Source organism: Sporolactobacillus sp. THM19-2, assembly GCF_004153195.1.
Classification (GTDB): domain Bacteria; phylum Bacillota; class Bacilli; order Bacillales; family Sporolactobacillaceae; genus Sporolactobacillus.
On sequence record NZ_SEMC01000006.1, the window covers coordinates 1 to 115343 of the forward strand.

The following is a 115343-nucleotide window of genomic DNA, read 5'->3' on the forward strand; positions in this document are numbered from 1 at the left end:
TCTCTCCTTTAGAATTTGGTTTTTGGTTAACTCTATTCTAACTGAGATGATGGGCTCCGGCTCATTTTCTATGAAAAAAATGACAGAGACGAGAGAGAAATGAAATCCCGCTGTTTTTCTGGAGGGGGCTGGCCAGCCCCTCCAGAAAAACAGATTCCCTGCTCAACATTTTCTCATATTCAGAAACCCTTTTTACACAATTATACGGACTCAACTGAAAACTACATGGATTTATTAACGACTTTATGTAATGTTAAGATAAGGAAAAAGCAACATATTGATACAAAATCACAACTTGCTAAAAGGATGGGAATTAAAAAAGAAGATATAGTATGAGGATGAACAAAAAGATGTAAAGATTGAAGGGATAATAACTGATGAGGTAACTGTACCTAGAAATGATGGTACTAGGGGATCTGCACTATATAGTATTCCATTTAAACTAAATAGAATTCCTGATTACATATGGTCGAAAATCATTATTCAATGCTGGAACAGACCTTCTCGCTTTACTTTGATGCATCGTCCAGGTATTGCAAAAGTCGTATCTAATAAAATTATTTTGGATGGTACGACCATCGAAGAAGTAAAGCAATATCACAGAGATACATTAATTTTAGCGGTCAATGAAGCCAATAAAAAGTATAATGAGTACAAGTTAGTAAAAGAGACAGAAGAAGCAACCAGAATCAAAAATGAGCAACAGCATTATTCAAATGTTCTTAAACAGGCAAGTGAAATTGATTTTGACTAGACAAAGGGGTGATTAGATGACTGTACCAGGCTATAAAGAATTTATGTACCCATTCCTTCAGATATTGAAAGATGGAAAGGAACATAGGTTACAAGATCTTTATAGTGACTTGGCTGAATATTTCGATTTAACCGATCGTGACATCGCTGAAACACTGCCAAGTGGTAAGCAGACATTATTGACTAATAGAGTCGGTTGGGCAAGAACTTATTTAAGTAAAGCGGGACTTATCAAAGTTATCAGGAGAGCCGTTTTTAGGATTACAGATGAAGGTTTGAATGTGGCAAATGATCCGAGTGTGACGCGCATAGATAAGAAATTTTTAACTCGTTATCCCAGTTTTAAGGAATTTATTAATAAGGCAGATCAAGAATCTATTGAAAACGAAAAATCAAAAAATGAAAAACATACACCTTTAGAATTAATTGATGAGAACTATAACATATTGAAAAATGAACTTCAGGATGTCCTTCTAAATAAAACTTTGGAATGTTCACCAGCATTTTTTGAACGTTTAATTGTCCAATTATTAGTTTCAATGGGATATGGTGGTTCTGTGAAGGATGCAGGTGAAGCAATTGGTAAATCAGGTGATGAAGGAATAGACGGTATTATTAAAGAAGATGTCCTGGGATTAGAAATGATTTATCTGCAAGCTAAAAGATGGAAAAAAGATTCTACAGTTGGTAGACCTGAAATTCAAACCTTTGTTGGTAGTCTTGTAGGGAAACAGGCTTCAAAGGGAATATTTATAACTACTGCAAAATTTTCGAATAACGCATATGACTATGCAAAATCAATAGATAAGCGAGTCATATTGATAGACGGGCAGCAATTAACTGATTTGATGTTTAAGTACGGTGTTGGAGTAACAAACGGAGAAATATTTGTGACCAAAAGACTTGATAGTGATTTTTTTGAGGAATAACCAGTAAAATATCTTTTGCCTGTGCGGATCTGATCATTAAGAATCGGGTGAAACGCGTCGTGATCGCTTCGGTCGATCCGAATCCGCTGGTTTCCGGACGGGGGATTCAGCGCCTGAAGGAAGCCGGTATCACCGTGGGGTCCGGGCTGATGAGAGAAGAAGTATGACGGCGGCCACATCAGCGGCTTGCTTTTGCCCAAAAATAGGCCCCTCAATGTCATGAAATAGTCCGCCTTCTGCCATAAATGGATCCATATCCACCGGACGGGTTGAATTTGTTGGCTGTTTTTCCGCTGCCCATCCGGTGCATATCCTTTCGATAATCTTTAGTTTAACGCACGCGAATGCATCCGCAAAACGATCCGAACATCACACTTCCATTCGAATTAAAAATTCACCTCACCAAAATGCCCTTTACGTTTCTATCTATTATACAGATCCTGCATCCCCGTGTTTTATACCAAGGCAACAAAAAAGCTGATGCTCAGGCATTTTTCGATGAAGTTACACAGGTATCATTATACCTGCGAGAAATCTGCGGAAAGCTAAAAACCCTTTGCTGAAGCAGGTTTGAAGGCACCTTTTTATCATTTTCCGGGAATCCAGGATAGCTCCCTGTTTATTTTTACGTTCCGTTCTACACAAATAGCAGTCCCCTGAAAAATGAATCATCCACCATTTATTGAAAGCGTGTTGCTTTGATCATTTGATCGAAAAAACGTAAATCAACCATGAAATCTGAGGTGACGATCATGGCAGGCAGAATGAAGCGGCATTTTGAGTACGGGTTTACAATCATCGAAAATCGTGTGTTTCAATCAACAGCATTCGATCAGCTCACGGATAAGTTCTTGTACATGACGCTGATAAAGTTCAGTTTTGGAAAGGATAGTGCCTTTCCATCGATCGCGACGTTGGCGAAGCATTGCCTGTGTGCAAAAAACACGATAAAAAATGCGGCTCAAACGTCTGGAGCAGAGAGGATACATAAAGAAGGAAAACCGAGTGGATGAGAAGGGGGCGCACCTCAGTAATATCTATCATTTGTTTGATATTGCTTCGGATACGTTACCTGTTAGTCGGTCAATAAATGAGTCACCGGCAGAGCAACCGCTGCCTGAGAGTCAGTCAATGAACGATTTACCCGTAGCGTTATCATTGCCTGAGGGTCAGCCAATCAATGATCCACCTGTGAGGCAATCGCTGATCCCGAAGAACAAAGATCTTGAAGAATATAAAGTGAAGAATAAAAAAGAATATCGCCGAATCATCGACTATTTGAACCAGAAAGCGGATAAAACCTACAAAGCATCCACCCGAAAAACGCAAAGTCTCATTCATGCCCGTCTCAGTGAAGGGTTCTGCTTTGATGATTTTAAATCAGTGATCGATAAGAAGTGCAAACAGTGGCTGAATGATCCGAAAATGTCGCGTTACGTCAGACCAGCCACTTTATTCGGGACGAAGTTTGAAGATTATCTCAATGAGCCGGAAATGTATGATGGTTCGGCAACGTTCACTCATGATCTGGCGGAAAGGTGGTTGAGGCGGGATGACGAAAACGGAAGTCTTTCAACTCGCGACCAGTATTAAAGCGATGTACAACTATGTGGTTCTGGATGAGACTTATCTTGATATTTGGCTGATGGCGACAAAACACGCAGATTTTCAGGCAACGATGCAACGCTTCTGTCAATACATCAGTGATCCAAAGTGCCGTCATTCAGCACCGCTGCCTGCCGATATTGTTGTGACGAAGAAAGAGACGATCGATCCAGAATCTGAAAAAATGCAGCAGTGGGAAGCCGAGGCTAAGGCGAGACCGGTAAAACACGAAGATTTTGAATGGATGAGGAGGCAGATTCATGGATAATGCCGTGATTCAGGCGGAACAAGCTGTCCTGGGTGCCATTCTCTATGACAACGCATTGATGGATGCCTGTGCGTTGTTGCCCGAGCATTTTTCAACTGTTGCTCACCGTCAAATTTTTACTCGATTCAAGGCCCTCCATCAAAAGCAAATACCGATTGATCCGGTTGTGCTTTCACAGCAGCTTGGTGATCAGCTGCAGCAAGTGGGTGGAACAGATTACCTTATGGATCTGATCAATTCTGTTGTGACAACGGCAAATTTCTCATTCTATGAACGCATGGTTCTCGATGCCAGCAAACTTCGGGAAGCGAAAGACAAAGCGAATCAATTTATTGCCGATCCCACTTCTGATGGCATCGCGGAGCTCGCCAGTCGTTTGGATGAACTGTCGAACCCAAGCGATATTGGCGACGAAATGACGGATCAGGAGAGCCTGATGAAAATATATGACTCTCTTTTTAAGGATCGTGGTGAAATCTCCGGTGTAACGACCGGCATTCATAATCTGGACAAAATGACGGATGGTTTGCAGGATGAGGATCTGATCGTCGTTGCGGGCAGACCTTCTATGGGAAAGACAGCGTTTGTTCTGAACATCGCAAAGGCGGCTGCCGAAAGCAATACCGTCGTTGATGTGTTTAGTTTGGAAATGCCCAAGATAAGCATCCAGCAGCGCCTGTTATCCGCTTTAAGTCAAATTGATGCGGGTAAATGGCGAAATCCGAAACGTTATATGAATGCGGATGATATCGAGCGACTGATCACCGCAATGGGTATTTACAGTACGTGGCATTTGTCGATTCATGATCGACCGCAGCAGACGCTGGCAAGTATTAGCCAGGCAATGAAACAATCGCTGAAAACATATCCGGATCAAAAACATGTGGTGATCATCGACTACCTCAGCTTCATCAAAGTGACCGGGCGCTATGAACGGCGTGATCTCGCGGTGGGGGCGATTACCTCAGGCTTGAAGCAGATTGCCCGCAGTGATCACGTGCCGATTGTGCTTGTTGCACAGCTGTCGCGTGCTGTGGAAAACAGGCAGGATAAGCGGCCGATGCTCAGCGATTTACGCGAATCCGGCAACATCGAGCAAGATGCCGATCTCATTTTATTCCTGTATCGCCAGAGCTATTACGATAAGACTTCCCGGGATCATGATCATGTCGAACTCATTATCACCAAACATCGCAATGGACCGGTTGGGACCGTTCAGGCGACTTTTATTAAAGAGCAGGCGACGTTTTTAAATGTGAAAAAGAAGAAAAAAGAAGCGGTTCATTAGATGCACCACGGGGAACCGTATCACAGGCAGGAGAGGTTGTTACGGTCACCAGACTGTGCACAGCTTCTGGAGTGTTTCTAAGGACAGACAAGGAATCTACAGCAAAATATGATTTCGATCTTTGATTATAAAAAGCATGAACAGTTGCACAGTTGACGGATGCCTGGACAGGTTACACTTAATGGGACAGATACCAGTGCCAGGATGAGAACAACTAACGCCCTGATGCACATCCATGTACATAGTCATCCTCCTGCGTTATAATTAAGACAATTTCATATGTTAAGTAATCTTTCGGGGCAGGGTGAAATTCCCAACCGGCGGTGAGCACGTTTTCGTGCAAGCCCGCGACCCGGTTGCTCTTTTTGGCAAACGGTGGATTCAGTGAGAAGCTGAAGCCGACAGTACAGTCTGGATGGGAGAAAGATTGCGGCAAGTTGTGTTTCCCGCGTGGGAGACCCGTTTTTCGCTTTCCTTATGAGTCATGCGTGAAAACGGTTTATTTAAGTGAGCACATATTTGTCGTATTCAATTTTTATACACTACCCTGAAGTGATTATTTGCTTCGGGGTTTTTTGATGCCCGAAAAATCGATGGTAAAGGGGGCAGACATATGAAAGATGCGGAGTTTATGAGCCTGGCGATTCATCTGGCGAAAACGACAGTCGGTCAGACCTGGCCAAATCCGGCGGTCGGGGTGGTTGTTGTCCGTGACGGGAGGGTTGTCGGCATGGGCGCGCATTTAAAAGCCGGCGAGGCGCACGCGGAGGTGAACGCGCTGAAGATGGCGGGAGCCAGAGCTGAGGGCAGTACGCTCTATGTCACGCTGGAGCCGTGTTCCCACTTTGGGAAAACCCCTCCCTGCGCGGATCTGATTATTAAAAGGCGGGTCAGGCGCGTCGTGATCGCTTCGGTCGATCCGAATCCGCTGGTTTCCGGACGGGGAATTCAGCGCATGAAAGATGCCGGTATTACCGTGGAGTCCGGGCTGATGGAAAAAGAAGCAGAGTCGCTCAATCCGGGCTTCTTCCACTACATGATGCATGGGACGCCATTTGTGACGCTGAAAGCTGCCTGCAGCCTGGACGGCAAGACGGCGACGGCGGCGGGAGAGAGCCAGTGGATCACAGGTGAGGCGTCCCGGCGCGACGGGCAACACCTGCGCAGCCGGCATGATGCGATTCTCGTGGGTATCGGCACTGTGCTTGCTGATGATCCGCGTCTGACCGTCCGAACGGAAAGCGTCGCGCGTCAGCCGGTCCGCGTTGTTCTGGATACAAAGCTGCGTATTCCGGAACAGGCACAGCTTCTGAATGACCGGGCCGCGCAGACCTGGGTCATTACCGGACGGACGATTGATGAGCAAAAAGCGGCGCGTATCCGCAATGACCGGGTGAGTGTCTTTCGCTTGCCGGAAAGAGATCTGCGCATCCAGGATGTTTTAACTTTCCTTGGGGAAAAAGGGATCATGTCGCTGCTCGTTGAAGGAGGGGCGGCGATTCACGGCAGTTTCCTGAAGGCCGGCGCGTTTGACCGGCTGATTGTGTATATGGCGCCGAAGCTGATTGGCGGGCAGCGGGCGGCACCCGTGATCGGCGGCGACGGTATTGAGCACCTGCGGGATGCCGCCGCGCTGTCCATAGACGATGTTGAAAAAATTGACGGTGATCTGAAAATTACGGCGACCCGAAGGAGGGACTAAACCATGTTTACCGGACTTGTGGAAGAAATCGGGCATGTATCCGCTGTAAAAACAGGCACTGAGGCCATACAGATTTCGATCCGGGCCACACGCATCCTGCAGGATCTGACGATTGGTGACAGCATTGCCGTGAATGGCGCCTGTCTGACGGTTACGGAAAAAAAGACATCGGGATTCACGGCAGACGTCATGCCTGAAACGATAAAAAGCACGGCGCTGAAAACACTGAAATCAGGTGATCCGGTGAATCTTGAGCGCGCGATGCGGGCAGATGGGCGATTCGGCGGACATTTTGTGACAGGTCATGTGGACGGAGTCGGGCGAATCGTCAGGAGTTATCCAAAGGGAAACGCTCGTTATCTGATCATTAAAGTGCCCGCAGAACTGGATGCCTGGCTGGTTGAAAAAGGATCAGTCGCTCTGGACGGAACGAGCCTGACGGTGTTTGCTATTCAGGATGCCCGGCTGACGGTTGCTTTAATTCCGCATACATCAGACCAGTCGGTGCTTGGACAGAAAAAAATGGGCGATTCCGTCAATGTGGAATGTGATGTCCTCCAGAAATATGTCATGAACGCAGCACTTAAGACCACAAAAACCGCGCAGCATTTGACTTATGGCAAACTGCTTGAGCATGGATTTATCAGTCATTAACGGAGGTGGAGAAGCATGTTTGCATCAATCGAAAAAGCAGTCAGTGATTTGAAAGCCGGGAAAATCATCATCATCTGCGACGATGAAGGCCGGGAGAATGAAGGAGACTTTGTCTGCCTGGCTGAAAAGGTGACGCCTGAGGCGGTTAATTTCATGATCACGCATGGCCGGGGGCTGCTTTGCATGCCACTGGATCAAAGAATAGCTGATGCGTTGAAGTTTCGGCCCATGGTTGACGAGAATACGGACAATCACGAAACGGCTTTTACCGTCAGTGTCGATTCACGAAAAGCCAGAACCGGGATCAGCGCATTTGAACGTGCGGAGACGATCCAGGCGATTGTAGCTGATCAGGCAAAGGCATCCGATTTTCATCATCCGGGACATATTTTTCCACTGATCGCTCGTGAGGAGGGCGTTCTGAGACGGGCCGGCCACACGGAGGCATCAGTTGATCTGGCCAGACTGGCCGGTGCGAAGCCGGCTGCGGTGATCTGTGAAATCCTGAAGGGCGATGGCCATATGGCGCGGCGGCCGGAACTGGAAGCGCTGGCGCAGACATTTGGCTTGAAAATGATTACGGTCAAGGACCTGATCACTTACCGGCAGCGGCATCACGTGCATCGTGAAGTCAGCGCGGATCTGCCGACGGCGTTGGGCAGCTTCCACATCATCGGTTACTCGGATCAAGGGAAAGAGCATGTTGCACTTGTGAAAGGTCAGGTTGCCGGCGATCAGCCCGTGCTGGTCCGGGTCCATTCGGAATGCCTGACCGGAGATGTTTTTGGTTCGGAACGCTGCGACTGCGGGCCGCAGCTGCACAAAGCCCTGCAGATGATCGAAGAAGCAGGCAAGGGTGTGGTGATCTATCTCCGTCAGGAAGGGCGGGGGATCGGCCTCATTAATAAACTGAAAGCGTACCGACTTCAGGAGAAGGGCGACGATACGGTGGAAGCCAACCTGCATCTTGGGTTTCCGCCCGACATGAGGGACTACGCCGCGGCCGCAGAAATCATTCGCGATCTGGGAATCACGAAGGTGCGGCTGATGACGAACAACCCGGCGAAGATAAAAAATCTGGAGCGGCACGGGCTTCATGTGATCCAGAGAGTGCCGCTTGAGATCAATTCGAACGAAAACAATCGGCGTTATCTGTTCACGAAAGCCGAGAAAATGGGACATTTGCTGCATTTATCAAAATAGGGGAGTGGTATCACAATGGTAGAAGTTATCGAAGGTCATTTAATCGGTAAGGGGCTAAAGATCGGCATCGTCGTCAGCCGTTTTAATGAGTTTATCACAAACAGGCTGCTGGCCGGTGCAGAGGACGCCTTGAAGAGGCACGGCGTCAGTGATGAGGATGTCACGGTGGCCTGGGTGCCCGGCGCTTTTGAAATTCCGTTTGCGGCGAAAAAAATAGCGGAGTCCGGGCATTATGATGCGGTTCTGGCGCTCGGAGCCGTTATCCGCGGTGCCACCTCGCACTATGACTATGTCTGCAATGAGGTCTCCAAGGGGGTCGCCAAAACAAGTCTGGAGACGGGGGTTCCTGTGCTTTTTGGCGTCGTCACAACGGAGACGATTGAACAGGCTGTTGAACGCGCAGGAACGAAAGCAGGCAATAAAGGCTGGGATGCCGCGGTCAGCGGAATTGAAATGGCCAACCTGAACCGATCACTGACCGGCGGGAAGATCTGAACCCGCAGAGACTGGCCGGAAAGTAGGATACGCGGTGTTGCACTCCGGCATGGAAAAAAGGCAGCTTTCAGTTCCCACCATCCGGCTCTGGTTGACAATGGGTTGAAATTTGCATAGAGTAAAGATAATGAAACGAACGGAAGGGTGAACCAAGGGCCAATGAAAAACTAATCCTGTTTTTGAAGCCGATAACTGAAGGTCATGAAATGAAGGAACAGAGGTTTTCTGTCTTCATGCCTTCAGACGGATGTTCAGGACAGGATTGGTTTGTATCACTTTGGCCGAAAGAAGGGAGAACCCTTCTTTGCTGTTCGCCGAACTGATGCCTCCTGTTCTGAACTGGGACAGGGGGCTTTTTTCTGTCCCCGGATATGAATGAAAATGGGGATGATGTAATGGTTTTGCTTGAGGCACTGAAGATCAAATATGATGTCAAAGACCGGCTGCTGTTTGACATTGATCAATTATATGTGTACGAACATGATCGCATTGGTCTGGTTGGCCCGAACGGAAGCGGGAAGACCACTCTGCTCAATATTCTGGCGAAAAAGCTTAACCCTGAAGAAGGAACCGTGATTCAGCGGGCATCATGCGACCTGCTGCCTCAGCTGAAACAAGCCGATACGACCAAAAGCGGCGGCGAAGTAACCCAGGCGTACATTCAGGATGCGCTGCTCAGGGATCCCGAACTTTTGCTGGCCGATGAACCGACCACAAATCTTGATCTGGAGCATATTGAGTGGCTGGAAAAGAAACTGGCTGCCTGGCAGGGGGCACTGATCCTTGTGTCGCATGACCGCGCTTTTCTCGATCATCTGTGTACAACAATCTGGGAGATTGATGACGGCAGACTGAACGTCTATACCGGTAATTACAGTGATTACGAAAAGCAAAAAGAAGCCAGACGGGCAGCACAGCAACTCGCCCATGAAAAATATGAGAAAAAGAAACATCAGCTGGAAGAAGCACTGACTTTAAAGACAAGAAAAGCAGAACGGGCGGTTAAGAGCCCCAGAAATCCTTATTTTGCCAAAAAGCAAAAGAAGCTGCAGAAAACGGCAAGCTCCATTAAGACACGCCTGAATAAACTGGAGAAGGTTGATAAAGTAAAAGAGCCCGAACCGGTCAGGATGGATCTGCCCAACGCTGAATCGTTTAAAAACCGGATTATTTTTCGGGTAAAAGATGTTTCCGGGCGGATTGGCGAACGCGTCCTCTGGAAGCGCGCCCGTTTTCTGGTACGTGGTGGCGACAAACTGGCAATTATCGGACCGAACGGAGCGGGAAAGACGACACTGATTAAAAAAATGATCCATCAGGAGGCGGGAATCTCGCGGGCACCCTCGGTAAAAATCGCTTACTTCAGCCAGAAACTGAATATTTTGAATGAAAGTCAGTCGATTCTTGAGAATGTGCGTGTTTCATCCAGACAGAGTGAGACCCTGATTCGGACCGTGCTGGCACGGATGCATTTTTATCGTGACGACGTCGAAAAGCGGGTTGGCGTACTGAGCGGTGGCGAACGTGTCAAGGTTGCCCTGACCAAACTTTTTTTAAGTGACATGAACACACTGATTCTGGATGAACCGACAAACTATCTTGATCTGGATGCGGCCTCAGCGCTTGAAGCACTGCTTAAAGACTATGAAGGAACCGTGATTTTTGTCTCGCATGATCGCCGTTTTATTCAAAATGTTGCAACGCGTGTGCTGGAGATACGCAATCAGAAAGTCAGGGTCTTTGAAGGGACGTATCAGCAGTTCAAACATTTCAAGCCGCAAAAGAAGCACGATTTGAAACAGGATCAGCGATTGATCCTTGACACGAAAATCAGCGAGGTGCTCAGCCGGCTCAGCCTTGAACCTTCGCAGGAACTGGAGGAAGAGTTTCAGGACCTTTTAAGGAAGAAAAAGGAGCTCGGCCAGTGAGCGCCTTCGTGTGATGAGAAGTGACGAATGACTGCCGAGTCCATTTGACCGGGTGGTGAGAATCACCTGCTTTAAGGGTTCAGGCGGCCTGCCCGATCGTCCGGTGTGATCCTGACTGACGCATGTCGTTCCCGTTATATTTACATCATAGGCGGCTAGGCGTATAATGGCTACAATAACAGAATCATTCTTTATTCGCTTAATCTGTAAGGAGCGGGGGAACCAACTCTGTGATGTCAGCATCACTTGGGGTGAATCCTTTCATGCAGGACGGGCTACTCTCATGGCCCGAATCCGACAGCTAACCCCGTAAGCGTTAATGAGAGGGTGTGAACGTATGATCGGCAAAATTCGACCATAGAGTTAATCCTCTATGGTCTTTTTGTTGTTCCCTTATTCCATTTTATGGATATTATCATAAGCGAAATGAAACCGGTCATTTAACGCTTTCAACAAAAAACAGTTTTTGCGGGGGAGATCAATAACATTATGGATAATAAAATGACTCAGCGCCTGTCGCTTGGCGGGATGCTGGTTACTTTAGGGATTGTCTATGGCGACATTGGTACTTCACCTTTGTACGTAATGAATGCGATCATTTCGGATGCCGGTCAGATGCAGTATGCTGTACCTGAATATATCATTGGCTCCGTTTCATTAATTTTCTGGACGTTGATGATCATTACAACTGTAAAGTATGTCCTGATTGCTATGCGTGCAGATAATCATCATGAAGGCGGCATTTTTGCATTATATGCGTTAATTCGTAATCGGTCGGCACGCTGGCTGATCTTTCCAGCACTGATTGGCGGGGCGGCCCTTCTGGCAGATGGTACGTTAACTCCGGCTGTCTCGGTGACTTCAGCTATTGAAGGGCTTAAAGGACAGCATATCGGTTCCTTTACATTCAGTGAGAATCAGCTCGTTGTGGCTTTTGTGGTCACAGTCATATTACTTGCTCTCTTCCTGATTCAGCATTTTGGCACAGCGGCCATCGGACGTTCGTTTGGACCGATCATGCTTCTATGGTTTATTTTTATCGGTGCCGCCGGTTTCATAAGTATGATGGATCATTTAGAAATTTTAAAAGCATTATCGCCGTCTTATGCGATTCAGTTTCTTTTCAGTCCGGTTAATAAAGCGGGTATTTTTATTCTTGGAAGTGTTTTTCTGGCAACGACCGGGGCCGAAGCACTTTATTCAGACATGGGCCATGTGGGCCGGAAAAATATTTATGGAAGCTGGCCATTTGTCTCGCTCATGCTGATATTGAACTATATGGGGCAAGGCGCTTGGGTCATGAGTCATTACCAGGATACGGCTTATCGGCATTTATCTGTTGTGAGTCCCTTTTATGAAATGCTTCCGGATCAACTGCGCCTTTCGGCAATTGCCATTGCGACTTTAGCCGCAATCATCGCTTCACAGGCTTTGATCACCGGCAGCTATACCTTGGTCAATGAAGCCATTGGCTTGAAATTTATTCCTCGCATGGTGATTAAACATCCAAGTAATGTGCGCAATCAAATTTATATTTCAACCGTAAACTGGATTTTGTGTATCATTACCCTGAGTATTGTCTGGCTGTTTCAAACGTCACATCACATGGAAGCAGCTTACGGTTTAGCGATAACCCTGACCATGTTGATGACCACGATCCTTTTGTATGCCTTTGTTAAGGATCGGGTCAGTCAGGCTCTTGCCGCATGCATGGCTCTGTTTTTTGGTTCAATTGAATCGATTTTTTTGCTGGCCAGCCTCGTCAAGTTTACTCATGGCGGCTACCTGACACTTCTGATTACGTTTTTGATTTTTCTGGTTATGGTCATCTGGTACTTCGGGAATAAGCAGCGTGAGAGCTATGAGCGAACAAGTGAAAATGTTTCTTTGCTGGACTATCGAAAGCAGTTAATCCAGCTCAGTCATGATTCCTCAGAACCGCTTTATGCGACGAATCTGGTCTACATGACCAGAGTCGGGGCTCATTACAGCATCAAACGAAAGGTGCTGTACTCCATTCTGGATAAGCGGCCAAAGCGGGCCAAGGTCTATTGGTTTGTGACGGTAAACGAAACAGACTCACCTTATAAAGGCGAATACACCGTAGATATGCTGGGTACGCGTAATATCATTAGTGTGCAGCTCTACCTGGGCTTTAGAAATTCACAGCATGTTAATGTCTATATCCGGCAGATCATCAATGACCTGATTGATCAGAGGCTTATCGACACACAATACCCCAGATATACCACGCTTAAGAATCGCCGCGTCGGTGATTTTAAATTCGTCATCCCAACCGAGCAGTTGATGGATTTAGCGACAGATCCCAAAATGAAACGCCTCGATCGTTTACTGATCGGCGGACGTATTTTCCTGCAGAACATCACGACGTCACCGGCTGTGTGGTACGGCCTGAGATTCAGTGAGGTGGTTGAAGAACCGATCCCGCTGATGCTTTATGATCCTGAAGTTCTGCATCTGAATCAGACAGACGTACGGCATCCTGTGAAAGACACGGAAAAATAAAGACAGCAGCAAGCCTGAAAAACGAAAGGGATTTTTTTGATCCCTCTCGTTTTTTTTTGACTCTTTTCCCCATGGAAAATCAGCCCGCGCTCGACGCATCGGATGGTGATCAGCAGGGTATTGGCCGACCGGTGGACGTCCCGGGCAAGCAGTGCCGGCCGGACAGGGATCAATCTGGAATCAGATGGATTTTAGAGCAATGCAGGCCATTTCATATACAGGCAGAGGAAGGATATAATAAACGTGACAGAGGAAAACGGTAATTCACAAGCCGGATAAAGAGAGGATGGAAATAATGGAAAAGACAGTCGACAAAAAACAGACAAAGAAAAGGATTCTGGATGCCTTTCACTTCAGACATGCCTGTAAGCTGTTTGACGCATCGAAAAAAATCAGTGACGAGGATTTTCAGTTCATCCTTGAGACCGGGCGCCTTTCGCCGAGCTCTTTTGGCCTCGAGCCGTGGAAATTCGTTGTGTTACAGAATCAGCAGCTGCGTGATAAACTGGCTGCTGTTTCATGGGGCGCTGCAGACAAACTGAAGACAGCCAGTCATTTTGTTCTTGTTCTTTCCAGGCTGGCCGGCGGACTGCGTGCGGATTCAGATCACGTTCAGCATATACTGAAAGAGGTACAGGGACTGCCTGAAAATATCAGTGGACAGGCGACGAAGACGATCGGGAATTTCGAGAAATCGGACTTTGCCCTGACAGGTGATGATCGCGTCTTCTTTGAATGGGGCTGTCGTCAGGCCTACCTGGCCGTAGCGAATATGATGACCGCTGCGGCAGAAATCGGCATTGATTCCTGCCCGATGGAGGGATTCCCTAAAGCAAAGGTCGAACAGATTCTCAAGGATGAGGGCATCATTAACGGAGACGACTTCGGCATTGCCTGCATGGTGGCCTTCGGATACCGTGCGAATGAACCAAGACCGAAAACCAGACAGTCGATGGATGAAGTCGTGCAGTGGATCAAATGACTGGAAGAGGCCGTTTCGAACGGCCTCTTTTAGTCCCTGTATAGGGTCGAACCAAACCGAAGTAGTAAGTTCATACCAGGCAGAGGTGAATGAAGTGATCTATCAATATAACATCAGTAAACCAGAAGCGGTAACAGATGAGACCCCGATTCTGATCACACTCCACGGAATGGGAACAGACGATCATGATCTGGCCGGCATTGTCAGTGAATCGCCCGCTCAGTTCGTTCAGATCAATATCCGGGGTGATCTGCGATTCAGTTCCGGTTATACTTACTATCTTCCTGACTTTTCCGGACAGTCCGAGCAGGAGGTGATTACGAAAGTCCTCCGGAAAATAAAAGACAGTCTGTCCGACATCTATGAGAAAGAGAATCTGTCGGCAAAGCAGCCTGTTTTCTTCCTTGGCTTCAGCCAGGGGGCGATCCTCAGCCTGTCCTACAGCCTGTTTTATCCCGATTGTGTGACCGGGGCAGTGATCCTGAGCGGTCGTCTGCCGGAGTTTTTTAAACAGTCTGATGGGGTCAGGGCAGGCAAAACGTCGTTCTTTGTTGCCCACGGTCAGTATGATCCGCTTTTTTCCATTGAAATAGCCCGGGATACCCGCCGCTATCTGAAACAGCATAGATTTAATTTATCGTATCATGAATACCCGTCGGCTCATGGCGTAATTCCTCAGGAAGTTGCGGATATCCGGACCTTTCTCCACAGGCTGAACGACAGGTTCTGATTCAGCAGGTTCATTTGGCCATTTCTATAAAAGCGGTTCGTCTGCGGACGGCTCCCTCCAGCTGCTTCTTCAGCTGGAAGAGCCCGCGCTGCAGATCGCGGATCATTTTTTTCGTCTCGCGCAGGGTCTGATACGTCATCGCTTCAGACTCTCTGATCTGTTCATGAACGAACCAGTCGGTAACGAATCCGTCAAAGAAATAATCAGCGAAAGTCAGGAGGCCGCTCTCTTCCAGTTCCCGGGCGGTCAGCACCCGGATATCATGGAGTTCATTTTCAAACAGACGAAGATTGTGCTGGGCTTCATGAATTTCATCGCGGGAATGACGGGCTTCTGTCCTATTCGTAATCATCATTTCCCCCCTGGCAGGGTCTGCTGCAGAAAGCTGTTTTGTATATTTCAGCGATTCTATGGCTCCTTCCAGTGAGACGCGGGCCCGATCCCCGGCCGCAATGGCTTCTTTATATTTTCTGATGGCAGCCTTCAGCGCGGCTTCGAGCTCAACCATCGCATACAAGGTTTCACTGAGCGGTGAATTTTGGTCCCGGATAAGCTGCTCTTTTCTTTTCATCAGATCCTTATACTGCTGGTCCACATCCTGAACGGAGGCCAGATGGGCTTTGATCTTTTCCAGTTCAAACTGCATATCCTCCGATGTTTTGACCGCTTCCTCATATTTCAGCCGTGCCGCAATGGCCTCACGTTTTTCCTTATCCATTTTCTCAGGATTGCGACCGGTCAGCAGATAGACAAGCCCCGCGACGCTCAGTGAAGTCAGCCGGTCGACATCACGCTGCTCCTTGTCCATCTGTTTTTTCAGACTGCGGATTTTTACCTGCTCCAGCTTCAGCCCTGCCTCGGTCCGCTCCAGCCTGTCTGCCCACCGGCGCTTGTTAATCTGTCCGGACATGATGGAAGTCAGTTCTCTGTTCAGTTGTTCAAGCATCCGGATTCTCCTCCCGGCAATTGGACTTCTTATATACAGGATATGTTCCCTTTATGCGTCCTGTTGCTATTATTTTAGCTCATTTTTATCGGGAAAGGGGAAAAACGGGCAGTTTCTGCAAAACTTGATGGTTGTCAATTTATTCATGGTACAGGCGGTATATACTATTCACGTAAGGGCAGGGATTGACCTGGATGCGGCTCGGGCGGGGACGCCAACGCCTCGCAGGCATCAGGACTTTTTCACGGCCTGTTTCAGATAGAAAATGAAACATTTACTGTTAGGACAAAATCAGGACGGGGGGACGCATCATGAACGTCCATCAATGTGTAGCTGTTGTGCCTTTGTTCAGCCAGCTAAATGAAGAGGATCGGGGGAAAATTGATACTCTGGTCAACAGCCGGGTTTACCAAAAAGGGGAGCAGGTGATTCGTCCCGATGGTGAGCCGCAGCTGATTATTGTTGCCCGTGGGGCTGTGAAGATCTATCAGCTGTCCCATTCCGGGAAAGAACAGCTTCTGCGCGTAGCAGGACCAGGCGATTATGAAGGGGAATCCGCCTTATTTGGCGTGAGAAATGACAGCCTTTTTGGTGAGGCACTGCAGGAAACGGTGATCTGTTTATTAACACACAGGGATTTCGAGAGCTTGTTGCTGACCCATCCGCAGCTGAGTCTGAAGCTCCTGGAAATCAATGCAAAAAAAGCCGTTTCTGCCGAACGGCAGACGCAGTTTCTGATGATGGAGAAAGTGGAAACACGAGTGGCGACTTACCTGCTGAATTTAATGAAATCAGAAAAAAGCGCGACGCTCCATTTGCCGATGAAGATGAAGGAACTCGCTGCTTTTCTGGGTACAACTTCAGAAACACTGTCGCGTAAATTCAGACTGCTCCAGGACGAAGGGCTGATCTCCAGGAAAGGACGGCAGGTGACCATCGTCAGACCACAGGAACTGGGAGCCTTTCATATAGATAAATGAATAGGGCCGGAGTAAAGAAGTCAGAAAATTTCCTTATGGATGTCCTGTTCCCTGCTGTTTTGCTCTTACATACGGTTAATGCCTTTTATGCATCCGCATGGCGACATAGTGGAGGATGGATGCGAGTAACAGATAGGCAAGCAGAACGAATATCGCATAATTGATCCAGAAATTGCTGAGGTTGAGAAGGTGAAGGGCGCTGAGCCCCTGCTGAATGCCCATAACAACCAGTACGGTCAGAGCAAGCATGAAGAAAAGCTCAATATAGCGTTTCAAGAGGAACCCTCCCTGTTTTAATTTTTCCGGGATACGCTGACCCAGCTTCTCACAGTCTGCTTTCTTCGAGTCGGGCAGTTCAGTCATTCCCCAGGTACCGGTACAGACGGCTTCACCGATGCGATGCATGCCCGCAACGGCAAGAGGGACATCCATTGCCTGAAAGGTACGGTCCGTCGCGCCGGTGATGCAGTTTTCAAAGGCGGATGTAAAGCAGGAGGTGACCAGGACATAGCCCCGGCCACGCAGCCCGGCAGGCCGGCGTTCCCCTTTCTTAGTGAAAGAGACCAGTTCATGATGCATGCAGTCAAGAAAGTTTTTCATCATTCCGGAGATGCTGCCCCAGTATGTGGGGGATGCAAGAACCAGACAGTCAGCTGCGTGCAGTTTATGACTCAGCTGCGCGATCGCAGGATTTGCTTTCCGAAAATCGGTGAGACGCAGATCTTCATCTGCAAGAAAAATCGTTTCGACTGTACATCCCTGATGGCCGGCCGCGTCCAGAACGGCCTGAAGCATCTCCGCAGTCAGGCCGTGCCGGTCAGCCGCTCCCAGAATGCCAATCACGTGTGTCATGGAAATCACAATCCTTTCTCATACGATAAGAAAGTAAAAAGGCTATGGATGATCGTGCCCGTGCCGGTGCAACGCTGGCTCAGTCGGCATAGAGCCCTGACTGCGCCGGACTTTTCTTCAGACATCATAATGTGCGTGCAGAAATTCAAGCAGAACTTTTGCATTATTGGTCGCGGTATTTTTTGAAGAATAGAGCAGCGTGACGTTCCCGTTACGGGCACGTTGCACAAGCTCCTCAAGTGCCTGCTGTTTTTCCGCATCCTCAGCCAGTTCTGCTTCATAGGCCGATTTAAAGGCAGTGAAGTCTTCCCTGTGCTGATGATAGAACTGACGAAGCGACGGGCTGGGAGCGATATCTTTCATCCATTCGTCAAGTTGTGCCCGTTTTTTGGACATACCTCTTGGCCAGAGCCTGTCCACCAGAATGCGCTGGCCGTCCTCCGGGGCTTTTTCTTCATAAATGCGTTTGATTTGTATCATTTCTATTCAGCCTCTGTTTCCTGACATTTTCACTCAAATTATACCATGTATTCCGTCAGGATCACCCGGTGACCCGGCTCACTTGCGGGCAGAGACATGGTGTTCCGGTTTATTGGGCGAGGTGAAAGGGTGATCTGAAATCTGAATGGATTCGGTTGGACAGCCCTCATAAGCGTCATCTAGATCCATCAGGAGTTCTTCCGGAACAGGACGAATGCCCTGATTGTCATCCAGAACAGAGAAGGCCAGTCCGTCTTCATCCTCATCAAAGATATCTGGCGCGGCCATCTGGCAGGCTCCGCAGGAAATACATGTATCTTTAGCTACAAGGGTATATTTGTGTGCCTGTATATTTTGCTCATTTTGACTCAAGTTCATGACTCCTTTCAGCTCTGGTTTGTCTCTTGTGAAGACGACGCTTCGGCGGTCTGATTCCATTTCACAACGACAAGGTCGCTGGACTGAACAGCTTTCATTCCATGCAGGTCATGAGCATTTAATCGGATGACGCGTCCGGGAACCAGAGTTTCTGTTTGCCCAGGGGTGGAAAAAGTCACTTTACCTTTGACCGGAATGACAGTCACAATGGCATCCGCGCCTCTGTGTCTGTGTTCGGGAATTTCCTGACCCTCTTTAAGGGAAAGGTGGATAATCGTCTGAGCGTCATCATGATAAAGCAGGTCCTTCATAGATTCACCGGATGTAAAATCAAAAACACGCATCGCTTGTATCCTCCTGTTATTGTAATGCCGCCCGATTCAGGGCGGATAGATTTCAATCGATAAGATCTATCTTTTATAATAGTAGACGAGGCGCTGTGTGACCTTGATCCAAATCAAATTGACGTGAAAATGACATAAATCACAGAGGATTCATATAAACAAAGCTGGTTTTACAAAATGAGGAGGGATCGGGATGGTACATCTTTCCAATGACGGATGGCTGGAGGGGTTAACAAAAGAAGAATTGCAGGCTGTTGAAGAAAAAGGCACTTTTCGCTCTTGCCGGCCAAGGGAGACGGTGTTCTATGATGGAGAGAAACTTACAGCTTACTACCTTGTTGTTGACGGATTGATCAGTGCGTATCATCAGAACAGTGAAGGGAAGAAATGGGTAGCCAGCCTGTTTTCTCATGGTGACCTGTTTCCCCATGTGGGTCTCTTGAATCAGGCGCGGACTTACCCTGCGAGTGCGGAAACCATCACGTCCGGGACGCTTTTCCGCCTGTCCCGTAAGGCGATGGCAGAGATACTCAGCACTTACCCTTCCATCCGGGCGCATCTGGAACGGTTTTTAACGGAGAAAAATCAGGAGCTGATGGCCCGTATTTCCGATTCAGTATTTGGCACAGCGTCCGGACGGCTCGCCGCTTTTCTCAGGAAACTTGTGGAAAAGTCAGGTGTCCGGCAGACCGACGGACGTTACTTGCTGAAACTCAACATGACGGAACAGGATATAGCCGAGTATATCGGTGTGACTCCGGAAACTGTCAGCCGTATCCTGCGAGATCTTTACGATAAACGGGCCGCTGAGAAAGCCGGGAAGGGTAAATTGATCATTCGTCCTGACCGGTTGTAAGGGCCTCTTATGGAATCAGACCCGGCCGCTGTAACTGCAGGTCACATTGGGGAAACGGACCCGGCCTCTCTTCTGATGCTTTTGAAAAATCTGCGTAAGCGCGTCGATGTAAGGCTGCCCTTTCTGCCCTTTCGGCGCGTAAGAGGCGGAAAGATGCCGGCCGAGAAAAGCGTTCAGACTGTAGGAAAGCGGGTGGTCATATTTTCTGACTGCGAACCGACCATTGCGGAAAAAGGTCTGGAACGGTGCGGGGTCTTCACTGGTCCCGCCTGAAAAACCGTGAAACGCGGGACAGAATTTCCGGCATACTGACGCGGTTTCCCTGATCAGAGGGGCGTGCGGTACGCGGCTGTTCCAGATCAGGGCGACTTTTCCATCGGGCTTTAGTATCCGCCGGCATTCTTCTTTGAACTGTTCCGGATTGAACCAGTGGAAGGCTTGTGCAACGGTAACTAAATCGACAGATCCGGTTTTCAGTGTCGTCTGTTCGGCAGTGGCCGGAACGGATGTGAAGAGCGGGTTTGAGCCAAAGGCCGATTCAGCAATTTGACGCATCTCTGCGTTTGGCTCAACCGCAATAACGTTCAGCCCCTGGTTCAGAAGCTGTCCGGTCAGAATGCCGGTTCCCGAGCCGATGTCGGCGACGACTGATGACGGAGAAAGATGGTTTTCCAGAATCAGATCCCGGACAAAAGTTTCAGGATAATCTGGTCTGAATTGAGCATAGACCTCAGCTTTTCCGGTGAATTTTTCCGTATTTCTCATGGCAGGCACCTCTTTCATGGATTGTTTTCCGGCAGGCCGCAGGTCACAGTACGCCTGCTACTCTCGATCCGTTTCTCCCGCGGCGGTCAGACCTGTGTGATACGATTATCCCATTGTAGACGGCAGGAATAACTTTTGTTTCAGCAGTTGCTTTTCTTCTCCGGTTAACCCGATCGTCGTCAGATACTTTCCGATATCGCCGAAGGTCTTGAAAAACTGATCCAGGGTCATTTCCATATATTCCATATCTGATCGGCCGAAGTAAGCAGGCAGTTGCGGATCCCGTTTCAGCTGTTCAATAATTCGCGTACGGAGATACGTGTAGGAAATCTGATAATCTGCAAGAATGTCACTGACCGGAACGCCGGCTGCCAGAAGCAGCAGGGCGGAGACGACGCCTGTTCGGTCTTTACCGGCTGCGCAGTGGATCAGAACCGCCCCTTTTTCCCTGGTTATGATTTTGAATATCTGACGCATGGCCGGAAAATCGGCAATAATTCTGGCGTACAGCGGAGGGACGCCCGCTTTGGATCCCGGGTCCTGATTGCCGATAACAAACGGGCAATGAAAATAATGGAAGCCGGGCGTTTGTGCAAAAGCACTCGGTTTCTTCATGATTTCTTTCTTCGAGCGAAAGTCGATCGCGGCGGTCACCCCTGCCTGTTTCAGAAGCGTGATGTCGTCAGCCGTGAACATCAGTGGGGCATCGCTGCGGATGACCCGCCCGAAACGGGTGACGCGGCCTTCTTCTGCGGGATACCCGCCGAGGTCCCGGGTGTTGAGCGTACCGGACAGTAATATCCTTCTGGAAGGCATAGACAAACTCCTTTTTTCAAGCTCTGAATCAAATGAATGGCTGATATCCATCTGGAAAATCAGTCGTTCTGTTGAACGTACCTTCAATTTGGTCCGCGTTTAAACCATAGAGACTCCGGCACATTTTTAATATTAGTATAAATCACATGGAAATATAAGTCTGAATTTTATTTTATCTGATGGATTGTCACCCTTGACTGATAACTGACCAGCGTATATGATCTTGTGTCTGCCGGCTTCAGCCCGTTTAACTGTTTCACTCACTGTAAGGCTCTCTGATGTCAGTATCCCCACTTTTTTTAAAAACCGGTGAGGCGCCGGCCTGCTATTTCGAATGAAAAAGTTGATACATGCGCAGCCCGAAAATTATGATAAGATAGATAAATAGTGTAACGATTCGACCGGGTCACGCCGGGTCAGGAATGAATGGGAAAAGGGTGATGCGGATGGAAGAAAAAGTGATGACGGAGCGCCTGCTACCGCTGCAGGGCGCTTACAATTTTCGTGATATGGGTGGCATGAAAACGCGCGATGGCAGACGGATCAGAAAGGGCATCGTGTTCCGTGCGGCAGAGCTAAGCGGGCTGACTGTGAAAGATAAAGGGTATCTGAAGCAATTTCATTTGAAATACATTTTTGATTATCGGGACAAAGAAGAAGCGTATATGCGTCCCGATCCGCAGATCGACAGGGAAAGGCATGTACGGGTCGCGGTGAACGGGGAAGACCGTTCAACGGCACACAGTGAATGGGATCCGGAGGAGTTTTACAAATCCTTTACCCGTGAGAAATTCAGGCAGGTGTATGCATCAATGCCTGTCAGAAATCCGTCCTATCGGAGATTGATGAGCATGCTGGCACGTCCGGAGAAACATCTCCCGCTTGTCCATCACTGTATGGGCGGACGGGACCGGACCGGGGTCGGTGCAATGCTGATTCTGATGACGCTGGATGTACCGGTATCATCCATTATGGAGGATTATCTGTACTCTAATCAGACACTTACAGCTTATCATCAGCAGATGTTTGAGGAGGCATCGCACTACATTTCCGGTATAAAGCTCAGACAATTTGAAGACGGTTTTATTCTGCATGAAGAATTTCTGGAAGCGTCGATGGATGCGATCACCGATACGTATGGGACATTTAATAACTATCTTGAAAAGGAATTTGGCATTACTGATCGTATGCGCAGCAGAATTAAAGATTTCTGTCTGGAATAACCGTGAATAAAAAGCTTCCCTCTCCTGTTGGGGGAAGCTTTTTACATAAATGTCGTTGTGGCCCGGGAAATTCTATTTGTGAGGAGGATACAGTCAGATGGAGGATGCACAACTCTTGAAACAGTCTGGAAAAGCGGCCAGGCAGGTTACCCCTTTTTCTGATCAGGCAAAGTTTATTCCCCGCGATCGTGATCCTGTTGCCTTCATTGAATCCGGGAATCGGGAGCGACTTCCGGAATTACTGGAACTGCGGAAAGAACGTATGTCTGCCTCTCCATTTGCTTTTTACCGCGGAACCGCAGCACTGATGACGTATGATCTGGCGGCACAGCCGCTGACCGGAAAGCATGTGGTCTTATGCGGGGATGCACATATCGCCAACTTTGGGTTCTATGCCTCGCCGGAGAGGAGACTGATTTTCGATCTGAATGATTTCGATGAATCGGCACCGGGCCCGTGGGAGTGGGATGTGAAGCGGCTTGTGACGAGCGTGATACTCTGCGGGGAGTCCCTTGGTTTCCATGACAGGCAGATTGCGGATGCGGCGAAACGGAGTGCGGACAGTTATCGTACAGGCCTTCGCCGGATGATGAAGATGGACGCACTGGACCGGTTCTATATGAGCATGGATGACCGGCAAATTGAAGAGATCTTACATGATGCTTCGCGGAAGATTTTTATCGAAGCGGCACAGGAGGCAAGAAACCGGACATCAGAACAGGTCGTAAAAAAATTTACAGAAACAGATAACGGGCGGACCAGATTCGTTGAAAATCCGCCGATCATGACGCACATTGCCCCCAAATTAATGACCCGGATTCGTGCGTCCTTTGCACAGTACTGTGCTCATTCGGCTCCGGATGTTGCACTCTTTCTCGCGCAGTATACCCTGACTGATGTAACCCGGCGCGTGGTCGGCGTAGGGAGTGTAGGGACACGGTCATTTCTCCTGCTGCTTACTGCTGCGGATGGCAGTCATCTCGTTCTGCAGATCAAAGAGGCAAAGCACTCCGCCATTTCGGAAAATTGTCCTCCGCTTCCGGGGGATCCGGATGTGTGTACCGGTTCGCAGGGCTACCGGGTCGTCGCCTGTCAGCAGATCCTTCAGGCAGTGTCCGATCCATTTCTCGGATATTTTCACGCGAACGGCCGGGATTATTATGTTCGTCAGTACAGAGATATGAGAGAATCTATTAAACTGGACGAGCTTTCGCCTGCCTCATTTGATCAATATGCAGCGGGCTGCGGGTTCCTGCTGGCACGGGCACATGCACAGAGCCCGAACGCCGCCTGGATTCGTGGCTATACAGGTAAATCGGAAAAATTTGATGAAAGCCTTGTGGCCTGGGCCAAGGCATATGCCGATCAGGTGAGAGCGGACTTTGAGCAGTTCATAAAAGCCTGATCCACATAAAAAGCTGAGTACGCCAAAAAATGCTGATTCCCGGATCTTTTTTATTGGGGGATGGTCAGGTTAAGCCCCGGTCTGAAAAATTGACGGAAAAATTCCGCTTAACTTAGTAAAGAGGATAACAGCACGTCTGCAATAGACGGAGGAATTCCGCCTGTTGACTCGAAAAATATGAAAATGGGGAATCTTGCTTTGCCTAATCGGAAAAATTCCGCTTATGATACCCCGAAACGAGCTCCATTCTGCATTTAAGCGGAATATCTCCGCTTATTAAGCAAGACGATGACATTTTCAGATATTAGTTGCTGGCGTGACCCATTCTGATGGAACCCATGGATATCATCAAAACGTCGATTCAGGTTATGGAGGTAAAAACTTCATGGCTTTAAAATAAGCAGGAAATTTCCGGAGAACGCTAGGAAACAAATAGGCTGATACTCTTTCAGGCACAAGTGGATAGTTGCTCACGGCTGCCCGTGCAGAATGCATCTCTTCCTACGTGGTCGGATGCTGCTCGCCTTTTTTTTGTCTTTACTGCGACACATACATGAATAGTTTTATAAAACTATTGAAAAATTTACGAAAAAGAGGTATAACGATAATAGTTAATAAAAACTATCGAGAAGGCGATCAAATGAACCTCAGTGAGCAACTGGCGCATGGTGCAGAAACACTGGATGACCGGATGTCCAGTGAAAAACGTCTGTTTCTGGTGACGCTGTATCTCGGAAGCCGGGCGATTGATGCGCAACAGGACAGCGGGGAGGAACAGGCTCATGCCATCCGGAAAACGTTAAAAAAACTTGTACCGGATCTCGCCGGTCAGCTGGAATCTTCATTTCAGAGCATCGATTTCAGAAAAATTACCGCCAGCCAGCTGAAAGACGGATTCTATAAACAGGCGATCCGGCTCCGGAGCCTGTCCGTGACGCCGCTGGAAATCAATCGGCTGATTGCCGGGATGCTTCATGAAGAGCAGGTGAAAACCATTTACGACGGAGCCTGCGGATTTGGCGGCTCGTTCCTCGACCTCGCAGTGGATCATCCGGATACCGCATATTACGGTCAGGATGTCAGTCCGGAAGCCGTCGCACTGACCGACATGTTCCTCACGCTCAGTGGGAACACACATCAGGTGGCACGCGGCGACGCGATCCTCGACCCGGCATTTTTTGAAGGGACGGCCCTGAAAAAGTTCGACGCGGTCGTCATCGATCCGCCGATCGGCATGAAGACGGCGGCTGATCCGCAAACGGCGTCGCATGGGCGCTTTTCTCCGCTTGATCGGAAAATGGGCAAGCTGGACTTCTATTTCCTGCTCAATGCGGTGGAACGAAGTAAAGGAAAGACAATTATCGTCTCCGGCAGCGGGCCGCTGATCCGTTCCGTCGCCTCTGAACAGAAAGTCCGGCGCTATCTGCTTGCTCAGCTGTCCGCCGTCATCCGTCTTCCGGCCGGACTTTATCCAGCGTCGGCGACAGCGACCAATTTGCTGCTGTTTGACCACCATAAGGAAAATGATCACGTGCTGATGATCGATGCCGGTTCCTTCAGCGAAGGACGCCTGCGTGATAAGAAAATCTCTGAAGATGGCATTCAGAAGATCCTGTCCGTCCTGAAGACGCCGAAAAACGAAGATGGCTTCAGCCGGCTCGTACCGGATCAGGAGATTGTTGCCCATGACGACTCCTGGGACGTGGACAAGTATCTGATGCGCGCCACCTTTCTGTCGAAACACCTGGGTGAAATACGGTGGAACCAGGACACACTCCGCGCGCTGAAGACGGTTCCCCTGCAGGACCTGTGCACACTGGTGAAAGGGTATAACCTGTCGGCCAACAACCCGGAGACAGGAGAGGGGGCAGCCGTACTTCGGCTTAATGACATCAGCGATGACGGGTGCATTGATTTTCAGTCGATCGCCCGGTTCGCTGTCAACAGGGACCTCAGCCGCCACCGGTTGCGGCGCGGCGATATCATCCTTGTCGCTAAGGGCACCCGGCAGAAGATCGCCGTCTTTGACAGCAGCGAAACTGTCTATCTCTCGATCAATCTGATGGCGCTGCGACCGAAGCAGATCAATCCCTATTTTTTTAAAGCCTATCTGGAAAGTCCGCTCGGGGAGTATTACCTGTCGCGCAGCCAGTCCGGCACAATCCTGCCCGTACTGACTGCGAAAAGTCTGAGCCGGCTGCCGGTACCGGAAGAGCTGATTACCAAAGCGGATCAGATTGGTGAATCCTGCAGGCGGCTCCGTTCATCCTATTATAAAAAGCTAACTGAGCTTCAGAAAAAATATGTATCCGAGCGGAATCAGCTGGATGACGCGATGAATCAGGGTATTTGGGACAAAGCGTGACGAAGCGATCTATCACCATAACGAGGGAGTGATTGAATGTATTGTGTTGAGATTATGGTAAGCGGTAAAGATTGCTATATTGGCGAAAATCCGAGTGGCGTTCCCGTCGCACTCATTGAAGAAAGCGATCATATCGTCTTTTTTAAGGATTGGTCACATGATTTTGCTTTGAAAATGAATGATCAACAAATAAGCGAATTAAAGGAAGCAAAAGATTGTGTGGTCATCGACTTTGATCAAGAACAGGTGAAGTGTCTCTATGCATTCCCGGACGTCGCAGTTGCATTTGTCAAAAAGGATGTGGCGAGTTAAAAAGGGAAAACAAATCAAGAAAAACATTGGAAAAATGTCACGCCGACAAGCTGGGCTTGCGCTCTGTGTATTCGAGCAAAATTAGATGAGGAGAAACACAGAAAAGAAATTATTGGTCATGAACCTGATATTACGAAAAAGCGATGATCAAAACCACAGAAAAGCTTTATTCTCTTAAGCGCAAACTGAGTAAGGATCAGTGTGTTGAGGATCTTGACAAGTTGCTTGAAGAGAAGAAAATATATGAAACTCGTCAGAGTAATACCTGATTAATGGGGAATGTGCCTGTTACTGGCAGGGGGGAAATGATTTAGAGAGAAATAAGATTCTTCAAGAAAACGAAATGAAGCAACTTCAGCTTCAGAAAGCTTACAAATCTAAAAAGACAGATTTACGTAACCTGGTAACTGTTTAAATTTTATTCACAGAAAATACTCACACCATGATATTGAAGTCAGCGAAAATAATGGGTGCATACATTTTTATCACCCAAGAACAATCTTTGAAGGAGGGTTTTTCCCCAAGACAAGATAAAGAGGTATTCATTAAGTTCTTTATGGGCGCTTTTCATCCTTCAAGTCTAACCAATAACTGATAAATAATCTGATATAATCAAATGAAAGGTATATATTAAAGAGTGTTCCAGTGTGCTGTCATCAAGTCTATTAAAAAGTAAAAAACATGATATTGCCTGGAAATGAATTTTTATGAATCATCAGGGGGATTCGTTTTGGCTCGTTTAGAAGATTTAACTGCAGATACCGTCGTAAAAGGCATCGTTGGTGATGATCCGGTAACTATTGTAGCGGCATCATGGTATGGTAATGCCGTTCTGGAAGTCACCTATAAAACAGATAAAGGCCAGCTTGGCAGCGAATTGCTCTATCGTGATAGCGAACCTGACCTGAAGATCATTAAAGACAGTCTCCCATGGAGTTTTGACGCGGACGGTGGTTTGATGCGCCTGGTCTCGGAAGCGTATCGCATTCATCTTGCCCATTTATTTGACCCCTATTTGGCTGTCCATACATCCGAGATCGAACCCTTACCACATCAGATCTCTGCTGTTTATAAAGAGATGCTGCCAAGAATGCCACTGCGATATGTACTGGCTGATGATCCTGGTTCCGGAAAAACAATTATGACAGGTCTGTTGTTAAAGGAACTGATTATTCGCGGCGATGTGAAAAGGTGCTTGATTGTCACACCTGGCAATCTGTCAGAACAATGGCAGGACGAACTTTATCGTAAATTCCATCTTCGGTTTAAGATACTTAATAATGATAATATAGACTCAGCTGTAACAGGGAATGTCTTTGAAGAAATGCCCTTCTGCATTGCCCGTCTTGATAAATTGGCGCGAAATGATGACCTTCAGAGAAAACTGAAAGCGATTGACTGGGACATTATTGTCTGCGATGAAGCACATAAGATGTCAGCCACTGTATTTGGTGGCGAAGTGAAATATACGAAGCGTTTCAGGCTCGGTCAGCTACTGTCGACGATTACACGCCATTTTCTATTACTTACAGCGACACCGCATAATGGAAAAGAAGAAGATTTTCAACTGTTCATGTCACTGATCGATCCCGATCGCTTTGAAGGAAAGTTACGCTCCAGGCAGCAATCAATTGACGTGTCCGATGTCATGCGACGTTTGGTGAAAGAGGAGCTGCTCAAATTTGACGGGACGCCACTTTTTCCGGAACGACTTGCTTATACAGTTAATTATGATTTATCTCCTAATGAAGCACAACTTTATGAAGCAGTCACTGAATATGTTCAGGAAGAGTTTAATCGCGCAGATAAGCTGAACACTGAACGAAGGAATACAGTCGGTTTCGCGTTAACTATTCTACAACGCAGGCTTGCATCTTCACCAGAAGCCATTTATCAATCACTAAGGCGTAGGCGGGAACGCTTAGAGCAACGGGTAACTGAGGAAAAGATGCAGCGTCATGTTTCTCAAGATTCGCTTGCTTTAAAAAATGATGATGATTTTTATGACCTTGATGAGATGCCTGGTGAAGAGTTTGAATCGGTTGAAGATCGTATCGCGGATCAAGCATCCGCGTCATCAACTATCAAAGAAATGGAAGCAGAGATCGAAACATTGAAACACCTGGAACAAGCAGCTACGGAAGTGAGAGCAACCGGTGATGATCGGAAGTGGGAAGAACTTTCGAAACTTCTTCAAGAAGATAAGAATATGTTCAGTCCTGATGGTCGGAGGGAAAAACTGATTATTTTTACGGAACATAAGGATACACTTTATTATTTGACAAATAAAATACGTTCTTTACTAGGCAATGACCATGCCGTTGTAACCATTCATGGTGGCATGCAGCGGAGAGATCGCCATCATGTTGAAGAACTGTTTAAACAGGATAAAGAAGTTCGTATCCTTATTGCGACAGATGCTGCCGGTGAAGGGATCAACCTGCAACGAGCGCATCTGATGATCAATTATGATCTTCCATGGAACCCGAATCGACTGGAACAGCGCTTCGGACGCATCCATCGTATCGGACAGACAGAGGTGTGCCATTTCTGGAATCTTGTTTCTAATAAAACGCGTGAAGGCCAGGTTTATCAAAAATTATTGGCCAAATTGGATAACGAACGAAAAGCACTAGGCGGCAAAGTATTCGATATCTTGGGGAAAGTGAAGTTTGAAAATAAATCTTTACGTCAGCTGCTTATTGAAGCAGTTCGTTATGGTAATCGTCCCGAGGTTAAAGCCAGGTTGGATCAGGTGGTTGATCATTCGCTTGATCAGAAGGCATTGAAAAATCTGCTTAAAGAGCGGGCATTGACGGAAGATACGATGGATATCCATCAGGTATCGGAAATTCGTGAAGATATGGAACGTGTGGAAGCCCATAAATTACAACCGCATTTTATCGAAGCGTTCTTTAAAGAAGCATTCACAAAATTAGGGGGCTCAATCAAACCCAGAGAACAGGGGAGATATGAAATCACCTCTGTTCCATACACCATCCGACACTTCAATGAAAGTACGCTTGATGAACCAATTCTTAGAAAGTATGAACGTGTCTGCTTTGATAAAACATCCTGCCATCTTCATGGAAAGGCAACGGCTGTTCTTCTTTGCCCTGGGCAACCTTTGTTGGACGCTGCAATTGGTTTGATTCTGGAACGTTACGGGGATGTACTGAAACGTGGTACGATCTATGTAGATGAAAATGATGAAAATATCGATCCAAGGCTGCTTTTCTACATAGAAGATGCGATTCAGGACGGAAAAATTCTTGATAATGGAACACGCAGGGTTATCTCCAAACATGTTCATTTTGTTGAATTGAAAGAAAACGGTACGTCGATGAACGCTGGTTATGCACCATATCTTGATTATAGGCCGGCAAATGAAGAAGAAAGAAAACGTATCAATGGGTATATCAAAAACCAGTCATGGCTGATGCACAATGTGGAAGAACGTGCAAAACGCTATGCGATCGAACAGATTATTCCTGATCATTTTCAAACTGTGAAAAGTCACAAAGTAAAATTAATCGAGAAAACAATGAAAGCGGTGAAGGAACGGTTAACAGCTGAGATTCAATATTGGGACTATCAGGCGGCAGATTTGAAAGAAAAAGAAGCAACGGGCAAAACCAATGCAAAGCTTAATTCAAAACTGGCGACTCGACGTGCCGAGGAACTGGAAGGCAGGATGAGAAAAAGACTGGCTGAACTGGAGCAGACGAAACATCTATCACCCATGCCGCCAAAAGTCGTTGGGGGTTCGCTTGTTGTTCCTCTGGGATTACTGACGAAGCTATTCGGAAAACCCTCGACTGCAGGATTGTTTGGAAAAGACCGGCGGACAATCGAGCTGGCCGGCATGCGAGCTGTTATGATGATTGAACGGGAGCTTGGCTTTGTGCCTGAGGATGTCAGTATGAAAAAATGTGGCTATGATATTGAATCGATAATTCCCGAAGCTCAAAGGCACGGCGGGAGTTGTCTCCGCTTTATTGAAGTAAAAGGGCGAACAAGCGATGCCACAACAGTGACACTCAGTAAGAATGAAATCCTGACTGCTCTGAATAAACCAGATGAATTCATTTTGGCACTCGTGAAAGTCGATGGAGTGAAAACACACACCATTTATTTGAAAAAACCATTTATAAAGGCCCCGGACTTTAGCGCTACCAGTGTAAACTACGATATAATGAAATTAATTGATCACGCAAAAGTTCTCCTGGAGAAATGAGGAATTTACATTGACTCGGAAAAAATTAATTGAAGTAGCTTTGCCGCTTGATGCCATTAATCAGGCTTCAGCACGAGAAAAATCAATCCGGCACGGTCATCCGTCGACGCTGCATTTATGGTGGGCAAGACGACCATTGGCCGCTGCCCGTGCCGTTATCTTTGCCTCATTAGTTGATGATCCATCGTCTCATCCGGAACAATTTCCAACGGAAGAAGCACAGTTAGAAGAACGAAACCGCCTTTTTTCACTCCTTGAAAAACTGGTGAAATGGGAAAATTCGAATAATCGAGAAATTCTGGACCAGGCAAAAGCTGAAATTTGTAAATCGACGAACGGCAATCCACCGCCGCTGTTCGATCCGTTTGCCGGTGGAGGATCGATTCCACTTGAAGCACAGCGCCTGGGACTGGAAGCACATGCCGGTGATCTCAATCCGGTCGCTGTCATGATCAACAAAGCGATGATCGAAATTCCACCGAAATTTGCCGATCATCCGGCAGTTAATCCTAAATCACGGACCGAAACGATGGACAATACTTGGTCAGGTACTGAAGGACTGGCTGAAGATGTTCGCTACTATGGCGAGTGGATGAAAAAGGAAGCATTCAAGCGAATCGGCAATCTCTACCCGAAGGTTGACCTACCCAAAAAAATGGGCGGCGGAAAAGCAACAGTGATCGCCTGGATATGGGCTCGGACGGTAAAATGTCCAAATCCAGCCTGTGGCTGTGAAATGCCCCTGGCAAGTTCTTTTATTCTTTCAAAGAAAAAAGATCATGAAGCATATGTCGACCCGGTTTTTGATTATGAAGCACACAAGATACATTATGAAGTTAAATATGGAAAACCAGCTCATTTAATATCACCCAAAATCTCTCGTGGTGCAAAATTTAAATGTATCATGTGCGGTGAAGCTACAACAGAAGATTACATAAAACAAACTTCTAAAGCTGGACAGATGGGTTCCACATTAATAGGTGTTGTTGCTGAGGGGACTCATGGAAGAATTTATTTATCACCGGATCATGTGCAAGTTGAAGTGGCTGAGGCAACCAAGAGGCCAGTAGATTATCCTGATGGAGAATTGGCATATGATCCACGCAATCTTTGGTGTACTGGTTATGGACTAGATACTTTTTCAAAATTATTCACCAATCGTCAGTTAACCGCTCTAACAACATTCAGTGATTTAATTAGAGAAGCACAGAAAAAAGTGAAAGCAGATGCGATTGCTGCAGGAATGGCTAATGATGGCATTCAGCTATCAAAAGGCGGGGCCGGAGCACAGGCTTATGGCGAAGCAGTTGGCGTATATTTAGCATTTGCAGTTGATCGAGAGGCAGATATCTGTTCAACTATTGCTTCATGGTTAAATACGATTGGGGCAATTTCTCATACTTTTGCTAGACAGGCTATACCTATGGTTTGGGATTATGCCGAAGCAAATCCATTTTCCCATTCTTCAGGTTGCTTTGATAATATGCTGAAATGGGTTGTTGAAGCAGCAGCTGCACTACCGGCTAATAATGCAGGGATTGCATCTCAGCACAATGCAGCAGTTGGTTTTGACTTTAATAATGTCGTGATCTCTACTGATCCTCCTTACTATGACAATATAGGTTATGCGGATTTATCTGATTTCTTTTATATTTGGCTTCGGCGAACTCTGAAACGGACTTTTCCCAAATTATTCAGTACTCTGCTTGTTCCTAAAGCAGAAGAATTAGTTGCAACCCCATATCGCTTTAATGGACAGGTGAACGAAGCTAAACACTTTTTCGAAAATGGAATGATTCAAGCCCTTGGGGAAATATACAAGTCAGCTTGTGAAGACATACCCGTTACTGTTTATTATGCATATAAGCAAAGTGAAAAAAGTAGGGATAAGAGCGGCAACAAAGAGATAAGTTCGACAGGATGGGCAACTATGCTAACGGCTATTATTCAATCAGGTTTTGTTATAACTGGCACTTGGCCAATGAGAACTGAGAGAGCAAATAGGACAAATGGAATTGGTACTAACTCTTTAGCTTCTTCCATCGTTCTTGTCTGTCGGAAACGTCCTGTAGATGCCCCGATGGGAACGAGGCGGCAATTTATCAATGGTCTGAAACGTGAATTACGACCGGCACTGTTTAAGCTGCAGCAATCGAATATTGCACCCGTTGACTTGGCACAATCAGCGATCGGTCCTGGGATGGCTGTATTCTCGAAATATACGAAAGTATTAGAAGCAGATGGAACGCCAATGAGTGTTCGATCGGCATTGCAAATCATCAATCAGGAATTGGATACTTACTTATCCGAACAGAGTGGGAATCTGGATCAATACAGTCGTTTTTGTGTGGATTTATATGAACAGTATGCCTATAACACAATTAAATATGGGGAAGCAGAGGTACTGGCTAATGCCAAAAACGTCTCGATTAATCAAATTGAACGGGAAAAAATACTGCAGGCGGATAAAGGCGTAGTGAGATTACTTACCCGCGAAGAATTGCCTGAAGATGTCAAAAAAGACGGGTCGCTGATTTGGCTTCTGGCACAGCAACTGACTAGGGCAATGGAAACTGGCAAAGGCAATCAGGAGGCCGCCAGGATCGTTGCCCAAGTTGCCGATACTAATGTGGAAGATGCACGGGCACTTGTTTATCGGCTTTTCACCATTGCTGAACGGAAAAAATGGACAAAGGAAGCATTTGCCTTCAATTCACTGGTAACAGCCTGGCCGGATATTCAAAATAAAGCAGCTGAGCTTCGCCGGCAAGATACGCAACAACTGAATTTTTTTCAGGGGGGAGACCAATGAGCAATCACGAGTTAGTTAATAGGGGATTCGAATATTTGTTAAAAGCTCTTGCTCCTTATATTGCACGGGAATTGCAGATCGAGTATAAAGACAATTGGTGGTTGAGCGGTGTACTTGATGTACTTCGAGACGAACAAAAACGGAATCTTCCGTTAACCGGTTCATGGGGCAAGTTGGTTGATTCACTGGATATTGCTGCATGTTTAAACCTGATTGATTTTCAGTGGAATCAGGTATTTCGTAAAAAGCTGTCGATCGATCATCGCACCTGGACCAAGGAATTAAAGGGTGTACGAAACAAGTGGGCTCATGCTGGGAGTGAAGATTTCGATGACGATTATACGTGGCGGGCGCTGGATACAATGTCGCGCCTTTGCGAGCAAATTGATGCAGAGAGCGCCGAGAACATCCGATCGCTGATGCGAAAATTCCGCTATGGATCGGAAAGGGGATCAACAGCCGTTGTTCAGAATAATCGGACGGGAGATGCTAGAACAGCAAAAAACCGCGGCATTATGCGGGAAGTACCACTCAATGGACTGCCCAGCTGGCGCGATGTCATTGAACCACATCCGGATGTAGCAGCAGGTCGCTATAAGAATGCAGAGTTTGCCGCCGATCTTGCTCAAGTCGCACATGGCGATGCGAGTTATGAATATCAGGATCCAGTCGAGTTTTTTGCCCGGACGTATGTTACCGAAGGCATGTCGAATCTGCTCGTTCAGGCACTCGAACGAGTAACAGGCAGTGGCGGCGAACCGGTGATTCAATTGAAGACAGCTTTTGGCGGCGGGAAAACACACAGCATGTTAGCACTTTATCATTTGCTTGGCGGAAAAGTGACTATTGATAAGATCCCTAATGCCAAATCTGTACTTGAAAAAGCAGGCCTTAAATCTTTACCAAAGGCGAATATTTCAGTACTTGTTGGAACGGCCCTAAATCCGTCAAAAAGCAAGAGGCCGAATAATTTCCCAGGTATTACGATCAATACACTTTGGGGGGAAATGGCTGCTCAACTGGCTGCATCAGAAGGAAACCCACAACTTTACAGTTACGTAAAAGAAGCGGATCGAAAAGGCATTTCACCTGGCTCAGAAGCTTTAAAAAATCTCTTCAATGCGTGCGGACCATGCGTAGTCCTGATTGATGAACTGGTCGCTTATGCACGTAAAATTTATGGGGTGAGTGGTTTACCTGCCGGGAGTTTTGAAAATATTATTTCGTTTATTCAGGAAATCACAGAAGCTGCCCGAGCCAGTAAAAACAGTCTTGTTGTTGCTTCAATACCAGAATCGAATCTTGAAATTGGTGGGGAAGCCGGCAGGCAAGTGTTGGCAACTATTGAGCATACATTTGGCCGAATGGAGTCGGTATGGAAACCGGTAGCTGCGGACGAAGGTTTTGAAGTGGTTCGAAGACGACTCTTCCTTGACTGCAAAGATCCGGCAGGACGTGAGCAGGTATGCAGTCAATTTAGTAAGATGTATCAAAACAATAGTTCCGATTTTCCAATTCAGGCCAAGGAATTAGCATACAAAAGGGAACTGATCGCCTGTTACCCAATTCACCCGGAAGTTTTCCATCGGCTTTATGATGATTGGGCAACACTGGAAAATTTTCAGAGGACGCGTGGCGTCCTGCGGTTGATGGCTGCCGTCGTTCACGATCTGTGGATGAATAACGATGCAGGTCTAATGATCATGCCATCATCAATTTCTCTGGACAATCCCCTCATACGTGATGAACTGACACGTTATCTTCCTGAAAGCTGGAATGCGATTATCGACCATGAAGTCGATGGGAAAAATTCGATTCCGTATATAGAAGATCAACAGAATAGGCGCTTTGGTCAGTACTTAGCATGCAGACGAGTTGCCCGTACGATACTATTTGGGAGTGCACCAACGAACAAGAAACAGTCTGTCAGGGGAATAGAGTCATCAAGTATACGTTTAGGAATTGCCCAACCGGGGGAACAGATATCCGTTTTCAATGATGCACTTGGCAAATTACAGAATAAACTTAGTTATCTATACGCTGATTCATCAAATAATCGTTTCTGGTTTGATACACATCCCACATTGAGAAAAACAGCCGAAGACAGGGCAATCACACTGTTCTCGGAGTCAGACGTGCTCAACGAAATTGAACGTCGTCTGCGGAAAGAACGGAAGGAAAAACCTTTTGGCGGCCTCCACATTTGTCCTTCGTCGTCGTTAGATGTTCCGGATGACCAATTTGCTCGGTTGGTGATCCTCAAACCAACCGATACCTATGATTCAAGATCAAAAAATAGTCGAGCCATTTCCGCAGCTCAAAATATATTGGATAATCGTGGCGATACAGCGAGGCTCTATCGAAACATGCTCGCTTTTGTAGCACCGGATGTGAATCAAATTCCATCGTTGAAAATAACTATTCGCCTTTATCTGGCGTGGCAATCCATTTTACGAGACAAAGAGTCGCTGAATCTAGATGCAACTCAGGTCAAAGAAACTAAAGTTAATATTGATCGTAGTGATGAGACTGCAAGATCTCGGATTAAAGATGCGTATCAATGGCTAATTGTGCCACGGATTGACCGGGAAATAGACTTGAAAGCAATTATATGGGACAGTTCAAATATTGGCGGCAGTGATGACAGCATTGTGGCAAAGGCAGCGCGAGACATGGAACAAAAGGATGCTTTAATCACGCAATGGGCACCTGCTCTATTGCTACTGGAACTGGATAATGTTCTGTGGAAAAACAGGGATGACATCTCCATTAAACAGTTGTGGGAGCAGCTTTGCTCGTATTGCTATTTACCTCGCCTGGCATCTTATGAAGTGTTGGAAAGGGCAATTTGTGAGGGGATTCATTCAACAGAATATTTTGCCCTTGCAGAAGCAAAGAGCGAAGAGCGATATATAGGCTTGACATATAATCGGCCTATAACTGAGGTTAATCCAAATAGTTACCTGGTTAAACTTGTCATTGCATTAAAACAATTGACCAAAGAACAGACCATCAAAGAACCTGCTCCTTCTGAAATCAATCCAGGTGGCAGTGAAAATCATGATGGAGGAGCGGCTGTTGAAGTCGATCCAAATCCAAATAAAGATAATGGGGACAAGCAAGAAAAAGCAGCACAAGTTATTCACTTTCATATGTCTGCCAAATTGGACAACACAAGAATCAATCGTGATGTGAGCCGCCTTGTTGATGAGATCATTAATCATGTTACATCACTCGATGGGAGTGATGTCGATATTAAGCTTGATGTCGATGCCAATGTAACAAAAGGAATTCCACCAGAAACCATCCGAACGGTCAGCGAAAATTGCCGAACATTAAAAATTGATAACTTTGGGTTTGATGAATAATATTAACCACAGCTGAGAGGTAATAATCATGTGGGGACAAGGTTTCAATAGTGCGCTTGTTTAATTATGAATCACCGCCTAAATGATGGGGGAACAGTGCTCTATGAATAATTCAGGATTAAATATCTCGATAATTCGCTGACTTAATCCATTTAATATCGTCATAGAGGTCCTATACTACAACCAAACTGGAACTAATTTGCAGAAGATAGGTGATGATAAAGATGGCAAATATTTTTAGATCAAACGATATTCCAATGTCAGAAATCCTGGTAGCTATAAATAAGGGATTAAATCAATTGCCGGATTTCCAACGTGGCTGGGTATGGGATGATGATCGCATTAGGGCATTAATCGCCAGCATATCGAATTCTTATCCAGTCGGTGCACTAATGTTCTTGGAATATGGTGGTGATTCGATACGATTTAAGTATAAACCATTTAGTGGATCAAGTAGTAAGAACAAACCAGAGATTCTTGTTCTTGATGGACAGCAGAGGTTAACTTCAATTTTTGGTGCTATGTATTTTAGAGGCGCTATGCTTACGAAGACAAATAAGAATAAACAAATTAATCGCTACTATTATTTGGATATTGAAAAATGTTTGAACAGTACAATTGATAGAGTTGATGCAGTAATCTCGGTTCCAGAGGATAAAAAGATTAGATCAAATTTTGGGCGGAATATAGATCTTGATCTTTCTACAAAAGAAAATGAATTTAAGAATCATATGTTTCCACTAAATATTGTCTATGATATGATTGCCTGCACACAATGGCAAAACGAGTATCAAAAATTTCATAATTATGCGCCACAGATTCTCGATCGATACATGAATTTTAACGCAAAAATATTAGCACAAATTCAGGCTTACAAGGTTCCGGTAATTACATTAAGTAAGGAGACGCCGAAAGAAGCAGTTTGTCAGGTATTTGAAAATGTAAATACTGGAGGTGTCTCATTAACTGTTTTTGAGTTAATTACGGCTACATTTGCTGCGGATAACTTTGAATTGCGGAAAGACTGGGAAATGCGAAAAGAAAAGTTCATTCAGAAGTCTGCTTTATCTATTTCAAATAAGGCAGACGCCTTATTGTCTGATGTTTCATCTACAGATTTTTTAACATCGATAACACTACTGTCCAGATATTATTTGAGGCAAAATGGTGGCGAAGCAATAAGTTGTAAGAAAAAAGATGTACTTAAGTTAAAACTTAATGATTACAAAAAATATGCAGATCAATTAACTGAAGGCTTTCTTCAGAGTGCTAGCTTTCTTAAAGAACAGAGAATTTTCTCATCACGTGATCTGCCATATAGTACTCAGTTAATTCCAATGTCGGTTATATTTGCTGTTCTTGGTCCCAGGGCTCAGGATGGTACGATTAAAGAAAAGATTTCGCGATGGTATTGGTGTGGTGTTTTCGGTGAAATGTATGGTGGAGCAAATGAAACAAGGTATGCAAGTGATGTTAGTGGCGTTTTAGGATGGATACATGATGGAAAAGAACCTGATACGGTACAGAGAGCATATTTTGAACCTACAAGACTTCTGTCCCTTCAAACACGGCAAAGTGCCGCTTATAAAGGAATTATGGCATTAATTTTAAAGAATCACTGTTGCGATTTTATTAGTGGCAGACAGATGGATTTTATAGTGTTCCTCGATGAAAGGACGGATATTCACCATATATTTCCGCGCGATTATTGTATCAAAAGAAAGATAGATAAAAAGAAATGGAATTCTATTGTTAATAAAACGCCATTGTTTGCCCGGACAAACAGGATAATTGGTGGGAACGCACCTAGTGTCTATATGAAGAGGATCAAAGATAACGGTCATGTAGCGGAATCTCAGTTAGAAAGTAATGTTAGATCTCATCTAATTGATATTGATGATCTTAAAGTAGATGACTTTGATAAATATTTTTTAAAGAGAGCTAAATCGTTAATAAATTTAATTAGTAATGCTATGGGTAAAAAAGTTATCAACCTGAATGGTGAAGATGTTGTCTCTGCTTTCGGAGGTGCATTGGATTAAGCACTTTACCTGAAATGCCAAACTATATGGCTCTTCGCTAAAATCCGTAAATGGGACATAGTTTGGTAAAGTGATTTCCAAATAATCCATGAAAATCGGACAAGGAAACGGGTTCAGTTGTGAGCGATACGTGGCTTCGTACTGATGCCTGTTCTTTTATTTGGGTGAGAAATCTAATTTTCCGGCAAGCAGGTAGACCATGGCGATGATATTCTTATCGGAGTGGTAGCCTCCTGCTCTCCGTTTCAGTGCCTGGAATAGGCTGTTGATGCCTTCCAATATCCTGTTGTTGAGTTGGGATTGGAATCACCTGACCACGCCGCATAATGCTTTTTCAGTGTCTTTGAGAGTTCCACCATGGGGGCCAGCCGGGCTTGGGCACGTTAAAAAGGCTTCTTTGTATACTTTTAAATAAACATCCATCTTTTTTTGGCTTTCGTTAAAGATACAGTCATGAACATACCAGGGCTCTGTAATATGGAATAAGTTATCCAGGTCATTGAACTCTACTAACATTTGAAAACCACCTGTCATTTTTAATTAGGTAGTTTCCAGTAATTCCAGGTTCATTAATTTTAATCAGCGAAGAAGCTTAAATTATCGTCTGAAGGCTAATTAATTTTGTGATGAAGTTGCAGCTTTATTTCCTTTTTAGCATAAACAAAAAATGGGTACTGATAGATGAATTCTTCTATCAGTACCAGATATTATAGAACCTTGTTTTTAAAAATTTAACTGATAAAGGGCAAGCCCGAAGCAACAAGCAACTAAAAAAATGATGTTATAATTAATTTTGCATAGCGATATAAAAATTTGACAGAGTGAATTTACTATGCAAAAGTATCGGCGGCAACCGATGCTTTTTATTTTTGAAAGACATGTTGATCATCCTCATCAGTTAAATGATTATTTCGTAAAATCGACATTTTTAGTTTCCTTGATAGTGATTAAAGAAACGAAACAAGCGACAGCCATGATTCCGAGGTAAAGTCCAACAGACTGGATTCCCCAGGTGGCAGCTAGCCAGGTTGCAATTGTTGGTGTGAAAGCAGCACCTACAATTGCCGCCAGATTATAAGCAATTCCGGAACCTGAATAACGGACTTCAGTTTTGAATAATTCTGGCAAAATGGCACCGATTGGCCCAAAAGCAATCCCCATCAAAGCAAATCCAATGACTAAGAAAGCAGCAGCGCCGAAGAAATTCTGGTGACCTTGAAGTAAGTATGGAAAGACAACAGAAAAGACGATTAAGGCTACAGATGAAGAAATTAAAACTTTCCGCCGGCCTAATCTATCGGCATTTAAAGAGGCAATCACAATGAATGCTGCAAATACGAAAACAGCCCCCATCAGTAAGAATAAATATTCACGGTTGGTAAATCCTAAATTAGAAGTTGCATATGCTAATGACCAGGTTGCCAGCGTATAAAAAAGGGTATAAGTAACAGATACAATAAATGTACCTTGGATCAACTGGCGCCAACTCGTTTTCAAAACGGTTAATAAAGGTGAGCGGGTAACCTTATTTTTCTTTTGTGATAATCGGAATAAAGGCGTCTCTTGCATTCTTGCTCTTACCCATAAGCCAACGATAACTAATAAAGCAGAAGTCAAAAATGGAACACGCCAACCAAAAGAGATCATTTGTTCCGGTGTTAAAATACTTTCAAGAACAAAGAATAGACCATTGCTTAAGAAGAAACCTAATGGAGCACCTAATTCTGGAAAAGCACCATATAAAGCACGTTTGTCAGCAGGAGCGTTTTCAGTTGCAACCAAAGCAGCACCTGACCACTCTCCTCCTAAACCAATTCCTTGAACAAAACGACATGTGCATAACAGTAAGACAGCTGTTAGTCCTAAAGTGTTATAACTTGGCAAGACCCCAATTAAGACGGTTGAAACGCCCATTAACAGGAGAGAAACAACTAAAGTATTTTTCCTACCCATCTTATCGCCAAAGTGACCAAAAACGAATGCTCCTAATGGCCTGGCAACAAAAGCAACACCAAAGGTAAGCAAGCTCAAAATAGTAGCAATTGTCGGTGTAACTTCAGGAAAGAAGACCTGCGGAAAATAAGCAGCAGCAGCGGTTCCATAAGCGTAGAAATCAAAAAATTCGATGGCTGTTCCGATCATTGAAGCAAAGATAACGGTTTTAACCGAATCTCGCTTTAATGTTTCACCGCCAAATGATGCATCAACAACACTATTCATTAAAAAATCCCCCTAAGTAAAATTCTGATTTAAAACCGAACTAAAAAAATATTTTCCCTGCCCCCCTTTTACCATGATTAATTAAAGATAAAAGAAAAGGGCCAGGAACCTTTGACAGTTCCTAGCCCTGCTAGCCCTGTCCGCTTTTTTGCGGACAACAACATGCAGCCCGCATTATTAAATAATAATGGCGCTGATAATAATAATTCGAATAATAGCCGCACGGGTTGCTAACATTTATAATCACTCTTTTAAATTTTAATTGTGAATTAATATACAACTCAATCAGAGATATGTCAAATATTTTCTGAATTTTATTTGGAATGAACATTTTTATGCTCAATAAAGGAGCCCCTCTTTGGTATGATTAATTTGCGAGAACCAAACATACAAGGTAAGGGGGACTTCCTCGTATGAACAGCGTAAAAAAAGTTGCTTCAGTTTAACAAAAAAATCAAAGCTGGCTTCTCAGGTGGGGGCTCTCAGCCGATCTCCTTCCCGGTCCAACCAATGCGTGGATGAGGAAACGGTTCAGTCGCTGGAAGCGGTCAACCAGGCTTATCTGGATCGGCTTCATGTCCTTCGTCCCAGCGCCAGGATGGTTCTCGATGTCGATTCGTCCAACTTTGAAACTTTTGGAAATCAAGAAGGATCAGCCTATAACGTTTAGAAAAAGTGTTTCAAAACGATGAACAAAAAGAGAACTTCCGGGCTGAATTAGAGCAGTGGGTTAAAAAGACGTATGACAGGCCTGGTGCCGGTGGGTGAGGGGAGACCTCACAATAAGTTGAATATTGTTCGTCTAAGATGTATGATTACGATCTGTGTTGAAACTTATGGTTAATACCCCAAACAGCGTTGTTCTTGAATAACAATGAGTTGATAAGCAAATTTAGCCAGCCGGGAGCGTGAAGCGCGCATGAACCATAAAATCGCATTGCTCTCTGATGTACATGGAAATACAACCGCATTGGAAGCAGTTATTGAAGACTCTATCCGCGAAAAAATCACTGACTATTGGTTTTTGGGCGATCTCATCATGCCCGGCCCCGGATCAGCTGATTTATTTGCTCTGTTAAAAAAAATCAATACCGCCGTTTATGTAAAGGGGAACTGGGAAGACTGCCTTCTCGAAGTACTGGAAGGAGAAGTTGACCTCAATGATCCATCAGATATTTATATTGCGAAACTTGTTCAGTACCAATGTCAAAGCTTAACAAGCGCCGAAATCGAGTTGCTGAAGCAGCTGCCGATACATACGACCAGGACAATTAATGGACTGAATATTAGTCTGACCCATAACCTGCCGGGTAAAAATTATGGCGGTGATCTGACACCGGATCAAACGCAACAAAATTTTGACCGCCTTTTTACTTCAAAAAATAGTGATGTTGCCGTTTACGGCCATGTGCATCATCAGATGTTGCGCTACAGCAGTGAGGATCAACTGATCATCAACCCGGGTTCCGTGGGGCAGCCCTATTTCAAACGGACGAAGCTTCGTGCTGATTTACGTGCTCAGTATGCCATTCTTGAAATTGATGAAAAGGGCATTCCGCAAGTAAGTTTCAAAAAGGTCAGCTACAGCCGAGATAAAGAAACAGACCGGGCAAAGCGGCAGGGGCTTCCCTATCTCAGTCTGTATAAAGAGCAATTGGAAACCGGTAAAACACATACGCATGACAAAGCATTTTTAAAAGAAATGAATCAGCGAAAGGGTTATGAACAGGATGTTATCGAGTTTCTAAAAAAATCAGATGAACCGGACGGGCAACACAGATAGGAGAATACGAAACAAACGAAGAGTCTGTATTGATGCGATCTAATAAATGGCTGCTTTATTTCTGCTCTTTCATGTGCTCCTGAGTATCTTATTTGGGTTTGGACTGCTTGCCTCCCTGAGCATCAACTTTACAGGGACAGGTGAGACCGTTCAGCCCCAATAAATCCCGCGCTTTTTGATCCTTCTCATGTTTCCAGGTAATTTTTCAGGTCTGCATAAAAAAAGAAAAAAAATTTCATTTTTGTTGCACGTTTAAACCTAATATGTTAAATTACTACTGCACTTAAATAGTTAATAAGGTTAATAATTAACTATATTAATTTTATGTCAAAATGAAGGGAGATCCAGCTATGAAAAATTTTACTCGATTGCTGATTATTAACATCATTGTGATCGTCATTCTGATTGGTGGCGGAGCAGCCGGTTACTACTATTATGATCAGGCAACTCATTATGTCAAAACGGATAATGCCGCAGTAAGCGGCCAGGTTATCTCTGTTGCTTCGCCTGCTTCCGGAAAACTGGTTAACTGGAGTGCTGCAGAAGGCAGGACTTTTGATGCCGATGAAACAATCGGCGATGTGGAAACAATGGGAGCCGATGGCAAAAAAGTTGAAGCTGCAGTAAAAATGCCGCAAAAGGCGACGATTGCGTTAAGCAATACAACCAAAAATGCATTCGCAGCCGCCGGAACGCAGCTTGCCCAGGCCTATAATCTGAATGAACTGTACGTGACAGCCAATGTCGATGAAAACGCAATTGAAAAGGTAAAAAAGGGACAAAAAGTTGATCTGAAAATTGACGCGTTCCCGGATACGATATTTACCGGTAAAGTGGAGAAGATTGGAACAGCAACCGCCGCAACCTTCTCACTGATTCCGGGATCGAATAGTAATGGCAACTACACAAAAGTTGCGCAAGTCATTCCTGTGAGAATTTCAATTGACGACTACAAAGGTAATGATCTGCTTCCCGGCATGAATGTTACGGTAAAGATTCATATCTAATTTGAGAGGAGGGATTTGATGACATCATTCCTTTCTGTGTACATCGGGTGTGCACTCATTTTTCTTGTGTTTTTTAATTTTATTTTGCATCGTCGCCGGAAAAACAAACTGATGACGATTGCTGACCGTCTGACTGAACCGGGCACGGGAGAAGCTTCCCTGCACGTGTCTGGCGAAAAGCATGACAGCGGGTCACATGCTTCGAGAAGGCGAATCGTGCAGAACTCTGCTAAAGTGGACTGTGCAGAGCGTCCGGGAAACCCTGCCTTAAGCGCACAGGGGGCGTCAGGTCATCACGCTTCGATTATTCTGGTCCTGATTCTGGGCGCTTTTGTTGCGCTTCTGAACCAGACGCTCATGAACGTGGCTCTGCCTAAGATGATGGTCGATTTGAATATTTCGACCAGCACGGCGCAATGGATCACCACCGGGTATATGCTGGTCAATGGGGTTCTGATCCCGATTACCGCTTATTTAATGGAAACTTTTACAACTCGGAAGCTCTTTATCTCAGCGATGACTCTGTTCTCGCTGGGAACGCTTGTCTGTGCTCTGTCGCCTGACTTCATCATTTTGATGTGTGGGCGCGTGATTCAGGCCATTGGTGCCGGAATTATCATGCCACTGATGACCAATGTTTTCCTGGCCATTTTCCCGCCTGAAAAACGTGGTGGAGCAATGGGGCTGATGGGTGTAGCCATGATCTTCGCGCCTGCAATTGGACCAACACTTTCCGGGTATATTGTGGAACATTTTACATGGCGGGTCTTATTCTGGATCGTGCTCCCGTTTGGCATTGTTGATGTCCTGTTTGCCCTCACCTATCTGAAAAACGTCGGACGCCGCTCATTTCCAAAGCTTGACCTTCCGGGTGTTGTTCTGTCAACGATTGGTTTCGGCGGCATCCTGTATGCGTTCAGTGAAGCAGGAAACAAAGGCTGGGAAGATAGCGTCGTATTAGTAACCCTTATCGTCGGTGTCATCGCACTGATTCTGTTTGTCTGGCATGAACTGTTTATGGATACGCCACTGCTTAATATGCGCGTTTTTCAATACAAAATATTTACTTTCACGACAATCGTTAATATACTAGTGACGATGGCGATGTTTGCCGCAATGATTCTGCTTCCGATCTATCTGCAGAACATCCGCGGATTTACACCACTTCAATCTGGACTGCTTCTGCTACCCGGCGCATTGCTCATGGGCGTCATGTCGCCAATTACCGGGATACTATTTGATCGGATCGGATCGCGACCGCTCGCTGTAATCGGTCTTGCGGTGACTATTATTACAACCTGGGCGTTTGGGCATTTAAGCGATACGACGACGTACGGCTGGATTATGTTTCTCTATACGGGGCGAATGTTCGGTATGTCGCTTTTGATGATGCCGATCATGACAGAAGGGCTGAATGATCTGCCTCGAGCGTTGAACAGTCATGGAACGGCTATGTCCAATACGATGCGGCAGGTTGCCGGTTCGCTTGGTACGGCTTTCCTGGTTACCGTCATGACGAATCGAACGACATTGCATATCGGCGACTATGCAAATCAGGTTGCTTCAAGTAATCATCCGTTTATGCAGCAGCTTCAGAATTCCAGCCTTGTGCTGTCTGCAACGGATCACGTTTCTGCGGTACAGGGGCAGCATACCGTACTGCAGCTGCTTGAAATGAAGGTTCAGCAGCTGGCAACGATTCAGGGTATTAATGATGCCTTTATTGTCGCTACCATGCTGACGGTCATTGCCTGGGTGCTCGCTTTCTTTATTAAACGAGCAAATTCGCGGCAAAGAGCTGAGATCAGTCCGACTATGACCAGAAAATAAGGGAAGCAGGTGTCTCTTACGGACAGAGAATCCAGAATTCATACAATTGAAAGCCAGTTTGCTATTTTTATCCGACGTTATCGGCGGTCAATAAATGAACTTCAGGGCAGTGAGCTGACTGCTCACGAATTCTCATTCCTGTCTCATCTCCATAGACATGGTCAGGAAACCTCATCGCAGATTGCGAAGGCATTCGATGTCTCTCCCAGTTATGCAACGACCGTCATCGACAAACTGATTCGGTGCGGTTACGTGATCCGCCAGCGATCTAAAAGGGATCGGAGAAAAGTCCTGTTGACAGTAACTGAGGACGGCGTTGCACTTTATTACCAATTGAGGTCTGTTCGTGAGGATTACATGCGTAAAGTTTTCCATAAACTTAATGATCAGGAGTTAAATCAGTTGTCTGATCTGATTGCTAAATTGATTGAATAATGAATACCGTCTCCGAAATGGCCTGAATAAATCACATAGATCGGGCAAGAGGAAAATCATACCACCGTACGTACGGATCCGTATACGGCAGTTCTATCATCTTCAGGCATACGCTCATACCGGGTAGCCCCATCATCGGGCTCCAGTATGAGCATTTTGTTAATCACAGCCTGCCCAATAAAATAAGCAGGCCTTGCCGTTATGCGTTCTTTCCATGAAATAACATTTTCCATGATTCACCCTCCCAGGTTATTATGAATGACTCGATGAAGCGTCTTAAAAACAAAAGTAAACACCTGCATTAAACGTTTACATAGATAATTTAAGTTGTTATAAGGGAACATTCCTTAATGTCTGGTCATGTTTGACGCCAATCTAATCTGGAAAACATATAAAACAATGCGCTTTCTTTCAAAAAAGCTTGACAAAGCGGGAAAAAGTCTGTATTTTAACCGTTGAGTAAACGTTTTCAAAAAAGGTGATCCCATGAATGCGACGATTAAAGACGTTGCACGTGCCGCAAATGTTTCCATTGCGACCGTCTCACGAATCTTGAATAATCAGCCCGGTTACAGTTTGAAAACAAAACAACGCGTGCTCAAAGTGATCAAGGACCTGAACTATCAGCCAAATGCTGTTGCCAGAGGATTGATCAATAAAAAAACGAGAACGCTCGGGATTCTCGTTCCAAATGTATCGAGTATGTTTTCCTCTTCACTTCTAAAGGGGGTTGAGGATGCTGCTTATACCAGAGGTTACAGTGTGATCATCTGTCATACGGCAAACAGTGGTGTGCGGACAATGGATTACCTGCATGTTTTGAAAGAAAAACGGGTGGACGGTCTGCTTTTTACCAGTGAAGTTCTAAGGGACGCATATTACGATGAGATTAGAAGGATGGGCATTCCGCTTGTATTGCTGGCGACGCAGTCCCTGAAATATTCCATTCCCTACGTGAAAGTGGATGACCGGATGGCAACTTATCATGCAGCCAGTTATCTGATCGCAAAGGGTCATACAAGAATTGGGATGATCAGCGGGAGTAAGGAGGAACGCATTGCCGGGCAGCCGAGGATCGACGGATTTATCCAGGCATTGAAGGATCACAACCTGCCCTTTAATGAGAATCAGATTGTCTATGGCCCTAATTTTTATTTTGATGATGGGCAAAGACTCTTGCCTGAACTGCTCAGAAAAAACAGTGGGTTAACGGCCGTATTGGCGGCGAGCGATTTTATGGCTGTCGGGGCACTGTCCGCTGCTTATTCCTCAGGTCTGCGCGTTCCTGATGATTTATCCATTATCGGTTATGATAATCTGGAAATTGCGAAGATGTCGATACCCCCATTAACGACAGTGGAACAGCCGCTTTTTCAAATCGGCCGTGTCGGCGGCGGGATGCTGATTGACATTATTGAAGGCAAAGAACATGTCGAAGGGCGAATTATGGGACATCAGATCATTGAGCGGCAAACGGTCAGAGATCTGACAAAATAGTATGCCGATTGCCGAGCTGTCATGAATCATTTCCGGTTACCCAAGTGACAATTGGTCGGGAGATCAGGTTAAGTGCCTGATCTGATCAATAGACGGAAAAATTTCTCTTAATCGGAAAATTTCCCCTTATGGTTCCCCGGAACGCGCTCCATTCTCCATGGTAACCGGAAAATTCCCGCTTATTGCTTAAATAAAAATCAGAATGCTTCTTGAAAAAGAAGTGAGATGATCTCAAAAAATACAGAAGCCCCTCATTTAGAGGTGTGACGCTGAACCGTAGGGCGAAATGTATTGGCACCTGCGGGAGTGCAGGCCAAGGGAGTCTCCTGCCAGTGCTGATGCAACCTAATCCGGCGGAAGTAAAGACCGGACGCATCCCGGTTTTTCTAATAAACAAAATACCTGTGGATTATAAGGTTCGATGCTTGTTTAGAAACAGCGTCACAAATCGGATAACCTTGTCACGATCGTCGCCCTGACAAATATGATGCCGCGCGTACGGCAGATAGTGCAGTTCTTTTTCTTCCGAAGCAGCCGCGTGAAAAATCAGTTTAGCGCTTTTCGGATCGATCGTTTCATCCCGTTCACCGTGAATGATACACAGTGGGGCATGAAGATTGTGAAAAATCCGTTTGGCCTGCCTGACAACTTTGTGAAACTGAAAGACATTGGCAAGCGGGACCTTTTGAGTGAATGGTGAATCATATTCTTCCGGTTTCCCTTTTTTCCGTTGATGAAATCTTTCCCACCTCATTTTGAAAACATGAGGGGTCAGCACATAAACAGCTGGAGAAAGCAGGACCAGAGAAGAGATCGGATACCTGGAGGCCGTAATCGAGGCGATCATCGCGCCCATTGAAAAGCCGATCAGATGAATCTCTCTCTTGTCGTCTTTTGTCCGTGTAACAATTTTTTCAATCGCCTGCAGCCAGTCCGGCGCAGTGCTCTTTTCCATACGCTTTTTTTCTCGATCATGCCCAGGCAAAAGCGGGGTGATGACGTCAAACCCGGAGTGTTCAAGTGCGCGAGCCAGCGGTTCCACTTCCCACGGGTTTCCGGCGAACCCATGGATAACGATACATAAGGGTTGCTTCATTTAATCACTTCCTCACGCACTTAGTCTGCCGTGTCCACGCTGAATCATTCCCGGTTGTCACAAGATATCTGGATAGAAGCGCAACGTTTGGGGAAAATAGGGGCAATTCATTTCTCTGAGGTGACTGGGCGATGCCCTATTTCCAGGCAGATGACTGCCAACTCTACTACACTGTTCAGGGCCAGGGGATCCCGATTCTTTTTGTTCATCCTCCGTTACTGACTCATTTCAACTTTTTAAATCAAATGAAGGAACTATCTAAGGATTATCAAATCATTACTTTTGACATACGCGGTCATGGAAGAAGTTCAGCAACGGACGAGACCCTGACTTACCCGCTCATTGCGGATGATATGCTGCATTTGCTCGATCATCTGAACATTCGTAAAGCCTATATCTGCGGTTATTCAACCGGGGGATCAATTGCGCTGGAGTTTTTCCTGAAGTACCAGAACCGGGCAATGGGCGGCATCCTGGTCAGCGGCCTGTCTGAAGTCAGCAACTGGTCATTAAAAAGCAAACTGGTTCTGGCAGGGACGCTTGCGCGGATAAGAGCACTTTCTTTATTAGGCTTTTATATTGCCGGAACGAATATGAATACACTCTCTTCGTTTTGGAAAATGCTGCGGGAAGAACGACAGGGATCAGGCAAAAACGTAGCCGAGTACTATTACTACAGTCTGTCCTACACCTGCACCCGTCAATTGGATCAGATTCAACTGCCGATATTACTGGTCTTCGGACTTAAAGATCGCGGCTTTTTTCGTTACGCGAAAGTACTGCATGAACAACTGCCGCATAACGAACTGAAATGGATTCAAAACGTCAAACACCAGATTCCGACAAAAGCAGCGTCAGAACTAAACGGCTACATCAGACAGTTTATTAAATAATAAGGCAGTTAACGATGGCGCCGCTCGATGAAAATTTCGATCCCCCTGCAATGTCGACCACATCGCACCAGATTTCCGATTGTCTCATAAGATAAAAATCAACTTTAGTCAAATGTCATCTTGCAAAGGTGAAGAATTTTTATTAATATCTAATTAGATGCATAACTAATTAGAGGTGATTCGATGCAGTTTAATCGAATGATTACTTTTTACAAAGCAATGGGGGACCCCACGCGGCTGCGGATTGTTGCCCTCCTGCGCGATCAAAAGCTTCATGGCCAGGCGATTGCCGGCAAGCTGGGTTTGAAGCCGCCGACCATTACCCACCACATCGATAAATTACGTGAGGCGGGTCTCATCAGGGAAAGTCGGGTCAAAAATACCATTTATTTTTCTTTAGAGAAGAAAGTTCTGGAAGGTCAGGCGAAAGCACTATTATCATTTGGAAAGGGGAAACCGTCAATGCTGCCGGAAGTCACTGAAGAGGAACGTGTAAAAATACTGGACGCCTTTTTTAATGCCGATGGCTCGTTAAAGACCATTCCTGCGCAACGAAAAAAACGAATGGTGGTGATGGCGCAGCTTGTCAAAGGGCTGAAATATGGAAAGGCCTATTCTGAAAAGGAAATCAGCACTTATCTCAGGAAGTTTTATGCGGATTATGCTACACTGCGCCGCGAACTGATTGTCTATCAGTTTATGCATCGAAAGAACAGTATTTATGAGATGAACCCACCGGAACTGTGGGGGGGATGAACGCAGGTGGGCAGGAGCTTTGAAATGGCGTCAGTCTGACTCTTTTCGTTGCACCAGACTTATCCTTTTTCCCACAAACCTGCATTTTTCGATTATAATTAACGAAACAACACGCCGGGGTGAATATGATGTGGCATGTGCGCTATGTTACGGCTGGTGAAGAGGAAATAAGGTATAAACTTAGAGAAGCAGGAGATGCCTCATATGGTGATGCTTGAGCGTCCGAATGAACTGGCTGAGGAGGAGATTAAAACGATGTTTGCCGGGTGATTAGACTCAGATCACAGTCAGTTTCCCGGACCATAAAAAGGTGATACAATGAAGCAATGTCAGGGACAAAAATTATGAAGAAAAGTGATTGATCATGAACATAGCTGTATTTGATTCCGGCATTGGCGGCATGACCGTCCTGCATCAGATCAGAAAACTGATGCCAAACGAAAATTTTCTCTATTATGCGGATACGGCGCATCTTCCGTATGGAGAAAAGCCGAAAAATGAATTGAAAAAGTATATTTTTGAAGCTGCTGACTTCCTGGTTGCCCGTAACATTAAGGCGCTGGTAGTGGCCTGTAATACGGCAACGAGTGCAGCGATCGAAGACTTGCGCCAAAATTATTCAATTCCGATTATCGGCATTGAACCGGCTGTCAAACCGGCAGTGATTGAAAGCCAGTCGGAGATGAAAAAAGTTCTGGTGATGGCGACGCGGCTGACGCTGAAGGAAGAAAAATATCACCGTCTGGTCGAACGGATTGATAAGCATGATATTGTTGACCCGCTGCCGATGCCGAAACTGGTTGAATTTGCGGAAGCATTCGATTTTAAACCGGAGGATATTGTTCCTTATTTACAGAAACAACTGCAACCGTTTGATTTGAACCAGTACGGTACGGTGGTGCTTGGCTGCACCCATTTTCCCATTTTTAAAGACATCATTCAGCAGCAATTCCCCAAAGAAACACATGTGATTGACGGTGGGCTCGGAACTGCACTGAATCTGAAGCATACGCTGGAAAGACTGCATCAGATTGGCGGAGGAAGCGGCAGGATCACCTACTTCAAGTCCGGTGTAGAGGTTAAAGACACAGAAACTCTGGCGCATTATGATCAGCTGTTGAAAAAACTGGATGCCATGCCCTGATTACATTATTGAAGGAATAAAGCAATCTGCTCTGAATCGGCGGATTGCTTTTTTTCAGCTTTGGTGTATTAAACAGAAAATTAATAAAATTTTTTAATTATTGACAAGTATATTTATTATGGATATAATAGTTTTATACTTAATATGTTAGCGATTTCATATTTCCCCGCCAGCTTGTAGCAGGCCCCTGAAGTCATTCGTATTGATCTGATATCCTGTATTCAATCCAGCTCCTTTTACTGAGCTGGGTTTTGTACATAACGAACGCCTGAAAATGCTTTTCTTCAACATTCATTCGAGTAGAAAATAAGGGATGGTTCTTATGCTGCGCTTTGTCTTGAAAAGATTTTTTGCCATGCTCTTAACTTTATGGGTCATTGCGACATTGACCTTTCTGCTCATGCATGCGATCCCGGGCTCACCCTTTAATAACATAAACGGAAAGGTATTGAGTGATGCTGCAGTAAAAAATCTTGAAGCGCATTATCATATTGATCAGCCGCTCCCGGTTCAGTATCTCATCTATCTTAAGTCCATTGCAACATTTACATATGGTCCGTCGATCAAACAGCCTGCGCAAACCGTGAATGATTTGCTTGGACGAGGGTTTCCGGTTTCATTTGAGCTGGGCATGTGGTCGCTTGCCGTCGCCGTGATATCAGGGGTTATTCTCGGTATTTTTGCCGCATTAAAGCATAATGGCCTGATTGATTATCTGGCCATGACCCTGGCTGTTCTGGGCATTTCGATTCCAAATTTTGTTCTGGCCACACTGCTGATCCAGGAATTTGCCGTGAATCTTCATTTGCTTCCGGCCGGCACATGGCAGGGGTTCTCGTACATGATTATGCCGATTATCGCGCTTGCGACCGGTCCGATGGCAATCATTGCGCGGCTGATCCGGTCCAGCATGCTTGAAGTGCTGACTCAGGATTATATTCGGACCGCCCGTGCTAAAGGGCTGCCGCCGTTTATTATCGTAACGAAGCATGCGTTGAAAAATGCGCTGCTACCCGCGGTAACGGTGCTTGGCACCCTGGCGGCAAGCATTTTGACCGGCACATTTGTCATTGAGAAAATTTTTGCTATCCCCGGTATGGGCAAATACTTTGTTGACAGCATTAATTCCAGAGACTACCCCGTCATTATGGGAACAACGATGTTCTACAGCGCCCTTTTGATCTTTATGCTCTTTCTCGTCGATCTCGCCTACGGCTGGCTTGATCCGCGAATCAAGCAGAGCAAGGAGGGGAGCCAATGATTCGTGCAAATGATCTGCAGGAAAAGATCACGGCGCAAAATGTTCCGGAAGCATGGTTTCGCCGTCTTGATCGCAAAAAAACGGTACAGCAGTCGCTTGTGCGGCCAGGTACTTCCTATTGGCGTGATGCCTGGATTCAGCTTACAAAAAATAAATTAGCGATGCTGGGCCTGGGTTTCCTGATTTTTCTCATGATTGCTGCCCTTTTTGGACCAGTTGTCTCCCCATACTCTGTGACGGCACAGCATCTGACTTTGCAGAATCTGTCCCCCTCGGCCGATCACTGGTTCGGTACCGATGAACTTGGACGCGATGTATTTACCCGGACCTGGTACGGGGCGCGAATTTCACTGTTCGTCGGCATTGTTGCCGCTCTGGTCGATCTCCTGATCGGTGTGGCCTATGGCGGAATCTCCGGCTATATCGGCGGGAAAACAGATCTTGTTATGATGCGAATCATTGAGATCCTTTACGGGCTGCCTTATCTTCTGGTCGTCATATTACTGATGGTTGTCATGGGCCCAAGCTTATTAACGATTATCGTCGCACTGACGGTTACAGGCTGGACGGGCATGGCACGCATTGTCAGAGGCCAGGTGCTTCAATTAAAAAATTATGAATTTGTCACGGCATCCAGATCATTTGGAAGCAGGCCCTGGCGCATTGTTCAAAAAAATCTGATTCCCAATACCATGGGTCCGATTATTGTTCAAATGACGTTAACCGTACCATCGGCCATTTTTTCCGAAGCCTTTTTAAGTTTTCTCGGATTAGGCGTCCAGGCGCCCTTTGCAAGCTGGGGCGTCATGGCAAATGACGGATTGTCGGCACTGCTTGCCGGTTATTGGTGGCGCCTGTTTTTCCCGGCCCTCTTTATTTCATTAACGATGTTTGCATTTAATATTCTTGGTGACGGCCTGCAGGACGCACTCGATCCGAAGTTAAGGAGATGACCCCCTTTGAAAAAATCATCGGATAAGCTGCTGGAAGTGAGGGACCTGCATGTTTCTTTTCAAATTCATGGCGGAAAAGTCCATGCGGTTCGCGGTGTTCATTTTGATATAGCCCGGGGAGAGACGCTGGCGATCGTTGGCGAATCAGGATGCGGTAAGAGCGTTACGTCACTTGCGATAATGGGTCTGATCCCAAAATCGCATGGGGAGATGATTACCGGATCGATTCGATTCAGAGGTACGGAGCTGACGACGTTATCAGCAAAGAAGATGCGCCGTATTCAGGGCGCGGATATTTCGATGATCTTTCAAGACCCGATGACCGCGCTGAATCCAACCTTAACGATTGGTTCTCAGCTGACTGAAGGGATCATCTACCAAAAGAAAATAGCACATCAGGCCGCCTGGCAAAAAGCCACTGAGATGCTTGAACGGGTCGGCATAGCAAATGCAGAGCAGCGCATGAAACAATACCCGCATCAATTCAGCGGCGGGATGAGGCAGCGCATTGTCATTGCCATGGCCCTGATCTGTAAGCCGAGTCTCATTATTGCCGATGAACCGACCACAGCACTTGATGTCACGATTCAAGCGCAAATCCTGGAGTTGTTCGATCAAATTCAGGAAGAGACAAACGTCTCCATGATCATGATCACGCATGATTTAGGGGTCGTTGCCAAAACCGCAGATCGCGTGGCGGTGATGTATGCAGGAAACATTGTCGAGATGGGCAACAAACGCGATATTTTCTATCACGCCCGGCATCCCTACACGCAGGCATTACTCAATACGATTGTCCGTCTCGACCTGCCTTCGGACACATTAAAGCCGATTGAAGGGGCGCCGCCGGATTTATTTGCGCCGCCGCAAGGGTGTTCATTTTGCGACAGATGTCCTTATGCCATGGAAGTTTGCCGTCATGTTCAACCGCCTGTGACTGCAGTAAATGATCATCATACTGCGGATTGCTGGCTTTTAGATAAAAGAGCCGGTGCCATTCGGCAAAAGGTTGAAACCGGTTAAAATGCGGGAGGGATTGATTTGAAAAAGGGGTTTAAGAACAGCCTGATGCTGGCGCTGGCTTTATTACTCGTGTTTGTGCTCGGCGCGTGTACAGCCAAACCCAATGCGTCAAATGAAAAATCAGATGGCAAGCAGGTTTTGAAATTGAACAATGGCGCAGAGCCGACATCGTTTAATCCACCAATCGGCTTCGATGCACAATCGTGGAATGCGCTGAACAACCTGATGGAAGGGCTGACACGTCTCGGTAAGAATCACGAACCGCATCCGGCATCTGCTGAAAAGTGGGATGTTTCTCCGGATGGCAAAACCTATACCTTCCATATTCGCAAAGACGCAAAGTGGGATAACGGTGATGACCTGACGGCCGGAGACTTTGAATACGCATGGAAACGACTCTTAAATCCGGAAACCGGCTCACCGGCCGCCTTTCTCGGCTACCTCATTGAAGGCGGCGAAGCCTATAATTTGAAAAAAGGCTCCGCTGATGATGTACAAGTAACAGCCGTTGATGACAAGACGTTAAAGGTTACGCTGACCGCACCGCAGTCTTATTTTCTGAATATGATTTCGAACCCGGCGTTCTTCCCGGTGAATCAAAACGTTGCTGAAAAAAATCCCAAATGGTACGCGGAAGCAAAGACATTTACAGGAAATGGCCCATTTAAGCTCGCTTCCTGGAAACATGATTCAAACATGGTCTTTAAAAAGAGCACGACATACTGGGACAAGAAAAGTGTCAAACTGGACGAAGTCGACTGGGCAATGGTTAACGATACCAACACTGAGTATCAGATGTACCAAACCGGAGAACTCGATTCGGCAAGCGTACCGCCGGATCTGGCCGATCAGTTGTTTAAAGAAGGAAAAGTCAAAGTAGAACCACAGGCCGGAACTTATTTCTTCAGCATGAATGTGAAGATGAAGCCCTTTGATAATGCCAAAATCAGAAAAGCGTTTGCGCTTGCCGTTGACAATAAGCAAATTGTCGATTATGTCGTGAAGCAAAAGAATGATCCGGCATACGGTTTTGTTTCTCCCGGATTTAAAGACCCGGGCGGAGAGGATTTCCGCAAGTCTAATGGCAATCTCTATAAATATGACCCTTCAGAAGCGAAAAAACTGCTGGCAGAAGGGATGAAAGAAGAAGGCTACAAGACGCTGCCGCCGGTCACGCTGACGTACAACACAACCGATATCAATAAGGCGGTTGCCGAAGCGGTTCAGGAAATGTATAAGAAAAATCTCGGCGTATCGGTGAAACTGGCCAACATGGAATGGAATGTTTATGGGGTGGATCAGAAGAAGGGTAAATTCCAGTTCTCCCGCGGCTCTTTCCTGGCGGATTACGGCGATCCGATCAACTTCCTGGAAAACTTCATCACCGGCATGCCGATGAACAGCATGCAGTGGAGCAACAAGGAATACGATCAGCTGATTAAACAGGCGAAGACTGAGAAAGACGATGCGAAGCGATATGCCCTGATGTATCAGGCTGAAAAACTGTTAATGAACGAGATGCCGCTCTTCCCGGTTTATTTCTACAACCAGGGTGAACTGCAGAATAGCAAGGTGAAAGGAATTGTTCGTCATCCAGTAGGCTACATGGAATTGAAATGGGCAACCAAATCAAACTGACGATGCGTTAACGCAAGGAAAGTCAATCAACCAAAAAGCCGTTTCCCGCTCATGGAAAACGGCTTTTCATAGATTAAACGTACAGGATAAGTGGTGTCATCAGGGACTGCGGGAAGGAATGATAGCTGATGGGAAGGACCCCCCTTCTAAAAACAGAGCATTTGAAAAAGTATTTTGACATGGGTCGAAACCAGACGCTGAAAGCTGTTGACGGTATCGATCTCTCAATAGATGCCGGTGAGACGCTCGGCATTGTCGGCGAATCCGGCTGTGGTAAGTCAACACTCGGCCGCACCATTATGGGGCTCTACGAAAAAACAGCGGGCCGCATTACGTTTCGTGGCCGCAATGTCGATCAAATGAATCCTTCAGAACGGTTTCGTCTGCACCGCAGTATGCAAATGATTTTTCAGGATCCCTATGCCTCTTTGAACCCGCGGTCAACGGTGCTGGAGCTGGTTGCTGAACCAATGGATATTCATAAAACGTATAAAAATCAGAAAGAACGCAGAGCGAAAGTCGAAGGACTGCTTGAAGAAGTTGGTTTAAATGGGAGCTTTCTGAATCGGTATCCGCATGAATTCAGCGGGGGACAGCGGCAGCGTATCGGTATTGCCCGTGCACTGGCACTTGATCCGGAATTGATCATTGCTGATGAACCGATTTCAGCCCTGGATGTGTCTGTTCAGGCACAGGTGGTCTACCTTTTGAAAAGACTTCAGAAGGAAAAAGGATTAACGATGATGTTCATTGCCCATGACCTCTCAATGGTGAAGTATATCAGTAACCGAATCGGTGTCATGTATCTCGGGCATCTTGTTGAATTGACGACAAGCCATGAACTGTACGAAAAACCGCTGCATCCATATACGAAAGCGCTGCTTTCTGCCATCCCGATCCCTGATCCTGATATTGAAGAAAAAAGAGAGCGAATCCTTTTAAAGGGAGAAATTCCAAGCCCGATTAATCCGCCGACCGGCTGTATTTTCCGAACCCGTTGTCCGTATGTCATGGATGTGTGTGCGGAAAAACGTCCGGAGTTTGTTGAGGTGGAAAACGGTCATTTTGCAGCCTGTCATCTTCATACAAGGAAAACGCCGAAAGTCACTATGCGCGGTTAATTATAGATCCGTTTCATGCCGTATTCTGCCAAAAACGAGTGCGCGGATTGGCTGATATACTGGGGTTACCGTACGGATGGGAAAAAATTTTTCATGGACACGATCGCAATCCTGCAAAAAACTCTGGACTATGTTGACGAACATATTACAGAGAACATCACCTCTGAAATTTTAGCAGCACATGCAGATTTTCAACCTGGCATTTCTGCAGAGTATTTCAATGGGGTGTCGGTGTTTGACTATGTGATCGACGTTGAACGAAAGGAGAGCGTAACGATACCGGACGGTTATTATACATGCGAAGTGCCACCTGCTTCCTATGCCGTATTCTCGACTCCGCCATGTCATGCTGAAAGCTTTGCATCCGCAATTCAGGGGACCTGAAACTACAATCGGGATATGAGTATGCACTGGATTGTGTAGATTTTGAACTTTACGATGATCGCTGCATGTCTGATACGGGAAAAGTATGCGATATCTATTTCCTGATTATTAAAAAATGATGAATCAGAACCAGTCAGGCCCTCCGCAGGAAGGAGTGCTTGTTTCTTTCTATTGATACCGTGTTGTTTCAGGTCCTATCATTTGGCCGAACAATCTTCAACACGATGTGGTGCTGTTCAAATAATTTATTTCTGCTGAATCGGTCCTGTCTCATTTTTAAGTCAGGTTTTCCCTTTTTTCAGATGTATCAATGCTATAATAAAATGAAAAAAGGCGGTATCGTCATGAATCCTGATCAACGGATTTGTGCGTTTGTTTTTGACCTGGACGGGACACTGCTTAACTCTCGAAAAGAGATATCGGAACGAACACAAAACGCATTGTTGCGCTGCGCACAAACAGGAAAGCATCTATTTATTATTAGCCGAGAACACTCGTGACTTCAGTCATGAGTGTTCTCGGCGTATCTTTTCAATACTGTAATCACTAAATTGTTAAATGATCTGTTTTGTTCTTTGGCTATTTGTTCCAACTCTTTCTTTAAGTCTTTCTCAATGGTCAATAGTGTTCTTGTTTTGTTACTCGCTATCGTACTCATATCATTGTCACCTCATGACTATAATAACATTTATTCATAATATTTACAAGATAATAACATCATGATATATTATAGTTAAAGAAAAGAGGTGAAACAACAATGGTATTAAAGGGTTTAAAGTTAAGAATATATCCTAACAAAGAACAAAAACTTAAAATTAAATTTTAAGCCACAAGGATGATAATGATGATTCGTTATGAAGGCAAACAAATCGTGATCCGTAACTGGACACCGGCAGATAGGGACGACTGGATCTACTGGATGTCACCGGGCCGGTACTGGCAGAAATTTGATGGACCGTATTATCCGCGAAAATCAAAAGAAGAAATCGTTCAGCAGGTCGAAACCTATTATCAGAAGCTGGAAAAGGGCACGCTGGAGGCGCCAGGGAAAGGGCTGGCTATTTCTGATAAGAAGACGGACAAGTTGATCGGCAATGTCGGCTGGTACTGGGAGAGCAGGGAAACCAATTGGCTGTGTGCCGGGATCGCTATTTACGACCCGAAACAATGGGGTTCCGGTCGCGGATATGAAGCCTTTGGTTTATGGACCGATTACCTATTTCAAGCGATGCCGGAGATCGTCCGTGTCGATCTGCGCACCTGGTCCGGAAATTTCGGTATGATGAAGTTGGCAGAGAAGCTCGGTTACACCAAAGAAGCCTGCTTTCGCAAGGCACGCATCGTTAACGGAAAATACTACGATTCAATCGGATACGGCGTGCTGCGTGAAGAGTGGGAAGCCTGGCATCCCGAAGGCTTTCAGAAAGATCTGGTTAACTGATTGGCCACCGCATTTCAGGTGCTGGAATACAGCAAAGGACAGCATCAGGGGGAAAGCGTACACAGTCGCAACGGTACCCTATCCACGCCAGCTCACGCCTCGCGTCGGTCGGCTGCAGCTGCACTCTCCCCGCTCGCGTAACAGCCGTCTCGCCCATTCAGCTGTTCCAGCACCGCCAAATAACCAGACGATAATCGTTTTCCTTAATAAGCGGAAATTTTCGGCTTAAATGCAGAACAGAACGGGTTTCAGAGTATCATAAGCGGAAGTTTTCCGATTATGCCATGAAACTCCCCCCCATTTTCATATTTTTTGAGTCAATAGGCGGAATATCTCTGTTTATTGAAGCTTCCTTTTATCCTCATTTACTAATTAAGCGGAATATCTCCGGCTAATTTACAAAGCCTTTTAGATCCTGGAAGAAAGATGAAATATTGCCAGTTAAACGCTTGATTTATTCAAGTGATAGAAAAAGTTGATTACTCACGCAGTCAACTCATGATTCAATCTGAGGACGGATACTACGCAGGTAGATCCGATCTTCTTATTCCATCTTTATAGCTTTTTGCTCATGTAATTAAAGATGATCATTCCTAAAAAATATTCAAATAGTACAAACGCACCTGTAAAAATAAAGAATGCTCTATCGATGTCATAAACATTAAGTGTCCGCAAAACCCCGAATACCAAAATACAAACCACCAGGGCTACCTGCCCATTACTTGGTGCTTTCATCACTTAACGACCAGCTTTTCGCTTGCATGGGCAAATTATCCGCTGACGTGGCCACCGTCATCTTTTTCCTTTTTCAGAAAGGCTGAGCAATCGGCCAATTGGTACAAAATATATTATATATAAAGTATATAAACTTTCTATTAAATTTAATTTATTGTATGATGGGAATGCGGAACTTCACCGGCCGGCATGGAATGCATGTCTGAAAACAGGGAACAATCAGAACGTAAACATCCGGATAGATTCTGGTTTATCGACCGGACTTTGATCAAATAAAAAGGCTGGTCATAATTGATCTTTCATAAAAGACGGGCACTGTCTTAGTGCGAAGAAGAGGAGGAAGTCTGTCGCTGAATAAGGCAGCGGGAGCGACGATACAGGAGCGGAAATCACATGAAACGGCTGCAGCTCTCATCGGTTGCCCAGGGGATTTCGTTACCGCTTTCAGCGACGGAATAATTTGTTTGACAGATAAGAAAGTACAACAGTCATCTGAAATGAAGTTTAACAAAAACAGATCTGAGAGAAAATCCCGGGAGAAAAAAGTGACGATTGTGAATGCGGGCACGGCCAGAAAAGCGGTCGTTGCCACTTCGGTCGGAAATGCGATGGAATGGTTTGATTTTGGCATTTATTCCTATTTGGCCGTAACGATTGGTCAGGTCTTTTTCCCTCAGGTGAGCGGTCCGGCTCAGCTCGTTTTTTCGTTCGCGACCTTTGGCATCGCTTTTCTTGTTCGTCCGATCGGCGGACTGTTTTTCGGAATGCTCGGCGACCGATTGGGGAGAAAGAGGATTCTGGCGATTACGTTAATCATGATGGCAATGGCGACGCTCAGCATCGGCTTGATCCCGGGTTATGCATCAATTGGGATCGCCGCGCCGATTCTGCTGCTCATTGCCCGTCTCGTTCAGGGATTTTCTACAGGCGGTGAATATTCCGGTGCGATGACATTCATCGCCGAATCCACGCCTGACAGAAAAAGAGGCGTTTTTTCCAGCGGGCTGGAAGCAGGCACTCTGGTCGGGTATATCTTCGGTTCCGGCATTGTCACACTGCTCTCCTTTCTGCTTGGTGAGGAGGCGATGCTGGCCTGGGGCTGGCGCATCCCTTTCCTGATCGCGACACCGATCGGGATTATCGGGCTTTATCTTCGCGAGCACATGGAGGAGACGCCGGCGTTTAAAGCAGTGAAACGGGCACGTGAGGCAAAGGAACGCCGGCCGGCTTCGCTCCGATATATTCTGACGTATCACTGGCGGGCCCTGCTTATCGGACTATTTCTTGTTTTCTTCTACAACGTCGTCAATTATACAGTGTTAACGTATATGCCCGCCCATTTGAGCGCGATGCTTGGCTATAATCAGACATCGGGTCTGCTCTTGCTGCTTATTGTCATGATTGTCATGATTCCAATTGTTTTGTTCATGGGGCATATCAGTGATCGGATAGGCGCAAGGCGGGTCGTTCAGGGCGGATTGATCGGCCTCATCGTCCTGACACTGCCTGCCTTCTGGCTGATCGGAAGCGGTCAGTCGGCTGCTGTTTTCTTGGGCTTACTGATCCTCGCCGTTTTTCTGGCGTCTTTTCAGGGGACGATGCCGTCGCTTTTACCTTCCCTGTATTTTACGTCGGTGAGGTACGGTGCGTTGTCGATCACCTATAACGTGTCCACATCGCTGTTTGGCGGTACCACCCCGCTGGTTGTGGCTCAGCTCATTCAAGTCACTGGTAATAAGCTGTTCCCTGCTTATTACATGATTCTCTCCTGTCTGATCGGGATCGTGTTTGTCACCTTTTTTGTGAAAGAAACGGCCGGTAAGCCGCTTCGAGGATCGGCGCCTGCGGTTGAAACGAAACAGGAAGCACAGAACGTTCAATCCGCCGACAGACCTTTATGGTGGCATTCAGAGAGAAAAGCGATTGAGCACAGAATGGTCGATCGGGCAGAGTCGTGATGAGCAGCCGGCTGATGCACGCATCATCGGCTGCATGGAGAAGCGTCTGGCGCGGCTTTTCAAAATTCAGGCAGGGTAAAACAAGTCAATCATAGTCAAGTAAAGAGTCGGGATGCTGATGAAATAAAAATCATCGGCATTTTTTTCTTACATACGGATTCATAGTAGAAAAATCCCTGAGAAAATGGTCCGGACAAACGGGTGTGCTTACCTGACTGCCCGGGTATTGAAGGCAACGTCCTTCTCCATTGCTATCCGGACTGCCCGCGCGGGTCGATCGAAAGGTTTTTGGTAATCTGATGCGTAAAGGAATAGAAAATCCTTTGATCAGAGGGGTCCGGATGTTCTCGGAGAGCAATGTTTGAAAAGGGTATTTTTTTAGTGAATCTGTCTTCGATGAACGGAACTTTATAACTTCAGATATGAAAAATGTCTGCCTGAACACAGTTTGGGTCCGCAAATCAGCATTTTACCCTGCCCGGCAAATGTGATAAGGGAAGTCATTAAGCAATGTAACAGTAAGGATAAGCAGCATCCGTTTACTTATCGATAGGTCTGCGTGAAACACAGTTTACCAATTCTGTTCGTGGGTGGCTTCCTATTGTGTTTTCGACCCGTCATATCTTCGGATTATCGGGCCCTCCGAACCGGGCTGAGGACATGGCTCATGATTTCCTGATATTTGTTTTCGGCGCCGGGAAGTCCGTATGCTCCGGCCTCCTTCAGCGGGACGACTTTAAAGTCATGATTACGGGCAACGTAAGTGGGCAGAAATGACGGTTCTGACAGGGCAATGGATGAACGTCCATTCCGTGTTCTTTTCGTGACCTGAACGGTTGCTACCCCGCCGATCTGTCTTTTTTCACCGATCTGTCCGGAAAGAAAATTGCCGAGCGAATAGATAACCAGTGCGCGGTGCCCGTCCTCAGACGTTAGCCACTCCATTGGCTGAAGGACGTGAGGATGCGCTCCGAAGAGAATATCCGCCCCTTCATTGACGGCAAATTGTGCGATCGATTTCTGCTCTCCATTGGGAAGGAGCTGGTATTCCGTGCCCCAGTGGATGCTGACGACAACCAGATCCGCTTCTTCCTTTGCCCGGCGGATATCCCGGCTCATCTTATCCCGGTCGATCAGGTTGACCAGATATCCTTTGTTCTCAGGGATCGGAACCCCGTTTGTTCCATAGGTATAGGACAACCAGGCAATACGGATGCCCCGGATAGTTGTGATTTCGGTTTTTGCCGCGTCCTCTGCATTCAGATAGGTTCCGGCATGTTTCATGCCGATTCGGTCCATATACGTTAATGCGGCAGTCTGTCCGGCTTCATGCCGGTCAAGGGAATGGTTATTTGCGGTCGAAACGATATCCACGCCGGCATCCTTGACAGCCTCACCGATTTCCTGAGGACTGTTGAACATCGGATAGCCGGACAGGCCCAGCTTTTTTCCGCCCCAGAGCGATTCCTGGTTGGCAGTCAGAATGTCGGGCTGCTGTAAATAAGGTTTTACGGCTTCAAGCATCGGCCTGAAATTGTATCCGCTCACAGTTTGAGCGGACTGATAGACCGGGCTGTGGATCAGAATGTCGCCGATGGCCCCGATGGTAAGAGTTCGGGCTGAGGGAGCTGTTCTTTCAGAGCGGATCGGATCCTCGACAGAAGCCGGCTGTTTTTCAGCTTTCGAGGGCGTCAGCTGCTCGGCGTCGGCTTTTTCCGGATCAGCCAGCTGTGTCAGCTGATCCACCTGTATCGAAGAAAATACGGCGATCAGAAAAAGAGGCAATAGAAGGAAAGTCAGTATTGTTTTTTTCATCATCCAAAACTCCGTTTCTATGATTCCGGTACATGCAGTTATATTCATAGTAAACGAGTTTGCGAGACGCGTCACCCTTTTTCGACCGATCTGTTCTGATCATTTGTCATTTTCCGGAAAAAGATTTGTCGGATTGCACTGAATCCGGAAGTGGCATGCTATACTGTAGAATATGAAATGATGAACTGAAGAAGGGGTGTACTTTTCCATGGCACTGATCATTGTTATTGCAGTCATTGTCCTTATCCTGCTGTTTGGCATCATCTCCTACAACAGTCTGATTAAATACCGGAACTGGGTGCAGGAGTCATTCAGTCAGATTGACGTACAGCTGAAGCGGCGCCATGACCTGATCCCGAATCTGGTCGAGACGGTGAAAGGGTATGCCAGACATGAAAAGGAGACACTGACACAGGTCATTGCGGCCCGTAATAAACTGGTCAGCGGGACCCCTCAGGAACGGATCGATGCGGATAATCAGCTTGAAGGGGCTTTGCGGTCGATTTTCGCCCTCGCCGAATCCTATCCGGATCTGAAGGCGAACCAGAATTTTCTCAGCCTTCAGGAAGAGCTGTCGACGACTGAAAATAAAGTAGCTTATTCACGCCAGCTGTACAACAAGACGGTAAAAGACTACAACATTAAGCGAGAGTCGTTTCCGACAAATCTGATTGCGGGTCTGTTCGGTTTCAGACGTGAGGAACTCCTGACCATTCCGGAGACTGAACGCGAGGTACCGAAAGTCAGCTTCTAATGGGGGACGGGGACGAAGATGCTTTATCAGCAGATTGAACAAAACAAACGGAAGACGGTCCTGCTGCTTGCTGTCTTCTGTCTGCTTGTCCTTGGAATCGGATGGGCGGTCGGTTATTTTACCGGTGGAGATTCCCTTTCAGGAGTTATCATTGCTGCGGTCATTTTGATCTTCTATGTGCCGATGACCTTTGCCAGTGCAAAGGCGCAGGTTCTGCGGATGGCGGGCGCGCGGGAGATACAGAAAAGCGACAATCCGATGGTCTTTAACGTGGTCGAGGAACTTTCGGTTGCCGCAGGTGTGCCCATGCCGAAAGTGTATCTTGTCGACGACCCGTCACCGAATGCTTTTGCGACGGGCATGAGTCCGAAAAAAAGCGTCATTGCTTTTACACGGGGACTGCTTGAACGTCTGAATCGTGAAGAGATAGCAGGCGTTGCGGCGCATGAGTTTTCCCATATTCGCAATTATGATATCAGACTGATGACTCTGTGTATTGCACTGGTCGGTGTTGTTGTCATGATCGCCGAGATGGGGCAGCGAATGTTCTTCTGGGGCGGTCGTGGTAACAAACGGAATCAGAAGGCGAATCCGCTGCTTTTAATCATTGCCCTCGTCTTGATTATTGCCGCACCGCTGGCGGCGCAGTTTGTCCAGCTTGCGGTTTCGCGAAACCGGGAGTATCTGGCCGATGCCTCGGCAGTAGAACTGACACGTGATCCGGAGGGACTGATCAACGCCCTGATGAAGATCAGCAATGACCCTGAAGGACTGAAACACGCGCAGCAGGCCACTGCCTCTATGTATATCGCCAGCCCCTTCGGCAGAAAGAAGAAGAAAACTTCCGGCTGGTTTGCCACGCATCCGCCGATTGAAAGCCGGATTGAGCGGCTCCGCGCGATGTAACTGGAACAGGATTGATGCTACAGGTTCGGAGGCGACAGTTCGTCGTCCCGGACCTTTTTTCCGTTTTCCAGCCGGATCACGCGGGTACAGGCGATACTGATGAATTCCAGATCATGTGTAATCACGATAATGGTTTTCCCGGAGGAGGCCATCATTCTGAGCCTCCCGGCGATCAGTCGCATGTTTTGTCCGTCAAGCCCGCTGGTCGGTTCATCGAGAAGCAGAATCTCAGGATTGACAGCTTCTGCAACGGCAAGGGTCAGCCGCTGTTTCTGGCCACCTGAAAGGGTTGATGGATGCTTCTTGCTGAATGGCAGCAGATGATAAGCGCTGAGGAGCTCTTCTGCCTGTCGGCTATTCGCTGCGTTCAGATTCAGTTCATCAAGGACACTCTCGGAAAACAGCTGGCTGTCCGGATGCTGCATGACAAAGAAAGCTTTACGCTTTCGGGCTCTTCGCCGTTCGCGATGCCCATCAAACAAAACAGTTCCCGCTTTTTCTTTGATCAGCCCGCATATGGCTTTGGCCAGTGTGGTCTTTCCGGCACCGTTCGGCCCGGTCACTGCGATGATGTCGCCGCGGCCGGCCGTCAGGTTTATGTGGCTGAGGACAGGCGTTTTTTTGAATGAAAAATTGAGATCGCGGATATCAAGGGCCGGGTGACCGCTCTTTTTCTCTTTATGGGGAGTCAGTCTGTATTTTATATCCGGGAGGCGAAGAGAGCGCAGGCCGAGCCGGCGGATGTCCGACTGAGAGAAACCGCTTATTTCCGAAACCGACATCTGGCGGATCAGTTGTCCGTCCTCCATATAAAGAAATCTGTCTGCAAGACTCCGTAAATAATACAGACGGTGTTCTGCGATAAACAGTGTTTTTCCTTCCCGTTTCAGTTCCAGCATCAATTCTGCAAGGCGATCAATGGACCCGGTATCGAGATTTGCCGAGGGTTCATCGAATACATAAATATCCGGGTCAATCGCCCGGATGGAGGCGATAGCGACCCTTTGCTGCAAACCGCTGGAGAGTTGAAACAGGCTCTGATCCAGTAAATCATCTATCCCGGTTTTTTCAGCAGCTGCGGCGATGCGCTTGATCATTTCATTCCTTGGGAGGCCATAATTTTCACAGCCAAATGCCAGTTCATCCCGCACTTTTTCAGCGAAAAACTGACTGCTTGGATCCTGCAGAATCGATCCAGCCCGACGGCCAATCGCCCAGAAGGGGATGCGTGCCTGAAGTTCTCCATTAAGGCGCAATGTCCCGTAAAGGCGGCCTCCGTAAAAATGTGTCGCCAGGCCATTAATTAGCCGTGTCATGGTGGTTTTCCCGCATCCGCTTCTTCCGGTGACCACGATGCATTCCCCTTTTCGGACGTTGAGAGAGAGATTTGACAGGGAAGCCGTGTCACTATTCGGATAAGTAAACTGCACGTGGTCAAAATAAATCAATTCATCACCAGCTTATCGAGTGTCAGGCAAAGCAGTGTCACTACAAGCCCAAGGAGAGACAGAATGACATCTGTCCGTCTCAGGCGGATCACGCGGAGGCATGTGTGTGGCCCCGGGTTCTCAATTCCCCTCAGCTCAGCAGACGCGGCGAGCCTGTCGGATACGTCTGAACTTCTGATCATCATGGGAATCAGAACATATTCAAATGTACGCAGAGGGTGCGACAGGGACAGAATGTGGCGAAGACGCATCGCAGCAAAAACGGCCCGAAATTCACTGTGGATCGTCGGAACGAATCGAAGCATGAAGGTGACCGGCAGACTGAGAACATGGGGGAAGTGCATGTTATAGAAAGCCGCGGACACCTCTCCCGGCGGCATCCGCACCATGGCATAAGCTGCCATGACCACCACCAGAATCCGCAGTGTGGCAAAGGTCATCACATCGGGAAGAAACAGCGTGAGTCCGCCTTCACCGGTTGCAAAACGGATCAAAGCAAAAATCACACCGGCACAAAACCCGATGATCCCGGCTCTGGCAAACCCCTGAACAACCAGATAGATCAGAAGAAAAAACAGGGCAAGAATAATCGGAAGGTCATGTGTCATGGATGCAGACAAAATGAAGGCGAGACCGAAAAGAATCAGTTTCGCCCGAAAATCAACATGTATGCTGCGGTCGTTCATTGGAGCAATCCGCTTTTCTGAAAATGTTTCTTCAGCATTTTAGCGCCGATCCAGCAGCCGGCAATGGCCCCGACTGCAGCAATCAGCAGAATCAGCAGAACCCACGGGGCTGAGAAGTAAAAACGGGTGACCTGGTCGTAATGTTCCCGGCTGACCCCGGATGCCAGATACTGCTTTGAAAAGAACCAGAGATCAATCATGCCATTTGAAGCACGGAAAAGGGTGCAGATGATCCAGCTGATGGAAATCCGGAATAAATTCGTATAGGCGCCCCTGCCGGCCATGACGAATTCGCCGAGAAAGCCGGCAATCAAAAGCCAGGGTGCAAGATAAGGCGTCCCGCTGATCAGATAGATGAGGGCGAGAATAAAGCAGTAAAGGAAGACAGTTCCCCGCTTGTGCACCTTAAGCACCATAAACATATAAATGGGTGCGGTGATAAAAGCGATCAGCGGACTGCTGACAAACAGTGAAAAGTACAGCACCGGCGAGGCCGCGATCGCAATGACAATCGCGATGACCGTGATCAGGATGCTGAAAATCCCGATCGTTGCCAGATTGCGGACGCTGAGCCGGTTTGGATGTTCCGGATGGACCTGCTGTATATGCGATGATGCCAATTCAATTCACTCCTCTAAACTAGATAACGTTTCCCATCTATGTTAAGGCTCATCCTGTAAAGCGTCAACGACTTTATAGGGATGAATAAAACCTTGAGAAACCAGGTTACCGGCGCCAGCCGATCTATGCTGCGCTGACGCCATAATATATCAGTGAAAAAAAAGAGCCGCAGAAAGAGCGGCATCCCAAAATTTTACTATTTTACCTAATCAAAGGCATGTCTTCATTCCGGTCATTGAATGATTGATGAGCTGGGACAGAAGAGCATGTCAGGATTCAAATGCGTCGAGGCAGGTATTGAACAGTTCTTTGTTTTCTTTAATCTTCGATGCCCCGCCGAACACACAGATATGGTTCTCCTTTGTGACGGCTTTCAGGAGTCCGGCGCATTGCCGGATGTCTTCCGGTCTGGTTGAAAGGACTTCTTCACGGATCCGCTGCACATCTTCATCACTGACGTGAGCGAAATAACGCTCATCGGACAGTTCTCCTTTTGTGCCCGGAGTGAGCGGCGAATCAAGACCGGAGATGGTGCCGATAATGTATTTCGTCATAGCGAAGGTGTCGGCACTGAAATGAGCGGCATACTCGGACGCTTTGTCATAAACATTCAGTGTTTCACGCAAATTGGGGTCGCGGTACGACCAGAAGACCAGGTTGCCGGATGATTCGATCGATACACCGCATCCGTATGCTCCGCCCATCACGCGAATCTGGTTCCACAGATAATCGAGGGTGAGAATCCTTTTTAATACAAGCAATTGTCCGGAGTAGTCAAATCCGAGTTTCCTGAAATTCGCCCCTTTGGCGGCATATTGTACTTTACTTGAGGACATCAGACCTTCGTTACGTGCGTCAGGAAGGGTAACAGACGGAGCAGCGTTCTGCCTGCTCCGGCCGCCTGTGAGCCCGAGACGGCCGACATGGCCCTTGACACGCTCCAGGATTGTGCGGCCGCAGGTGAGACCGATGACCAGCCCGTCTTTACTGATCAGCCGGCTCATCAGCGCGTGCAGCTTATCGGCAATTTCCTCAAAACGGCGGTCATAATCTTTATCCAGATCACGGATAAAGTGATAAAAAGTCAGACCTCTGAGCCGCTCCTTATAGGCTGCTGATTTGGAAAAATAGGAGGAGGCGCGGCGGAGCGCGACGGACTGCCCGTTCTGATTAAATGCGATTTCCATGCGAGATTTTATTTCTTTAATCATTGAACGGAGCCGGTCCTTGTTATCAAACCTGCTGTTATAAAGAATCTCATGGATCAGATCAAAGGCTTCCGGCACTTTATCCTGAAGCATTTTCGCCCTGCCGGTGAATTTCGCCTGATAGACATCCTCCTGATCCTTATCAGAAATGACGTTCGTTTCAAAATGAATATCCCCGGTCTGAATATTGACCTCGTTAACCAGTTCTTCATAGCTGTATTTTTCGGTGTCGATCTTGCCCGGCAGTTCTTTAAGCAGGGACAGCCAGGGAATTTCCTCTTCTGTAATGGCTGATGCGTCAAAATAGAGGCTGAGATAAGCAATCTTGTTGGTCGGCAGTTCATGATACAGTGTTTTTATGCCGTCCAGGTCCAATTCGGAAAGTGGCAGGATTTCTGACTTTTTATCGATATCGTCCAGCGACAGAAGCGGAATCTTCTTTAAATCCTCCGGGCGATCTTTACTGGTCTGGCGCTCCTGGAGCTTCTTTGTGCTTTCAACGATTCGCCGGATGTCGCCGGCATCGAGACTTTGTTTGAATTGTGTCAGCTTTTCCTTCAGCGAAGCCTCTTCTTCTTCGGCGAGCGTCCGGGATGGACGAATGATGACCAGCGACTGATGGTTGCTATTGAGCAGATATTTTTCTATCAGAGATTCAAAATAGGTACCGGTAAGTGCCTGTTTCATTTTCTCCAGTGTTTTTTCAAATTTCAGGTGAGTCAGCGGATCGCCGTCATACAGCCAGCTGTCCATGGAGATGATGCTGTAGATCAGTCCCTTCGGCATGGACCCGTAATCCGCCTCGCGCAGCTGAAATTCTTTGACGTTGATCGCGGCTTCGATCAGCTTTTTATCAATACCGTCTTGCACAAGGCGGGTCAGCGTCTCTCTGACCACTTTTTTAAAGGCTTCTTTCTGGCTCTCATTCGCATTTTTAACGTTTACTGAGAAGTAAGGCTGAAGAATACTGTTGTCATACAATCCGAACACGTCATGCCCGATACCGGCATCCAGAATGGCCTTTTTCAGAGGCGCAGCCGGGCTGTCCAGAAGCAGGTAGTCGAGAATATCAAAAGCCAGATAGGTTTCCGGATCTGTGGCTTTTGCAATCGAATAATTCAGACTCAGGTAAGTCTTATCCTTATCCTCTTCACCGGGCATAATCGGGTAAGTACGAGCCATTTCTGTATGTCCGACAGGCGACTGAACAGCAATTTCCGAATCGACATCGATCCGGTCATAGGCACTCAGATACGCCTGATCGAGATAAGCCAGTTTTTCATCGATGTCCATTTTGCCGTAAAGGTAGATATAACTGTTTGCCGGGCTGTAATATTTCTTATGCGAATCGATGAAATGCTGATAGGTCAGATCGGGAATAGACTCCGGATCCCCGCCCGATTCATATTGATAGGTCGTATCGGGATAAAGGGAATTCTGATTGGCACGCATCAGAAGGCTTTCCGGTGATGAGAAAGCCCCTTTCATTTCATTGTAGACGACCCCTTTTAGATTCAGCTCGTCCTCAGCGTTATTGAGCTCGTAGTGCCAGCCTTCCTGCTGCAGAATTTCTTTATATTTGTATATATTCGGATGGAACACCGCATCGAGGTAGACATCCATCAGGTTCTGGAAATCTTTGTCGTTTGTACTGGCGAGCGGATACATCGTCTTATCACTGAAGGTAAAGGCGTTCAGAAAAGTGTTCACTGATCCCTTCAGCAGTTCGACAAACGGTTCTTTGACCGGATATTTATCTGAGCCGCACAGTACAGAATGTTCCAGAATATGAAAAACACCGGTACTGTCTTCAGGCGGCGTGCGAAAACTGATGGTAAAGACCTTATTTTCATCCTCATTCTGAAGGTACAGAAGTCTTGCGCCGCTCTTCACATGTTCAAACAGAAAAGCGGTTGAGTTAATTTCTGCCACCTTTTCTGTATGTAAAAACCTGAATCCGTGATACATCTCATTTAACTGATAGGGCTTCATCTAAATATCCTCCTTCGTGTGCCATGGTCTGACTCTTATTATACAGTATTGATTAGAAAATCATTCCAGAGAGCTGTTCGAAAATAATCAGCGGGCTTTCGGCTGATGAACAGGAAGGTGGTTACGGATCATGTTTTCAAGACAGTCGATGAACAAACTGCTGTCATTCGGAGCCGGAATATAATGAAACGTTTCCCCGCCGGACGCGCGGAAGAGTCCGGCATAATCCATTTTCAGTTCATGAAGGGTTTCCAGACAGTCTGAGGTAAATCCCGGGGCAATCACACAGACCCGGGTTTTCCCTGCGCGGGGAAGGCTTTTCAGTATATCTGCTGTGGCCGGGGTCAGCCAGGGCTCATTTCCGAACCGGGACTGATAGCCGGAGATGACGTCGAGACCCGGAAACCGTCTGATCAGTGCTTCCGTTGTTTTCATACATCGCGACGGATAGTCGTCACCTGAGCGGGCATAGCGGACAGGGATCCCATGATAGGAAACGACCAGTGTATCCGGGGTGCCGTGCTCTGAGAAACACTGCCGGATGCGGGCTTCCAATGCGTCGATCAGAAGCGGATGATCGGGATAATCTCTGATGAAAATCAATTCCGGTACGTCCCGCCATGGACTCATGGCGCGCCGGACGCTGTCCCAGACAGAAGCTGTTGTTGTCGATGAGTATTGTGGAAAAAGGGGCAGAATGATCAGTTTCCTGACGCCCCAGGCATGCAGCTTCGAAAGCTCACCGGCAATTGAAGGATTTCCGTAAGTCATGGCCAGAGAGATTCTGACGCCGTCACGGCGAAAACGGGTTTCAAGGGCTGCCTGCTGTTTCCTGCTGTAATAAAGCAGCGGGGAACCGTGCTCTGACCAGATCGCCTGATAGAGCCGGGCAGACTTTTTCGGCCGCACACGCAGAATCACTCCGTGAAGGATCGGCAGCCACTTCCAGCGCGGCAGATCGATCACGCGCGGGTCGCTGAGAAACTCGGCCAGATATTTGCGGACAGATGGTGCATCCGGCGCGTCCGGCGTTCCCAGATTGACAAGCAATACAGCAGTTTTTTCCATGGTTGTTTATTCCTTTCCTGAATGTGTCACCTTCATTCTAACAAACGCGGGATGAGCCGGAGGTGAAAAAAACCGTTAATAAAAGATTTGAAGGGGATGCTATACTTAAATCCATCCGGCTTCTCGCAGGCAAGAAATGAAATCGCGAGAGAGCACTGCCCATATGATGCCCTTTTTCAATGGCCTGTACTGGAAAAGGAATGGTTAACTGTAGTTTAATAGAAGAGACGGAGTAAAAACAGGAGGGCTGTCCGTGTACGAGCAAAAGACGAAAGAAAATGATCGCAGTGTGACCGAGTTTATTGAACAGGTTGAAAATCCCGGACGACGTGAAGATGCCTGGAAACTGCTGAACATCTATACACAGACGACCGGCTACCCTGCAAAAATGTGGGGACCAAGTATTATCGGCTTCGGCTCTTACCATTATAAATATGCCTCCGGTCATGAGGGAGACGCGCCACTTGCCGGATTTTCACCGCGAAAGGCGAAGATCAGCCTGTATTTTGCAACGGGTGATGCTGAGCGTGCCCCGCTCCTTGAGAAACTTGGGAAGCATAAAGCGGGCAAAGCCTGTGTCTACGTCAACAGGCTTTCGGACATAAATACGGATATACTGAAAAAACTGATTACCCAGTCCATGGCATTCCTGAAAAAAACATATCCGCCAGAATAAAAGGGTCACCGCGGCGACGTGCCGGAAAAAACAATAAAGGCTTCCGGTGGGTATATTCTGAGGCTTATAGTACAATATAAGCAGGAGTGGTCGGAGATGAAAAAGGATTTTCTGGTTTGTCCGAAATTTGAACAGGCTTTCCAGATTATTGGAAAAAAATGGAACGGACTGATTATTGAAGTACTGTTGAGCGGCAGGCACCATTTCAGTGACATCTCAGGTGCGATTCCCGAGCTGAGTGACCGAATGTTGGCCGCGAGACTCAGGGAACTGGAGGAAATGGACATCGTCGTGCGCCACGTCGACACAGGATATCCTGTTCAGGTCACTTATACTTTGACGGACAAGGGCAGGGAAATCCAGCCGATCCTGAATGAGGTCCACCACTGGGCGGATAAATGGTTTTCCGGTGAATCAAACCGCAGAACGAATTGATTTACTTTTTTCTTATCATCAACTATACTTGCGTAAGTAAATGAAAAATAATTAGTATAGGAGCGTGTTCTATGACCAGCGATGTTTCAGCATTTATTAAATCAAACGAGTTTCTTGACGCCATCAGAAAGCGTCGTTCGATTTATACTCTTGACAAGGATGTTAAAGCAAGCAAAGAGGAGATCACCGCAACCATTCAGGAAGCGATCAAGCTTGCCCCGTCGGCCTTTAACTCTCAGTCCGCACGCGCAATCATTTTATTTGGTAAAGAGAGTGAAAAATTATGGGGAGAGGGCGGCATTGTTGAAAAAGCGATCCGCAAAGTCCTCCCGGAAGGCCAGTCGTTTGACTCGACAGCTAAGAAGCTGGCTTCATTTAATGCCGGTGTCGGTACTATATTGTTCTTTGAAGACAGATCAGTTGTTGAAGGACTTCAGAAACAGTTCCCGCTTTATGCGGATAACTTTCCGGTCTGGTCGGAACACAGCACGGGCATAGCCCAGTTTGCCGTATGGTCTGCACTGGCTGATATTAACGTCGGTGCTTCGCTGCAGCACTACAATCCGCTGATTGACGAAGACGTGCGGGATACCTTCGATGTACCGGCGTCCTGGAAACTGCGGGCACAGATGCCGTTTGGTAATATTGCTGAAGCTGCAGGGCCAAAAGAATTCCAGCCGATCAGTGAACGGGTCAGGGTTCTAGGCTGATAAATCCGGATGAAAGAAACCAGAACGGGGCAGGAGTCAGTGCCCCGTTTTTTTTCTGGCGTTATAAAGTGGTAAATTGTGTGAAAATTCTACAACTATCTTGCAATGAAAGAAAAGATTAGAGTATAATTATTGTAATTTAATGTAGAAAGATAAACAGGGGGACAACCTATAATGAACAGGAAATTATCGATTTTTTCATTGCTTATGGCCTTTGTACTGATTCTCTCGGCCTGTGCTTCAGGTGGCAGCAGTTCCGGTGACTCCGGGGAAAAACCGGCGAAAAAAACACTGAGAATTGTTAATGATGCACAGTATGCTCCATTCGAATACATGGATAAGGGCAAGATGGTTGGTTTTGATGTTGATATTATGAAGGCACTGGCAAAAGAAGCCGGATATAAGTACAAGCTGGTCAATGTCGGCTGGGATCCGTTGTTCGTTGAGCTGAAAAATAAAACAGCCGATATGAGCATTTCGGCCATTACGATCAATGCTGATCGGAAGCAGTCCTACGATTTTTCAAACGCCTATTTTCTCTCAACAAACAAAATCCTGATTCCGAAAGACAGCGACATTAAGTCCGGAGCCGATCTGAAGGGTAAAACGATTGCTGTTCAGACAGCAACGACCGGTCAGGAAGCCGTTGAAAAAATTGTCGGCAAAAATAATCCGAAAGTGAAGAAGTATAAAAACATTAACCTGGCGATTATGGAACTGAATAACGGTGGTGCCGACGCAGTCGTTGCGGATAACACGGTGATTGAACAGTATGCAAAGAACAACGCAGACAAAAATCTGAAGGTTGTTGAAGATGCAGATGCATTTGAACCGGAATTCTATGGCATGATGTATCCGAAGGACAGTAAACTGAAGCCTGAATTTGACAAGGCGCTCAACGCCTTGTTTGATAACGGAACATATGCCAAAATATATAAGAAATGGTTCAAAGTTGAGCCGGACATTGACCAGTTGAAAGCTCAGCAGTAAGGGGCTGACAGGTTCAGACTGTTAAAAATTGCGTAACGCGACTACGTGTTACGCAATTTTTAAGTTAAAGGAGGAGTTTTGATTGGATTTCCGTTTTGACCTGATTGGGGATTATGCCCCGTATTTCTGGAGCGGGACTTTGCTTACTATCGGGCTTTCTGTCGCCGGTATCCTTATTGGAACGGTGCTCGGCCTGATTATCTGTCTCGGGAAAATGATGAGAAATAAATGGCTGTCCTGGCCGTTTATCTGTTATGTGGCCTTCTTTCGCGGGACACCGCTTTTTGTGCAGATTCTGATTGTTCATTTTGGGGTGGTTCCCCTGTTTCTCGGGCAGTCCAACGGTGTTGTTGCTGGTGTTGTTGCCCTGTCACTGAACGTTGCTGCTTATATCGCCGAGGTGTTCAGATCAGGGATCCAGTCAATTCACAGAGGGCAGACCGAAGCGGCCCGTTCACTCGGCATGACACATTATCAGGCGATGCGCTACGTGATTCTGCCTCAGGCGGTACGCCGAATTCTGCCTCCGCTTGGCAATGAATTTATCGCACTGCTAAAGGATTCATCGCTGGTGTCGGTAGTCGCTGCGCCGGAGCTGACCTACTGGGCACAGCAGATGGGGGCTCAGTATTTCAGAGTCTGGGAACCGTACCTGACGATTTCACTGATCTATCTGATCCTCACCCTTTCACTTAATGCGCTCGTCAGCAAACTGGAAAGGAAGATGTCGACAGAATGATGATCAAAGTAGAAAATCTGAAAAAAACATTTGGTCATAATCAGGTGTTAAAGAACATCAATGTAGAAATTAACAAACAGGAAGTCGTTGTTGTCATTGGTCCATCCGGTGCCGGAAAATCCACCTTTCTGAGGTGCATTAATCTGCTGGACAGTATCACGTCCGGACATATTTACATAGAAGGTGTCGATATTACCGATAAAAAAACGGATATTAACAAAATACGTGCTGAAGTCGGCATGGTCTTTCAGCAGTTCAATCTTTTCCCGCACATGACCGTGCTTCAAAATATTATGCTGGCCCCGCTTAAGGTTAAGAAGGTATCAAAAGAGGCGGCTCATGATAAAGCAATCGAATTATTGAAAAAAGTTGGCCTCGAAGACAAAGCCTCTGCCTATCCGGATTCACTTTCCGGCGGTCAGAAACAGCGGATTGCGATTGCCCGTGCGCTGGCCATGGAACCGAAGATGATGCTGTTCGACGAGCCAACTTCGGCACTGGATCCGGAAATGGTCGGTGAAGTACTGGATGTCATGAAGAAACTGGCCCGGGATGGGATGACGATGGTCGTCGTGACACATGAAATGGGGTTTGCCCGGGAAGTCGGCGACCGCGTCCTGTTTATGGACGGCGGTTATATTGTGGAGGAAAATGAGCCACATGAACTGTTCAGTCATCCAAAGGAAGAACGCACGAAAGCCTTTCTGAGTAAAATCCTGTAATGATGATCTGAACCTGAATCTTTTTTCTATTTTTCTGCCTCCACCGGGGGCAGTTTTTTTCTGCCTGAATGAAGAAAAATGCGGTCGAAAATTAAGACTAAAGGAGCATTGCATAAAAAATATGCAGGACTTTATGACGGACTTTTGTCGAAAAAGAAGGAAAATATAGAGAAATGAAGAATACATACGGGTAAGCGGCTTTCAAAATTATAGAAATATTATGGGGGGAATCATCTATGAGGAGAAAGACATTCACGGCGGCCGCGATGGCGGCGGTTATCGGTCTGAGTTCCTTTACCCTGTGGGGCTTTTCAACAGCTCCGCCCGAGGATACATATGTACCGGAAAAAACAAGTTATGTATCCGATCGTCAGGGTTCATCATTCGATCTCGGGATCGCCAATGATGAAAAGATTATCGATATGCTGAAGAAAGAAGGGAAGATTCCGGAAAAGGCAAGCCGTGCGGATGCAGATAAAGCACTGCAGAAATATCTGAAGGCACGGGGTGAAGGCGCAAAGAAGGAGACAAAGGACAAGCTGCCGAAAGGGATCAGTTTTAAGGATGCAAATGAGACTGTAAAAGATAACGGGCTGACCTCGGGTAAGGGGAACAAGCTGGGTCAGGCAAAGAAAAATAAGGTTGATCCGATCTCTAAGGAAAATTATGATGGACCGGTACGTACCGATAAGGCCCTTGTTCTGGCCATTGACTATCCGGATAACCCGAAGAGCACGATTGATCCGTCGGAAACCGATATGTATTATCCGGAATATCCTCTCGACCATTTCCAGAATATGATCTTCGGTAAAGACGGCTATACAGGACCGAACGGTGAAAAGCTGGTCTCGATGCGCCAGTTCTATGAACAGCAGTCGGGCGGAAGCTATTCGGTGAAAGGGACGGTAGCTGGCTGGTATACAGCCGATCATCCGGCGGCCTACTATGGTGGCAATGATCCGGCAACGGGCAGCGATGCACGTCCGCGCGAACTGATTTACGAGGCACTGACTAAAGCGGCACAGGATCCAAACATTGACCTCAGTGATTATGATGTCTGGGATCGTGACGATTATGACGGTGATGGCGTGCACGCAGAACCGGATGGCATTATTGACCATCTGATGGTCATTCACTCAGGCGTGGGTGAAGAAGCCGGCGGCGGAAAACTCGGTGCCGACGCGATCTGGTCGCATCGCTGGGTACTGGTCAATGACCAGGGCTACCTTCTGCCGATCCCCGGTGCACATTCGGACAGTGACCGGTTCGGCGGCTACCTGGTCGCCTATGACTATACCGTTGAGCCTGAAGATGGTGCAGCCGGTGTATTCTCTCATGAATACGGCCACGATTTAGGCCTGCCTGATGAATATGATACGATCTACTCCGGAGCCGGCGAACCGATTGAATACTGGTCGATCATGTCGGCAGGAAGCTGGGCCGGCAAAATCCCCGGTGCTGAGCCGACCGGATTCAGCCCGTATGCCAAACAGATGCTGCAAAACCTGCACGGCGGCAACTGGCTGAGCGGGAAAACGGTTAATGCCAGTGATATCACAGACAAGGGAACGGCAATCCTTCTGGATGAGGCAGCGACTAAGGGGACGAATAGTGATGCCGTTCGGGTCGACCTGCCGGATAAAGAAACAATTGTCAATACTCCGGCGAGCGGCCAGTATGAATACTTCAGCGGCAGCGGAGACAATCTCAATAACTCAATGACGAAGACCGTTGATCTGACAGGTGCAACAAGTGCGCAACTGACGTTCAAAACCTGGTATGATATTGAACCGGACTGGGATTACGCATCAGTTAAAGTAAACGGGAAATCGATACCGGGCAGCATCACAACGACCAGTGATCCCAATCAGCAGAATCCGGGGAACGGCATAACCGGGACCTCCGGCGGATGGGTCGATGCGACCTTCGACCTTTCAGCCTACGCCGGTCAGAAAATTGAACTGAGCTTCAATTACTGGTCTGATGTCGCGGTTTCCTATCCCGGCTTCTATGTGGATGATATTGCAGTGACTGCGGACGGCAGCCCGGTTGTGACCGACGGTGCGGAAGGAGAACCGGCTTTTGCCCTTGACGGATTCAAGAAGGATGAAGGTAAATTCTACTCGAATCAGTATTATCTGCTTGAATGGCGCACGCACAGTGGTGTCGATGCCGGACTGGGTCACATTCGCCGCGGGGCCAGCCTGATGAGCTATGATCCGGGTCTCTTGATCTGGTATGTCGATGATGCTTACAGCGAAAACTGGACCGGCGTTCATCCCGGTGAGGGCTATCTGGGCCTGGTTGATGCCGATCAGCGTGTAAACCGCTGGAGCGACGGCGCATTAGGCGGCACACGCTATCAGATGAATGACGCCGCGTTCAGCCTGGAAAAATCGAGTAAGATGTTCCTCGATTACACCGCAATTGACGGCTCGACGCTTAAGGATAACTTTACGAAACGCGATCCACTGTTCGACGATAGTGCCGACTTTACAGGTTCGGTTCTTCCGGACGCCGGGCGCAATATCCCGACTTTCGGACTGAAAGCACGCGTCATTGGACAGAGTAATGACGGAACGGTGGGTAAAATCCTGCTGTATAAATAAGGCTTATATGCAATGAAAAAGAGCGAAGAGACAGATCACCGTCTCTTCGCTTTTTATTATATTTTCATGAAGGAGAAATTTTTACGAAAAAAAGACGGAATCCGGTTAGCTATAGGCTGGTGCAGTCAAAATTCTTATCCGGTAACAATTCATCGCTGCTTTTCCAAGCTGGTCGAGCAGGTTGTTGTTGACGTAGGCTCCGACAGCGGCACCGATACCGGGCACGAGCTGCATCATTTTGGCAAAGTCAATATAATCCCGGTATTCCATTTGAAATTCTGTCCAGTCCATATCATGAAATTCATTTTTACGGCTGTCCCATGTTTCAATGATTTTCATCGTTTCGCGGCGTACGTGATCGCTGGAAAAGGCCAGCCTGAAAATCTGCAGGAGGAAGATCCGTTCTTCATATTTACTGGTGTCAAACCCGTAAACGGCAGCTGCGTCAAAAAGGAATTTGATTTTAATCGACAAAAGGAGCGGGAAGTCAGCAAGACCCAATAAGAGCCCCCCGGCGCCTGTTCCGGCACCTTCGATGATGGCCGTTTTCCGATAGGTTTCCATTTTTTCCTTCACGCGCTGGTCTTTTTCTTCAAGAGTCAGTCCGTACGACTGATTTTTCTTTGTCGTAAAGTGGGAACCGGTCAGAGTTGCCCGGACCATATTTTTAATGGCGACAGTGATCGCATTCTGGACTTTTTCCGGAATGTAACTGTTCATTTTTGTCTGCACTTTTTTCGACACCCGGCTGAGCAATCCGGATCGCTTTAAAATCTGTCGCTTCCAGTCCTCAATTTCCTTCCAGGCTTTTAATTCATACTCATTCATCAACAGTCCCCCCTGGATTTTCCCCTGGTGATATAGATATACTACCATTATCTGTCTTTTCTGACTGTCGCATACCCTATTCGTCATGCACTTTTTAGACGAAGCGGGGATCACTCTGACTGTGAAAAAAACTTGCCAGTCGGCAAGTTTTTCTGAGATCTCATGGGTTCCGGTCCGGTTCAGAGAATGACAGTTATCTGTTTATCGACCGGTAAGCTGTGGCAGCTGCAGATATCCGACGTGCCCCGGATTCTGTGAGCTGACCATGAGATACGTATATCCATGAAGATTCTGCTGAAGCTGCAGACCGGTTGCTTCTCCTCCGCCGGGGACAGAGACGATTCGAGACAATTTCTTCGTATCGATGTTGTAAGCCCAGGCGAAGTTGTTGCTGTGCATCGAACTGTCTTCAGCGATGAAAAGGGTGCGCATGCTGCCCGAATAAACGATATTGTCCGGATTGGCAATTTTATCAACGTTTGCTGTATTACCGTTTTCATCAGCAGCCGCAAGATCTTCTCCCATAACCAGTCCATCGATCGATCCGGCAACGTAATTGCTGTCGATTTGATGGCTTTCGCTGTCCTTCTGCCCTTTTGTCAAACTGAGTTCATAAACACCTCCGGCGGAAATTTTATCTACATGGATATCGTCAACCGGATCGGTGTTACCCTGAAGCATTCCTTTTTCGATATAAGACATCGCCATATAGACTTTGTTGTCTGTCTTGTTATATTCAACAGCTTCCATTTTATTAAATTCTGAAGTTGCCCCTTTGATCGCGCCGTATCTTCTGGATTCAAGAAAAGCGGCGGCTTTTTCCATGCCTGGTCTGACTTTCAGATATTCGGTTTTACCGCCGCTGCTGCTTGTGCGTACGGGGGTGAATCCATCGGCGGGAACACTGCTCGTTTCAAAAATGTCGCTGAATGTAAGGCTCTGAGCGAGTTCTTTGATTTCTTTATCAGCAGCATGTCCCAGCTTAATCCATTTTAAGTTTGCTGCGCCGCCATCCTTTGCATCGGTCTGGATCCATTTTGCAGCATAAAGCGTACCGGCGGAGAGATCTTTGGCCTGATCAGCAATGTACATGAACATCATCGTGTAGCCACCGTCATCACCGATGTAAACGGTGCGGTTGTCCGGCATTACTGTGGTCCGCTCGAACGACAGCCGCCCCATGCTGTAGTGCTTGATTGCTGTCGCTTCGCCCTTTGCATTCACGGTAATTTCAGGAAGATGGCCGTAGAGATAAGGATTCCCGATTTTTTGCGGATCATTGTAATAGTTGCGGGCAAATTGTGTAACCGCTGAGTTGTCCGGATTCCGTTCATGAGCCCGGGCATCCGGTTCATATTCTTCCGCACCGAGGTGGGTATTCCACGGAGACAGAATGCCGGCACAGGGGGTCCAGATACCACCATCGGCTGAAAAGTCAACCGGCGTGATATCGGTAACGGTCAATTTCCCGGTTTTTTTGTCCTGTTCCACCCGGTTCAGATAGACAGCGTTGGGCAGACGTCCTATTTCCCTGTTACTGGGAATACTTTCAAAGTGGTTGATCAGGTAAAGCTTACCGGCGACTTTCATCAGTGAGTTGCTGTCAGGCGCTGTGGAGATGAAGGGCCTGCCTGAGTCGTCTGTGATGACGTGTCCCTCGGTATCCACCGTTGTTCCGGTTATCTTTCCATTAATCACATCTCCGGGTTTGAACAGAAGATTGTACGATAAGTCAACCGTACGCTGATGGCCGTTCGGATCAGTCACCCTGATTGAGGCATCGGAGTACATCAGGTCATTACGTTCCGCATCTGTCTGTGGCGCGGCCATTCCGACAAATTCGACATCCTTTACTTTTTTGTGATATCCGGGCTGTGCATAGACACTGCCCGCAGCAGGAATCAACAGAGCCAGACTGAGTACTGAGGCGACAAGTTTTTTCATGGTTTACCCCATTTCTATGATTTATGCTACATAAAAAAGTATAAGATTGATATTTTTATGAACAATGAATCTATTGTAAAAGTTTTCATATATTTATCTCGAAATCTGACAAAAGAAGCAGGTCAATGGGCCTCTTACATCTGCGTGACCCGGGGAATGTGAAGCGGCCGGCTTAATCAAGTGAACGATCCATCATGTTTATCAGATCACAGCTCATCCGCACAGGCGGATGCCCAACCAGATGAAAACCTGCAGCATAGACTATTATAAAATAGTTGGGCAGGTGTTTATAAAAAGATGAATGCATTTCCGCAACAGCATCACACAGGAGAAGAAATTCCGGTATGGCCGATTGAAGGGGAAGTTGCACGTGAACAGCCGCAGGTTTTTCTTGTGCCGCCGGAAGCCATTCAAAATGAAATAAGAAGAGGGCGACGGGGTCATTTTTATCGCACGAGACTGGAAAGCTATGGACGCATGATGACGATTCAGCTGCTGTCCGTTAATCCATCGACTGGTATGGTTCAAATGAATGTTTTTCTGCCGGGACAGCGTCGCTGGGTTTCTCATCAGGAACACTACACGGATATGTCCGGTCTCACTTATCTCGGTCCGACTCCTCCGCCCGGCGTTCCGTGGCCCGGCCGTCCCCCGCGTCCGCCGGGACCGCCACGTCCCTGGTGGTGCCCGCAGTTCCCGTGGCATCCGGCATGCAGATAAAGAATAACACGATGTTCCATAGAATTTTTAGTGTGTAAAAAACTGCCTCCCGGTATATTCGGGAGGCAGCTTTTCTGATTACGGGAATGTGCAACATGTGACAGACATTCAGATTTCTTTATAAATATCGATTTTTTCAATCTCAGAAATCATGCTGTATGCGGTTAAACGGTGCTGACCGTCATAGAGCCCGAGCTCCTTATTGACAATAAGCGGCGGAAGATGACCGCCTTCACGGATGTATTCAACCATTTGTTTTACATTATCCGTGTGATATCCATCATAATTTTCCGGGTGCTTTTTCCATTCCTCGTACGTCATCAGATTTTTTCCATTACTGCTAAAAGAGCATGGGGCATCATACAGATCTTTCTTATCTACTCTGGTCAGGGCAAACTGATGATCTTCCGTTCCAAATGAATCGTTTTCAATATCACTGTACTTACTGCAGATTTCTTTCCCGTTCAGGATCTCTGTCATATGCAACCCCTTCTTTTAAAATTCACCACGTCGCGGATTCGGAGGCGTCTATTCCTGTCTATTGTAACTTTAATTTAATATAGATTGAGCCATATTGCAAAGGAAAGAAGGATCAGGGCGTAAAAGTAATTGCATCTATTAGCGGGCTTATCGTTGACATGATGGACTCTTTTGGTAAACTGAATGATAAACATGACGAAAAGAAGGGATCTCTGTGTCATTAGAAGATGTTAAAGCCTATTTCCGACCATTCAACCGTGATAAGGATATTATAGAACTCCAGCTCTCCAGTGCAACCGTTGACCTTGCTGCCGAACATCTGCATGTCGAGCCGGAACGCATTGCGAAGACACTGGCCTTTCGTGGTGAAAATAAGGAAGGCGCCATGCTGGTCGTAACGGCAGGTGATGCGCGGATTGATAATAAAAAATTCCGTAAAACTTTTGGCTTTAAAGCGCACATGCTTTCTGCGGATGAAACGCTGGATCTTGTCGGACATGCCATTGGCGGTGTCTGCCCGTTTGCTGTAAAACATGACTGGCCGGTCTATATGGATGAGTCGCTCAAAAGGTTTAAAACCGTTTTTCCGGCATGCGGAAGTAGTAATTCTGCTATTGAACTGACTATAGATGAGCTTTATTCATATGGAAAGGGGAAAGCCTGGGTTGACGTCTGCAAGGACTGGCCGGAAGTGGAGAAAGAAGGATGATCCCGGTTGTTACACGAAAAAATGACCCGCTTTGTGTTTTTGCCCGTCCGGTTGCGGACGTTGCGTAGAAAACAGGCCCGGCATCGCTGCCCGGTGGCTCAATAAATGAGTAGACGGAGGAATTCCGGTTAACTTAGTAAAAAGGATATAAGCGAGTTTCAATAGACGGAGAAATTCCGCCTATTGACTCAAGAAACATGAAAATGAGAGATTATTCATTGTCTAATCGGAAAAATTCCGCTTATGATACGCTGAAACCCGTTTGATTCTGCATTTAAGCGATAAATCTCCGCTTATTAAGCAGAAAATAAAGATCCTGTCGATTGTCTGGTTCGTGCGGCTGGTGTGATCCATCCTGATCTAAATGTTACCCATGATGGACAGGATCAGCCCTTTAATTCAGACTATGGAAGGCACGAGATTTCTGCCGGAAATTTCCATTAAATCGCGAAGAACCGCCTGCAGATGCAGACGGCTTTTTATTACTCTGAAAAAAAATTGCCGCAGCGCATTTGAAAAATGATAAAAGAAACTTCGATCAGTGGGGCTTTCGGGCGCACAGGACGCCCTCGTTTTTATCCGTTGTCATCTCCCGTCAGTTTGAGCCCCACCCGGTCCTGCTTGTATCCCCGCATGACCCTGAGGGGATACGGCCCGTTCATGCAGGAAAAATCTTTCAGCCCAACAAATTTCGTGTTATGATGTTATGATGTATATCAGGTCACAGGCACGAACGTGTACGTTGATGATTAAGAAATAAGAGAAGAGTGAAATAATGGATTCAACTGTAAATAAAAATGTGGGTTCCGGTACTGAATATCGAATCGCACCGATTATTCTTGTTCTTGCTTCCGGAGCATTCATTACCATTTTAAATCAAACTTTGCTTGTGACGGCACTGCCAAGCATTATGCGTGAAATGAATCTGACACCGAATCTTGTGCAATGGCTTCAGACTGTTTTTCTGCTCGTGAACGGGATCATGATTCCGATCTCCGCGTTTCTTGAAGAGCGATTTACGACGCGTATGTTGTTTCTTGGCGCGATGACGGCTTTTGCGGCGGGGACGCTGGTGTGTGCTGTGGCACCGGGATTTATCCCGCTGGTTATCGGGCGGATTATCCAGGCGGCAGGGGCCGGCGTCATGATGCCACTGATGATGACCGTTATGTTTATTCTTTTTCCGGTTAATCGGCGCGGCACAGCGATGGGCATTTTCGGCCTTGTCATCGGCTTTGCCCCGGCTATTGGACCGACATTGTCCGGCTGGCTGGTGAATCATTACCCCTGGCGGGTGCTTTTCTATGTTGTACTGCCCGTCGCACTGATCGATCTGATTTTAGCCTATTTTGTGCTGAAGAATGTAACGAAACTGAGCTATCCGAAAATGGATGTGCTCTCCATTGTCCTGTCGACAATTGGTTTCGGGGGACTGCTTTATGGCTCAAGCGTAGCCGGCAGTATGGGCTGGACACATCCGCAAGTCCTGCTGACCCTGCTAAGCGGCACGGTTGCACTGATCGTGTTTATCCGGCGACAGTTCCGGCTGAAACAACCGATACTTGAATTCCGCGTATTTAAATATTCCGTTTTCACCCTGACGACGGCGATCGGGATGCTGAGCTTTGCGGTATTCATTTCAGGAACGACTATTTTACCCATCTTTATGCAGACGATGCTTGGCTTTTCGCCATTAAAATCAGGATTGATGCTGCTCCCCGGTGCACTGGTCATGGGCATCATGTCACCGGTCACCGGCCGTATTTTTGATAAAATCGGTGCGCGCGGACTGACCATCACCGGTCTTTGTATTCTTCTGGTCATGACCCTGCTGATGAGCAGGATGGACCAGCATACGACGTTTACGTATCTGGCCGTAATCAATGCGATCCGGATGTTTGCTCTCTCCATGGTTCTGATGCCCACCACCACGGCGGGACTGAATCAGCTGCCTGCCAGACTGATCCCGCATGGTACAGCGATGAATAATACGATGCGTCAGGTTGCCGGTTCCATTGGGACAGCCGTCTTATTTACTGTTATGGCGGCGGCAACGCTCAATCCGGCCAGGTTCGGGGTTGCCGGTATGATACACGGCGTGGATATTGCATTTCTTACAGCTTCTGTTTTTTGCCTGGCTGCGCTGATCCTGTCCTTTTTTGTACGGAGACCGGATTCCGGTGTATCCGGGTAAAAATCCGATGTTTGAGTCGCCTGTCCCGAAAAGCGGGATGGGATTTTTTGTTCAATCAATTTCCATTGATTTTTTAAACTGTATCTATTATAATTACACTAATCTTCTAAAAGAGGAATCCAGAACATGAATAGTGAGTTTACCATTGCGGTTCATTGTCTGATTCTGCTGGCAAGTGCGCCTGATCATCTCTGGAACAGTGAATCATTGTCTCGGAAAGTGCACACACATCCGGCCAGAATTCGAAAGATTATGAGTATCCTGCGTAAAAGAAGACTCGTATCAACCAAGGAAGGTCTGGGCGGGGGTTATCGGCTGGACTGTGATCCTGGTACGTGTACGCTTGCGCGGATTTACAGATCAACCTCATGCGCCGCACTCAAACTCAGCTGGTGTTCATCCGGTTGTATGGATGACCCGGATACGTCCGGCATTCAGCAGGTGATGAATCAGGCCTTTTCCGGGGCGGAGCAGATTCTGGAAAACTATCTGGAGCAATGGACGCTGGAAAATCTGTTAGAACAAGTGAGAAAGATACGGAACGGTTCCTCTGATCGATCCGGGCAGGAATTTGTTCCTTCCGGATCAGTACAGGTGAATCCGATCATTCAAAAAAACAAGATCGGTGGTGAAGTATGATGCAGCAGAAAGCAGCATGGAAAAAAGGCGACTGGGTGAAGGGAAGAACTGTGAATGGTGAATTAATGCATGGCTATGTCGTTGACTTTGACAATCATGAAGGCACAGTGAAGGTTCATGTCGTTGCATGCGATCGTGAATCTACTGTGGGTCGGGTTGTTGAGACGCTGAACTACCTGGTCAGACCTTTTCCGGTTTTACCATTTAACAGTCAGCAGATCCGTAGTATGGCCGATATTGCTCTGATCACTTCCGACCGTGATTGGTTCATGGATCTCTCATCACAGCTGGTCCGATTGAAAGATGATACACGTGACGGACATCGGTCGCATTCGGACTCCTGGTACTGGTCAGCACAGAGGTAGTCTTCCCTTTTATATAATGTCATGTACGAAAACGCGCAGGCTATTTCGTCTGCGCTTTTCATATGATTGGAAAACGAAACGAATACGATAATGAGTAAAATTCTTTTCATCACAGAAAATAAATGAGAGAATATTTGATGTGGAAAAACTGACCAAGTGAAACTTCAATCAGCAGGTTTTTTCGGGCGCACAGGATGCGCTCGTTTTTAGCCTGCCTCACTTCCCCGCTGATTGTTCGTTGAACCCATCGGGCTGCTGCGGGCAGTACCCGGGGCCTGTTCGTTTCCCCCTCATGACTTTGAGGTGGGGGTCTTACTGCCCGTTCATGCGGGAATAAAGAAAACCCTGCGAAACGCTGTTGCGCTTCGCTGCTTTTTTCTGTCTGAAAAATAGGAAGAGGAGCTTTTGATACTTATGATGCAAACCACCCAAGCGAAAGAGAATCAGGACATAAAAAGAGGACCCATTACGTTTGCCCTGATTATTGGCGCCTTTGTCGCCATTTTAAATGAAACTTTTTTAAATATTGCGCTTGCAGATCTGATGGATAGCTTTCAGGTTTCTGAAACTACGATTCAGTGGCTGGCAACTGCCTACATGCTGGTTATCGGTATTCTGATGCCCGTTTCAGCGCTGCTTACCGGGTGGTTTACCACCCGTCAGATGTTCCTCGGTGCGATGGGATTGTTCCTGTCCGGGACAGTGATCTGTGCCGTTGCTCCTGGATTCGGTATACTGCTTCTGGGACGGGTCATCCAGGCTGCCGGTGCAGGACTTTTAATGCCGACGATGATGAACACCATTCTTTACATCTATCCGCCTGATAGAAGAGGCGCGGCGATGGGACTGATCGGTCTTGTGATTATGTTCGCCCCCGCACTGGGTCCGACCCTGTCCGGACTGATTATTTCTGTTCTCTCATGGCGCTGGCTCTTTATTCTCGTCATTCCGCTCGCTCTTTTTTCGATTATTTTTGCCTGCTTTTATCTCAGGAATGTTTCTAAAGTGACAAAACCAAAGGTCGAAGTCATTTCTATTGTGCTTTCAACGGTAGGGGTCGGCGGCCTGGTTTATGGTATGGGCTCCGGTGCAGAGGGCGGATGGATCGGCCTCGCCCTGCTCGTTGCAGGTGTCATCTCGCTGGGGCTCTTTATCTGGAGACAACTGGTCATTGATGACCCGGTCCTTAATCTGCGGGTGTTTAAATACCCTATGTATGCCCTCTCTATGATTGTTCTGATTCTGCTATTGATGACCCTGTTTGCGACGATGATCCTGCTTCCTCTGTATATGCAGAAAGTGCTGCTTCTGACTTCGCTCAGCGCCGGACTGACTCTGCTCCCTGGCGGCTTGATTAATGGACTTTTGTCACCTGTCATGGGGCGCTTATTTGACAAACTGGGTCCGAGATGGCTGGTTATTCCAGGCCTTCTTTTGATGAATGTCATTGTTCTGCTGTTCACCAGACTGACGACGTCCGTCAGCCAGATTTATCTCATCGTTTTATATGGTTTGCTGATGATCAGTATGGCCATGGTCATGATGCCGATATCAACCACCGGGCTCAATCAGCTGCCGAAAAAGTTATACTCGCACGGGACGGCAATCATGAATACTCTGCAGCAGGTTGCCGGAGGAATTGGTACGGCCCTGTTTGTCGGGATCATGGTTTCCGGTCAGAAGGATTATCTGAGTCATGCTCCCAATGCCGGTGCACCGGGGCAGCTGCTCCGGGCGATGGTGTTCGGGATGAACCGTGCCTTCCTGATTGCCCTGATTTTTGCCGTCGTTTCCCTGATTCTGAGTCTCTTTCTGAAACGATCATATGCCGAGAAGGAGCCGCTGCAGGAACAATAAGTTAATTTAATAGGGATGCATGAGCTGTTTCTCCGATGGGCAGACTGTGTTCATGAGTGTGATCGGAGTGTGGACTCATGGGTCAGTATCTGAATCCTGTAGAGGAAAAACAATCATTCAACCTTTTTTCAGTTGAACATGTGACGACACTTGGAATTGCGGGCTTGCTCATCATTAGCCTGTGTCTTTTGACGCTGCGGATCAGGAAGTCTCAGGGAAGTTCTGCGGTGAGAATCGTTCTTGCCGCGATCCTTCTACTGACTGAAATAAGCTTTCAGATCTGGACCCTCTCATTCGGAAAATGGTCGCTTCAATCGTCTCTTCCCATAGAGTTAAGTGATCTGGCGGTCATCCTTGCTGCTGTGATGCTGATCAGCGGGAGCCGCCGGCTGTTTTACTTTCTCTATTTCGCAGGCATCGGCAGTTCGCTGCAGGCACTGCTGACTCCGGATCTGGGGGCATATACTTTCCCTCATTTCCGTTATATTGAATTTTTTACGGCGCATGCGGGAATGATTGCGGCCTGCCTGCTGTTGATTCTGATAAAAGGCTATCGCCCGGTTTATCGATGGATCTGGATAACCTTCTTTCTGGTTAACGTATACGGCATAATCATTTTCTTTTTTAACCGGATGACAGGTGCCAATTATCTGTATCTGATGCATAAGCCGTCCGCTTCTCTTCTGGATTTTCTCGGGCCGTGGCCATGGTATCTGCTGTCGATGGAAGGCGTGATGCTGCTGGTTTTTCACATCCTCTATATCCCCTTCCTGATCCTGAAACTTAAAAAAATCAGGAATAAAAAAGTCTCCCGGTGACGGGAGACTTGACTTTTGTCCGATGTAATGGGATCAGGCCAGTTCTTTATTCTTTGTTTCTTTTCCGAGAAACAGTACCGCCAGAATCCCAACGACGATGGAGGCACAGAAAATCGTAAAGATGACGCCAATGGATACCTGACGGACGAGAAGATATCCGACCATTAACGGACCGAAAATACCGCCGATTCGCCCGAAAGCGGCAGCCATACCGGTACCGGTACCGCGGATGAGGGTCGGATATTGTTCCGGAGAATAGGCATAAAGAGCTCCCCAGGCCCCCAGGTTAAAGAAGGACAGCAGAATGCCGGAAACCATAATCATTGGAAGGGATTCTGCAATACCGAGGAAATAAGCAAAAACAGCTGTGCCAAGCAGATAAACGATCAGAACAGCTTTTCTGCCCCATTTTTCGATCAGCCAGGCCGCTGTAAAATAACCGGGCAGCTGTGCGATCGTCATCACGAGGACATACAGGAAACTTCTGACCATACTGAATCCCTTCGCTTCAACAACACTCGGCAGCCAGAGAAACATCCCGTAATAGGAGAATACCACGCTGAACCAGAGAATCCATAGCATAACCGTCCGTCTGGCATAAGGCTTTGACCAGATTTCAGCAATATTTCTGAACGGGTTCTGTTTCTCATTCTTTTTTGCTGCAAATTTTGTGGAATCATGGATATTCCACCTCAGATAAATGGCATAAAATGCGGGAATCGCACCGATAATGAGGGCAACCCGCCAGCCGTAATCCGGGATGATGAAATAGGAAACAAGCGCAGCGGCAATCCAGCCGACAGCCCAAAAACTTTCGAGCAGCACGACAGTGCGTCCGCGTTTTTCGGTCGGTACACTTTCCGAGACAAGTGTTGAAGCAACAGGAAGCTCACCGCCCAGCCCTGTACCGATGAAGAAACGGAGAATCAGGAAGATGCCGATCCCCGTGGCGAGAGCGGACAGTCCCGCTCCAACGGAAAACAGAAGCAGGGTCAGGATCAGTACATTTTTTCTTCCAATCCGATCAGCCAGCATACCGAAGATGAAGGCCCCGACAGCCATACCGATGGATCCGACAGACCCGATCCAGCCCAGCTGTGAGGCGTCAAGGCTCCAGTCTTTTCCAATCGCAACCATAATAAATGAAATCATTCCTACATCCATGGCATCGAACAGCCAGGCCAGCCCGGCCACGCCAAGTAGCTTTCTTTCCGATTGCCGGTTCACGGATCCCGTAAAAACGTCGTTATGTGTAGTTGCTGACATATTATCCCCCTGGATTCTATAATTGCGTTATCCGGAAATATCCGGGCGCTTTTCTTATCATGTGAACTTAACCTTGACCCTATTATAAATAGAAAAATATCAGGTGTAAAGACACATGAAAGATGCTGCTGTAACCACCGGGTAGTTTTGAACACTTTTTGCTAATTAATATTGAACACTTTTCTCTTTGAAAATTGTGCTTCGGTGTTTCATTCTATAGCTCTGTATCTATTTAGACCGCTATGCTCCTAACGTGGCACCAGCCTGAAGGATAAAAATGGGTGCGTGTCGAAGTATTAGAGTGGCTGGCGAAGGGAGGTCGGTTACTCTATGGTGTTTCGAGCCCGAGATTTAAACAGACCCCAACGACTCGGTGCACCACCGAATGTTGCTCCTTTATGGAAGCACGCAGGATAGATTACTCAAAAGGATTGTTGCACCAGCCCTTCATACATACAGCCAGAGAGGGAGAAAACGAATGGACGTTGTCCAATCACACTGCTGCGGTTTGGATGTGCATTAGAAGAATGTGGTCGCCTGTGTCCTTACGCCTGAAGGGAAAGAGGTGCGGACATTTCTCACTCTGACAGATGATCTTCTGAGTCTCTTGGATTGGCTGAAACCTCCTTGTATGTTATTGGTATAGACCCCTATTATCATACAAAGGAATGGTTCCTTTTTCATTAACTTTTTTCACCTAATGGGTGAAAATAAGAAAATTGTCTGTCCCTTGTTGGGCAAGGTTCTAGCTCGTGGATAGATTAGTTCGTGAATAATTCAGGATAAACAATTTCTAATGCAAATAAATGCTTTAAAAAAAAAGGCCTGATATTGCGCTTACAGGGGGGTAACCATTTTTATCGAAATACTTATATGAAATTGTTAAAGAGACAATAAAAGATAAACACAAATTCTCAGTTAATACTAATGGGACGATTATAAATCGAAAAATAATTGAACTATGTGAAGAAAGCATTTATTTTAAACATTTTATAATATCCATTGATAGTTATAATGAAAAAACACATAATTTAATTAGAGGGCCTAAGTCTTTTCAAAGAACAATGAATTTCATTTCTTACTTAAAGAAAAATAACATTAATTTCTGCATAAACATGACAGTAAACGAAATTAATTATAAAGATGTCGATAGAACTATAAAGTTAGCCCATTATTTAGGTGCTGAGGATATTTCCGTAGCTACTGTTAAGCCAAATGGACGTGGAAAAGCAACTTTAAGTTATAACGCCTTAAGAAAAATTTGGAAACAAGTGATAGACAATAAAAATCTTATAAGTAAAAAGTTTAAAATATGGGGCAGTGAAGTTACTTTATTTTTATATGATTTCAATACGTATAAAGAATCAATAGAAAGAAATGAAAATGGAAGTTGCACTTTTGGATCTGTGGCAATGCATGTAAAATCTAATGGTGATATTTTAGGCTGTACTGCATGTGATGATGTTGTTTTGGGGAATATTTTTAATTCTAAAAAAAGCGATGTGTTAAGAAATACTTGGGGTAATAATATGATTTTGAATAAGATAAGATCCAAAAAATATCTTATTGGTGAATGTAAAACTTGCAAATACTTAAACTTTTGCGGCGGTTGTAGATGCAGAGCATTTGGCGTTTATGGAAATCTATACGGTCCTGATCCATATTGTCCTATAGTCATGAAAAAGAAGATGGTAACAAAATGAAAGAAAGTATGCATTTTATCATCCCTATCTGGATAGGAATGATGGTAAATTCACTTCTTTCAATTGTGGATTTTTTATATTTAACCCCTTATTCTAATTTCTACTTATCAGCAATAGGCATTGGATATATTCCTTTTTCAATAATTAGCACACTCGTTATAGGTTTAAGTATTGAAACCAATCGGACACTGGCTAAAAATGAAAATCTGAATTTTAAAAACATATCAACATTTTGTCTTGCTTTTTCCTTTGTTCTGATGATCCTATCTTTATTAATTGGTGATAGGGCTTTCTTTTTTATACATAATATTAGTTTAAAAAGAGCATGTATCGACTATTTTACGTCTATCTCCATATCAATTATACCAACGTCCTTCATCTACCTATTTACTGGAATATTAAGAGGGAAGGGAAAACCTGAAAAATCAATAATTTTTAGTGCTTTAGCCGTACTTTTTAATATAGTGCTCGATGGTATTTTACTCAAGAGTAAACTTTTTGAAAGCCCGGTTATTGCCTGCGGCTTAGCTTCAACTTTATCAGACGCACTGACTGCCATCTTTTATTTCAGTTATTTGATGAGCCACAAATATTTATCAAATAAAGCTATGAATATTCGTAAGTTCATAAAAAATGCTTCTTTGAATTCACTGGAAAAGTTATTTTCTTCATCAACATTAGAGATAATCATTAGTTTATTTATGGCATTTTTAAGTATAAAATCTTCATCGGTATATTTTTCTCTACAAAGATATTATCAACCTTTAGCATTATTTCCATATTGCTTTTTTGAATGGATTATATATTCAAGTTCCAAGAATATCAGAACAAATAAAATGATATATCCATTATACTTTGCCATTCTTTTTTTCTATAATTTAATTTTAATTTATTTTCTTGATTTAAAAGGCGATAATTTATTCTTTTCAATTATTTATATGATATATTTATTTATTTTCCTATTTGAACGTCAAATGGTAGCTTATTTCTTTAGTTTAGAGAAGGGGAGTTTTGTCAATATAATTGTTTTTTTTAGGGATTTAGCTTTGTTTCTAATCCTTGGCTCGTTAATATTAATAAGGTCCTTTACGCTTTTAACGTTTGGAATTAGTAATTTATTGGTTTTCCTTGCAGAGTACTGTATATTTATTAAAAGTTTCAAAGGGAAACGTCAGCAAGTTTCGACGGTTTGTCATCGGAATCGTTGATAACAAATCTATTTAGCAGAATCTGTTGCTTTTAGTTTAGCAGTTACAGCTGCTTCTTTCATATATAAATAGCTTCGGGGTTTTTCACGTGTTAAACTATAAGAAAGTCGATAGGGTCGTACAGGAGGCATCATGTGTGGATTTACGTGATGTGCAGGAATGGGAAAAGAAGTTTTACAGCAGACAGGGATGGCGCGATCTGCCGCCCTATATCAGAGTTGGTTTTCTGATGGAAGAGGTTGGTGAAGTCTCACGTGCTGTCCGTACTTGTGAAATTGGCAGGGATCATCATCCGGAAGAGGCGCGAAAATCAAAGGAAGAGATCAGGCAGAATTTGGCTGAAGAGATGGGCGATGTGCTGAGCAATCTGGTCATCCTTGCCAATCTGTATGACCTGAGCCTTGAAGATCTGGTCCGTGCGCACCGGGAAAAACTGTATCAGCGTTTTCACTGCAGCGAGCAAGATGTTTTTCAGTCATAATAAAGTGAAACTTCAATCAATTGGGGCCTTTCGGGTGCACAGGACATATCCGTTCATGTGGGATAAATCGCAGCATGCTGTTACGGAAAAAAGGAGGAACCATACTATGGAGAAGGTTCAGGATCGTCAGTCAGATAAACAGGTGACCGGGTCTTTTACCGACAGGCTTCTGAATACCGTTAAAGGAGAAAACGTCACTGCGGTTTTTGGTGAACCCGTCCAGCTGGATGATAAAAAGGTCATTCCCGTGGCACGCGTGCGGGTGACCGGCGGAGGAGGCGGCGGGCTGTACGGTGAACAGGATACGGCTCCTGATCGGGCCAGTGGTGGCGGGGGAGGTGGCTATCTCTCTGTTCGCCCGTTTGGCGTATATGAAATTTCCGGGCAGGGTACCCGTTTCAAACCGGCGTATACCCTTAATGCTCTCGTTCTGATCTTTTCTGTTTTCACTTTGGGTATGGTGTTTTTACTGAGAAAATTTCTGAAATAAGACGGGAAACACCGCATTCGGAAAAGGTTCTGCCGGATGCGGTGTGTTAATGGTAAATATCGGAAACGGGTCAATAACCGACTTCTACCGAGGCATTAACGATATACATCAGATCATTCTTATCGTTCTTTTCTTTCAGAAAAATGCCGCTCGGCGCAGCCATACCCCCGTCCATGACCGTGACAGTGACTGTTCCGTAGGGGATTTCCGCCTTCACTTTTTCCAGATCGAGCTTGTCCTTGTCAAGCGGGACAGCCAGCCGGATATGGACTTTCATATTGTTCAGATCATTTTCCGGGAGAAGAGCAGTAATTCCCGGCAGTGAATTTCTGTGAATGGCATCAATAACGGCACGGACTGAGGCAGTTGTCACACTCTGACCATGGACATCAATCCCGACACCTGTCTCAATAAACAGCAAATGTTCCATGATTTATCCCTCGCTCTTGTTTTTTCTTTCTATTATACTATTAAATCAGAGATGTATAAGAGAACCCGGTTTTCTTCTGTTCTTATTCTGCAGGGAAGAGGGCAGCCTTGTAAGCCATTACAAGATCCGGGTTATTGAAAAGACGAACATTATTTTGTATTTTTTGTTTAATTTACGTTTTTACATATTTTTTATGTTTATTTTTTCATTTGGATAGGCTATAGTTAAATTTGTGGATCGTGATAAAACATAACAGGGGGTTTTTTTGTGTTGAAACAGAGAATGGCAATTGTTATTGCCTGCATCGTCGTTCTCGCGACTGTCCTCGCCGGATGCGGAAATAACGCCGGCACGAGTAGTTCCGGATCTTCAGATAAAGCAAACTTCAAGGTCGGAATGGTTACGGATACGGGCGGAGTAGACGACAAGTCCTTCAACCAGACTTCATGGGAAGGTCTGCAGAGATTCGGCAAGGACAATGATCTGAAGGTTGGAACAGATATTAAATATCTGCAATCCAGCCAGCCATCTGATTATTCACCAAATCTGAATCAGATGGTACACCAGAACTTCAATGTTGTGTACGGGATCGGATTCCTGATGCAGAATGATATTCAGAAAATTGCTGCGCAGAATCCGAAAGCACAGCTCGGTCTCATTGATGCTGTTGCTGTAGATAAGAACAACAAGCCTCTGAAAAATGTAGCAAGCATTACATTCCAGGAACAGCAGGGGTCCTTCCTTGTTGGTGTTGTCGCAGGTCTGACGACAAAAACAAATAAAGTCGGCTTTATCGGTGGAATTAATTCCGAACTGATCAAGAAATTTGAAAATGGCTTCAAGGCCGGCGTAAAATCGGTAAATCCTGAGGCGGAAGTTTACGCTCAGTATGCCGGAGCCTTTAATGCACCGGACAAAGGCCGTGCTATTGCCCAGACACTCTATACCAAGGGTGCGGACATTATCTATGCTTCTGCCGGTGACACAGGTAACGGGGTCTTCACGGAAGCAAAGAACCTGAAAAAAGAAGGTAAAAAGGTTTGGGTCATTGGTGTCGACAAGGATCAGCATGATCAGGGTATGCCTGAAAATGTCACGCTGACTTCCATGGTTAAACGTGTCGACAAGGCGATTTATGACGTATCAGCCAAAGCACTTAAAGGCAACTTCCCGGGCGGCGAAGTTCTTGCATACGGCCTGAAGGAAGATGGTGTGGGTATTGCCCCAACAACGGACAATGTCTCTGAAAAAGCACTGAATGCCGTAAAAGACTACAAAAAGAAAATTATCAATGGAGATATTAAAGTTCCCGCCACTGATGCTGAATACAAGACCTTTGAATCCGGTCTGAAGTAAGAAAGGCAGTCTTTGATGGATGGGGCGGGTGGTTTACCCCATCCATCATTTATAATGATGGGTAAAAAAAAACAGTGAAAATAGCAGCTGGTTTCTGCTGTTGTTCGCTGCTTTTTTGCAAATGGGATGCCCTGCCTGAAAACAGTTTGAAACGATGACGGACGCATGCGTGCATCATGTACATAATCTGAGAGGGGGGACAAGGATGCCCTGCGCGATTGAAATGAAACATATCCGAAAAGTTTTTCCGGGGATTGTGGCCAATGACGACGTCACCCTCCAGGTCAAAGAAGGAGAGATCCACGCTCTGTTCGGCGAAAATGGGGCGGGAAAATCCACGCTGATGAATATCCTGTTTGGGCTTAATCAGCCGGACGAAGGCGAGATTTATGTCCACGGAAAGAAAGTAAAAATAAGCGATCCGAATGATGCGAACCGTCTTGGTATCGGTATGGTTCACCAGCACTTTATGCTGATTGAAAAGTTTACGGTTGCTGAAAATATCATTCTCGGAAAGGAACCCAAAAAACACGGACGGCTTGACCTTGCTAAAGCAGTTAAAATTGTCCGCGCATTATCGGAAAAGTACGGGCTTGACGTCGACCCGTTGAAAAAGGTCGAAGATATCACAGTCGGTATGCAGCAACGCGTCGAAATTCTGAAGACCCTGTATCGCGGATCGGACATCCTGATCTTTGATGAACCGACAGCCGTTCTGACTCCGATTGAAATTGAAGAACTGATTGCGATCATGAAACGGCTCGTTCGGGAAGGGAAATCAATTATTCTGATTACCCACAAGCTGAAAGAAATTTTTGAAGCCTGTGACCGCTGCACGGTCATCCGCCGGGGGAAAGTCATCGACACGGTCAATATGGATGAGACCAACCCGAGTGATCTGGCGAATATGATGGTTGGGCGCAAAGTGAATGTTCAGCTTAATGATTCCCCATACGAGCCAAAAGAAAAGGTGCTGGAGATTCATCACCTGAACGTTCTGGATTCAAGAAAAGTCAAAGCAGTGAACGACCTCAACCTGACTGTTCATGGCGGTGAAATTCTGGGCATTGCCGGTGTTGACGGGAACGGACAGGAGGAGCTGGTTGAAGCCATCGCCGGCCTGAGAAAAACGCACGGCGGCACGATCCGTATCAACGGACAGGATGTCACAAATCAGAAGACACGCCGGATTATTGAGGCAGGGCTTGGTTTTATCCCGGAGGACAGGCAGAAACACGGTCTTGTCCTGGACTTCACGGTCAGAGAGAATCTTGCCTTGCAGACTTATTACAAAGAGCCTTACGCGAAAAGGGGCATTCTGAAAAATAAAGTGATTTCAAAGAAAGCCAGGCAATTAATTAAAGAATACGATATCCGGACGCCTGATGCTAAAACGCTTGCCCGTTCGCTTTCCGGCGGGAATCAGCAGAAGGTCATTGTGGCACGTGAAGTGGACCGAAGCCCGCAACTGCTGATTGCTGCGCAGCCGACCCGTGGGCTCGATATCGGCGCGATTGAGTTTATTCATGGTAAATTGCTCGAAGAGAGGAAAAAAGGAAAGGCAGTTTTACTGGTTTCATTTGAACTGGATGAGATTCTTCATTTGAGTGACCGTATTGCCGTCATTTATGAAGGCCGTATTATTGATATCGTCAATCCTGAAGAAACAGATGAAAAACAGCTGGGCCTTCTGATGGCCGGACGTAAGAGTGAGGTGGGCAGGTCATGAACAGATGGCTGAGGAAAATAAACTGGATGACGGTGATGATTCCGATTTTATCCGTTATACTTGGCCTGATCTGCGGTGCAGTCATTATGCTGATAGCCGGCTACGATCCGATTCTTGCCTATCAGTCCATCATTGAATCGATTTTTCTCCAGCCATACTATAGCGGTGAAACCATAAGGGCAATGATTCCGCTTGTTCTGGCCGGTATTGCCGTAGCCTTCGCTTTCCGGACCGGTTTGTTTAATATCGGTGTTGAGGGGCAGCTGATGGCCGGCTGGCTGGCTTCTGTTGCCTGCGCGATCCTTCTTGATGGTCTGCCGAAATTCATTCTGCTGCCGCTGAGCATTATTGCCGGCGGAGTTGCCGGAGGTTTCTGGGGGTTTATCCCCGGACTTTTGAAGGCCCGGTTCAAGGTCCATGAAGTCATCTCGACGATCATGATGAATTACATTGCCTTATATACAACGGCTTATATCATCAAGAATTTCCTGTATACAGAAGGTGAACGGACACCGACGATTCCCGAAACAGCTTCACTGGCCTCACCGATGCTGGCTAACCTGACACAGGGTTCACGGCTGCACTGGGGATTTATCGTTGTGATACTTGCCGTCTTCGCCATGTGGTTCATCCTGTGGAAGACGACTAAAGGGTATGAACTGCGATCGGTCGGCTTTAGCCAGGATGCATCAAAATATGCCGGGATGAACGTGGGCAGAAATATCATTCTGTCTCTGACGCTGTCCGGATTATTTGCCGGGCTTGGCGGAGCCATGGAAGGCCTTGGTACTTATCAATATATGACGATAAATTCGGCATTTACCGGCATTGGTTTTAATGGCATTGCCGTTGCGCTTCTCGGTTTAAACACACCGGTCGGCGTTGTCCTGTCCGGTGCACTGTTTGCCGGCCTGCAGACCGGAGGCATGACGATGCAGTCTGTTGCCGGTGTTCCTATTGAACTCATTCAAATCATTATTGCTCTGATCATCTTCTTTGTCGGTTCCAGTTATGTCATAAAGTGGATCTGGCTGCGGTTTGCAGAAAGGGGGAATAAATAATGAGTTTCTTTGAAGTGTTGACGATTATCATTCCTTCCACTTTACTGACAGCAGCCCCTCTGATTTTTACTGCGCTCGGAGGTGTTTTTTCAGAGCGGTCAGGTGTCGTTAATATTGGTCTGGAAGGCCTGATGGCCATTGGTGCTTTTACGGCAGCTGTCTGCACGCTTGGTCTTGAGCAGGCGGGAGCAGGGGCTGCATCTCCCTGGCTCGCCATTCTTATTGCCGGCATCGCCGGCGGGCTGTTCTCCCTGATTCATGCGGTGGCCTCGATCAGCTTTCGGGCAGATCAGACGGTCAGTGGTGTGGCACTGAACTTTCTGGCAGCCGGATTGACCATTTTTCTTGTTAAGATGATCTTCAGCGGGAAGGGACAGACACCGTATATTGAAAACAACATTGATAAAATCAGTATCCCCGTGCTGAAGGATATTCCCTTCATCGGTCCGATTTTCTTCCAGCAAGTGACCTATACGTCCTATCTGGCCATACTGGCTGCGTTTGTGGTCTGGTATATCATCTATAAAACGGCGTTTGGGCTCAGACTGCGTTCAGTAGGTGAACACCCGGCTGCTGCCGATACGCTGGGGATTAATGTCACGAAGATGCGGTATATGGGTGTGATGTTAAGTGGTCTATTCGGCGGGATCGGCGGTGCGGTTTACCTGGTCACTATTACCTCCAACTATAATGTGTCGACGATTGCCGGTCAGGGCTTCCTGGCACTGGCTGCGATGGTTTTCGGGAAATGGCATCCGATAGGGGCAATGGGCGCTTCTCTGTTCTTCGGATTTGCACAGGCGCTGAGCATCACCAGCCAGCAGATTCCATATCTTGATCAGCTGCCGTCGGTGATCATGCTGACCGCGCCTTATGTGCTGACTCTGATCGTTCTGACCGGATTTGTCGGCCGGGCGGAAGCACCGAAGGCGGACGGGGTACCTTATATTAAGGGACAAAGATAGAAAGCCTGACTGAGTCAGCCAGGCTGCTGATCCGGAGCTGCTCTTATCCTGTCATTCAAAAATATCGCCGGTCCCTTTATTGTGGGTGACCGGCTTTTTTATATCAAAATTTTTCGCAGGAAAAGGATCAGAACAAATGAACACTGGCGCCGCTCGATTCGCCAGTTGGCAGACGCTTTTTCACCATGTGGATTTTTGCGCGTCTTTTTTCGGGAACAGGGTATAACTGAAACTGATAATAAAATCGGCAGCGAGGATAATCAGCCACAGACGGGCGGTTTTAAAAAGCACTTCATTCTGATCGGGATGCCCGGACAGGAAATAAACGACGAGCATCAGTCCTGACCCAATGAACCAGGCCAGCAAATGACGGTACCAGCCCTGTCTTTCCCATCTGGCATGTGCTTTTCCGAACTTCGGTTTCTTTGCCGGCGCGGGCCCACCGGCAAAGTGATGGGCAAAACGGACATCAGCCCACTTGACCATCTGCGAACCAAAGGCGATACTGACACCAATATATATGGCTGCCAGAGCGTGAGCGAAACTGGCAGGATGACCGCTTCTGAGATCGAAAAAAGTCAGTATCAGAAGAAGAAGATCCAGAAAGGGCGTGGAAATAAAAAAGAAAAGGCTGAGTTTTTCTTTCTTCATAATGTATCGGGTGATTAATCCAAGTAAAATGAATAACCAGAAACTGATCTCATCCGCGATGATAAACCAATAAATCATATACCATTTTCTCCCCGCTGTTTAATTTAACACAAATGTGTTAAAACATTTTAACACAACTGTATGATTTAAATCAACCATGTTATACTTTGGATATGCCAAAAAAAGTAGATCATGATCAAAGAAAACAAAAAGTAGCAGAAGCCTGCTGGCGTACAATCAGAAATGAGGGTATATCAGGCGCAACGGTCCGAAAAGTTTCTCATGAAGCCGGCTTATCTGCGGGAGCGATGCGCCACTATTTCAACAGCCAGGAAGATCTGCTGTTATTTTCCATGAAGCTGGTCATAGACAGGATTGAAGGACGTTTTCAGAAGCTTACCTTTTCCGGTACACCGGTAGAACGATCCGTCCAGCTTTTAAGTCAGTTTTTACCCCTTAATAAGGAACAACGGCTGGAAATGGAGGTGTGGTATGCGTTTACGGCCGGAGTGATCCATCGTCCGGTTTTCAGATCTTTATGTGATGAAATGGATGATAAACTGCGTTTAGCCTGTTCGATAGTCATCGACCGGCTTTCCGGCTCCGGGCTGATCAGCCGGGCTATCAACCGCCGGCTGGAAACTGAAAGACTGTATGCCCTTCTGGATGGTCTGGCGGTACATGGCTTATTGCGCCCGGACCGGCTCACTCCGGAAACGATGGTGTCGCTGCTTCGCTATCATATCGCGCAGCTTTGTGGATCAGCAGGCTGACCTGCGGGACGAATCTCTGATCAATAAAAAAAGTTTCTTTTTGTATGAAACACGGACGGTATATTTTCGTTATAATGTTTTTAACGGGTCAAAAAATCAAAAAATATCTGTAGCACAGGCTCAGAAAACAGAGGCTTTCTGAGCTGTGTTCAGGTAACAGACAGATGGAGGATGAACGATGACGGCAATATGCCTCGTAAGGCATGGCGAAACAGACTGGAACGCGATGGGAAAACTGCAGGGACGGGAGGATATCCCACTGAATGAGAGGGGCGAGCAGCAGGCGATGATCGTCGGCAGGTACCTGAGGGGTTCGACATTTTCGGCCGTATATTCCAGCCCGCTGTTAAGGGCAAAAGAAACGGCGTTGATTTGTAACCACTATGTCGGCCATTTACCACTGTTTGTCAACAGTAATTTTATTGAGAAGGATTATGGACGGGCATCTGGAATGACAGTAAATGAAAGAGATAGCCATTTTCCCGATGGACATATCCCGGGCATGGAGCCATTCAGCTCAATTCAGAAACGTGTGATGGCCGGTCTGGATCAGATTCGCGGCAGGTATCAGGATGAATCTGTTCTCCTGGTTGCTCATGGCGGACTGATTAATGTAATCCTTGCCACGCTTTCAAGCGGAGAGATAGGCACAGGAAAAACCAAATTGTTTAATACGTGCATCAGCCATATTCGCTCACAGGGTGATTCATGGGACATTGTTGACTATAACCGGATTGATCACCTGAAATCGTTCGGTAAGGTCACGAGCATCTGAACGGAAGCGAAAAAAGGGAAAATGAAAGGGAACGGACAGATCTCCGTTCCCTGGTAAGTGAAGCGGGTGATGGGAATCGAACCCACGACGAGAGCTTGGGAAGCTCTAATTTTACCATTAAACTACACCCGCATATTCTGATTTTCGTTTAAAAGACAGTTATAATCTTATATAAATAAAGCGTTTTTGTCAATGCTCAGTCGCCGGGTTCAGGCAGATAAAAAGATCAGACAGGGAGTGTCGAAGGTGAAAGCAATTTTAACGGTTATCGGTAAGGATAAGGTGGGAATTATAGCCGGAGTCAGTGGTAAACTGGCCGACTTACATGTGAATATACTTGACGTGTCGCAGACGATTATGAACGGCTATTTCACGATGATGATGATTCTTGACCTGACAGAGGCCGGAGAACATTTTGGTGATATCAAAAAGGCGATGACAGAAAAGGGTACTGAATTAAACGTTCAGATTAAGGTCCAGCGGGAAGAAATTTTTACATCAATGCACAGCTTATAATGCATACGGAGGTTTTCAGAGAAAATGGAAACAAAACAGATATTAGAGACCATCCGGATGATCGAGGAAGAACAGCTTGATATCCGGACGATTACGATGGGCATCTCATTACTGGACTGTATAGACAGTGATGGAAAACGGGCACGGGATAAGATCTACGACAAGATTACCCGCCTGGCTGAAAACCTGGTGCGTACAGGTGAGGATATTGAAAATGAGTTTGGCATCCCGATCATTCATAAACGGATTTCAGTGACCCCGGTGTCCATCGTTGCCGGTGCATCGCAGGATCAGGATTATACAGCTTTTGCGAAAACGCTGGATGCAGCAGCTGAAACAACAGGTGTTAATTTTATCGGCGGATTCAGTGCACTGGTGCAGAAGGGCTGTACTTCAGGGGATCGTAAGCTGATTGCCTCCATTCCTGAAGCCCTGGCTGAAACCGGGCGGGTCTGCTCTTCAGTTAACGTGGGTTCGACAAAAGCCGGTATTAATATGGATGCGGTCGCTGAAATGGGACGGGTTGTGAAAAAGACGGCTGAACGAACAGCGGATGATCAGGGTCTGGGCTGTGCAAAACTGGTCATATTTGCCAATGCTGTCGAGGATAATCCTTTTATGGCCGGTGCCTTTCATGGTGTCGGCGAAGCAGAATGCATCCTGAATGTCGGCGTCAGCGGACCAGGTGTTGTGAAACGGGCACTTGAGAAGGTTAAAGGAAAGCCATTTGATGTCGTTTCCGAGACGGTGAAGAAAATTGCCTTCAAAATTACAAGGATGGGGCAGCTTGTCGGGCATGAGGCCTCGCAGCGGCTGGGCGTTCCAGCCGGTATTGTTGATCTGTCGCTTGCACCGACTCCGGCTGTTGGTGATTCTGTTGCCCGTATTCTTGAAGAGATGGGACTTGAATCTGCCGGCACACATGGTACGACGGCGGCTCTTGCCTTATTAAATGATGCGGTGAAAAAGGGCGGCGTGATGGCCTGCAGTCATGTCGGCGGGCTCAGTGGGGCCTTCATACCTGTTTCGGAAGACGCCGGCATGATTGAGGCGGTGGAGAAGGGATCGCTGAGTCTGTCCAAACTTGAAGCGATGACGGCGGTCTGCTCAGTCGGTCTGGATATGATCGCGATTCCCGGTGATACGCCGTCTGAGACCATTTCAGCGATGATAGCGGATGAAGCGGCAATCGGTGTGATCAATAATAAGACGACGGCCGTACGTGTCATTCCCGCCCCGGGAAAGAAAGTCGGGGATCAGGTGGTGTTCGGCGGTCTGCTCGGTCATGCACCGGTTATGGCCGTCAGCCCATATTCCTCATCAGATTTCATTGCACGGGGCGGGCGTATTCCATCGCCGATCCATTCGTTCAAAAATTGAGAAGCAGATCATGCCGATCGATGTTCCATTTCTGCTATACTTAAGTCAGGTTTACCAGGTTTCCATGGGTTTGCATCCTGAATAAAGTGAAACGTCAGACAGTGGGATTTTCTTCATCCCCCACGGATTGTCAGTTGAACCCGTACCCTGAGGTGGGCGTCTTACTGTTAATGCGGGATAAAAAAGGATCCGCGGAGCATGCCGCAGATCCTTTTTCTTAAATTATTTCTTTTCGCTGTGCTCTTTTTTGGAATCAGAGCCATATTCGTCGCCGGTACGCTGCGCGCGTTCCCGCTCTTCGACAGAATGTTCATCCATGGGCTGAGCAAATTCTTCGCTGAATGCACGGGATGCAAGACCGTTGGAGTTGTGCTTTTCTTCTGAATGTTTTTTTTCCGCCAAGGTGATTCACAGCTTTCTGTTATAGTTTGGACGGACGAACCGTCGTGATTAGTGTGGCCTTCAGAAGATGAAATATGCCTGTGGCAACAGAATCCGGATTTATTCATAATCTGACTGTGAACCGCCTGATGAGGCAGGGTTGAATGGAGGCAGAAAATTAATGGATAAAATGGTCATGATCTCGGGAAGCCCGGCATCCGACTCCCGATCCGATGCGGTCCTTGAGTATATAGGAAAACAGTTTGAAAAACGGGGCGTCAAGGTCAGCACCTTTTCGGTACGTGATCTTCCCCCGGAGCAGTTTTTTCAGCCGGATTATCGCGGGGAGCCACTTCGCGCGATGCTGGAAGCGCTGTCTGAGGCGGACGGCTATGTTATTGCTTCTCCCGTGTACAATCTTTTTATGACGGGCATATTAAAAGCATTGCTTGATCTATTGCCCAGAGATGTATTCGGAAGAAAGCCGGTTCTTCCGCTGATGATCGGGGGGACGGAGAAACATTTCATGGCACTGGACTTTGCCCTGAAACCGGTCCTCGCATTTATGAAGGGGAAAACGCTCTCCGGCGTCTATCTTTTAGACAGGAAAGTGGATAAACGGGCTGAAAATCCTCTGGCTGATCCGGACATACAGCGGAGGATTGAGCGTCAGATGGATGAAATGCTTCAAATGATAAAGGATAAACGATGTAAAGAAATGAAAAGGAGTTGAAAAATGGTGAAGGAAACCCGTCTGGATCATGTTGATCTGACAAAAACAATGAAGAATAAAAAGAAATATGAAAAGAAACTCAGGAAGTATCAGCTGAGACTGCTGACGCTGCAGCATGTCCTTGTCGCGCGTGGCATAGCAGTCATTTTTGTATTTGAAGGATGGGATGCCGCGGGCAAAGGCGGAGCCATTAAACGGGCCGTTGCCAATCTTGATCCCAGAGGGGTGCGGGTGTCTTCCATTGCTGCTCCGGCACCCCATGAGAAAAGATATCATTATCTGCAGCGATTCTGGCGAAAAATTCCTCAATACGGGCAAATCGCCATCTTTGACCGCTCCTGGTACGGACGGGTGCTCGTTGAACGTGTTGAAGGATTTGCAAAGGAAGAGGAATGGCAGCGGGCCTATGATGAAATCAACTGTTTTGAAAAACTGCTGACCGATGATCACTATATTATTGAAAAGTTCTGGCTCCATATCAGTAATGATGAACAGCTGAAGCGTTTCCGGGAAAGACAGGCGAATCCATTAAAGCGCTGGAAGATCACTGAAGAGGACTGGCGTAACCGGGCGAAGTGGAAGGATTACCAAATTGCGGCGGAAGAGATGTTTGCGAAAACAGACAACAGCTTCGCCCCCTGGCATATCATTCCTGCCAACAGCAAATGGTATGCGCGGGTGGCCGTGATCAGACAGATGGTTCGTGCGATTGAAAATGAGCTGACAAAACGCGAGGTCGCGCTTCCTCTTTATCCCGATAAAATGAAAAAAACACAGACGACAAAAGGAAAGGATGATCAGGCTGACGCATCTGCCGGGAAGCAGGAAGAAACTTCTGCCGAACGTTCGCATTAATCCTTCATCCATTGTGAGCGGCACAAAACTTCCGAATGCGCTATACTTTTAAGGGAGTGAAAAGGAGGGAGTTTATGGAGATCGTACAGAAACATGTCATGATTGACATTGGTTCGAACTCCATCCGGCTGGTAGTCATCGGCATAGATAAGCATTATTTTTTTGAAGAGCTGCTGAATTTTAAAGCAGTAGCCAGACTGAGCAACTACATAGATGCACATGATCAATTAAGTGAAACCGGTATTTCCATTCTGTTAACGGTTCTTCAACGGTTTCGATCCATCATTTCCAGAGAGAAAAACATAACAGCTATTGATGCAGTGGCAACTGCCGCCATGCGAAAGGCGAAGAATCGGGATCAGGTATTTGCCCGGGTTAAAGAGCGCACAGGTCTCACGATCCGCCTGCTTTCCGGATTGAAAGAGGCTTATTACGGGTATTATGCCGTTATTAATTCAACGTATATCGAAAACGGGATTTCAATCGATATTGGCGGCGGCAGTACGGAAGTGACTGTCTTTCGCAACCGGGAGATGATCCATGCCCATTCATTCGCCTTTGGGGCAGTTACCCTTTATAAGACTTATTACGCTGGAGGGGATCCGAAAGCGCGGGATAAGCTGGAAGATTTTCTGAAGAAGACGTTCTCCGCTTATGAATGGCTGATCAATCAGGATCTTCCGGTTATTGGTATCGGCGGAACCGCCCGCAATCTGGCGCGGATCGATCAGATGCAGCAGCATTATCCGATGGTGGGCCTGCACCAGTACACCCTTCCGCGGGCCCGGCTGAACCACCTGACTCACGAACTCGCATCGATGTCCCTGAGCGAGCGGGAATCGATGGACGGGCTTTCCAAAGACAGAGCGGACATCATTCTTCCGGCCTCTGCAGTCATTAATATGCTGGTGAAACTGAACCGGGGGGGTCAGTTCATTCTGAGCGGTGAAGGGCTCAGGGAAGGCGTCTTCTATGAGTGGATGCTCAGGCAGCGGGGGATGGACCGGATTCCTTATGTCCTTAATGAAAGTATTCGCCATTTAAGACGGAACTTTAATCTGGATTATCATCATACAAACTATGTCAAAAAACTGGCCTTTCAGATCTTTGACGGCGTCCTTCCATTTATCAACCGGTCATTTCCGGAGAAACGGTCGGCCTGGCTGCTCTCGCACAGCGCCGATCTGGCCTATTTAGGCGAATATGTAAATAATGAGTCCAGCAGCGCCCATACATTCTATCTGCTTACCAATATTAATATTAACGGCATCAGTCACCCCGACAGACTGGCTGTTGCCCTGATTGCTTCTTTCAAGAATCGTTCAAAACTGCTTGACTTTGCCGCGCCCTTTGCGAAAATAGTGAGTAAAAATGAGTTGAAAATGTATGAAACGCTGGGAGCGGTTCTGCGGCTTGCTCACGATTTTGACCGGACAAGACAACACGTCGTTGATGAAGTCACCGTGCAGCAGACAGCGAAGAAAAAGCTCCATTTTTCGGCGTTTTACCATGATGATGCCTACTTTGAAGAACAGGCTGCGCAAAAGCACAAGAAACACGTTGAACGGGCCCTTCAGTCATCGATTAATCTGCAATTTATCAAACGATAACTTTCTTATTTTTTCTGACATTTTTTACACAAAATATAAGATGGACTTGAAGTATAATAAAGAAGGTTTTGTACATACGGGAGGTATCAGTTCATGTCGATTTTAGTATTAGGCGGTGCCGGTTATATCGGATCACACGCGGTTCATCAGCTGATTGATGCAGGAGAAGATGTGGTTGTTGTCGACAATCTGCAGACCGGGCACAGGGAAGCACTGCACCCGCAGGCAAAATTCTATGAGGGTGATATCCGCGACAAGGCATTCCTCGATTCCGTGTTCAAAAGGGAGTCCATTCAGGGCGTGATCCACTTTGCTGCCAATTCACTCGTTGGTGAGTCCGTGGAAAAGCCGCTGAAATATTTTAATAACAATGTATACGGCATGCAGATTCTGCTTGAAGTGATGCATGAAAATCATGTAAAGTACATTGTGTTCTCTTCAACAGCAGCGACTTACGGGGAGCCGAAAAAGGTACCGATTACCGAGGATATGCCGACGCAGCCGACGAACCCGTACGGTGAAACGAAGCTGACCATGGAAAAGATGATGAAGTGGTGTGACCGCGCGTACGGCATGCGCTATGTCGCTTTACGCTACTTTAATGTCGCCGGCGCCGCCAAATCAGGGAACATCGGAGAGGATCACCACCCGGAAACGCATCTGATCCCGATCGTGCTTCAGGTAGCTGCCGGTAAGCGGGGAAAAATCCTGATTTTCGGTGATGATTACCCGACAAAAGATGGAACCTGTCTTCGTGACTACGTTCACATTGAAGATCTGATTGCTGCCCACCGGCTTGCACTCAGTTATCTGATCCATGGCGGAAAGAGTGATGTTTTCAATCTGGGTTCAAACGAAGGCTTCTCAGTAAAAGACATCATTCGGGCGGCACGGGACGTTACCGGGAAGCCGATTCCTGCAGAAGTGGCTCCGCGCCGCGCGGGTGATCCGAGTACACTCATTGCTTCATCAGATAAGGCAAAGAAAACCCTCGGCTGGAAACCGGAACATACAAATATTCTGGAGATTCTGGCAGATGCCTGGGCCTGGCACAGCAGTCACCCTGAGGGCTATGCGACACCATCGACTGACAAATGAACAGAATAATCACGGAAAAGCTTCTGATCAGGAAGCTTTTTTTATGCGCGGATATCTAAAAATAAACATTAATAAAATAACAAAACACAGTCGAAACGTAAGAATGATTAGTATATAATGAAAAAGAAGCTTGTCAAAATTAACACATATTCCTTGGGGGGAAGATGAAGTGAAGAAAATACTGGCAGTCATGATGGCGTGTGCCCTTGTTTTTCTGCTTGCGGCCTGCGGCAATAACGATTCAGCGTCAGGGGACTCAGGATCAAACGGAAACAAAAAAGAAATCAAAGAATTGACTATGGGGTTTGTTCCATCACAGGAAGCTGACCAGATTGCCGACACGGTTAAGCCGCTTTCGGATTATCTGTCGAAAAAACTGGGCGTGCCGGTTAAAGCACAGGTCATGACCGATTTCTCCGGCCTTGTTGAAGGTATGAGAAGTGGCACCATCGATATCGGCTTTACGAATCCTTTCGGTTATGTTCAGGCGGCCGACCGTGCCAATGCAGAAGTTCTTGTCAAAGCGATTCGTCTGGGATCGGATACTTATCGTGCACAGTTTGTTGTCCCTGCCAATTCTAAACTCAAATCCGTTGATGATATTGCAAAAACCAAAGGCCTGAAATGGGCATATCCGGATCCACTGTCAACATCCGGTTATCTGTTCCCGGGTTCACTTTTGATGGACAAGGGTGTTAAAAATCTGGAAACCTTCTATACTCAGCAGGCGGCCGGCGGACACGACAGCGCAGTTCTTGCCGTTTACAATGGTCAGGCTGATTTTGCAACCACTTTTGAAGATGCAAGAACCGTTGTCAAAAAAGATGCTCCGGATGTTATGGACAAGCTCAAAGTCATTGGCTATACAGATAAAATTCCTAATGATGGTGTTTCTGTAAGTAAAGATATGCCTGAAGAATGGAAAACGAAAATTAAGAACGCATTTATGTCAATCAATGACGATAAAGAGGCTTTGAAAGTGATGAACGATGTCTATTCCTGGGACGGCGTTGCGGAAGCAACCGATAAAGATTACGATATTGTTCGCACAGTATATGAGCGATTCAAAGACAAGCTCGAATAATCAGCAGGGCTTCAGAAAAAAGAGGGGAGTCGGTGCTCCCCTCTTTTTTCAATATAATCAGTACATAAAGAGAGATGGCCAGGGATCAGGAAGGATGAAGGTACACCTTTGCCAATGTATGGGCAGAACGGTAATCAGCAAGATAAAAAAGGGGAATGTACATGATTGAATTTCGCAATATTTCGCTGACCTATCCAAACGGACACAGAGGATTGAATCATGTCAATCTGAAAATTGATTCCGGTGAATTTGTGGTTGTTGTCGGCTTATCCGGAGCAGGAAAATCAACCCTGGTGCGCTGCATTAATCAGCTTGTGAAACCAACGGAAGGCGAACTGCTCATTAATGGGAAAAATACACTCAGGTACAGGGAACATGAACTGAAGCATCTGAGAAAAAATATCGGCATGATTTTTCAGAACTACAATCTGGTCAATCGGATGTCGGTTTTGCGAAACGTACTGACCGGACGCCTGGGTTACACCGGAACGATACGCAGTATGTTCGGGCTGTTTTCACAGAAAGACAGGGAGCTGGCGTTTAACAGTCTGAAGCGAATTGGTATCGCTGAGAAGGCCTACTCACGGGCGGATGAACTGAGCGGGGGCCAGCAGCAGCGGGTGAGCATTGCCCGTGCATTGACACAGCAGGCGAATATCATCCTTGCAGATGAGCCGGTCGCAAGTCTTGACCCGCCGACCTCCCATGTGGTCATGCGCGATTTGAAGCGTATTAATCAGGAAGACGGGATTACGACCATTGTTAATCTTCACTTTATTGATATGGCGATGGAGTATGCAGACCGGATCGTCGGCATGAGAAACGGTGAAATTGTTTTTGACGGATCGGTCGACACGGTTTCTGAAACCACATTCGAAGAAATTTATGGTCGTAAGATAAAGGATAACGACATGCGTCGCGGGAGTGTGAATTAAATGCCGCAGAACTCTCAACAAAAGTCAGTAAAAATTCCACTTATGCCGGCGAGAGGAAAATGGATACTGACGGCCATTGTTGTCATTGTCATTGCACTGTATGCCTTGTCCGCCCGTGTATCCGGATCCTCACCGGTTAAGTTTTTCTCGGGACTTCCTTATGTGATTCAGTTTATCAGTCACGATCTGATTCCGCCGGACTGGGGCTATACTTCCCGGGCTATTGAACGCCTGATCGAAACATGGAACATGGCCCTGCTGGCGACAACATTTTCAGCACTTGTTGTTCTTCCGTTCAGTTTTCTGGCCTCCCGAAATATTAATCGGAACAAATGGCTGTATCAGATCACACGTTTTTTTCTGAATATTATTCGAACAATTCCGGATTTGATTCTGGCGGTATTGTTTGTCGCTTTGATCGGACTCGGTCCCCTTTCCGGCATCGGTGCATTATGTGTGTTCTCATTCGGAATTCTGGCAAAAATGATCAGCGAGACGATAGAAGCGATAAACCCGGATCCGCTTGAAGCCATTCGGGCGACGGGAGGCAATATCATTCAGGTGATCTGGTATGGGGCCATGCCTCAGATTCTGCCACTGTTCACCTCATATACCCTGTATGTGCTGGAGCTGAATGTCCGTGCATCTGTTGTTCTCGGATTCGTTGGCGCCGGAGGGGTTGGCCTGATTCTGAAGCAGCAGCTCTCACTGTTTAATTATGCGAATGTCTCCACCATCATTATTTATACATTCTTTGCCGTAGCTATTATCGACTTGATCAGTAACCAATTGAGGAGGCGACTGGTCTGATGGATGAGAATTATGTTGACGTGCAGAAACCGAAACATCTCAAACGCAGAATCACATTCGGTATTGTTGCCCTTGTGCTGATTGTACTTTATATCATCGCCTTCTCGATGACCGATCTGACCTATCACGGTTCTTCGATCAGTTCTTCCGGTATTCTGAAACGGCTGTTCTGGGGTACGTTCTTCGATCCGGTGACGCAGGGGCGCATTGGCGAGTTTACCTTGCTGATGTTTCAGACGCTGGCCATTGCCTATGCCGGGACGGCGATTGCTGCCGTAGTCGCGATTCCCTTTGCTTTTCTCGCAGCTAATAATATGCTGAAAAGATTCTCCTATTTCGGCAAATTGTTTCTGGACGCTATCCGGGCCTTCCCGGAACTTGTTCTGGCGATTATCTTTGTCGGTTCATTCGGTATCGGTCCCTATGCCGGGGTGCTTGCCATAGGCGTACACTCCATTGGCATGCTCGGAAAACTGTACTCCGAAGTCATCGAATCGATTGACATGACGGTCATCGAAGCACTGAAAGCAAACGGAGCCAATAAAATACAGATCATGTGGTTCGGTGTTCTGCCGCAGGTGATTCCGGAATTTTCGTCCTTCGCCATTTATCGATATGAAATAGACGTCCGGGCATCGACGATTCTCGGTGTTGTCGGTGCCGGGGGGATCGGTACGCCCCTGATTCTGGCTTCCATGCAGAGAAACTGGGAACAGGTCGGCATGATGCTGATTCTGATCATTATCTTTGTGTCGATCATTGATTTTATCAGTGCACAGATCAGAAAAAGACTGGTCTGAATCATTTTTTCGGCAAAACGGAATACGCCAAAAGAGGACAGCCATGTTGTGGCTGTCCTCTTTTCTTCGCTGGTAAAAGGGTGACCTTTCACTCAGTCATGATAGGACTGAGCAATGGCATCGGCAGTGACAATGGCGTTAAAGACATCATCAGGCGTCACAGCAAATGGCATGTTACACATGGTATCTCCCTTGGCACAGGCCATCTCGGCCACTTTTCTCCATTCATCGTCATTGAATTTATCAACGCCGAGATCTTTCAATGTCAGAGGAAGGCCAACCGCTTTGATGATTTTTATAATTTCTTCCATCTCTTCAATTGGTGCGTTTTCAAGAACAAGTTGAGTCAGCAGACCGAAAGTCACCTTTTCGCCATGCTGCGCCCGATGAAGGGCGGGTACGGCGGTCATTCCGTTATGAACGGCGTGGGCTGCGGCAAGTCCTCCTGATTCTGCTCCGACACCACTGAGGTAAATGCTTGCTTCAATGACCGCTTCAACAGCTGTTGTTGATAATCTTTTTTCGACTGCACGGACGGCAGGAACGGCATTACGGCGGATGGTATCGTAACAGAGTTTTGAAAGGCCGACACCGATCAGAGACGGTTTAAGGGCAGCCAGATTGATCCCGTCTGCTCTGTAGCAGGCCCGGGATTCAAAGTATGTGGTGAGTCCGTCGCCGATCCCGGCAATGAAGAAACGTGCCGGAGCGGCGGAAAGGATTTCAGTATCGGCGATCACCATATCCGGATTACTGGGAAGATCCAGATAGTGATCAAACTGTCCTTCCGGTGTATAGATAACGGCCAGAGACGTACATGGCGCATCGGTTGAGGCGATGGTCGGATAAATGACAACGGGTAATTTTTCAAAGTAGGCAGTCGCTTTAGCAGTGTCAAGCGTTTTTCCGCCGCCAATACCGACGATTACATTGGCGCCGCAGGCCTGGGCGAGTTTCCTGTTCCGGGTAATTTCTGCGTCAGAACACTCGTAATTAAACTTTTCAAATGTTGCCTTCGCGCCGTTTTTAAATGAAGCGCCCCCCTCTTCCTCAGCACGTTCATAAATAAATTCATCACATATAAAGTAAGCGTTATCACCGAGGGGCGCTATATAATTACTGATATTTTTTAAAATGCCTTTTCCAACAATGAACTTCTTGGGAGAAGTTACTGATTTTGCCAGTTTTTCATGTTTTTCTACTGCTATTGTTTCTGTCATATGTGTCCATCACCCTTCACTTTGTTAGCTACATTATAAATCTGTCAACCGGTCAATTCTAGTGAAAACGCTTAAAAATGTTAAATATTTATGAAATATGACGGATAAAGGCTGATTTACGGATCATAATGAGATATGAATCATTGACATATAAAGATTGACGGAAATAAAAAGATACAAGCTCATGGCGATTGGGGGGCGCCTTGCGTAAAAATTATTTTCCCCAAAACAGGGGGCATGTATGGTCAAAAATCAGGGACAATTTACACCCATATGAAAAGTGCAGAGGAAGGTTTCCCGGAATCCGCCCTTATCGGTTGGGGGGATCCGATTAAGCGCCTGCTCAGATGAATAGACGGAAAAATTCCGCTTACTGAGTCATTTAATTTAAGAATAGCTAGAATAGACGGAGAGATTCCGCCTATTGACTGGAGAAACGGGGAAATGGAGCTTTTTGCCCGGCTTAATCGGAAAATCTCCGCTTATGTACTCCCCGAAAAGCGCGCCGTTATGCCCCTGACCGGAAAATATCCGCTTATTTTACTTTTCGCTCTCAGGACAAGACATCTTATTTAGAAGAAAGTGATATGAAACCCCTCGCAAGATAGGAGATAGCCTGTGGCGGCTTTGAAAGGGATCGCAAAACGCAGAAGAAGAAGATTTGCCTGGTCAAACGGTATA

105 protein-coding genes, 1 tRNA gene, 2 pseudogenes and 2 riboswitches are annotated in these 115343 nt (G+C 46.6%); of the genes and pseudogenes, 81 read left to right on the forward strand and 27 right to left on the reverse strand.

The window, feature by feature from the left end:
• The first annotated feature begins 517 nt into the window (after positions 1 to 517).
• The 14 genes from EWH91_RS06795 to EWH91_RS06860 all read left to right on the forward strand — a co-directional run bounded on the left by EWH91_RS06795 (position 518) and on the right by EWH91_RS06860 (position 15063).
• Positions 518 to 754 carry a hypothetical protein gene (locus tag EWH91_RS06795; protein WP_129929289.1) on the forward strand — a complete coding sequence of 79 codons (237 nt, stop codon included), beginning with the start codon at positions 518 to 520 and terminating at the stop codon, positions 752 to 754.
• A gap of 16 nt (positions 755 to 770) precedes the next feature.
• Positions 771 to 1682 carry a restriction endonuclease gene (locus tag EWH91_RS06800; protein WP_129929290.1) on the forward strand — a complete coding sequence of 304 codons (912 nt, stop codon included), beginning with the start codon at positions 771 to 773 and terminating at the stop codon, positions 1680 to 1682.
• A gap of 764 nt (positions 1683 to 2446) precedes the next feature.
• Positions 2447 to 2695, forward strand: a complete 249-nt coding sequence (locus tag EWH91_RS14985; protein ID WP_369122697.1) for a helix-turn-helix domain-containing protein — start codon at positions 2447 to 2449, stop codon at positions 2693 to 2695.
• The gene (locus EWH91_RS06810; RefSeq protein ID WP_240697291.1) at positions 2688 to 3275 is read left to right on the forward strand and encodes a conserved phage C-terminal domain-containing protein; all 588 of its coding nucleotides are present in this window, start codon (positions 2688 to 2690) and stop codon (positions 3273 to 3275) included. The genes EWH91_RS14985 and EWH91_RS06810 overlap by 8 nt, the downstream gene beginning before the upstream one ends.
• Positions 3235 to 3555 (forward strand): hypothetical protein, encoded by a 321-nt coding sequence (locus EWH91_RS06815; protein ID WP_129929293.1) that lies wholly within the window; start codon positions 3235 to 3237, stop codon positions 3553 to 3555. Before EWH91_RS06810 ends, EWH91_RS06815 begins: the two co-directional genes overlap by 41 nt.
• Complete coding sequence (locus tag EWH91_RS06820) at positions 3548 to 4843, forward strand: replicative DNA helicase (protein ID WP_129929294.1); 1296 nt, start codon at positions 3548 to 3550, stop codon at positions 4841 to 4843. Before EWH91_RS06815 ends, EWH91_RS06820 begins: the two co-directional genes overlap by 8 nt.
• Before the next feature lie 286 nt (positions 4844 to 5129).
• A riboswitch (FMN riboswitch) is annotated at positions 5130 to 5274 on the forward strand.
• Positions 5275 to 5456: 182 nt separating this feature from the next.
• On the forward strand, positions 5457 to 6545 hold the full coding sequence (gene ribD, locus EWH91_RS06825; protein WP_129929295.1) for a bifunctional diaminohydroxyphosphoribosylaminopyrimidine deaminase/5-amino-6-(5-phosphoribosylamino)uracil reductase RibD: 1089 nt from the start codon (positions 5457 to 5459) through the stop codon (positions 6543 to 6545).
• A gap of 3 nt (positions 6546 to 6548) precedes the next feature.
• Positions 6549 to 7199 carry a riboflavin synthase gene (ribE, locus tag EWH91_RS06830; protein ID WP_129929296.1) on the forward strand — a complete coding sequence of 217 codons (651 nt, stop codon included), beginning with the start codon at positions 6549 to 6551 and terminating at the stop codon, positions 7197 to 7199.
• Between the two features lie 15 nt (positions 7200 to 7214).
• Positions 7215 to 8402, forward strand: coding sequence for a bifunctional 3,4-dihydroxy-2-butanone-4-phosphate synthase/GTP cyclohydrolase II (locus EWH91_RS06835; RefSeq protein ID WP_129929297.1), 1188 nt, complete (start codon positions 7215 to 7217; stop codon positions 8400 to 8402).
• A gap of 15 nt (positions 8403 to 8417) precedes the next feature.
• A complete protein-coding gene (ribH, locus tag EWH91_RS06840) occupies positions 8418 to 8897 on the forward strand; it encodes a 6,7-dimethyl-8-ribityllumazine synthase (RefSeq protein WP_129929298.1) in 480 nt (159 codons plus the stop codon).
• Between the two features lie 395 nt (positions 8898 to 9292).
• Entirely contained in the window at positions 9293 to 10825 is a 1533-nt protein-coding gene (locus EWH91_RS06845; RefSeq protein WP_129929299.1) for a Vga family ABC-F type ribosomal protection protein, read from the forward strand.
• 186 nt (positions 10826 to 11011) lie between these two features.
• A riboswitch (cyclic di-AMP (ydaO/yuaA leader) is annotated at positions 11012 to 11156 on the forward strand.
• 158 nt (positions 11157 to 11314) lie between these two features.
• Entirely contained in the window at positions 11315 to 13351 is a 2037-nt protein-coding gene (locus tag EWH91_RS06850) for a KUP/HAK/KT family potassium transporter (RefSeq protein WP_129929300.1), read from the forward strand.
• 295 nt (positions 13352 to 13646) lie between these two features.
• A complete protein-coding gene (locus EWH91_RS06855) occupies positions 13647 to 14333 on the forward strand; it encodes an NAD(P)H-dependent oxidoreductase (RefSeq protein WP_129929301.1) in 687 nt (228 codons plus the stop codon).
• A 94-nt stretch (positions 14334 to 14427) separates the two neighbouring features.
• Positions 14428 to 15063, forward strand: coding sequence for an alpha/beta hydrolase (locus EWH91_RS06860; protein WP_240697292.1), 636 nt, complete (start codon positions 14428 to 14430; stop codon positions 15061 to 15063).
• A 10-nt stretch (positions 15064 to 15073) separates the two neighbouring features.
• On the opposite strand, the gene EWH91_RS06865 is transcribed toward EWH91_RS06860, so the two are convergent.
• The gene (locus EWH91_RS06865; protein ID WP_129929302.1) at positions 15074 to 16009 is read right to left on the reverse strand and encodes a hypothetical protein; all 936 of its coding nucleotides are present in this window, start codon (positions 16007 to 16009) and stop codon (positions 15074 to 15076) included.
• Positions 16010 to 16320: 311 nt separating this feature from the next.
• Here EWH91_RS06865 and EWH91_RS06870 point away from each other — a divergent pair, with 311 nt between their 5' ends.
• Positions 16321 to 16989, forward strand: a complete 669-nt coding sequence (locus EWH91_RS06870; protein ID WP_129929303.1) for a Crp/Fnr family transcriptional regulator — start codon at positions 16321 to 16323, stop codon at positions 16987 to 16989.
• Positions 16990 to 17064: 75 nt separating this feature from the next.
• Here the strand turns inward: EWH91_RS06870 and EWH91_RS06875 are convergent, their stop codons facing one another.
• The 4 genes from EWH91_RS06875 to EWH91_RS06890 form a co-directional block, all read right to left on the reverse strand.
• Positions 17065 to 17841 carry a flavodoxin family protein gene (locus tag EWH91_RS06875; RefSeq protein WP_129929304.1) on the reverse strand — a complete coding sequence of 259 codons (777 nt, stop codon included), beginning with the start codon at positions 17839 to 17841 and terminating at the stop codon, positions 17065 to 17067.
• Positions 17842 to 17958: 117 nt separating this feature from the next.
• Entirely contained in the window at positions 17959 to 18321 is a 363-nt protein-coding gene (locus EWH91_RS06880; RefSeq protein ID WP_206184301.1) for a DUF488 domain-containing protein, read from the reverse strand.
• 78 nt (positions 18322 to 18399) lie between these two features.
• Positions 18400 to 18693 carry a ferredoxin gene (locus EWH91_RS06885; RefSeq protein ID WP_256359831.1) on the reverse strand — a complete coding sequence of 98 codons (294 nt, stop codon included), beginning with the start codon at positions 18691 to 18693 and terminating at the stop codon, positions 18400 to 18402.
• A gap of 14 nt (positions 18694 to 18707) precedes the next feature.
• Positions 18708 to 19043, reverse strand: coding sequence for a cupin domain-containing protein (locus EWH91_RS06890; protein WP_129929307.1), 336 nt, complete (start codon positions 19041 to 19043; stop codon positions 18708 to 18710).
• A gap of 193 nt (positions 19044 to 19236) precedes the next feature.
• Here EWH91_RS06890 and EWH91_RS06895 point away from each other — a divergent pair, with 193 nt between their 5' ends.
• Complete coding sequence (locus EWH91_RS06895) at positions 19237 to 19899, forward strand: Crp/Fnr family transcriptional regulator (RefSeq protein ID WP_129929308.1); 663 nt, start codon at positions 19237 to 19239, stop codon at positions 19897 to 19899.
• A 15-nt stretch (positions 19900 to 19914) separates the two neighbouring features.
• On the opposite strand, the gene EWH91_RS06900 is transcribed toward EWH91_RS06895, so the two are convergent.
• Complete coding sequence (locus tag EWH91_RS06900) at positions 19915 to 20664, reverse strand: class I SAM-dependent methyltransferase (protein WP_129929309.1); 750 nt, start codon at positions 20662 to 20664, stop codon at positions 19915 to 19917.
• Positions 20665 to 20769: 105 nt separating this feature from the next.
• Positions 20770 to 21480, reverse strand: coding sequence for a tyrosine-protein phosphatase (locus tag EWH91_RS06905; protein ID WP_129929310.1), 711 nt, complete (start codon positions 21478 to 21480; stop codon positions 20770 to 20772).
• A 446-nt stretch (positions 21481 to 21926) separates the two neighbouring features.
• Here EWH91_RS06905 and EWH91_RS06910 point away from each other — a divergent pair, with 446 nt between their 5' ends.
• From EWH91_RS06910 to EWH91_RS06945, 8 genes are all read left to right on the forward strand, one after another.
• On the forward strand, positions 21927 to 22703 hold the full coding sequence (locus EWH91_RS06910) for a tyrosine-protein phosphatase (RefSeq protein WP_129929311.1): 777 nt from the start codon (positions 21927 to 21929) through the stop codon (positions 22701 to 22703).
• Positions 22704 to 22800: 97 nt separating this feature from the next.
• Positions 22801 to 24108, forward strand: coding sequence for a DUF2252 domain-containing protein (locus tag EWH91_RS06915; RefSeq protein ID WP_129929312.1), 1308 nt, complete (start codon positions 22801 to 22803; stop codon positions 24106 to 24108).
• A 640-nt stretch (positions 24109 to 24748) separates the two neighbouring features.
• Entirely contained in the window at positions 24749 to 26473 is a 1725-nt protein-coding gene (locus tag EWH91_RS06920; RefSeq protein WP_165364261.1) for an N-6 DNA methylase, read from the forward strand.
• A 36-nt stretch (positions 26474 to 26509) separates the two neighbouring features.
• Entirely contained in the window at positions 26510 to 26785 is a 276-nt protein-coding gene (locus EWH91_RS06925) for a hypothetical protein (protein WP_129929314.1), read from the forward strand.
• Between the two features lie 730 nt (positions 26786 to 27515).
• Positions 27516 to 31022 (forward strand): helicase-related protein, encoded by a 3507-nt coding sequence (locus tag EWH91_RS06930; protein WP_129929315.1) that lies wholly within the window; start codon positions 27516 to 27518, stop codon positions 31020 to 31022.
• A 10-nt stretch (positions 31023 to 31032) separates the two neighbouring features.
• Positions 31033 to 33834: a DUF1156 domain-containing protein gene (locus EWH91_RS06935; protein ID WP_129929316.1), complete on the forward strand. Its 2802-nt coding sequence runs from the start codon at positions 31033 to 31035 to the stop codon at positions 33832 to 33834.
• Positions 33831 to 37202, forward strand: coding sequence for a DUF499 domain-containing protein (locus EWH91_RS06940; protein ID WP_129929317.1), 3372 nt, complete (start codon positions 33831 to 33833; stop codon positions 37200 to 37202). Before EWH91_RS06935 ends, EWH91_RS06940 begins: the two co-directional genes overlap by 4 nt.
• 224 nt (positions 37203 to 37426) lie before the next feature.
• Positions 37427 to 39244 carry a GmrSD restriction endonuclease domain-containing protein gene (locus EWH91_RS06945; protein ID WP_206184302.1) on the forward strand — a complete coding sequence of 606 codons (1818 nt, stop codon included), beginning with the start codon at positions 37427 to 37429 and terminating at the stop codon, positions 39242 to 39244.
• 156 nt (positions 39245 to 39400) lie between these two features.
• Here EWH91_RS06945 and EWH91_RS06950 read toward each other — a convergent pair whose 3' ends face one another.
• The 3 genes from EWH91_RS06950 to EWH91_RS06960 all read right to left on the reverse strand — a co-directional run bounded on the left by EWH91_RS06950 (position 39401) and on the right by EWH91_RS06960 (position 41464).
• Entirely contained in the window at positions 39401 to 39523 is a 123-nt protein-coding gene (locus EWH91_RS06950) for a transposase (RefSeq protein WP_165364262.1), read from the reverse strand.
• A 27-nt stretch (positions 39524 to 39550) separates the two neighbouring features.
• Entirely contained in the window at positions 39551 to 39760 is a 210-nt protein-coding gene (locus EWH91_RS06955; protein WP_129929319.1) for a hypothetical protein, read from the reverse strand.
• A gap of 390 nt (positions 39761 to 40150) precedes the next feature.
• Positions 40151 to 41464, reverse strand: a complete 1314-nt coding sequence (locus tag EWH91_RS06960; protein ID WP_129929320.1) for an MFS transporter — start codon at positions 41462 to 41464, stop codon at positions 40151 to 40153.
• A 460-nt stretch (positions 41465 to 41924) separates the two neighbouring features.
• Between EWH91_RS06960 and EWH91_RS06965 the strand changes: the two genes are divergently transcribed.
• From EWH91_RS06965 to EWH91_RS06985, 5 genes are all read left to right on the forward strand, one after another.
• Positions 41925 to 42134 carry a transposase gene (locus EWH91_RS06965; protein WP_483315827.1) on the forward strand — a complete coding sequence of 70 codons (210 nt, stop codon included), beginning with the start codon at positions 41925 to 41927 and terminating at the stop codon, positions 42132 to 42134.
• A 249-nt stretch (positions 42135 to 42383) separates the two neighbouring features.
• Positions 42384 to 43247 carry a metallophosphoesterase family protein gene (locus tag EWH91_RS06970; protein ID WP_129929322.1) on the forward strand — a complete coding sequence of 288 codons (864 nt, stop codon included), beginning with the start codon at positions 42384 to 42386 and terminating at the stop codon, positions 43245 to 43247.
• Between the two features lie 350 nt (positions 43248 to 43597).
• Positions 43598 to 44254 (forward strand): HlyD family secretion protein, encoded by a 657-nt coding sequence (locus EWH91_RS06975; RefSeq protein WP_129929323.1) that lies wholly within the window; start codon positions 43598 to 43600, stop codon positions 44252 to 44254.
• An 18-nt stretch (positions 44255 to 44272) separates the two neighbouring features.
• On the forward strand, positions 44273 to 46084 hold the full coding sequence (locus tag EWH91_RS06980; RefSeq protein WP_129929324.1) for a DHA2 family efflux MFS transporter permease subunit: 1812 nt from the start codon (positions 44273 to 44275) through the stop codon (positions 46082 to 46084).
• 9 nt (positions 46085 to 46093) lie between these two features.
• Complete coding sequence (locus EWH91_RS06985; protein WP_129929325.1) at positions 46094 to 46519, forward strand: MarR family winged helix-turn-helix transcriptional regulator; 426 nt, start codon at positions 46094 to 46096, stop codon at positions 46517 to 46519.
• A gap of 56 nt (positions 46520 to 46575) precedes the next feature.
• Here the strand turns inward: EWH91_RS06985 and EWH91_RS14460 are convergent, their stop codons facing one another.
• Complete coding sequence (locus EWH91_RS14460; RefSeq protein ID WP_165364264.1) at positions 46576 to 46752, reverse strand: hypothetical protein; 177 nt, start codon at positions 46750 to 46752, stop codon at positions 46576 to 46578.
• Positions 46753 to 47005: 253 nt separating this feature from the next.
• Between EWH91_RS14460 and EWH91_RS06990 the strand changes: the two genes are divergently transcribed.
• On the forward strand, positions 47006 to 48016 hold the full coding sequence (locus EWH91_RS06990) for a LacI family DNA-binding transcriptional regulator (RefSeq protein WP_129929326.1): 1011 nt from the start codon (positions 47006 to 47008) through the stop codon (positions 48014 to 48016).
• A gap of 409 nt (positions 48017 to 48425) precedes the next feature.
• On the opposite strand, the gene EWH91_RS06995 is transcribed toward EWH91_RS06990, so the two are convergent.
• Positions 48426 to 49112 (reverse strand): alpha/beta hydrolase, encoded by a 687-nt coding sequence (locus EWH91_RS06995; protein WP_129929327.1) that lies wholly within the window; start codon positions 49110 to 49112, stop codon positions 48426 to 48428.
• Between the two features lie 131 nt (positions 49113 to 49243).
• On the opposite strand from EWH91_RS06995, the gene EWH91_RS07000 reads away from it, so the two are divergent.
• From EWH91_RS07000 to EWH91_RS07065, 13 genes are all read left to right on the forward strand, one after another.
• Entirely contained in the window at positions 49244 to 50005 is a 762-nt protein-coding gene (locus EWH91_RS07000) for an alpha/beta fold hydrolase (RefSeq protein WP_129929328.1), read from the forward strand.
• A gap of 183 nt (positions 50006 to 50188) precedes the next feature.
• Positions 50189 to 50761 (forward strand): DUF2087 domain-containing protein, encoded by a 573-nt coding sequence (locus tag EWH91_RS07005; RefSeq protein ID WP_129929329.1) that lies wholly within the window; start codon positions 50189 to 50191, stop codon positions 50759 to 50761.
• A gap of 364 nt (positions 50762 to 51125) precedes the next feature.
• Positions 51126 to 51905 carry a glutamate racemase gene (gene murI / locus EWH91_RS07010; protein WP_129929330.1) on the forward strand — a complete coding sequence of 260 codons (780 nt, stop codon included), beginning with the start codon at positions 51126 to 51128 and terminating at the stop codon, positions 51903 to 51905.
• Positions 51906 to 52227: 322 nt separating this feature from the next.
• Positions 52228 to 53166 (forward strand): ABC transporter permease, encoded by a 939-nt coding sequence (locus EWH91_RS07015; RefSeq protein WP_129929331.1) that lies wholly within the window; start codon positions 52228 to 52230, stop codon positions 53164 to 53166.
• Positions 53163 to 54119 (forward strand): ABC transporter permease, encoded by a 957-nt coding sequence (locus EWH91_RS07020; protein ID WP_129929332.1) that lies wholly within the window; start codon positions 53163 to 53165, stop codon positions 54117 to 54119. Before EWH91_RS07015 ends, EWH91_RS07020 begins: the two co-directional genes overlap by 4 nt.
• A 6-nt stretch (positions 54120 to 54125) precedes the next feature.
• Positions 54126 to 55142 (forward strand): ABC transporter ATP-binding protein, encoded by a 1017-nt coding sequence (locus EWH91_RS07025; RefSeq protein WP_129929333.1) that lies wholly within the window; start codon positions 54126 to 54128, stop codon positions 55140 to 55142.
• A gap of 45 nt (positions 55143 to 55187) precedes the next feature.
• Positions 55188 to 56780: a peptide ABC transporter substrate-binding protein gene (locus EWH91_RS07030; RefSeq protein WP_206184304.1), complete on the forward strand. Its 1593-nt coding sequence runs from the start codon at positions 55188 to 55190 to the stop codon at positions 56778 to 56780.
• Between the two features lie 128 nt (positions 56781 to 56908).
• Positions 56909 to 57901: an ABC transporter ATP-binding protein gene (locus EWH91_RS07035; protein ID WP_129929334.1), complete on the forward strand. Its 993-nt coding sequence runs from the start codon at positions 56909 to 56911 to the stop codon at positions 57899 to 57901.
• 93 nt (positions 57902 to 57994) lie between these two features.
• A complete protein-coding gene (locus EWH91_RS07040) occupies positions 57995 to 58285 on the forward strand; it encodes a hypothetical protein (protein WP_129929335.1) in 291 nt (96 codons plus the stop codon).
• 344 nt (positions 58286 to 58629) lie between these two features.
• Complete coding sequence (locus EWH91_RS14990) at positions 58630 to 58785, forward strand: HAD hydrolase family protein (RefSeq protein WP_165364265.1); 156 nt, start codon at positions 58630 to 58632, stop codon at positions 58783 to 58785.
• Positions 58786 to 59042: 257 nt separating this feature from the next.
• The gene (locus EWH91_RS14995) at positions 59043 to 59111 is read left to right on the forward strand and encodes a helix-turn-helix domain-containing protein (RefSeq protein WP_129929414.1); all 69 of its coding nucleotides are present in this window, start codon (positions 59043 to 59045) and stop codon (positions 59109 to 59111) included.
• Between the two features lie 18 nt (positions 59112 to 59129).
• Positions 59130 to 59726, forward strand: a complete 597-nt coding sequence (locus EWH91_RS07060; protein WP_129929338.1) for a GNAT family N-acetyltransferase — start codon at positions 59130 to 59132, stop codon at positions 59724 to 59726.
• Positions 59727 to 60958: 1232 nt separating this feature from the next.
• Entirely contained in the window at positions 60959 to 62419 is a 1461-nt protein-coding gene (locus EWH91_RS07065; RefSeq protein ID WP_129929339.1) for an MFS transporter, read from the forward strand.
• A 630-nt stretch (positions 62420 to 63049) separates the two neighbouring features.
• Here EWH91_RS07065 and EWH91_RS07070 read toward each other — a convergent pair.
• A complete protein-coding gene (locus EWH91_RS07070) occupies positions 63050 to 64234 on the reverse strand; it encodes a CapA family protein (protein WP_129929340.1) in 1185 nt (394 codons plus the stop codon).
• Positions 64235 to 64442: 208 nt separating this feature from the next.
• Between EWH91_RS07070 and EWH91_RS07075 the strand changes: the two genes are divergently transcribed.
• The gene (locus EWH91_RS07075) at positions 64443 to 64988 is read left to right on the forward strand and encodes a LemA family protein (RefSeq protein ID WP_129929341.1); all 546 of its coding nucleotides are present in this window, start codon (positions 64443 to 64445) and stop codon (positions 64986 to 64988) included.
• Between the two features lie 18 nt (positions 64989 to 65006).
• Positions 65007 to 65894, forward strand: coding sequence for a zinc metalloprotease HtpX (gene htpX, locus EWH91_RS07080; protein WP_129929342.1), 888 nt, complete (start codon positions 65007 to 65009; stop codon positions 65892 to 65894).
• 17 nt (positions 65895 to 65911) lie between these two features.
• Here the strand turns inward: htpX and EWH91_RS07085 are convergent, their stop codons facing one another.
• From EWH91_RS07085 to hemH, 5 genes are all read right to left on the reverse strand, one after another.
• Complete coding sequence (locus EWH91_RS07085) at positions 65912 to 67342, reverse strand: ABC transporter ATP-binding protein (protein ID WP_129929343.1); 1431 nt, start codon at positions 67340 to 67342, stop codon at positions 65912 to 65914.
• The gene (locus EWH91_RS07090; protein ID WP_129929344.1) at positions 67339 to 68028 is read right to left on the reverse strand and encodes an energy-coupling factor transporter transmembrane component T family protein; all 690 of its coding nucleotides are present in this window, start codon (positions 68026 to 68028) and stop codon (positions 67339 to 67341) included. The genes EWH91_RS07085 and EWH91_RS07090 overlap by 4 nt, the downstream gene beginning before the upstream one ends.
• On the reverse strand, positions 68025 to 68648 hold the full coding sequence (locus tag EWH91_RS07095) for an MptD family putative ECF transporter S component (RefSeq protein ID WP_165364266.1): 624 nt from the start codon (positions 68646 to 68648) through the stop codon (positions 68025 to 68027). Before EWH91_RS07095 ends, EWH91_RS07090 begins: the two co-directional genes overlap by 4 nt.
• Before the next feature lie 270 nt (positions 68649 to 68918).
• Positions 68919 to 71849 carry an insulinase family protein gene (locus tag EWH91_RS07100; protein WP_129929346.1) on the reverse strand — a complete coding sequence of 977 codons (2931 nt, stop codon included), beginning with the start codon at positions 71847 to 71849 and terminating at the stop codon, positions 68919 to 68921.
• An 87-nt stretch (positions 71850 to 71936) separates the two neighbouring features.
• Entirely contained in the window at positions 71937 to 72917 is a 981-nt protein-coding gene (hemH, locus tag EWH91_RS07105; protein WP_129929347.1) for a ferrochelatase, read from the reverse strand.
• A 253-nt stretch (positions 72918 to 73170) separates the two neighbouring features.
• Between hemH and EWH91_RS07110 the strand changes: the two genes are divergently transcribed.
• The 7 genes from EWH91_RS07110 to EWH91_RS07140 all read left to right on the forward strand — a co-directional run bounded on the left by EWH91_RS07110 (position 73171) and on the right by EWH91_RS07140 (position 79798).
• A complete protein-coding gene (locus EWH91_RS07110) occupies positions 73171 to 73593 on the forward strand; it encodes a DUF1801 domain-containing protein (protein WP_129929348.1) in 423 nt (140 codons plus the stop codon).
• Between the two features lie 96 nt (positions 73594 to 73689).
• The gene (locus EWH91_RS07115; protein WP_129929349.1) at positions 73690 to 74028 is read left to right on the forward strand and encodes a winged helix-turn-helix transcriptional regulator; all 339 of its coding nucleotides are present in this window, start codon (positions 73690 to 73692) and stop codon (positions 74026 to 74028) included.
• Positions 74029 to 74099: 71 nt separating this feature from the next.
• A complete protein-coding gene (locus EWH91_RS07120) occupies positions 74100 to 74738 on the forward strand; it encodes a nitroreductase family protein (protein WP_129929350.1) in 639 nt (212 codons plus the stop codon).
• A gap of 174 nt (positions 74739 to 74912) precedes the next feature.
• The gene (locus EWH91_RS07125; protein WP_129929351.1) at positions 74913 to 75728 is read left to right on the forward strand and encodes a basic amino acid ABC transporter substrate-binding protein; all 816 of its coding nucleotides are present in this window, start codon (positions 74913 to 74915) and stop codon (positions 75726 to 75728) included.
• An 82-nt stretch (positions 75729 to 75810) separates the two neighbouring features.
• On the forward strand, positions 75811 to 76467 hold the full coding sequence (locus EWH91_RS07130; RefSeq protein ID WP_129929352.1) for an amino acid ABC transporter permease: 657 nt from the start codon (positions 75811 to 75813) through the stop codon (positions 76465 to 76467).
• Positions 76467 to 77189 (forward strand): amino acid ABC transporter ATP-binding protein, encoded by a 723-nt coding sequence (locus tag EWH91_RS07135; protein ID WP_129929415.1) that lies wholly within the window; start codon positions 76467 to 76469, stop codon positions 77187 to 77189. The genes EWH91_RS07130 and EWH91_RS07135 overlap by 1 nt, the downstream gene beginning before the upstream one ends.
• Before the next feature lie 236 nt (positions 77190 to 77425).
• Entirely contained in the window at positions 77426 to 79798 is a 2373-nt protein-coding gene (locus EWH91_RS07140; RefSeq protein ID WP_129929353.1) for an immune inhibitor A domain-containing protein, read from the forward strand.
• A 105-nt stretch (positions 79799 to 79903) separates the two neighbouring features.
• Here EWH91_RS07140 and EWH91_RS07145 read toward each other — a convergent pair whose 3' ends face one another.
• Complete coding sequence (locus EWH91_RS07145) at positions 79904 to 80626, reverse strand: EcsC family protein (RefSeq protein ID WP_129929354.1); 723 nt, start codon at positions 80624 to 80626, stop codon at positions 79904 to 79906.
• Positions 80627 to 80827: 201 nt separating this feature from the next.
• On the reverse strand, positions 80828 to 82570 hold the full coding sequence (locus EWH91_RS07150; RefSeq protein WP_129929355.1) for a PhoX family protein: 1743 nt from the start codon (positions 82568 to 82570) through the stop codon (positions 80828 to 80830).
• Positions 82571 to 82867: 297 nt separating this feature from the next.
• Between EWH91_RS07150 and EWH91_RS07155 the strand changes: the two genes are divergently transcribed.
• Positions 82868 to 83290 carry a hypothetical protein gene (locus EWH91_RS07155; RefSeq protein ID WP_129929356.1) on the forward strand — a complete coding sequence of 141 codons (423 nt, stop codon included), beginning with the start codon at positions 82868 to 82870 and terminating at the stop codon, positions 83288 to 83290.
• Positions 83291 to 83398: 108 nt separating this feature from the next.
• Here EWH91_RS07155 and EWH91_RS07160 read toward each other — a convergent pair whose 3' ends face one another.
• The gene (locus EWH91_RS07160) at positions 83399 to 83770 is read right to left on the reverse strand and encodes a ParB N-terminal domain-containing protein (RefSeq protein ID WP_129929357.1); all 372 of its coding nucleotides are present in this window, start codon (positions 83768 to 83770) and stop codon (positions 83399 to 83401) included.
• Between the two features lie 214 nt (positions 83771 to 83984).
• On the opposite strand from EWH91_RS07160, the gene EWH91_RS07165 reads away from it, so the two are divergent.
• The 6 genes from EWH91_RS07165 to EWH91_RS07190 all read left to right on the forward strand — a co-directional run bounded on the left by EWH91_RS07165 (position 83985) and on the right by EWH91_RS07190 (position 90352).
• Positions 83985 to 84479, forward strand: a complete 495-nt coding sequence (locus EWH91_RS07165; protein WP_129929358.1) for a YbaK/EbsC family protein — start codon at positions 83985 to 83987, stop codon at positions 84477 to 84479.
• A 775-nt stretch (positions 84480 to 85254) separates the two neighbouring features.
• The gene (locus EWH91_RS07170) at positions 85255 to 86673 is read left to right on the forward strand and encodes an MDR family MFS transporter (RefSeq protein ID WP_129929359.1); all 1419 of its coding nucleotides are present in this window, start codon (positions 85255 to 85257) and stop codon (positions 86671 to 86673) included.
• Between the two features lie 126 nt (positions 86674 to 86799).
• The gene (locus tag EWH91_RS07175; RefSeq protein WP_129929360.1) at positions 86800 to 87312 is read left to right on the forward strand and encodes an RrF2 family transcriptional regulator; all 513 of its coding nucleotides are present in this window, start codon (positions 86800 to 86802) and stop codon (positions 87310 to 87312) included.
• Positions 87312 to 87677, forward strand: coding sequence for a hypothetical protein (locus tag EWH91_RS07180; RefSeq protein WP_129929361.1), 366 nt, complete (start codon positions 87312 to 87314; stop codon positions 87675 to 87677). Before EWH91_RS07175 ends, EWH91_RS07180 begins: the two co-directional genes overlap by 1 nt.
• A gap of 414 nt (positions 87678 to 88091) precedes the next feature.
• The gene (locus EWH91_RS07185; RefSeq protein WP_483315826.1) at positions 88092 to 89534 is read left to right on the forward strand and encodes an MDR family MFS transporter; all 1443 of its coding nucleotides are present in this window, start codon (positions 88092 to 88094) and stop codon (positions 89532 to 89534) included.
• A gap of 77 nt (positions 89535 to 89611) precedes the next feature.
• Complete coding sequence (locus EWH91_RS07190; protein ID WP_129929362.1) at positions 89612 to 90352, forward strand: YwaF family protein; 741 nt, start codon at positions 89612 to 89614, stop codon at positions 90350 to 90352.
• Between the two features lie 33 nt (positions 90353 to 90385).
• Here the strand turns inward: EWH91_RS07190 and EWH91_RS07195 are convergent, their stop codons facing one another.
• Positions 90386 to 91618, reverse strand: a complete 1233-nt coding sequence (locus EWH91_RS07195; protein WP_129929363.1) for an MFS transporter — start codon at positions 91616 to 91618, stop codon at positions 90386 to 90388.
• 478 nt (positions 91619 to 92096) lie between these two features.
• On the opposite strand from EWH91_RS07195, the pseudogene EWH91_RS14745 reads away from it, so the two are divergent.
• The 6 genes and pseudogenes from EWH91_RS14745 to EWH91_RS07220 form a co-directional block, all read left to right on the forward strand.
• Positions 92097 to 92240 (forward strand): annotated as a pseudogene (locus EWH91_RS14745) (IS110 family transposase); the annotation flags it as partial.
• A gap of 241 nt (positions 92241 to 92481) precedes the next feature.
• Positions 92482 to 92775: pseudogene (locus EWH91_RS14910) on the forward strand (radical SAM protein); the annotation flags it as partial.
• Positions 92776 to 92889: 114 nt separating this feature from the next.
• Positions 92890 to 93321, forward strand: a complete 432-nt coding sequence (locus EWH91_RS14915; RefSeq protein ID WP_326407552.1) for an SPASM domain-containing protein — start codon at positions 92890 to 92892, stop codon at positions 93319 to 93321.
• Positions 93318 to 94529 carry a hypothetical protein gene (locus EWH91_RS07210; protein WP_129929364.1) on the forward strand — a complete coding sequence of 404 codons (1212 nt, stop codon included), beginning with the start codon at positions 93318 to 93320 and terminating at the stop codon, positions 94527 to 94529. Before EWH91_RS14915 ends, EWH91_RS07210 begins: the two co-directional genes overlap by 4 nt.
• Positions 94530 to 94665: 136 nt before the next feature.
• Entirely contained in the window at positions 94666 to 95010 is a 345-nt protein-coding gene (locus EWH91_RS07215; protein WP_129929365.1) for a MazG nucleotide pyrophosphohydrolase domain-containing protein, read from the forward strand.
• A gap of 106 nt (positions 95011 to 95116) precedes the next feature.
• Positions 95117 to 95500, forward strand: a complete 384-nt coding sequence (locus EWH91_RS07220; protein ID WP_165364268.1) for a spore germination protein GerW family protein — start codon at positions 95117 to 95119, stop codon at positions 95498 to 95500.
• A 70-nt stretch (positions 95501 to 95570) separates the two neighbouring features.
• On the opposite strand, the gene EWH91_RS07225 is transcribed toward EWH91_RS07220, so the two are convergent.
• On the reverse strand, positions 95571 to 95930 hold the full coding sequence (locus EWH91_RS07225) for a Lin0512 family protein (RefSeq protein WP_129929367.1): 360 nt from the start codon (positions 95928 to 95930) through the stop codon (positions 95571 to 95573).
• 267 nt (positions 95931 to 96197) lie between these two features.
• Between EWH91_RS07225 and EWH91_RS07230 the strand changes: the two genes are divergently transcribed.
• The 4 genes from EWH91_RS07230 (at position 96198) to EWH91_RS07245 (ending at position 101041) form a co-directional block, all read left to right on the forward strand.
• Positions 96198 to 97286 (forward strand): BMP family lipoprotein, encoded by a 1089-nt coding sequence (locus tag EWH91_RS07230; RefSeq protein ID WP_129929368.1) that lies wholly within the window; start codon positions 96198 to 96200, stop codon positions 97284 to 97286.
• A gap of 205 nt (positions 97287 to 97491) precedes the next feature.
• On the forward strand, positions 97492 to 99015 hold the full coding sequence (locus EWH91_RS07235; RefSeq protein ID WP_129929369.1) for an ABC transporter ATP-binding protein: 1524 nt from the start codon (positions 97492 to 97494) through the stop codon (positions 99013 to 99015).
• Positions 99012 to 100076, forward strand: a complete 1065-nt coding sequence (locus EWH91_RS07240; RefSeq protein ID WP_129929370.1) for an ABC transporter permease — start codon at positions 99012 to 99014, stop codon at positions 100074 to 100076. Before EWH91_RS07235 ends, EWH91_RS07240 begins: the two co-directional genes overlap by 4 nt.
• Positions 100076 to 101041 carry an ABC transporter permease gene (locus EWH91_RS07245; protein ID WP_129929371.1) on the forward strand — a complete coding sequence of 322 codons (966 nt, stop codon included), beginning with the start codon at positions 100076 to 100078 and terminating at the stop codon, positions 101039 to 101041. Before EWH91_RS07240 ends, EWH91_RS07245 begins: the two co-directional genes overlap by 1 nt.
• A gap of 180 nt (positions 101042 to 101221) precedes the next feature.
• Here EWH91_RS07245 and EWH91_RS07250 read toward each other — a convergent pair whose 3' ends face one another.
• Positions 101222 to 101770 (reverse strand): hypothetical protein, encoded by a 549-nt coding sequence (locus EWH91_RS07250; protein ID WP_129929372.1) that lies wholly within the window; start codon positions 101768 to 101770, stop codon positions 101222 to 101224.
• A gap of 95 nt (positions 101771 to 101865) precedes the next feature.
• On the opposite strand from EWH91_RS07250, the gene EWH91_RS07255 reads away from it, so the two are divergent.
• The gene (locus tag EWH91_RS07255) at positions 101866 to 102465 is read left to right on the forward strand and encodes a TetR/AcrR family transcriptional regulator (RefSeq protein WP_129929373.1); all 600 of its coding nucleotides are present in this window, start codon (positions 101866 to 101868) and stop codon (positions 102463 to 102465) included.
• Between the two features lie 178 nt (positions 102466 to 102643).
• On the forward strand, positions 102644 to 103240 hold the full coding sequence (locus tag EWH91_RS07260) for a histidine phosphatase family protein (RefSeq protein WP_129929374.1): 597 nt from the start codon (positions 102644 to 102646) through the stop codon (positions 103238 to 103240).
• A 61-nt stretch (positions 103241 to 103301) separates the two neighbouring features.
• On the opposite strand, the gene EWH91_RS07265 is transcribed toward EWH91_RS07260, so the two are convergent.
• Positions 103302 to 103372 (reverse strand) — tRNA-Gly (locus EWH91_RS07265).
• A gap of 114 nt (positions 103373 to 103486) precedes the next feature.
• On the opposite strand from EWH91_RS07265, the gene EWH91_RS07270 reads away from it, so the two are divergent.
• Together EWH91_RS07270 and EWH91_RS07275 are read left to right on the forward strand one after the other, a co-directional pair.
• Positions 103487 to 103756, forward strand: coding sequence for an ACT domain-containing protein (locus tag EWH91_RS07270; protein ID WP_129929375.1), 270 nt, complete (start codon positions 103487 to 103489; stop codon positions 103754 to 103756).
• 24 nt (positions 103757 to 103780) lie between these two features.
• A complete protein-coding gene (locus EWH91_RS07275) occupies positions 103781 to 105136 on the forward strand; it encodes a PFL family protein (RefSeq protein WP_129929376.1) in 1356 nt (451 codons plus the stop codon).
• A 222-nt stretch (positions 105137 to 105358) separates the two neighbouring features.
• Here the strand turns inward: EWH91_RS07275 and EWH91_RS07280 are convergent, their stop codons facing one another.
• On the reverse strand, positions 105359 to 105538 hold the full coding sequence (locus EWH91_RS07280) for a hypothetical protein (protein WP_129929377.1): 180 nt from the start codon (positions 105536 to 105538) through the stop codon (positions 105359 to 105361).
• 160 nt (positions 105539 to 105698) lie between these two features.
• On the opposite strand from EWH91_RS07280, the gene ssuE reads away from it, so the two are divergent.
• The 8 genes from ssuE to phnE (EWH91_RS07320) all read left to right on the forward strand — a co-directional run bounded on the left by ssuE (position 105699) and on the right by phnE (EWH91_RS07320) (position 113442).
• Positions 105699 to 106250: an NADPH-dependent FMN reductase gene (gene ssuE / locus EWH91_RS07285; RefSeq protein WP_129929378.1), complete on the forward strand. Its 552-nt coding sequence runs from the start codon at positions 105699 to 105701 to the stop codon at positions 106248 to 106250.
• Positions 106251 to 106256: 6 nt separating this feature from the next.
• A complete protein-coding gene (locus EWH91_RS07290; protein WP_483315828.1) occupies positions 106257 to 107105 on the forward strand; it encodes a polyphosphate kinase 2 family protein in 849 nt (282 codons plus the stop codon).
• 74 nt (positions 107106 to 107179) lie between these two features.
• On the forward strand, positions 107180 to 108715 hold the full coding sequence (locus EWH91_RS07295) for a Ppx/GppA phosphatase family protein (protein WP_129929380.1): 1536 nt from the start codon (positions 107180 to 107182) through the stop codon (positions 108713 to 108715).
• A 93-nt stretch (positions 108716 to 108808) separates the two neighbouring features.
• Positions 108809 to 109813 (forward strand): UDP-glucose 4-epimerase GalE, encoded by a 1005-nt coding sequence (galE, locus tag EWH91_RS07300; RefSeq protein ID WP_129929381.1) that lies wholly within the window; start codon positions 108809 to 108811, stop codon positions 109811 to 109813.
• Between the two features lie 169 nt (positions 109814 to 109982).
• Positions 109983 to 110897 carry a phosphate/phosphite/phosphonate ABC transporter substrate-binding protein gene (gene phnD, locus EWH91_RS07305; RefSeq protein WP_129929382.1) on the forward strand — a complete coding sequence of 305 codons (915 nt, stop codon included), beginning with the start codon at positions 109983 to 109985 and terminating at the stop codon, positions 110895 to 110897.
• Positions 110898 to 111058: 161 nt separating this feature from the next.
• A complete protein-coding gene (gene phnC, locus EWH91_RS07310) occupies positions 111059 to 111832 on the forward strand; it encodes a phosphonate ABC transporter ATP-binding protein (protein ID WP_129929383.1) in 774 nt (257 codons plus the stop codon).
• Positions 111833 to 112642: a phosphonate ABC transporter, permease protein PhnE gene (gene phnE, locus EWH91_RS07315; protein WP_129929384.1), complete on the forward strand. Its 810-nt coding sequence runs from the start codon at positions 111833 to 111835 to the stop codon at positions 112640 to 112642.
• Positions 112642 to 113442 carry a phosphonate ABC transporter, permease protein PhnE gene (gene phnE / locus EWH91_RS07320; protein WP_129929385.1) on the forward strand — a complete coding sequence of 267 codons (801 nt, stop codon included), beginning with the start codon at positions 112642 to 112644 and terminating at the stop codon, positions 113440 to 113442. The genes phnE (EWH91_RS07315) and phnE (EWH91_RS07320) overlap by 1 nt, the downstream gene beginning before the upstream one ends.
• A gap of 92 nt (positions 113443 to 113534) precedes the next feature.
• Here phnE (EWH91_RS07320) and EWH91_RS07325 read toward each other — a convergent pair whose 3' ends face one another.
• Positions 113535 to 114662 carry a glycerol dehydrogenase gene (locus EWH91_RS07325; RefSeq protein WP_129929386.1) on the reverse strand — a complete coding sequence of 376 codons (1128 nt, stop codon included), beginning with the start codon at positions 114660 to 114662 and terminating at the stop codon, positions 113535 to 113537.
• Positions 114663 to 115343: the final 681 nt, after the last annotated feature.

Coding starts and splice junctions, on each gene's coding strand:
- EWH91_RS06910 (WP_129929311.1), top strand. CDS start 21,927: ATGGAAGAAAAAGTGATGACGGAGCGCCTGCTACCGCTGCAGGGCGCT.
- EWH91_RS07000 (WP_129929328.1), top strand. CDS start 49,244: ATGCCCTATTTCCAGGCAGATGACTGCCAACTCTACTACACTGTTCAG.
- EWH91_RS07160 (WP_129929357.1), bottom strand. CDS start 83,770: ATGACAGAGATCCTGAACGGGAAAGAAATCTGCAGTAAGTACAGTGAT.
- EWH91_RS07225 (WP_129929367.1), bottom strand. CDS start 95,930: ATGGAACATTTGCTGTTTATTGAGACAGGTGTCGGGATTGATGTCCAT.
- EWH91_RS06920 (WP_165364261.1), top strand. CDS start 24,749: ATGAACCTCAGTGAGCAACTGGCGCATGGTGCAGAAACACTGGATGAC.
- EWH91_RS07255 (WP_129929373.1), top strand. CDS start 101,866: ATGCCAAAAAAAGTAGATCATGATCAAAGAAAACAAAAAGTAGCAGAA.
- EWH91_RS07150 (WP_129929355.1), bottom strand. CDS start 82,570: ATGAAAAAACTTGTCGCCTCAGTACTCAGTCTGGCTCTGTTGATTCCT.
- EWH91_RS07070 (WP_129929340.1), bottom strand. CDS start 64,234: ATGAAAAAAACAATACTGACTTTCCTTCTATTGCCTCTTTTTCTGATC.
- EWH91_RS07125 (WP_129929351.1), top strand. CDS start 74,913: ATGAACAGGAAATTATCGATTTTTTCATTGCTTATGGCCTTTGTACTG.
- EWH91_RS06890 (WP_129929307.1), bottom strand. CDS start 19,043: ATGCGTGTTTTTGATTTTACATCCGGTGAATCTATGAAGGACCTGCTT.
- EWH91_RS14985 (WP_369122697.1), top strand. CDS start 2,447: ATGAAGCGGCATTTTGAGTACGGGTTTACAATCATCGAAAATCGTGTG.
- EWH91_RS06945 (WP_206184302.1), top strand. CDS start 37,427: ATGGCAAATATTTTTAGATCAAACGATATTCCAATGTCAGAAATCCTG.
- EWH91_RS06990 (WP_129929326.1), top strand. CDS start 47,006: ATGAATGCGACGATTAAAGACGTTGCACGTGCCGCAAATGTTTCCATT.
- EWH91_RS06955 (WP_129929319.1), bottom strand. CDS start 39,760: ATGTTAGTAGAGTTCAATGACCTGGATAACTTATTCCATATTACAGAG.
- murI (WP_129929330.1), top strand. CDS start 51,126: ATGAACATAGCTGTATTTGATTCCGGCATTGGCGGCATGACCGTCCTG.
- ribH (WP_129929298.1), top strand. CDS start 8,418: ATGGTAGAAGTTATCGAAGGTCATTTAATCGGTAAGGGGCTAAAGATC.
- EWH91_RS07100 (WP_129929346.1), bottom strand. CDS start 71,849: ATGAAGCCCTATCAGTTAAATGAGATGTATCACGGATTCAGGTTTTTA.
- EWH91_RS07190 (WP_129929362.1), top strand. CDS start 89,612: ATGGGTCAGTATCTGAATCCTGTAGAGGAAAAACAATCATTCAACCTT.
- EWH91_RS06905 (WP_129929310.1), bottom strand. CDS start 21,480: ATGCCTTCCAGAAGGATATTACTGTCCGGTACGCTCAACACCCGGGAC.
- EWH91_RS06980 (WP_129929324.1), top strand. CDS start 44,273: ATGACATCATTCCTTTCTGTGTACATCGGGTGTGCACTCATTTTTCTT.
- EWH91_RS07175 (WP_129929360.1), top strand. CDS start 86,800: ATGAATAGTGAGTTTACCATTGCGGTTCATTGTCTGATTCTGCTGGCA.
- EWH91_RS07155 (WP_129929356.1), top strand. CDS start 82,868: ATGAATGCATTTCCGCAACAGCATCACACAGGAGAAGAAATTCCGGTA.
- EWH91_RS06975 (WP_129929323.1), top strand. CDS start 43,598: ATGAAAAATTTTACTCGATTGCTGATTATTAACATCATTGTGATCGTC.
- EWH91_RS07065 (WP_129929339.1), top strand. CDS start 60,959: ATGAAGTTTAACAAAAACAGATCTGAGAGAAAATCCCGGGAGAAAAAA.
- EWH91_RS07235 (WP_129929369.1), top strand. CDS start 97,492: ATGCCCTGCGCGATTGAAATGAAACATATCCGAAAAGTTTTTCCGGGG.
- EWH91_RS07210 (WP_129929364.1), top strand. CDS start 93,318: ATGAAAGAAAGTATGCATTTTATCATCCCTATCTGGATAGGAATGATG.
- EWH91_RS07040 (WP_129929335.1), top strand. CDS start 57,995: ATGGACACGATCGCAATCCTGCAAAAAACTCTGGACTATGTTGACGAA.
- EWH91_RS06865 (WP_129929302.1), bottom strand. CDS start 16,009: ATGCTTGAACAACTGAACAGAGAACTGACTTCCATCATGTCCGGACAG.
- EWH91_RS06845 (WP_129929299.1), top strand. CDS start 9,293: ATGGTTTTGCTTGAGGCACTGAAGATCAAATATGATGTCAAAGACCGG.
- EWH91_RS07090 (WP_129929344.1), bottom strand. CDS start 68,028: ATGAACGACCGCAGCATACATGTTGATTTTCGGGCGAAACTGATTCTT.
- EWH91_RS06800 (WP_129929290.1), top strand. CDS start 771: ATGACTGTACCAGGCTATAAAGAATTTATGTACCCATTCCTTCAGATA.
- EWH91_RS06995 (WP_129929327.1), bottom strand. CDS start 49,112: ATGAAGCAACCCTTATGTATCGTTATCCATGGGTTCGCCGGAAACCCG.
- EWH91_RS07325 (WP_129929386.1), bottom strand. CDS start 114,662: ATGACAGAAACAATAGCAGTAGAAAAACATGAAAAACTGGCAAAATCA.
- EWH91_RS07250 (WP_129929372.1), bottom strand. CDS start 101,770: ATGATTTATTGGTTTATCATCGCGGATGAGATCAGTTTCTGGTTATTC.
- phnE (WP_129929384.1), top strand. CDS start 111,833: ATGCCGCAGAACTCTCAACAAAAGTCAGTAAAAATTCCACTTATGCCG.
- EWH91_RS07005 (WP_129929329.1), top strand. CDS start 50,189: ATGCAGTTTAATCGAATGATTACTTTTTACAAAGCAATGGGGGACCCC.
- phnC (WP_129929383.1), top strand. CDS start 111,059: ATGATTGAATTTCGCAATATTTCGCTGACCTATCCAAACGGACACAGA.
- galE (WP_129929381.1), top strand. CDS start 108,809: ATGTCGATTTTAGTATTAGGCGGTGCCGGTTATATCGGATCACACGCG.
- EWH91_RS07135 (WP_129929415.1), top strand. CDS start 76,467: ATGATCAAAGTAGAAAATCTGAAAAAAACATTTGGTCATAATCAGGTG.
- EWH91_RS06850 (WP_129929300.1), top strand. CDS start 11,315: ATGGATAATAAAATGACTCAGCGCCTGTCGCTTGGCGGGATGCTGGTT.
- EWH91_RS07295 (WP_129929380.1), top strand. CDS start 107,180: ATGGAGATCGTACAGAAACATGTCATGATTGACATTGGTTCGAACTCC.
- EWH91_RS14460 (WP_165364264.1), bottom strand. CDS start 46,752: ATGGAAAATGTTATTTCATGGAAAGAACGCATAACGGCAAGGCCTGCT.
- EWH91_RS07185 (WP_483315826.1), top strand. CDS start 88,092: ATGATGCAAACCACCCAAGCGAAAGAGAATCAGGACATAAAAAGAGGA.
- EWH91_RS07245 (WP_129929371.1), top strand. CDS start 100,076: ATGAGTTTCTTTGAAGTGTTGACGATTATCATTCCTTCCACTTTACTG.
- EWH91_RS07015 (WP_129929331.1), top strand. CDS start 52,228: ATGCTGCGCTTTGTCTTGAAAAGATTTTTTGCCATGCTCTTAACTTTA.
- EWH91_RS07035 (WP_129929334.1), top strand. CDS start 56,909: ATGGGAAGGACCCCCCTTCTAAAAACAGAGCATTTGAAAAAGTATTTT.
- EWH91_RS07115 (WP_129929349.1), top strand. CDS start 73,690: ATGAAAAAGGATTTTCTGGTTTGTCCGAAATTTGAACAGGCTTTCCAG.
- EWH91_RS07145 (WP_129929354.1), bottom strand. CDS start 80,626: ATGAATGAGTATGAATTAAAAGCCTGGAAGGAAATTGAGGACTGGAAG.
- EWH91_RS06875 (WP_129929304.1), bottom strand. CDS start 17,841: ATGACACACGTGATTGGCATTCTGGGAGCGGCTGACCGGCACGGCCTG.
- EWH91_RS06855 (WP_129929301.1), top strand. CDS start 13,647: ATGGAAAAGACAGTCGACAAAAAACAGACAAAGAAAAGGATTCTGGAT.
- hemH (WP_129929347.1), bottom strand. CDS start 72,917: ATGGAAAAAACTGCTGTATTGCTTGTCAATCTGGGAACGCCGGACGCG.
- EWH91_RS06870 (WP_129929303.1), top strand. CDS start 16,321: ATGAACGTCCATCAATGTGTAGCTGTTGTGCCTTTGTTCAGCCAGCTA.
- EWH91_RS07260 (WP_129929374.1), top strand. CDS start 102,644: ATGACGGCAATATGCCTCGTAAGGCATGGCGAAACAGACTGGAACGCG.
- EWH91_RS07275 (WP_129929376.1), top strand. CDS start 103,781: ATGGAAACAAAACAGATATTAGAGACCATCCGGATGATCGAGGAAGAA.
- EWH91_RS06820 (WP_129929294.1), top strand. CDS start 3,548: ATGGATAATGCCGTGATTCAGGCGGAACAAGCTGTCCTGGGTGCCATT.
- EWH91_RS07140 (WP_129929353.1), top strand. CDS start 77,426: ATGAGGAGAAAGACATTCACGGCGGCCGCGATGGCGGCGGTTATCGGT.
- EWH91_RS06880 (WP_206184301.1), bottom strand. CDS start 18,321: ATGATACAAATCAAACGCATTTATGAAGAAAAAGCCCCGGAGGACGGC.
- phnE (WP_129929385.1), top strand. CDS start 112,642: ATGGATGAGAATTATGTTGACGTGCAGAAACCGAAACATCTCAAACGC.
- ribE (WP_129929296.1), top strand. CDS start 6,549: ATGTTTACCGGACTTGTGGAAGAAATCGGGCATGTATCCGCTGTAAAA.
- EWH91_RS06895 (WP_129929308.1), top strand. CDS start 19,237: ATGGTACATCTTTCCAATGACGGATGGCTGGAGGGGTTAACAAAAGAA.
- EWH91_RS07195 (WP_129929363.1), bottom strand. CDS start 91,618: ATGTCAGCAACTACACATAACGACGTTTTTACGGGATCCGTGAACCGG.
- EWH91_RS06795 (WP_129929289.1), top strand. CDS start 518: ATGCATCGTCCAGGTATTGCAAAAGTCGTATCTAATAAAATTATTTTG.
- ssuE (WP_129929378.1), top strand. CDS start 105,699: ATGGATAAAATGGTCATGATCTCGGGAAGCCCGGCATCCGACTCCCGA.
- EWH91_RS07180 (WP_129929361.1), top strand. CDS start 87,312: ATGCAGCAGAAAGCAGCATGGAAAAAAGGCGACTGGGTGAAGGGAAGA.
- EWH91_RS14990 (WP_165364265.1), top strand. CDS start 58,630: ATGAATCCTGATCAACGGATTTGTGCGTTTGTTTTTGACCTGGACGGG.
- EWH91_RS06970 (WP_129929322.1), top strand. CDS start 42,384: ATGAACCATAAAATCGCATTGCTCTCTGATGTACATGGAAATACAACC.
- EWH91_RS06915 (WP_129929312.1), top strand. CDS start 22,801: ATGGAGGATGCACAACTCTTGAAACAGTCTGGAAAAGCGGCCAGGCAG.
- EWH91_RS07075 (WP_129929341.1), top strand. CDS start 64,443: ATGGCACTGATCATTGTTATTGCAGTCATTGTCCTTATCCTGCTGTTT.
- EWH91_RS06960 (WP_129929320.1), bottom strand. CDS start 41,464: ATGAATAGTGTTGTTGATGCATCATTTGGCGGTGAAACATTAAAGCGA.
- EWH91_RS07120 (WP_129929350.1), top strand. CDS start 74,100: ATGACCAGCGATGTTTCAGCATTTATTAAATCAAACGAGTTTCTTGAC.
- ribD (WP_129929295.1), top strand. CDS start 5,457: ATGAAAGATGCGGAGTTTATGAGCCTGGCGATTCATCTGGCGAAAACG.
- EWH91_RS06900 (WP_129929309.1), bottom strand. CDS start 20,664: ATGAGAAATACGGAAAAATTCACCGGAAAAGCTGAGGTCTATGCTCAA.
- EWH91_RS06925 (WP_129929314.1), top strand. CDS start 26,510: ATGTATTGTGTTGAGATTATGGTAAGCGGTAAAGATTGCTATATTGGC.
- EWH91_RS06815 (WP_129929293.1), top strand. CDS start 3,235: ATGACGAAAACGGAAGTCTTTCAACTCGCGACCAGTATTAAAGCGATG.
- EWH91_RS07220 (WP_165364268.1), top strand. CDS start 95,117: ATGGAGAAGGTTCAGGATCGTCAGTCAGATAAACAGGTGACCGGGTCT.
- EWH91_RS07020 (WP_129929332.1), top strand. CDS start 53,163: ATGATTCGTGCAAATGATCTGCAGGAAAAGATCACGGCGCAAAATGTT.
- htpX (WP_129929342.1), top strand. CDS start 65,007: ATGCTTTATCAGCAGATTGAACAAAACAAACGGAAGACGGTCCTGCTG.
- EWH91_RS07170 (WP_129929359.1), top strand. CDS start 85,255: ATGGATTCAACTGTAAATAAAAATGTGGGTTCCGGTACTGAATATCGA.
- EWH91_RS07240 (WP_129929370.1), top strand. CDS start 99,012: ATGAACAGATGGCTGAGGAAAATAAACTGGATGACGGTGATGATTCCG.
- EWH91_RS07060 (WP_129929338.1), top strand. CDS start 59,130: ATGATTCGTTATGAAGGCAAACAAATCGTGATCCGTAACTGGACACCG.
- EWH91_RS07030 (WP_206184304.1), top strand. CDS start 55,188: ATGCTGGCGCTGGCTTTATTACTCGTGTTTGTGCTCGGCGCGTGTACA.
- EWH91_RS06940 (WP_129929317.1), top strand. CDS start 33,831: ATGAGCAATCACGAGTTAGTTAATAGGGGATTCGAATATTTGTTAAAA.
- EWH91_RS06835 (WP_129929297.1), top strand. CDS start 7,215: ATGTTTGCATCAATCGAAAAAGCAGTCAGTGATTTGAAAGCCGGGAAA.